The sequence below is a fragment of the Parasphingopyxis sp. genome (assembly GCF_052168295.1).
In the GTDB taxonomy this organism is placed as follows: Bacteria; Pseudomonadota; Alphaproteobacteria; order Sphingomonadales; family Sphingomonadaceae; genus Parasphingopyxis.
The window spans coordinates 1-114,570 of the sequence record NZ_JBQLZN010000089.1 but is presented as its reverse complement, the minus strand read 5'-3'; the positions used below and the strand labels follow the sequence as shown (position 1 = coordinate 114,570).

103 protein-coding genes, 2 tRNA genes, 1 other RNA gene and 3 pseudogenes (1 of these 109 only partly in view) are annotated in these 114,570 nt (G+C 59.7%); 59 read left to right on the top strand and 50 right to left on the bottom strand.

Translation table 11 applies throughout. From position 1 onward, the window contains the following. Both ubiB and ACTS1Z_RS14790 read right to left on the bottom strand, forming a co-directional pair. Positions 1-891, bottom strand: the 5' portion of a protein-coding gene (gene ubiB / locus ACTS1Z_RS14795; RefSeq protein ID WP_442625237.1) for a 2-polyprenylphenol 6-hydroxylase. The gene continues 648 nt to the left of window position 1, outside the view; the window shows 891 of its 1,539 coding nt (coding positions 1-891); its start codon is at positions 889-891; the stop codon falls past the left edge of the window. Then, entirely contained in the window at positions 888-1,622 is a 735-nt protein-coding gene (locus tag ACTS1Z_RS14790) for a class I SAM-dependent methyltransferase (protein WP_442625236.1), read from the bottom strand. Before ACTS1Z_RS14790 ends, ubiB begins: the two co-directional genes overlap by 4 nt. A gap of 78 nt (positions 1,623-1,700) precedes the next feature. Between ACTS1Z_RS14790 and mutM the strand changes: the two genes are divergently transcribed. The 3 genes from mutM (at position 1,701) to dnaA (ending at position 4,734) form a co-directional block, all read left to right on the top strand. Next, complete coding sequence (mutM, locus tag ACTS1Z_RS14785) at positions 1,701-2,513, top strand: bifunctional DNA-formamidopyrimidine glycosylase/DNA-(apurinic or apyrimidinic site) lyase (protein ID WP_442625235.1); 813 nt, start codon at positions 1,701-1,703, stop codon at positions 2,511-2,513. Between the two features lie 106 nt (positions 2,514-2,619). After that, positions 2,620-2,883 carry a 30S ribosomal protein S20 gene (rpsT, locus tag ACTS1Z_RS14780; RefSeq protein ID WP_299327282.1) on the top strand — a complete coding sequence of 88 codons (264 nt, stop codon included), beginning with the start codon at positions 2,620-2,622 and terminating at the stop codon, positions 2,881-2,883. 474 nt (positions 2,884-3,357) lie between these two features. Beyond that, entirely contained in the window at positions 3,358-4,734 is a 1,377-nt protein-coding gene (dnaA, locus tag ACTS1Z_RS14775) for a chromosomal replication initiator protein DnaA (protein ID WP_442625442.1), read from the top strand. Between the two features lie 10 nt (positions 4,735-4,744). Here dnaA and ACTS1Z_RS14770 read toward each other — a convergent pair whose 3' ends face one another. The 5 genes from ACTS1Z_RS14770 to secB form a co-directional block, all read right to left on the bottom strand. Further along, a complete protein-coding gene (locus ACTS1Z_RS14770; protein WP_442625234.1) occupies positions 4,745-5,533 on the bottom strand; it encodes a hypothetical protein in 789 nt (262 codons plus the stop codon). Between the two features lie 56 nt (positions 5,534-5,589). Next, complete coding sequence (locus ACTS1Z_RS14765; RefSeq protein ID WP_442625233.1) at positions 5,590-6,234, bottom strand: DUF4136 domain-containing protein; 645 nt, start codon at positions 6,232-6,234, stop codon at positions 5,590-5,592. A gap of 100 nt (positions 6,235-6,334) precedes the next feature. Then, the gene (trpS, locus tag ACTS1Z_RS14760) at positions 6,335-7,333 is read right to left on the bottom strand and encodes a tryptophan--tRNA ligase (protein ID WP_442625232.1); all 999 of its coding nucleotides are present in this window, start codon (positions 7,331-7,333) and stop codon (positions 6,335-6,337) included. Beyond that, positions 7,333-8,931: a murein biosynthesis integral membrane protein MurJ gene (gene murJ, locus ACTS1Z_RS14755; RefSeq protein ID WP_442625231.1), complete on the bottom strand. Its 1,599-nt coding sequence runs from the start codon at positions 8,929-8,931 to the stop codon at positions 7,333-7,335. The genes trpS and murJ overlap by 1 nt, the downstream gene beginning before the upstream one ends. Positions 8,932-8,973: 42 nt before the next feature. After that, complete coding sequence (gene secB / locus ACTS1Z_RS14750; protein WP_442625230.1) at positions 8,974-9,495, bottom strand: protein-export chaperone SecB; 522 nt, start codon at positions 9,493-9,495, stop codon at positions 8,974-8,976. Positions 9,496-9,635: 140 nt separating this feature from the next. On the opposite strand from secB, the gene ACTS1Z_RS14745 reads away from it, so the two are divergent. The 4 genes from ACTS1Z_RS14745 (at position 9,636) to ACTS1Z_RS14730 (ending at position 13,492) form a co-directional block, all read left to right on the top strand. Then, positions 9,636-11,060, top strand: a complete 1,425-nt coding sequence (locus tag ACTS1Z_RS14745) for a serine hydrolase domain-containing protein (protein ID WP_442625229.1) — start codon at positions 9,636-9,638, stop codon at positions 11,058-11,060. A gap of 87 nt (positions 11,061-11,147) precedes the next feature. Further along, the gene (locus ACTS1Z_RS14740; protein ID WP_442625228.1) at positions 11,148-11,804 is read left to right on the top strand and encodes a Tim44/TimA family putative adaptor protein; all 657 of its coding nucleotides are present in this window, start codon (positions 11,148-11,150) and stop codon (positions 11,802-11,804) included. After that, on the top strand, positions 11,801-12,964 hold the full coding sequence (mltA, locus tag ACTS1Z_RS14735; protein WP_442625227.1) for a murein transglycosylase A: 1,164 nt from the start codon (positions 11,801-11,803) through the stop codon (positions 12,962-12,964). The genes ACTS1Z_RS14740 and mltA overlap by 4 nt, the downstream gene beginning before the upstream one ends. After that, positions 12,965-13,492, top strand: a complete 528-nt coding sequence (locus tag ACTS1Z_RS14730) for a Smr/MutS family protein (protein WP_442625226.1) — start codon at positions 12,965-12,967, stop codon at positions 13,490-13,492. It abuts the gene before it with no gap. Here ACTS1Z_RS14730 and ACTS1Z_RS14725 read toward each other — a convergent pair. Both ACTS1Z_RS14725 and dapE read right to left on the bottom strand, forming a co-directional pair. Then, positions 13,456-14,331 (bottom strand): ATP-grasp domain-containing protein, encoded by an 876-nt coding sequence (locus tag ACTS1Z_RS14725; protein WP_442625225.1) that lies wholly within the window; start codon positions 14,329-14,331, stop codon positions 13,456-13,458. The two genes, ACTS1Z_RS14730 and ACTS1Z_RS14725, sit on opposite strands and share 37 nt — an antisense overlap. An 11-nt stretch (positions 14,332-14,342) precedes the next feature. Beyond that, positions 14,343-15,473, bottom strand: a complete 1,131-nt coding sequence (gene dapE, locus ACTS1Z_RS14720; RefSeq protein ID WP_442625224.1) for a succinyl-diaminopimelate desuccinylase — start codon at positions 15,471-15,473, stop codon at positions 14,343-14,345. A 49-nt stretch (positions 15,474-15,522) separates the two neighbouring features. Here dapE and ACTS1Z_RS14715 point away from each other — a divergent pair, with 49 nt between their 5' ends. Continuing rightward, a complete protein-coding gene (locus tag ACTS1Z_RS14715; protein ID WP_442625223.1) occupies positions 15,523-15,978 on the top strand; it encodes a cupin domain-containing protein in 456 nt (151 codons plus the stop codon). Between the two features lie 12 nt (positions 15,979-15,990). On the opposite strand, the gene ACTS1Z_RS14710 is transcribed toward ACTS1Z_RS14715, so the two are convergent. From ACTS1Z_RS14710 to ACTS1Z_RS14680, 7 genes are all read right to left on the bottom strand, one after another. Continuing rightward, positions 15,991-16,653, bottom strand: a complete 663-nt coding sequence (locus ACTS1Z_RS14710) for a glutathione S-transferase family protein (RefSeq protein WP_442625222.1) — start codon at positions 16,651-16,653, stop codon at positions 15,991-15,993. Between the two features lie 28 nt (positions 16,654-16,681). Beyond that, the gene (gene yihA / locus ACTS1Z_RS14705; RefSeq protein WP_442625441.1) at positions 16,682-17,290 is read right to left on the bottom strand and encodes a ribosome biogenesis GTP-binding protein YihA/YsxC; all 609 of its coding nucleotides are present in this window, start codon (positions 17,288-17,290) and stop codon (positions 16,682-16,684) included. A gap of 31 nt (positions 17,291-17,321) precedes the next feature. After that, positions 17,322-19,058: a membrane protein insertase YidC gene (gene yidC / locus ACTS1Z_RS14700; RefSeq protein WP_442625221.1), complete on the bottom strand. Its 1,737-nt coding sequence runs from the start codon at positions 19,056-19,058 to the stop codon at positions 17,322-17,324. Between the two features lie 30 nt (positions 19,059-19,088). Further along, the gene (yidD, locus tag ACTS1Z_RS14695) at positions 19,089-19,301 is read right to left on the bottom strand and encodes a membrane protein insertion efficiency factor YidD (RefSeq protein WP_442625220.1); all 213 of its coding nucleotides are present in this window, start codon (positions 19,299-19,301) and stop codon (positions 19,089-19,091) included. Next, positions 19,298-19,639: a ribonuclease P protein component gene (gene rnpA / locus ACTS1Z_RS14690; RefSeq protein WP_442625219.1), complete on the bottom strand. Its 342-nt coding sequence runs from the start codon at positions 19,637-19,639 to the stop codon at positions 19,298-19,300. The genes yidD and rnpA overlap by 4 nt, the downstream gene beginning before the upstream one ends. A 17-nt stretch (positions 19,640-19,656) precedes the next feature. Continuing rightward, positions 19,657-19,791: a 50S ribosomal protein L34 gene (gene rpmH, locus ACTS1Z_RS14685; protein WP_176874774.1), complete on the bottom strand. Its 135-nt coding sequence runs from the start codon at positions 19,789-19,791 to the stop codon at positions 19,657-19,659. Between the two features lie 92 nt (positions 19,792-19,883). After that, positions 19,884-20,189: a hypothetical protein gene (locus tag ACTS1Z_RS14680; RefSeq protein WP_442625218.1), complete on the bottom strand. Its 306-nt coding sequence runs from the start codon at positions 20,187-20,189 to the stop codon at positions 19,884-19,886. A 122-nt stretch (positions 20,190-20,311) separates the two neighbouring features. Between ACTS1Z_RS14680 and ACTS1Z_RS14675 the strand changes: the two are divergent. Continuing rightward, positions 20,312-21,346 (top strand): annotated as a pseudogene (locus ACTS1Z_RS14675) (YifB family Mg chelatase-like AAA ATPase); the annotation flags it as partial. Positions 21,347-22,080: 734 nt separating this feature from the next. Here ACTS1Z_RS14675 and ACTS1Z_RS14670 read toward each other — a convergent pair. Then, positions 22,081-22,884 (bottom strand): annotated as a pseudogene (locus tag ACTS1Z_RS14670) (recombinase family protein); the annotation flags it as partial. 1,159 nt (positions 22,885-24,043) lie between these two features. Between ACTS1Z_RS14670 and ACTS1Z_RS14665 the strand changes: the two are divergent. Together ACTS1Z_RS14665 and ACTS1Z_RS14660 are read left to right on the top strand one after the other, a co-directional pair. Continuing rightward, entirely contained in the window at positions 24,044-24,472 is a 429-nt protein-coding gene (locus ACTS1Z_RS14665) for a hypothetical protein (RefSeq protein ID WP_442625217.1), read from the top strand. Continuing rightward, a complete protein-coding gene (locus ACTS1Z_RS14660) occupies positions 24,473-27,388 on the top strand; it encodes a hypothetical protein (RefSeq protein ID WP_442625216.1) in 2,916 nt (971 codons plus the stop codon). Positions 27,389-27,628: 240 nt separating this feature from the next. Here ACTS1Z_RS14660 and ACTS1Z_RS14655 read toward each other — a convergent pair whose 3' ends face one another. Continuing rightward, positions 27,629-29,140 (bottom strand): recombinase family protein, encoded by a 1,512-nt coding sequence (locus tag ACTS1Z_RS14655; RefSeq protein WP_442625215.1) that lies wholly within the window; start codon positions 29,138-29,140, stop codon positions 27,629-27,631. Positions 29,141-29,306: 166 nt separating this feature from the next. After that, positions 29,307-30,500: a type IV secretory system conjugative DNA transfer family protein gene (locus tag ACTS1Z_RS14650; protein WP_442625214.1), complete on the bottom strand. Its 1,194-nt coding sequence runs from the start codon at positions 30,498-30,500 to the stop codon at positions 29,307-29,309. A gap of 353 nt (positions 30,501-30,853) precedes the next feature. Here ACTS1Z_RS14650 and ACTS1Z_RS14645 point away from each other — a divergent pair, with 353 nt between their 5' ends. Both ACTS1Z_RS14645 and ACTS1Z_RS14640 read left to right on the top strand, forming a co-directional pair. Continuing rightward, the gene (locus ACTS1Z_RS14645; RefSeq protein ID WP_442625213.1) at positions 30,854-31,207 is read left to right on the top strand and encodes a helix-turn-helix transcriptional regulator; all 354 of its coding nucleotides are present in this window, start codon (positions 30,854-30,856) and stop codon (positions 31,205-31,207) included. Between the two features lie 31 nt (positions 31,208-31,238). Then, entirely contained in the window at positions 31,239-31,670 is a 432-nt protein-coding gene (locus tag ACTS1Z_RS14640) for a hypothetical protein (protein ID WP_442625212.1), read from the top strand. A 106-nt stretch (positions 31,671-31,776) separates the two neighbouring features. Here ACTS1Z_RS14640 and ACTS1Z_RS14635 read toward each other — a convergent pair whose 3' ends face one another. Further along, positions 31,777-33,507 (bottom strand): ParB/RepB/Spo0J family partition protein, encoded by a 1,731-nt coding sequence (locus ACTS1Z_RS14635; protein WP_442625211.1) that lies wholly within the window; start codon positions 33,505-33,507, stop codon positions 31,777-31,779. A gap of 289 nt (positions 33,508-33,796) precedes the next feature. On the opposite strand from ACTS1Z_RS14635, the gene ACTS1Z_RS14630 reads away from it, so the two are divergent. Then, positions 33,797-34,129 carry a DUF3768 domain-containing protein gene (locus ACTS1Z_RS14630; protein ID WP_442625210.1) on the top strand — a complete coding sequence of 111 codons (333 nt, stop codon included), beginning with the start codon at positions 33,797-33,799 and terminating at the stop codon, positions 34,127-34,129. Positions 34,130-34,213: 84 nt separating this feature from the next. On the opposite strand, the gene ACTS1Z_RS14625 is transcribed toward ACTS1Z_RS14630, so the two are convergent. Beyond that, positions 34,214-34,471 (bottom strand): helix-turn-helix domain-containing protein, encoded by a 258-nt coding sequence (locus ACTS1Z_RS14625; RefSeq protein WP_442625209.1) that lies wholly within the window; start codon positions 34,469-34,471, stop codon positions 34,214-34,216. A gap of 238 nt (positions 34,472-34,709) precedes the next feature. Between ACTS1Z_RS14625 and ACTS1Z_RS14620 the strand changes: the two genes are divergently transcribed. From ACTS1Z_RS14620 to ACTS1Z_RS14600, 5 genes are all read left to right on the top strand, one after another. Continuing rightward, positions 34,710-35,015 carry a hypothetical protein gene (locus tag ACTS1Z_RS14620; RefSeq protein WP_442625208.1) on the top strand — a complete coding sequence of 102 codons (306 nt, stop codon included), beginning with the start codon at positions 34,710-34,712 and terminating at the stop codon, positions 35,013-35,015. A gap of 63 nt (positions 35,016-35,078) precedes the next feature. Continuing rightward, positions 35,079-35,576 carry a DUF805 domain-containing protein gene (locus tag ACTS1Z_RS14615; protein WP_442625207.1) on the top strand — a complete coding sequence of 166 codons (498 nt, stop codon included), beginning with the start codon at positions 35,079-35,081 and terminating at the stop codon, positions 35,574-35,576. Then, positions 35,573-35,941 (top strand): hypothetical protein, encoded by a 369-nt coding sequence (locus ACTS1Z_RS14610; protein ID WP_442625206.1) that lies wholly within the window; start codon positions 35,573-35,575, stop codon positions 35,939-35,941. The genes ACTS1Z_RS14615 and ACTS1Z_RS14610 overlap by 4 nt, the downstream gene beginning before the upstream one ends. Before the next feature lie 319 nt (positions 35,942-36,260). After that, positions 36,261-36,656 carry a hypothetical protein gene (locus ACTS1Z_RS14605; RefSeq protein WP_442625205.1) on the top strand — a complete coding sequence of 132 codons (396 nt, stop codon included), beginning with the start codon at positions 36,261-36,263 and terminating at the stop codon, positions 36,654-36,656. Next, positions 36,657-39,314 carry a type IV secretory system conjugative DNA transfer family protein gene (locus ACTS1Z_RS14600; RefSeq protein WP_442625204.1) on the top strand — a complete coding sequence of 886 codons (2,658 nt, stop codon included), beginning with the start codon at positions 36,657-36,659 and terminating at the stop codon, positions 39,312-39,314. A gap of 95 nt (positions 39,315-39,409) precedes the next feature. Here the strand turns inward: ACTS1Z_RS14600 and ACTS1Z_RS14595 are convergent, their stop codons facing one another. The 5 genes from ACTS1Z_RS14595 to ACTS1Z_RS14575 form a co-directional block, all read right to left on the bottom strand. Further along, positions 39,410-39,961 (bottom strand): hypothetical protein, encoded by a 552-nt coding sequence (locus ACTS1Z_RS14595; protein ID WP_442625203.1) that lies wholly within the window; start codon positions 39,959-39,961, stop codon positions 39,410-39,412. Positions 39,962-39,973: 12 nt separating this feature from the next. Then, positions 39,974-40,303 carry a hypothetical protein gene (locus tag ACTS1Z_RS14590; RefSeq protein WP_442625202.1) on the bottom strand — a complete coding sequence of 110 codons (330 nt, stop codon included), beginning with the start codon at positions 40,301-40,303 and terminating at the stop codon, positions 39,974-39,976. A gap of 1 nt (position 40,304) precedes the next feature. After that, the gene (locus ACTS1Z_RS14585; protein ID WP_442625201.1) at positions 40,305-41,744 is read right to left on the bottom strand and encodes a hypothetical protein; all 1,440 of its coding nucleotides are present in this window, start codon (positions 41,742-41,744) and stop codon (positions 40,305-40,307) included. Between the two features lie 75 nt (positions 41,745-41,819). Then, positions 41,820-42,317: a DUF4410 domain-containing protein gene (locus ACTS1Z_RS14580; RefSeq protein ID WP_442625200.1), complete on the bottom strand. Its 498-nt coding sequence runs from the start codon at positions 42,315-42,317 to the stop codon at positions 41,820-41,822. A 241-nt stretch (positions 42,318-42,558) separates the two neighbouring features. After that, on the bottom strand, positions 42,559-43,155 hold the full coding sequence (locus ACTS1Z_RS14575; protein WP_442625199.1) for an SH3 domain-containing protein: 597 nt from the start codon (positions 43,153-43,155) through the stop codon (positions 42,559-42,561). Between the two features lie 181 nt (positions 43,156-43,336). Here ACTS1Z_RS14575 and ACTS1Z_RS14570 point away from each other — a divergent pair, with 181 nt between their 5' ends. Then, a complete protein-coding gene (locus ACTS1Z_RS14570; protein WP_442625198.1) occupies positions 43,337-43,582 on the top strand; it encodes a DUF2188 domain-containing protein in 246 nt (81 codons plus the stop codon). A gap of 91 nt (positions 43,583-43,673) precedes the next feature. Here ACTS1Z_RS14570 and ACTS1Z_RS14565 read toward each other — a convergent pair whose 3' ends face one another. Both ACTS1Z_RS14565 and ACTS1Z_RS14560 read right to left on the bottom strand, forming a co-directional pair. Further along, positions 43,674-44,090 (bottom strand): MucR family transcriptional regulator, encoded by a 417-nt coding sequence (locus tag ACTS1Z_RS14565; RefSeq protein ID WP_442625197.1) that lies wholly within the window; start codon positions 44,088-44,090, stop codon positions 43,674-43,676. Positions 44,091-44,246: 156 nt separating this feature from the next. After that, positions 44,247-45,218: a LysR family transcriptional regulator gene (locus tag ACTS1Z_RS14560; RefSeq protein WP_442625196.1), complete on the bottom strand. Its 972-nt coding sequence runs from the start codon at positions 45,216-45,218 to the stop codon at positions 44,247-44,249. 116 nt (positions 45,219-45,334) lie between these two features. On the opposite strand from ACTS1Z_RS14560, the gene ACTS1Z_RS14555 reads away from it, so the two are divergent. The 7 genes from ACTS1Z_RS14555 (at position 45,335) to ACTS1Z_RS14525 (ending at position 58,885) form a co-directional block, all read left to right on the top strand. Next, on the top strand, positions 45,335-46,576 hold the full coding sequence (locus ACTS1Z_RS14555) for a GNAT family N-acetyltransferase (RefSeq protein ID WP_442625195.1): 1,242 nt from the start codon (positions 45,335-45,337) through the stop codon (positions 46,574-46,576). Beyond that, on the top strand, positions 46,573-46,992 hold the full coding sequence (locus tag ACTS1Z_RS14550; RefSeq protein ID WP_442625194.1) for a MarR family winged helix-turn-helix transcriptional regulator: 420 nt from the start codon (positions 46,573-46,575) through the stop codon (positions 46,990-46,992). The genes ACTS1Z_RS14555 and ACTS1Z_RS14550 overlap by 4 nt, the downstream gene beginning before the upstream one ends. Positions 46,993-47,442: 450 nt before the next feature. Continuing rightward, positions 47,443-49,599: a type I secretion system permease/ATPase gene (locus tag ACTS1Z_RS14545; protein WP_442625193.1), complete on the top strand. Its 2,157-nt coding sequence runs from the start codon at positions 47,443-47,445 to the stop codon at positions 49,597-49,599. After that, entirely contained in the window at positions 49,596-51,053 is a 1,458-nt protein-coding gene (locus ACTS1Z_RS14540; protein WP_442625192.1) for an HlyD family type I secretion periplasmic adaptor subunit, read from the top strand. Before ACTS1Z_RS14545 ends, ACTS1Z_RS14540 begins: the two co-directional genes overlap by 4 nt. Further along, on the top strand, positions 51,050-51,607 hold the full coding sequence (locus ACTS1Z_RS14535; protein WP_442625191.1) for a hypothetical protein: 558 nt from the start codon (positions 51,050-51,052) through the stop codon (positions 51,605-51,607). Before ACTS1Z_RS14540 ends, ACTS1Z_RS14535 begins: the two co-directional genes overlap by 4 nt. 14 nt (positions 51,608-51,621) lie before the next feature. Continuing rightward, positions 51,622-58,386: a hypothetical protein gene (locus tag ACTS1Z_RS14530; protein ID WP_442625190.1), complete on the top strand. Its 6,765-nt coding sequence runs from the start codon at positions 51,622-51,624 to the stop codon at positions 58,384-58,386. A 13-nt stretch (positions 58,387-58,399) separates the two neighbouring features. Then, positions 58,400-58,885 (top strand): toxin-activating lysine-acyltransferase, encoded by a 486-nt coding sequence (locus tag ACTS1Z_RS14525; RefSeq protein WP_442625189.1) that lies wholly within the window; start codon positions 58,400-58,402, stop codon positions 58,883-58,885. 1,350 nt (positions 58,886-60,235) lie between these two features. Here ACTS1Z_RS14525 and ACTS1Z_RS14520 read toward each other — a convergent pair. Together ACTS1Z_RS14520 and ACTS1Z_RS14515 are read right to left on the bottom strand one after the other, a co-directional pair. Then, positions 60,236-61,561: a hypothetical protein gene (locus ACTS1Z_RS14520; RefSeq protein WP_442625188.1), complete on the bottom strand. Its 1,326-nt coding sequence runs from the start codon at positions 61,559-61,561 to the stop codon at positions 60,236-60,238. Next, positions 61,561-63,453, bottom strand: a complete 1,893-nt coding sequence (locus ACTS1Z_RS14515; protein ID WP_442625187.1) for a hypothetical protein — start codon at positions 63,451-63,453, stop codon at positions 61,561-61,563. The genes ACTS1Z_RS14520 and ACTS1Z_RS14515 overlap by 1 nt, the downstream gene beginning before the upstream one ends. Before the next feature lie 211 nt (positions 63,454-63,664). On the opposite strand from ACTS1Z_RS14515, the gene ACTS1Z_RS14510 reads away from it, so the two are divergent. Beyond that, entirely contained in the window at positions 63,665-64,771 is a 1,107-nt protein-coding gene (locus ACTS1Z_RS14510) for a patatin-like phospholipase family protein (RefSeq protein WP_442625186.1), read from the top strand. A gap of 483 nt (positions 64,772-65,254) precedes the next feature. Here ACTS1Z_RS14510 and ACTS1Z_RS14505 read toward each other — a convergent pair whose 3' ends face one another. Continuing rightward, on the bottom strand, positions 65,255-66,508 hold the full coding sequence (locus ACTS1Z_RS14505; protein WP_442625185.1) for a hypothetical protein: 1,254 nt from the start codon (positions 66,506-66,508) through the stop codon (positions 65,255-65,257). Between the two features lie 334 nt (positions 66,509-66,842). Here ACTS1Z_RS14505 and ACTS1Z_RS14500 point away from each other — a divergent pair, with 334 nt between their 5' ends. From ACTS1Z_RS14500 to ACTS1Z_RS14485, 4 genes are all read left to right on the top strand, one after another. Next, entirely contained in the window at positions 66,843-67,229 is a 387-nt protein-coding gene (locus tag ACTS1Z_RS14500) for a hypothetical protein (protein ID WP_442625184.1), read from the top strand. A 14-nt stretch (positions 67,230-67,243) separates the two neighbouring features. Continuing rightward, the gene (locus tag ACTS1Z_RS14495) at positions 67,244-68,728 is read left to right on the top strand and encodes a hypothetical protein (protein WP_442625183.1); all 1,485 of its coding nucleotides are present in this window, start codon (positions 67,244-67,246) and stop codon (positions 68,726-68,728) included. 355 nt (positions 68,729-69,083) lie between these two features. Then, entirely contained in the window at positions 69,084-71,147 is a 2,064-nt protein-coding gene (locus ACTS1Z_RS14490) for a S8 family serine peptidase (protein ID WP_442625182.1), read from the top strand. 10 nt (positions 71,148-71,157) lie between these two features. After that, positions 71,158-72,477 (top strand): MBL fold metallo-hydrolase, encoded by a 1,320-nt coding sequence (locus ACTS1Z_RS14485; protein ID WP_442625181.1) that lies wholly within the window; start codon positions 71,158-71,160, stop codon positions 72,475-72,477. A gap of 274 nt (positions 72,478-72,751) precedes the next feature. Here the strand turns inward: ACTS1Z_RS14485 and ACTS1Z_RS14480 are convergent, their stop codons facing one another. From ACTS1Z_RS14480 to ACTS1Z_RS14460, 5 genes are all read right to left on the bottom strand, one after another. Then, positions 72,752-75,016, bottom strand: a complete 2,265-nt coding sequence (locus ACTS1Z_RS14480; protein WP_442625180.1) for an efflux RND transporter permease subunit — start codon at positions 75,014-75,016, stop codon at positions 72,752-72,754. Between the two features lie 5 nt (positions 75,017-75,021). Then, the gene (locus tag ACTS1Z_RS14475; RefSeq protein ID WP_442625179.1) at positions 75,022-75,570 is read right to left on the bottom strand and encodes an SRPBCC family protein; all 549 of its coding nucleotides are present in this window, start codon (positions 75,568-75,570) and stop codon (positions 75,022-75,024) included. Positions 75,571-75,772: 202 nt separating this feature from the next. Beyond that, positions 75,773-76,369 (bottom strand): hypothetical protein, encoded by a 597-nt coding sequence (locus ACTS1Z_RS14470; protein ID WP_442625178.1) that lies wholly within the window; start codon positions 76,367-76,369, stop codon positions 75,773-75,775. A 10-nt stretch (positions 76,370-76,379) separates the two neighbouring features. Next, positions 76,380-76,826: a DUF4214 domain-containing protein gene (locus ACTS1Z_RS14465; protein ID WP_442625177.1), complete on the bottom strand. Its 447-nt coding sequence runs from the start codon at positions 76,824-76,826 to the stop codon at positions 76,380-76,382. A gap of 25 nt (positions 76,827-76,851) precedes the next feature. Continuing rightward, positions 76,852-77,085 (bottom strand): hypothetical protein, encoded by a 234-nt coding sequence (locus ACTS1Z_RS14460; protein ID WP_442625176.1) that lies wholly within the window; start codon positions 77,083-77,085, stop codon positions 76,852-76,854. Between the two features lie 279 nt (positions 77,086-77,364). On the opposite strand from ACTS1Z_RS14460, the gene ACTS1Z_RS14455 reads away from it, so the two are divergent. Then, entirely contained in the window at positions 77,365-79,239 is a 1,875-nt protein-coding gene (locus ACTS1Z_RS14455) for a sensor histidine kinase (RefSeq protein ID WP_442625175.1), read from the top strand. Then, positions 79,236-79,877 carry a response regulator transcription factor gene (locus ACTS1Z_RS14450; RefSeq protein WP_442625174.1) on the top strand — a complete coding sequence of 214 codons (642 nt, stop codon included), beginning with the start codon at positions 79,236-79,238 and terminating at the stop codon, positions 79,875-79,877. The genes ACTS1Z_RS14455 and ACTS1Z_RS14450 overlap by 4 nt, the downstream gene beginning before the upstream one ends. Positions 79,878-80,115: 238 nt before the next feature. Here the strand turns inward: ACTS1Z_RS14450 and ACTS1Z_RS14445 are convergent, their stop codons facing one another. From ACTS1Z_RS14445 to ACTS1Z_RS14435, 3 genes are all read right to left on the bottom strand, one after another. Then, positions 80,116-81,417: a hypothetical protein gene (locus ACTS1Z_RS14445; protein WP_442625173.1), complete on the bottom strand. Its 1,302-nt coding sequence runs from the start codon at positions 81,415-81,417 to the stop codon at positions 80,116-80,118. Positions 81,418-81,488: 71 nt separating this feature from the next. Beyond that, positions 81,489-83,174: an alpha/beta fold hydrolase gene (locus tag ACTS1Z_RS14440; RefSeq protein WP_442625172.1), complete on the bottom strand. Its 1,686-nt coding sequence runs from the start codon at positions 83,172-83,174 to the stop codon at positions 81,489-81,491. A gap of 247 nt (positions 83,175-83,421) precedes the next feature. Then, positions 83,422-83,667 carry a hypothetical protein gene (locus tag ACTS1Z_RS14435; protein ID WP_442625171.1) on the bottom strand — a complete coding sequence of 82 codons (246 nt, stop codon included), beginning with the start codon at positions 83,665-83,667 and terminating at the stop codon, positions 83,422-83,424. Between the two features lie 145 nt (positions 83,668-83,812). Here ACTS1Z_RS14435 and ACTS1Z_RS14430 point away from each other — a divergent pair. From ACTS1Z_RS14430 to ACTS1Z_RS14420, 3 genes and pseudogenes are all read left to right on the top strand, one after another. After that, positions 83,813-84,298 (top strand): annotated as a pseudogene (locus ACTS1Z_RS14430) (ATP-binding protein); the annotation flags it as partial. 98 nt (positions 84,299-84,396) lie between these two features. After that, on the top strand, positions 84,397-84,900 hold the full coding sequence (locus tag ACTS1Z_RS14425; RefSeq protein WP_442625170.1) for a DUF805 domain-containing protein: 504 nt from the start codon (positions 84,397-84,399) through the stop codon (positions 84,898-84,900). A 59-nt stretch (positions 84,901-84,959) separates the two neighbouring features. After that, positions 84,960-85,044 (top strand) — tRNA-Leu (locus ACTS1Z_RS14420). A 223-nt stretch (positions 85,045-85,267) separates the two neighbouring features. Here the strand turns inward: ACTS1Z_RS14420 and ACTS1Z_RS14415 are convergent. The 4 genes from ACTS1Z_RS14415 to ACTS1Z_RS14400 form a co-directional block, all read right to left on the bottom strand. Next, positions 85,268-90,358 (bottom strand): hypothetical protein, encoded by a 5,091-nt coding sequence (locus ACTS1Z_RS14415; protein WP_442625169.1) that lies wholly within the window; start codon positions 90,356-90,358, stop codon positions 85,268-85,270. Between the two features lie 78 nt (positions 90,359-90,436). Further along, positions 90,437-91,531 (bottom strand): hypothetical protein, encoded by a 1,095-nt coding sequence (locus tag ACTS1Z_RS14410; RefSeq protein ID WP_442625168.1) that lies wholly within the window; start codon positions 91,529-91,531, stop codon positions 90,437-90,439. 88 nt (positions 91,532-91,619) lie between these two features. Further along, positions 91,620-92,081 carry a hypothetical protein gene (locus tag ACTS1Z_RS14405; protein WP_442625167.1) on the bottom strand — a complete coding sequence of 154 codons (462 nt, stop codon included), beginning with the start codon at positions 92,079-92,081 and terminating at the stop codon, positions 91,620-91,622. Between the two features lie 12 nt (positions 92,082-92,093). After that, entirely contained in the window at positions 92,094-93,026 is a 933-nt protein-coding gene (locus ACTS1Z_RS14400; RefSeq protein ID WP_442625166.1) for a hypothetical protein, read from the bottom strand. Positions 93,027-93,376: 350 nt separating this feature from the next. Here ACTS1Z_RS14400 and ACTS1Z_RS14395 point away from each other — a divergent pair. Further along, positions 93,377-93,453 (top strand) — tRNA-Asp (locus ACTS1Z_RS14395). Here the strand turns inward: ACTS1Z_RS14395 and ACTS1Z_RS14390 are convergent. The 5 genes from ACTS1Z_RS14390 to ACTS1Z_RS14370 form a co-directional block, all read right to left on the bottom strand. After that, on the bottom strand, positions 93,442-93,651 hold the full coding sequence (locus tag ACTS1Z_RS14390) for a DUF2842 domain-containing protein (protein WP_442625165.1): 210 nt from the start codon (positions 93,649-93,651) through the stop codon (positions 93,442-93,444). The two genes, ACTS1Z_RS14395 and ACTS1Z_RS14390, sit on opposite strands and share 12 nt — an antisense overlap. Then, on the bottom strand, positions 93,648-94,214 hold the full coding sequence (locus ACTS1Z_RS14385; protein ID WP_442625164.1) for a 5-formyltetrahydrofolate cyclo-ligase: 567 nt from the start codon (positions 94,212-94,214) through the stop codon (positions 93,648-93,650). Before ACTS1Z_RS14385 ends, ACTS1Z_RS14390 begins: the two co-directional genes overlap by 4 nt. Before the next feature lie 18 nt (positions 94,215-94,232). Next, a non-coding RNA gene (gene ssrS, locus ACTS1Z_RS14380) (6S RNA) lies at positions 94,233-94,409 on the bottom strand. 12 nt (positions 94,410-94,421) lie between these two features. Beyond that, entirely contained in the window at positions 94,422-94,730 is a 309-nt protein-coding gene (locus ACTS1Z_RS14375; RefSeq protein WP_442625163.1) for a cell division protein ZapA, read from the bottom strand. After that, entirely contained in the window at positions 94,723-95,112 is a 390-nt protein-coding gene (locus ACTS1Z_RS14370; protein WP_442625162.1) for a hypothetical protein, read from the bottom strand. Before ACTS1Z_RS14370 ends, ACTS1Z_RS14375 begins: the two co-directional genes overlap by 8 nt. Positions 95,113-95,270: 158 nt before the next feature. Here ACTS1Z_RS14370 and tkt point away from each other — a divergent pair, with 158 nt between their 5' ends. From tkt to ACTS1Z_RS14345, 5 genes are read left to right on the top strand one after another with little or no spacing between them, the layout of a single operon-like run. Beyond that, entirely contained in the window at positions 95,271-97,244 is a 1,974-nt protein-coding gene (gene tkt, locus ACTS1Z_RS14365; protein ID WP_442625161.1) for a transketolase, read from the top strand. 14 nt (positions 97,245-97,258) lie between these two features. Continuing rightward, positions 97,259-98,266 (top strand): type I glyceraldehyde-3-phosphate dehydrogenase, encoded by a 1,008-nt coding sequence (gene gap / locus ACTS1Z_RS14360; protein ID WP_442625160.1) that lies wholly within the window; start codon positions 97,259-97,261, stop codon positions 98,264-98,266. Positions 98,267-98,301: 35 nt separating this feature from the next. Then, positions 98,302-99,492, top strand: coding sequence for a phosphoglycerate kinase (locus ACTS1Z_RS14355; RefSeq protein ID WP_442625159.1), 1,191 nt, complete (start codon positions 98,302-98,304; stop codon positions 99,490-99,492). After that, the gene (locus tag ACTS1Z_RS14350) at positions 99,489-99,896 is read left to right on the top strand and encodes a VOC family protein (protein ID WP_442625158.1); all 408 of its coding nucleotides are present in this window, start codon (positions 99,489-99,491) and stop codon (positions 99,894-99,896) included. Before ACTS1Z_RS14355 ends, ACTS1Z_RS14350 begins: the two co-directional genes overlap by 4 nt. Continuing rightward, complete coding sequence (locus ACTS1Z_RS14345) at positions 99,889-100,341, top strand: PaaI family thioesterase (protein ID WP_442625157.1); 453 nt, start codon at positions 99,889-99,891, stop codon at positions 100,339-100,341. Before ACTS1Z_RS14350 ends, ACTS1Z_RS14345 begins: the two co-directional genes overlap by 8 nt. 6 nt (positions 100,342-100,347) lie before the next feature. Here ACTS1Z_RS14345 and ACTS1Z_RS14340 read toward each other — a convergent pair whose 3' ends face one another. Continuing rightward, on the bottom strand, positions 100,348-101,103 hold the full coding sequence (locus ACTS1Z_RS14340; RefSeq protein WP_442625156.1) for a flavodoxin family protein: 756 nt from the start codon (positions 101,101-101,103) through the stop codon (positions 100,348-100,350). A 130-nt stretch (positions 101,104-101,233) separates the two neighbouring features. Between ACTS1Z_RS14340 and ACTS1Z_RS14335 the strand changes: the two genes are divergently transcribed. Further along, positions 101,234-102,127: a fructose bisphosphate aldolase gene (locus tag ACTS1Z_RS14335; protein ID WP_442625155.1), complete on the top strand. Its 894-nt coding sequence runs from the start codon at positions 101,234-101,236 to the stop codon at positions 102,125-102,127. A 1-nt stretch (position 102,128) separates the two neighbouring features. After that, positions 102,129-102,761 carry a thiamine phosphate synthase gene (thiE, locus tag ACTS1Z_RS14330; RefSeq protein ID WP_442625154.1) on the top strand — a complete coding sequence of 211 codons (633 nt, stop codon included), beginning with the start codon at positions 102,129-102,131 and terminating at the stop codon, positions 102,759-102,761. Here the strand turns inward: thiE and ACTS1Z_RS14325 are convergent. Next, the gene (locus ACTS1Z_RS14325; RefSeq protein ID WP_442625153.1) at positions 102,758-102,943 is read right to left on the bottom strand and encodes a hypothetical protein; all 186 of its coding nucleotides are present in this window, start codon (positions 102,941-102,943) and stop codon (positions 102,758-102,760) included. The two genes, thiE and ACTS1Z_RS14325, sit on opposite strands and share 4 nt — an antisense overlap. A gap of 129 nt (positions 102,944-103,072) precedes the next feature. Between ACTS1Z_RS14325 and efp the strand changes: the two genes are divergently transcribed. The 14 genes from efp to nuoI all read left to right on the top strand — a co-directional run. Beyond that, positions 103,073-103,636, top strand: a complete 564-nt coding sequence (gene efp, locus ACTS1Z_RS14320; protein ID WP_442625152.1) for an elongation factor P — start codon at positions 103,073-103,075, stop codon at positions 103,634-103,636. Continuing rightward, positions 103,615-103,992, top strand: coding sequence for an SPOR domain-containing protein (locus ACTS1Z_RS14315; RefSeq protein WP_442625440.1), 378 nt, complete (start codon positions 103,615-103,617; stop codon positions 103,990-103,992). The genes efp and ACTS1Z_RS14315 overlap by 22 nt, the downstream gene beginning before the upstream one ends. A gap of 28 nt (positions 103,993-104,020) precedes the next feature. Further along, complete coding sequence (locus tag ACTS1Z_RS14310) at positions 104,021-104,839, top strand: inositol monophosphatase family protein (protein WP_442625151.1); 819 nt, start codon at positions 104,021-104,023, stop codon at positions 104,837-104,839. Between the two features lie 94 nt (positions 104,840-104,933). Continuing rightward, positions 104,934-105,323 carry an NADH-quinone oxidoreductase subunit A gene (gene ndhC / locus ACTS1Z_RS14305; protein ID WP_442625150.1) on the top strand — a complete coding sequence of 130 codons (390 nt, stop codon included), beginning with the start codon at positions 104,934-104,936 and terminating at the stop codon, positions 105,321-105,323. After that, on the top strand, positions 105,314-105,859 hold the full coding sequence (locus ACTS1Z_RS14300) for a NuoB/complex I 20 kDa subunit family protein (protein WP_442625149.1): 546 nt from the start codon (positions 105,314-105,316) through the stop codon (positions 105,857-105,859). Before ndhC ends, ACTS1Z_RS14300 begins: the two co-directional genes overlap by 10 nt. Positions 105,860-105,862: 3 nt before the next feature. Continuing rightward, positions 105,863-106,609 (top strand): NADH-quinone oxidoreductase subunit C, encoded by a 747-nt coding sequence (locus ACTS1Z_RS14295; RefSeq protein WP_442625148.1) that lies wholly within the window; start codon positions 105,863-105,865, stop codon positions 106,607-106,609. Further along, the gene (locus ACTS1Z_RS14290; RefSeq protein WP_442625147.1) at positions 106,602-107,834 is read left to right on the top strand and encodes an NADH-quinone oxidoreductase subunit D; all 1,233 of its coding nucleotides are present in this window, start codon (positions 106,602-106,604) and stop codon (positions 107,832-107,834) included. Before ACTS1Z_RS14295 ends, ACTS1Z_RS14290 begins: the two co-directional genes overlap by 8 nt. Before the next feature lie 196 nt (positions 107,835-108,030). Then, positions 108,031-108,399: a cupin domain-containing protein gene (locus tag ACTS1Z_RS14285; RefSeq protein ID WP_442625146.1), complete on the top strand. Its 369-nt coding sequence runs from the start codon at positions 108,031-108,033 to the stop codon at positions 108,397-108,399. 535 nt (positions 108,400-108,934) lie between these two features. Beyond that, positions 108,935-109,612, top strand: coding sequence for a complex I 24 kDa subunit family protein (locus tag ACTS1Z_RS14280; protein ID WP_442625145.1), 678 nt, complete (start codon positions 108,935-108,937; stop codon positions 109,610-109,612). Next, positions 109,612-109,821, top strand: coding sequence for a hypothetical protein (locus tag ACTS1Z_RS14275; protein ID WP_442625144.1), 210 nt, complete (start codon positions 109,612-109,614; stop codon positions 109,819-109,821). Before ACTS1Z_RS14280 ends, ACTS1Z_RS14275 begins: the two co-directional genes overlap by 1 nt. 113 nt (positions 109,822-109,934) lie before the next feature. Continuing rightward, positions 109,935-111,242, top strand: a complete 1,308-nt coding sequence (nuoF, locus tag ACTS1Z_RS14270) for an NADH-quinone oxidoreductase subunit NuoF (RefSeq protein ID WP_442625143.1) — start codon at positions 109,935-109,937, stop codon at positions 111,240-111,242. Continuing rightward, a complete protein-coding gene (gene nuoG / locus ACTS1Z_RS14265) occupies positions 111,242-113,257 on the top strand; it encodes an NADH-quinone oxidoreductase subunit NuoG (RefSeq protein WP_442625142.1) in 2,016 nt (671 codons plus the stop codon). Before nuoF ends, nuoG begins: the two co-directional genes overlap by 1 nt. Next, positions 113,254-114,324 (top strand): NADH-quinone oxidoreductase subunit NuoH, encoded by a 1,071-nt coding sequence (gene nuoH / locus ACTS1Z_RS14260; protein WP_442625141.1) that lies wholly within the window; start codon positions 113,254-113,256, stop codon positions 114,322-114,324. The genes nuoG and nuoH overlap by 4 nt, the downstream gene beginning before the upstream one ends. Then, the coding region (gene nuoI / locus ACTS1Z_RS14255) for an NADH-quinone oxidoreductase subunit NuoI (RefSeq protein WP_442625140.1) at positions 114,321-114,570 on the top strand (250 nt) is incomplete at its 3' end. The genes nuoH and nuoI, both read left to right, overlap by 4 nt.

Here is a 114,570-nt window from a genome sequence, read left to right as displayed (position 1 = left end):
CCCGTCGGGCAGTACGAAGAGATTGCCCTGGTGCAGGTCGGCATGAAAGAAACCCTCGGAAATCGCCTGGCGCAGGAACGCGCGGACAAGCGTTATCGCCAGCTTCTGGCGATCATGTCCGGCAGCGTCGAGCGCCGCGCGATCGGAAATCTTGATGCCGTCGAACCATTGGAGCGTCATCACGCGGCCGCCCGTGCGCTGCCAGTCGATCTCCGGCACAACGAAATCCGCTTCTGCGGTCATGCCCTCTGCGAGCTCCGATGCCGATGCGGCCTCGCGCCGCAGGTCCAGCTCGCGCGCCGTCCAGCGCCTGAAGGTTTCGATGGTGAGCCGTGGACGGAGCCGGGCGAGTTCGCCGCCCATCGCCTCGACCTGCGCGGCCGCCCATTCATAGGTTTCGATATCGCGGGCGAAGACTTTCTCGATGCCGGGACGCAATATCTTAACGGCGACGGTCCGCCCGTCGGTCGTCACCGCTTTATGCACCTGTGCGATGGAGGCCGCGCCGACGGGGTCGGGTTCGATGCTGGAGAACAGCGCGTCGATCGGCCGGTCGAACGATTGGGTAATCGCCTCTTCGATCCGCGCGAAGGGAACCGGCGGCAGCCGGTCCTGCAATCGCAGCAGATCGTGCGTCGCCTCTTCGCCGACCAGGTCCGGGCGGGTCGCGAGCGTCTGGCCGAGCTTGATGGCGGCCGGACCGATCGCTTCCAGGGCATCCGCATAGGCCGGTTTCTTCGGCACGCGCGCGCCGAAGCGGGCGATGCGGATCATCCGTTTCACGGGCACCGGCGTCATCGGGTCGCGCTCGATACCGCTCAACGCGCCGTGCCGCGCCAGCGTCCGGCCCCATTTCAAAAGCCGCCAGATATGGGTGCGGGGTCGGGTCAAATCCGGTAGCCGCTATGGATGGCGACGAGACCGCCCAGCATGGGTTCGACGCCGCATTGCACAAAGCCGGCGTCTTCGATCATCGCCTTGAAGGTGTCCATGTCCGGAAAGCGGCGGATCGATTCGATCAGGTATCGATAGCTGTCTTCGTCTTCGGCGAGGGCCTGACCGATCTTCGGCACGAGCTTGTGCGAGTAGAGATCGTAGACTTCGGCGAAACCGGGCCAGAGCGTCGTCGAGAATTCGAGGCAGAAGAAACGGCCGCCGCGCTTCAGCATGCGATGCGCCTCGGAAAGCGCCGCTTCGATATCCGTAACGTTCCGGATGCCGAAGGCGATCGTATAGGCATCGAAGCTCTTGTCGGCGAAGCTCAGTTCTTCGGCATTTTCCTGCGCCCATATCAGGCCGTCGATGCCGCGCTTCTCGGCACGGTCCATGCCGACCTTGAGCATCTCGGCATTGATATCGGCGACCGTGATCGCCGCGCCCGATCGCGCGAGCCGGAAGGCGATATCGCCCGTGCCGCCCGCCATATCGAGTATCTGTTCGCCGGCCCGCGGTTTCACGCGTCGGACGAAGCGGTCCTTCCAGAGCCGGTGCATGCCACCGGACATCGCATCGTTCATCAGATCGTAGCGCGAGGCGACATTGGAGAAGACGCCGCCGACGCGCTTCGTCTTCTCGTCGGGCGCTACATCTTCATAGCCAAAAGAGACGTGGTCTTCGTTCATATCCGCCTGCCAGATGGGAAGAATTGATCCTCTAGCCAAGCCTTGCCGTGCCCGCAAACGCATCTTAGCTGCAATGCCATGCCGGAACTTCCCGAAGTCGAAACCACCGTGCGCGGGCTGGAGCCGGTATTGCGCGGTCAGCGTCTGGTCCGCGTCGAACCGCGCCGGCCCGATCTGCGCCGCCCGATTCCGGTAAACCTTCGCCAACGGATGACGGGCGCGACCGTTACCGGGCTTGCGCGGCGCGCGAAATACGGCCTGATAGAGACCGACCGCGGCGACACGCTGATCTTCCACCTGGGCATGTCCGGACGCTGGCGGCTCGATCCCGACGAGATCGGCACGCACGACCATCTGGTGCTCGAAACGGATGCGGGCAGGGTCGTCTCCTTGAACGATCCGCGCCGGTTCGGATCACTGGACCTTATGCGCACCGATGACCTGTCGGCCTTTGCGCCTTTCGCCGCGCTCGGCCCGGAGCCGCTCGGTGACGATTTCACCCCAGACTATCTCAAGGCGGCGCTGTCCGGCCGCACCGGTCCGATCAAGGCGCTGCTTCTCGACCAGCGTGTCGTGGCAGGTCTCGGCAATATCTATGTGTGCGAGGCGTTGAACCAGGCGCGCATCGCTCCGGGGACGCAGGGACGGCGCATACGCCAGGCGCGGCTGGAGCGATTGGTCGGCGCGATTCGCGAGATCATCGCCGCGGCGATCGACGCCGGCGGGTCGAGCCTGCGTGACTATGCGCAGCCCGACGGGGAGCTCGGCTACTTCTTCAAGAGCTGGCGCGCCTATGGGCGGGAAGGGGAGCCGTGCCAGTGCGGAGGGCTGATCCGGCGGCGTGTGGATAGCGGCCGATCGACCTTTTACTGCCCGCGATGTCAGCGGTGAAAACGCACCCGCACCCTTGACCTTCGCCGTCGCGATAGCTAGGTGCCGTGCGCTTTCGGTGCGGCGATTGCTGCGCCTTTTTATTTTGACATGATCGAGGTTTATTATGGCCAATACGCCCCAGGCCAAGAAACGCATTCGCCGTAACAATCGCCGCGCCGTCGTGAACACGAATCGCGTGAGCCGTATCCGCACTTTCATCAAGCGGGTCGAGACCGCTGTTGAAGCCGGCGACAAGAAGGAAGCGACCGAAGCGCTGCAGGCCATGCAGCCGGAACTTGCGCGCGGTGTTGCCAAGGGAATCTTCCACAAGAATACAGCTTCGCGGAAGCTCTCGCGTCTCTCCAAGCGGGTCGCCGCGCTCAAATAGGCGGGCCGGTCGCGGCCATCGGCGACGGGCAGCGTCGATCGCGAATGCGAAAATTTTTTTGCAGATTGGTTACACTTGGAATCTCAACGAGTCGCACCGATTGCGAATCATATCGCATAGGGGCGAAGCGCTAATTATCGCAGATATTTCAACGGTTTGTGCCTTCATCCGTCAGGATTGGCGGCTATGCGTGTCAACCCCAATTATTTCAAAAATTTGACGGTCCGACCCCTTGCTTTGGACGCGTTAACAATTCATCAAACAGCACTCGGTCGGTAGCGATTCTTCCCGACCGGCACAGTCGCCAAGAACAAGTGTCATGCGAAAACGCGGGTTTTTCGCTGGGGGTTTTCTTTGTCGCGCGATTGTGAAGCTCAGGCGGTCAGAGGGCGCCGGGCTGTGGTCTGAGAGGCGGTATATAAGGGGAGGCGTTGCGTGGTGCGGGATACGGGTGTCGATAAATCGGATGCAGAAATAGCGAACGCACACGAACCTTTCGAAGCTGCCTGGGATGCCATTCGCAACGGCCTGCGACGTGATCTCGGCGCGCGCACTTTCGATCATTGGCTGAAACCGATGAAGCTCATCGGCTACGAAGAAGAGGCCGGACAGATTCGTCTCGAACTGCCGTCGCATTTCATGGCCGATTGGGTCCGCGAACATTATTCCGACCGACTCCGCTATGCGTGGCGCGCCACCGTGCCGAGTGTGCGCGAGATCGACATCGTCGCGGCCGAAGGCGCATCGCGCCCCGCGCTGTTCATCGTCGGTGAAGAGGACGTCCTGCCGCCGACCGAGCAGCTGACGGGAACGAGCGGAGACAGCATCGGCACCCCACTCGAAAATCGTTATGTGTTCTCGAATTTCGTGACCGGCACAGCGAACGAGGTCGCTTTCAACGCGGCGCGGATGATGGCCGATGTCGGCGTGCCGATGTTCAGCTCACTTTACATTCACGCCGGTACGGGCCTGGGCAAGACTCATCTTTTACACGCGATCGGCCACGAGTTCCTCCGTCAGAAACCGCGCTCGAACGTGCTGTACATGTCGGCCGAAAAATTCATGTACGAGTTCGTTTCGGCGATGCGGGACAAGGATACCATCGGCTTCAAGCAGAAGCTGCGCTCGGCCGATCTCCTGCTCGTCGACGATGTCCAGTTCATTGCCGGCAAGGAAGCGACACAGGAAGAATTCTTCCATACGATCAATGAGATAATCGCGACCGGCCATCGCCTCGTGATCAGCGCCGACCGGCCGCCGCACGAGCTCGGCGCCGTCGACAAGCGGATCGCCTCGCGCCTTGCGGGCGGACTGGTGACGGACCTGCGTCAGCCCGATCTCGATCATCGCCGCCGTATCGTCGCGCATAAATTGGGCCAGATGCCGCAGGCCGAAATGCCGAAGGACGTCGCCGATTTCCTCGCCCAGCGTTTTTCCGCGAGCATTCGCGAACTCGAGGGCGCGCTCACGCGGGTTGTCGCCTATTCGCTGCTTTCGAAGCGTCCGATCGATCTGCCCTTCGCGCAGGAAACGCTGGCGGACCTGCTGCGCCATTCGCAGCGCCGCATCACGATCGACGAGATCCAGCGCAGCGTCTGCGAGCATTATGGCATTCGCCATGCGGAAATGACGTCCGCGCGCCGCGCGCGCGAGGTGGCCCGTCCGCGTCAGGTCGCCATGTACCTGGCCAAGCGGCTGACCCCGCGTTCGCTGCCCGAGATCGGACGGCGTTTCGGCGGGCGCGATCACACGACGGTGATCCACGCGATCAAGCGGATAAAGGAGTTGCGCGCGGCGGACAGCGAACTCGATTCGGATGTCCGCTCGCTGCTGCGCAAGCTCGAGAACTAAGTACCCCGGATCAGACCTCCGCCTCGGTCTCGACTCTCCAATGCATGAGATTGTGGTCTTGCAGAAAGCTTTCTACGGACGCCGCGTTCGAGAAGCGCTTCAGTATTTCATCGGGGTTGCGCTTCACTGTCTGTGTCTGACCGAGAGCTTGCGCGTCGAGGCCCAGAAACGTAGCGGCGCGTGCCTTGCCTTCATTCTTCCGCGCTTCGGTATAGTCGATGATCATGCAGGGAGCGCCGGTCTTTTGTATTTCAGCGATCCAGTGCTCGTACACCGCCTCCCACCATCCGACATATAATTGGAAGGCTTCTGCGTCGAATTCGATCTTTGCCTCTTTTCGCTTTTGTCCAATCGATAATGAACCCTGGCCAGTCACTTTCGCGATCTGACCCGATGAAAACGCGGCCAGAATGTTGCGACGACGCAGAATGATCGTCGGTAGCTTCAGCGCAATTATCTGCGCAGTCGACTTACGATCTACCGGTCCCATATGATGCTTGAAGCCGATCCGCTTGTCATCGGGGAATTGCGCCGCGACGCTATCCAAAAATTCCGGCATGTCAGCGATGCGTTGATCGAGCTCGTTCCATTTTTTGGGCAGTTTTGCCATCCGCGATGAGACGGTGTCATCGGGCTGGCGCCGAGCACGGGCTCGCCAATTTCGCCAGCCACCGGCAGTAAAAATTGCCGGAAGGCACGTCGCGTCTTTATGGCTGTCGAACGTGCTGACCAGCATGTTCGAGCCCGTCCGCGGCATCGACATGAGTACAAATAAGCGGTCATCCATGCCGGCCATCATGGCATGGCCTCCGGATATCACAAGCTATCGAAAGCGGCCGACCGCCGCGGCGTTTCTCAGCCCTCGTCGCGCGGCATGACCGTGATGCGGACTTCCTCGCCCGAATTGCCGGGGAAGCCGGTGAACATCGCTTCGACCAGGTTGGGGACAAGTTCGGTCAGCGCATCGCTGCGTGACCGCGCGCGGGCCCGGCCTTCGAAGACCGATTCGCCATTGGCCGCACGGTCGATCCGCAGTTCGAGCTCGCTCGTGTAGAGCGTGTAGCTCCGCACATGCGGATAGCCGAAGCCGCTGTCGAAAAACGGATCGTACCAGCCGAAATGATAGGGCGAACGCCATCCCCAGCGGCCATAAAAGGCCGAGCGATAGCCCCAGAAACCACGATGGAAACCGGGGCTCGTCACGATCCGCTCGCGCCCGTCGTCGACGCTGTACTGCATGGTGACGACCAGCGTCGCGTCCTGCGGCGAGCGCGCGGCGCTGTAGCCATATTCGCCGAGTTCGAGGGCGACGAGATTTGCGTAGGTGGCGAATTCGAGACCGCCGGCCAGCGATTCGTCCGCCGGCTGGATGTAGAAGCTCTCGCCCTGCGGTGCGGGCATCTGCTGGAAGCGCGCAACGTCGGCGCGGAACGGTGTCGTGCAAGCAGCGATCGCAAGCATCGCGATGGGTGCGGCAAGGGCGAATAATTTGCGGGACATGGCGGGTCTCCGTAATCAGCTACAGCCAACTATATAATATCGGGCGGCTTTATACCAAGCTGCCTGAACCCCGATTGAACGTTCCGTGAACGGATCGGAGCTAGCGCCCGCTCAGCAGACCCAGCGCGCGATAGGCATTGGCGAGGATCGGCGCACCGGTCGCGGCCGCCTTTTCCGCGCCTGCCTGCAGGATCGAATCGAGCGTCGTCGCATCGTCTTTCAGTGCATTGAACCGCGCTGAAATCGGTTCGAGGATGGAAACCGTGAGGTCGGCCAGCGCGGGCTTGAAATCGCCAAAGCCCTTGCCGGCGAACTCGGCCAAGACCGCATCGGGCGCGGTATCCGCCAAGGCCGCGTAGATCGTCACGAGATTTCGCGCCTCGGGCCGCTCAGCCAGCCCGTCCATCGTTTCGGGCAGGGGATCGGGATCGGTTCGCGCCTTGCGAATCTTCTTTGCGATCGCATCGGCATCGTCGGACAGATTTACACGGCTCATGTCCGATACGTCCGACTTGGACATCTTCGCCGAGCCATCGCGCAGAGACATGATTCGCGCCGCCGTCGCGCCGATATAGGGTTCGGGCAAAACGAACGTCTCCGTGCCGGTATCGGTGTTGAATTTTTCCGCGATGTCCCGCGCCAGCTCGAGATGCTGTTTCTGGTCTTCGCCGACCGGCACGTGCGTCGCATTGTAGAGCAGAACGTCGGCCGCCTGGAGAACGGGATAGGCGAAGAGCGCGATGCTCGCGCCTTCCTTGTTCTTGCCGGACTTGTCCTTGAACTGCGTCATGCGGTTGAGCCAGCCCATGCGCGCGGTGCCGGAGAGCAGCCATTGCAGCTCGGCATGGGCGGGCACCCGTGCCTGGTTGAACAGGGTCGAGCGGTCCGGGTCGATGCCCGAAGCGATCAGCGCGGCGGCCATCTCGCGGGTGCCGGCGCTCAGTTCGGCTGCATCGATGGGCATGGAAATGGCGTGGAGGTCGGCGAGGAAGAACAGGCATTCGCCTTCGTCCTGCATCTTCACCCAGTTGACGATGGCGCCGAGATAATTGCCGAGATGGAGATTGCCGGTGGGCTGGATGCCGGAAACGACACGCATCAGTTGGGGGCCTTTCGCTTGACGAGGAGGGCGATCTTGGAGCGATCGATGGCGCCGGTCAGCGCCGCCGCGCCGAAATAGACGAGCATGCCTGCGCTGACCAGTGCCGCGATGGACGCGACCCGCTCGAACACGCTCCCGCCGAACCAGTCGCTGAGATAAGGCAGGAGATAGAAAAGCATCGCCGCCATCGCGCCGGTCGCCAGAAGCTGGCTGAACAGCCGCCCGACGAGCGGGGCGTTGAGCGCATAATGGCCGCGCTTCTGCAGGATCGCATAGAGCATGAAGACGTTGAGCCACGCGCCTATCGCCGTCGCCGATGCGATGCCGACAATGCCGAGGCGATCTATCAGTAGCGCGTTGAAGGTGATGAAGAAGATCAGCACGATCGCCGCGGCATAGACGGGCGTGCGCGTGTCCTTGCGCGAGAAGAAGGCGGGCGTGAGCACTTTGATCAGCACATAGGCTGGCAGGCCAGCGACGAGTGCCGTCAGCACATTGCTCGTGATTCGGGCATCCTCCGCGTCGAACTGCCCGCCGAGGAAAAAGGCGTTCACGAAGGCGGGCGCGCAGATCATCAGCGCGGCCGCCGCCGGAAAGGTCAGCAGCATCGCGAGTTCGATGGCGTTGGACTGGACCCGGTCGGCCTGTTCCTTGTCGTCCGCGCCGATATGGCGGGAGAGGGCAGGGAGGATTGCTGTACCCAGTGCGATGCCGATCACGCCCAGCGGCAGCTGGTTCAGCCGGTCCGCGAAATTGAGATGGCTGACCGAGCCGCCCGGCAATTGCGTTGCGAAGAAGAGCTGCACGAGCTGGCTGATCTGATAAACGCCCGCGCCGAACGCGGCGGGCAGGATGATGATACCGAGTTCCTTTACGTCCTTGGTGAGGCGCGGCCGCTGGAACCGCAGCCTGAACCCGCTGCGTTTCATCCAGAACCAGAGCCATGCCAGCTGCACGACGCCGCCGAGCGCGACGCCGCCGGCGAGAAAATAGGCGACGATAATGTCCTCCCCGCCCGGTCCCCTGACATACTCGCCGATCAGGATCGACGCGTCGTCGCCGATCAGCAGCGCCGCGATCAGCACAAGGTTGAGCAGGATCGGAAAACTCGCCCCGGCCGCGAATCGCGACATTGAGTTGAGGATCGCTGCGAGCAGCGCGACCATGCTGATCAGGAAGAGATAGGGAAAGGTGATCCGCGCCAGCGCGACGGTCAGCTCGAACTTCCCGGGCACTTCCTGGAAGCTGCTCGCCATCAGCCAGATGATCGCCGGCATGGCAATCTCGAACAGCGCTACGAAGAAGATAAGTACCGGCACGAAGACCGACACGACTTCGCTCGAAAACTGCTCGGCGTCCTCCAGCTCTCCATCCTTGCCGAGCTTGCGGCTGAACAGCGGCACGAAGGCGGACGCAAAAGCGCCCTCGGCGAACAACCGGCGAAAGATGTTCGGTAGCTGGAAGGCGACGAAGAAACTGTCCGCCGCCAGGCCGGGGCCGAGGATGCGGGCCAAAAGCATGTCCCGCACGAACCCGGCAATGCGGCTGACCATCGTCAGGCCGCCGATCGTTCCGGTGGCCCGTATGAGGTTCATGGCGTGCGGCCGGCCCCTGCCATCGGCCCCGTCATGCTGCGCTCAGGCCTGGCCAATCGGCGAGTCGATATTGACATTGTCGGACCCGCCCTGCGCGAGCTGCGCCTTTTGCTGCATGTAAAGCGCGGCGAAATCGATCGGCTCGAGCATCAGCGGCGGGAAATTGCCGTCGCGCACCGTGTCCGCGAGAATGCGCCGGGCGAAGGGGAACAGGATGCGCGGCGCTTCGACGAGCAGGAACGGCTCGCGCTGCTGCTCGGGCACATTGGTCAGGCCGAACAGGCCGGCATAGGAAAGCTCGACCTGGAAGGCCGTGCCCTGTTCGAGCTTGGCGCTGACATCGATCTTCAACAGGACTTCCCAGACATTCTCGCCCGCGCTGTCGCTGCCGATATTGAACTGCACGTCGATCTTCGGCGTTTCGTTCGCCTGATAGACGCCCGGCGAATTCGGATTCTCGAACGACAGGTCCTTCACATATTGTGCGAGGATGTTGACGCGCGGCGCATCGTCCGGCGCGCCGGCTGCGGGTTGATCGGGGGCTGCGCCCTGTTCGTCGGCCATGATGTTGTACCTCAATTCCCTGATTGGATGGCTCCGCGCGAAATTGCGCGATTTCGCGATGCCCGCTAGCAGCAGGGCGCAAACAGGGCAATGGCGCCGCCCGGCTTGTCAGGGGACAGGCGCAAAGACAGGATGATGCGATGATCATACGGAATCTCACGATCGGAATATGCGTTGCGGCTGCGGCGATGACGCCGCTCCACGCGCAGAATGAAGAGCCTTCGCCGCGCGATCTGGCGATCGCGGCCGGATACAAGGCCGCGTTTCTGTGCAGCGGCATATTCAATGCGGGACAGAGCGAAGCGGAAGTTGCGGCCGACGATCTGACGCGCATCTATTCGGCCTATCGCCCGCTGATTGGCGACCTTCCGGCCGAGATCGATCGGGAGCGCCAGCGGGTCAGCGTACGTTTCGCCGACAATATGCCGCCACGGGTGGCGCAATGGCGGCCCCAGCTCGGTTGCGCGCAACTGCCGACCGGCGCCGATCCCGATGGCGCAATCCAGCCGGTGGCATTGGGCGCCGATGTCGATGTGCCGGAGCTGGTAGCGAGCGACGCGCGCGCCTGGCCACAGGGCGATGCGGATGCGGTGCGCGCGCTACCGGAGGGGCGGCAGGCCGAACTGGATGGCGTACTTGCGTCAGCGCTGGACCGCGCGACCTATGGCGCCGGCACCGAGACCACCGCCGTGCTCGTCGTGCAGGATGGCCATATCGTCGGGGAACAGTATCGCACGGGCTACAATATGCATCGGCCGCAACGCACCTGGTCGGTCGCGAAAAGCATTGCCGCCACGGTTATCGGCCGCGCCGTCTATCAGGATATCGTCGATCTCGACGAACCGGCACCGGTGCCCGCCTGGCAGACACCCGGCGATCCGCGCGCGGCGATCAACTGGCACCACCTGCTCCACATGAGCAGCGGCTTATGGAGCCCGTTTGCCGGCAATCGCACCGACAATGTCTATTTTGGTGGTCAGCTCGTCACCGATTCGATTCCGGCGCTGCCGCTCGAGGCGGTGCCGGGCACGCGCTGGCGCTATGCCAATAACGATACGCTGCTCGCCGTGCGCGCGCTGCGCTTCGCGCTTGGCGACGGCGAACAGGCGCTGGCCTATCCCTTTACCGAATTGCTGTGGCGCATCGGGATGACGCGAACCACGCCCGAAACCGACTGGCAGGGCAATTTCATCCTTTCGAGCCAGGTCTGGACGACGGCGCGCGATCTCGCACGGATGGGCCTGCTCTATCTGAACGATGGTATGTGGCAGGGCGATCGGCTGCTTCCCGAAGGCTGGTCCGCCTATGTCGCGACGCCCGCGCCGGACCAGCCGCAGCGTATCGGCGGCGTCGGCTACGGCGCGCAATTCTGGCTCTTCGGCCCGGAACAGGGGCTGCCCGAAGGTACATATGCCGCCATGGGCAATCGCGGCCAATATGTGGTCATCGTTCCGGCGCGGAAAGTCGTGATCGTCCGCCGCGGGTTCGATGCGGTGGGCGATGGCGAGCGGTTCGATATCGCGCAGTTCAGCCGCGATATACTGGCTGTGCTGGACGCGCGATGAGGGAAAATCGGGGCTAGGCACCATTCCCTATTTGAAACGCGCCGCCGCGAAGCCTATGTATGGGCAGAATTTTCGAGTGGAGGCCTTGTGGTCGAGATAATTCTTCTTGCGATGGTGGCCGTATTTGTCGGTCTTAGGCTGTTCAGCGTGCTGGGGCAGCGAACCGGTCACGAACAGGAGCCGCGCATGCCGCGCCCGGTAGAGGCGCCACCGACCGTGCAGCAGCGGCCGCAGCCCGTGCCCGATCTCGCGCCGGCTGCCGAAGAAGAGCCGGACGGCCTCGTGCTGCCCGCTGCATCCGCCGGTATCCGCAAGATCGCGTCCGCCGATTCCTCGTTTGACGTCAACGAGTTCCTGATCGGTGCGCAGGCCGCCTACCGCATGATCCTCGAAGCCTTCTGGAAGGGCGATCGCGACGATCTCGAGCATCTTGTTAGCGACGAGGTGATGGAGAGCTTCAACGCGGCGATCGATGCGCGCGAAGCCGAAGGCCATGAACTCGACAACAAGCTGATCATGATCGACCGGACGCAGATCGAGATGGCCGAATATGATTCGGGTACGGCGCGGATCACGCTGCGCTTCGATGCCGATATCGCCGGCGTGACGCGCGACCGCGAGGGCACCGTGATCGCCGGATCGCTTTCCGACGCGGTCGAGACGCACGATATCTGGACCTTCGCGCGCAACGTCCGCGATGCCGACCCCAACTGGAAGCTGATCGAAACCGACGAGGCGTCGTGATCAAGCCGCGGAGCGCTGGCGCGCTCCTGTTGCTTTCCGCGCTGACCGCCTGTGCCGGCATCATCCCGCCCGCAGCCGAGCGCGCATCCCGTCCGCCAGCGCCCGCTCCGGCAACGCCGCCTCCTGCGACTCCGGCGCCTCCCGCCGCAGCCAATGCGCTGGCGCAGGGCGTGCGTTCGGGGCCTTCCGTTGAATCGCTGAATATCAGCCGCGAACAGGCGGAGCGCGCGCTCAGCACCTTTCGGATATCCTGCCCGTCGCTTGTGAGCCGGGAAGACGGCACGGGTTTGACGGTTTCTACCGATTGGACACGCGCTTGCGAGGCCGCACCGTCCTGGCGCAGCGATCCGGAGGATTTCTTCGCCGAGTATTTCCAAACAGTGGAAGTCGGTTCGGGACAGGCATTCGCAACCGGCTATTACGAGCCCGAAATCGCCGCAGCACGCGACCGGCGCGATGGCTATGAATGGCCGGTCTACGCGCTCCCCAACGAGGTTCCGCCATCCTGCGCGCCGGAATGTGGCGAGAACGCATCGCTGACGCGGGCCGCGATCGAGAATGGTGCGCTCGAGGGGCAAGGACTTGCGATCGCCTGGGCCCGGGATCTCGTCGATCTCTATTTTCTGCAGGTACAGGGTTCGGGCATTTTGCGGCTGCCGGACGGCGATGCGATGCGGATCGGCTATGCCGGTAATAACGGCTATCCTTATACGAGCATCGGTCGCCTGATGCGGGATCGCGGGCTGCTCGGCGACGGACAGACGACGGCCGAGGGCATCGCGACATGGCTGCGCGACAATCCCGACCGCGGCCGTCAGATCATGCAGGAAAACCGCCGCTACATCTTCTTCACGGAAGTGAACGGCCCTGGCCCGCTCGGTTCGCTCGGACGGCCGGTCACGCCGCGCGGTACAGTGGCCGCCGACCCCGATTTCGTGCCGCTCGGCGCACCGGTCTTTCTCGACCTCGAACATGATGTCGCCGACGGGCTGTGGATCGCACAGGATACCGGCAGCGCGATCCGCGGCGCCAACCGGTTCGACACATTCTGGGGTGCAGGCGACGAGGCCTATGCCATCGCCAGCGGCATGGCGAGCCGGGGCCAGGCCTATATCCTGATTCCCAGGGCGTCGGCCACGCGCCTTCTGCGCGCCGACTAGATGGCGAAACGCGATCTCAGCGTCGACGAACAGGCGCTCTGGAACAAGGTGATCGAAACGGTCGAGCCGCTCGACCGCAGCCCGCAGAAGGATGCGCCACGGCCAAAGCTTTCTCCTGGTCCCGATCTCGCCGCATACGCCGTCCCGAAACTGCCGCAGCGCAAGTCGGCGCCCGGGCCGGGCACGACGCTTGATGCGAGCTGGGACCGAAAGTTGACGCGGGGCCGGGTCGATCCCGATGTTACGATCGACCTGCACGGCCACAGTCTGAACTCGGCCTATGACCGGCTGGATCGCGGGTTGGGGCAGGCGATAGGTTCGCATGCACGCATCGTCCTCCTGATCACGGGCCATGCGCCGAAAGGGGAGGGGCCGGTTACCCGCGGCAAGATTCGCGCCGCGGTCGGCGACTGGCTGGCGGCGTCGCGCCACGCTCCGCATATCGCGGCCGTGCGCGGCGCCCATCCGCGTCATGGCGGTCGCGGCGCGCTCTATATCGTGCTGAGGCGGCGCGCTGCGGCGTCGTAGATCCTCTCGCCAAGCCCGTCGGCCTGGAGCGGATAGAGAAACGGCTCGACCAGCTCTAATTCCATCAACAGCATGTCCCCGTCCGTCCCGCGCACCATATCGATGCGTGCGTAGAGCGGCGTCTCGGCGAGCGTTTCGAGGATAGATGTTGCGGCAGCGATATCCGCGGCGTCCGGTGTGCAGGGTTTTTCGCGCCCGCCATAAGAGGACTGGATTCGATAGTCGCCATCGGCCGCCGACTTGACCAGCCCGTGCGAAAAGGCGCCGTCTATGAAAACCAAACTCATCTCGCCCTCGCTCTGGATCGCCGGCAGGAAGGGCTGGGCCATCATCGGTTCGGGCATGGGCGGAACCGGATCGCCGCGCTTCAAGCGAAACTGACCCTCTGCGTTCGCGCCGACCTGACGCTTGAATACGAGATCATCGCTGCCCAACGCATCGAAAGCCTGCTCGACATTTGCACCGGCCGGCCGGTCCAGCCACACCGTCGGCACTGTGCGCGCGCCTCGCTCGGAAAGATCCTTCAGATAGGTCTTGCGGCAATTCCAGCGGACCGTTGCGCTGTCGTTGAAGAGCATTGTCTGCGATTCAATCTTGGCCAAACGATCGAGGAACCTTTGCAGATGATCCTGATAGTCCCAGGTCGAGCCGATCAGTACGGCATCGAACCGGCGCCAATCCGCATCTTCGTCATCCCAGGCAATCGCTTCAACCGTCGCGTAATGCGCGGCGAACGCAGCGCTGAGACACTCCATCATCTGGTCATGTTCGAATGCATCGGGGCGGCGTTCGGGCGAGTCCGGCAGGGTCAGGCGGCAGGCGAGATAGGCGATCCGCATGGCGGTTTCCGTCAGACCAGCGCGCGGCGCAACACGCCTTCGTAGATGTCCGTGAGCTTGTGGACATCGGCGACCGCGACCGCTTCGTCGAGCTTGTGCATCGTCGCGTTCAGCAGCCCGAATTCGACGATCGGGCACAGGACATGGAGGAAGCGGGCATCCGATGTGCCACCGCCCGTCGACAGTTCCGGCGTCACGCCAGTCGCCTCTTCGATAGCCGCGCTCACAAGATCGGACAGCGGCCCGGGTTCCGTCAGAAACGCTTCGCCCGATACCATCGCCTCGAATCGGGCGCCCGGCGCTTCTTCGTGCACGATCTCGCGCACCTGCGTGACCAGATCGTCGCCCTTGTGATGCACGTTGAACCGGATGTTGAGCCGGAGATGTGCTTCGCCCGGAATTACGTTGGAGGCCGGGTTTCCGACATCGACGGTCACGACCTCGAGGTTGGACGGCTGGAACCATTCGTCGCCATCGTCGAGATCGAGTTCGTGGAGCCGCGTGCCGACGCGAAAGAGCCGCGTGATCGGATTGTCGCCTTCGTGCGGATAGGCGACATGGGCCTGTTTGCCGACGATATCGATCCACATATTCACCGAACCGCGCCGCCCGATCTTGATCGTGTCGCCGAGCCGGTTTTGCGATGTCGGTTCGCCGACCAGGATCATGTCCGGCCGGATGCCGCGCGCCTCCATCCGCTCCATCAGCGCCCGCGTACCGTGCACGGCCGGGCCTTCCTCGTCGCCGGTGATGATGAAGCTCAGCGTGCCCGGCAGCTCTCCCGCGCGATCCACCGCCGCGACGAAGGCCGCGATCGAACCCTTCATGTCGACCGCGCCGCGCCCGTAAAGCAGATCGCCCTTGGTTTCGGCGGTGAACGGATCGGTCGTCCAGCCCTTGCCCGGTGGCACGACATCGGTGTGCCCGGCAAAGGCGAAATGCGGTCCGCCGGACCCGCGCGTTGCAAGGAGGTTCGGCACGGGCCCGTGCGGCGGCTCGCCCGAAACCATATGCTCGATATCGAAGCCGAGATTTTCGAGTGTGTCGCCCAGAAGCCTCTGCGCGCCGCCTTCTTCCGGCGTCACGCTTGGACAGGCGATCAGCTTTTCCAGCAGTGCGATGGGATCGATTGCGTCACTCATGAAATCGCGTGTAACCGGGCTGCACCCCCTTGCCTAGCAGGAGTGCGCCATGCCCAAGCTCGATCTCGATGCGATCCCGCAAACCAATGCGACCGGCTATCCGCCCGAACATCGGGGCGAAGTCGCCGAGCGCTGGTATCGAAGGCTCGCGCCTGCGGGCGGCCTAAGCGATTTCGGTGTCAGCCATGTCGAGCTCAAACCCGGTGCCTGGTCGGCCCAGCGTCATTGGCACGAGGATGAGGACGAGTTCGTCGTGATGCTTGCTGGCGAAGCGGTGCTTGTCGACGATAACGGGCGCACACTGATGCGCGCCGGCAATTGCGCGGCCTTTCCGAAGAATGACGGCAACGGCCATGCGCTGATCAACGAGAGCGATACGAGCTGTTTCTACATCGCCGTCGGCCGACCTGCGGCCAGCGACTGCCACTATCCCGATATCGACATGCACCTCGAAAACGGCCGCGGCTTTCGGCGCAAGGATGGCAGCGATTTCGACTGGAGTTAGCGGCGGCGCGTCCTAATCCGGCGCTTCCTCATAGCGCTCGATGATCCAGGGCTCGTCCTGCGCGGCCTCGATCCATTCGCGCACCCAGCTATGGGCGATTACGGCTTGGACATAGCCCTGGGCGAAAGGCGGCAGTTTCACCGAATAGGTCACGAAACGCGTGCAGACCGGCGCATACATGATGTCCGCCGCGCAGAAATCGCCGAACAGGAACGGGTTTTCGCCGCCATGGCGCGCCCGGGCCTGCGCCCAGATTTCGAGCACGCGGCCGATCTCGCTGGCGACTTCGGCGCTGAGCTGCCGCGCGGGAAACACCTTACGCACGTTCATCGGCAGATCGCGGCGCAGATTGGGAAAGCTCGAATGCATCTCGGCCGCCATGGAGCGGGCCATGCCGCGCGCAGCCTCGTCCTTCGGCCAGAAGCGATCCCGCCCGACCTTGTCGGCGAGCCACTCGATAATCGCGAGGCTGTCCCACACAACGGTATCGCCGTCCCAAAGCACCGGCACCTTGCCCGAGGAGGCGGCGAACTCATTGCCCTCGCGGCGCTGCTCCCACTCCTCGTCGAACAGCGGGACCGTGACTTCCTCGAAGGAGAGACCGGATTGTTTCAGCGCAAGCCAGCCGCGCATCGACCAGGACGAATAGGCCTTGTTGCCGATGATCAGTTTCATGCTTCGCCCTTCTTCGCGTCCGTTCGTCTCAGCCGATGGCTTGGATAACCTCTTTGCGCAGTTCGTCCACACCCAATCCGGTTTCGCTCGACGTCGTCAGGATTTCGGGATGGGCGGCGGCATGGCCCTTGGCCTGTTCGGCCAGCTTTGCGGCTGTGTCCGCGAGCGCCTTGTCCTTCAGCTTGTCGGACTTGGTGAGCACGATTCGATAGCTGACCGCGGCCTCGTCGAGCATATCCATCAGCTCGCGGTCGATATCCTTGAGGCCGCGGCGCGCATCGATCAGAAGGAGCGTACGCTTCAGCGTGGGGCGGCCGCGCAGGAAGTCGTTGATCAGATGCCGCCAGCGCTTCGCCACCTGCGGCGGAGCCTTGGCGAAGCCATAGCCCGGCATGTCGACGAGCCGGAATTGCGGCGGATCGCCGACTTCGAAGAAATTGAGCTCCTGCGTTCGGCCCGGCGTATTGGAGGCGCGGGCGAGGCCCTTGCGGTTGGTCAGCGCGTTGAGCAGCGTCGACTTGCCGACGTTCGATCGGCCTGCGAACGCAACTTCGGGCAGGTCCGCTTCGGGTATATACTCCAAGCTCGGCGCCGATTTCAGAAAGTCGATGGGCCCGGAAAACGTCTTCCGAGCCATCTCTTCCAGAGCGGCCTGATCGGTCACCACACTAATCCTTCGCCATCTTCGCCTGTTCCTTCAGGCGCGGATCGCGGCTGTAGAGCCATCTCTGCTGCGCGATGGTGAGGATGTTGGACGTCACCCAGTAAAGCTGCAGCCCGGCGGCAAAGGGCGCCATGATCACCATGAAGACCCAGGGCATGATGCCGAAAATCTTCTGCTGGGTCGGGTCCATCGGTGCGGGGTTCAGCTTGAACTGCAGCCACATGGTGATGCCGAGCAGGATCGGGAGAATGCCGATCGCGAGCCAGGTCGGCGGCGTGAAGGCGAGGAGGCCGAACAGGTTGACCGGCGTGAGCGGGTCGGGCGCGGACAGATCCTGCAGCCAGAGCGCGAACGGCTCGTGCCGCATTTCCACCGACAGCAGCAGCACCTTGTAGAGTGCATAGAAGATCGGGATCTGCAGGAAGATCGGCAGACAGCCTGCAAGCGGATTCACCTTCTCGCGCTGGTAGAGGGCGAGCACCTCCTGCTGCATCTTCGGCTTGTCGTCTTTGTAGCGTTCCTGGATTTCCTTCATCTTCGGCTGCACGGCGCGCATCCCGGCCATCGACGAAAACTGTTTCTGCGCGATCGGGAACATCAGGCCGCGGATGATGAAGGTCATCAGGATGATCGCGACGCCGAAATTGCCGACGGTCGTGAACAGCCAGCTCAAAAGATAGAAGAGCGGTAGCTCGAACCAGTAGAACCAGCCCCAGTCGATCGCGCGATCGAGCTGGTTGATACCCGCATCGACCTCATAGCGTTCGAGCAGGTGCGTTTCCTTCGCTCCGGCGAAGAAATAGGTTTCGGTCGAGAGTGCCCGGCCGCCTTCGATCACCGTCGGCTGGCCGGTGAACACGGCCTGATAGCGGTCATTGGGCAGCGCCATGAAGGCGGCGTCCACGGCCCGGTCGTTGGCCGGGGCCAGCGCGCCGAGCCAGTATTTTCCGTTGAAGCCGAGCCAGCCATTTTGCAGCGAGAAGCGTTCGCCTGACGATCCTGCCTCGTCGAGATCGTCGAAATCGAGGTCGCGGTGGAGAACATCGTCCCAGAAGCCATAAGGACCCGTGTGGATCAGCCAGGTATCGGGGTCGGGGTTCGTGCCGCTGCGCATCTCGCCCTGATGCATGAGCAGCGCATAGGGCCGCGCGCTGATCGGCGCGTCGCGCGTGTTAGATACGCGCTGGCCGATCGTGAACAGGAAGTCTTCGTCCACCTGCAGTTCGATCTGGAAAAGCTGGCCGGTGCCGTTGCGCCAGCTCAGGGTGACGGGGCTGTCCGGTGCGAGGCGCTCGCCATCGGCCTGCCAGACCGTATCGCCCGTCGGCATCTCGACACCTTCACCGGCCCAGCCGAAATGCGCAAAATAGGCTTGCCCGGTATCGTCGGGCGAGAGCAGGCGGATCGGCGGCGAATCCTGCTCGATCTCTTCGCGATAATCGAGGAGAACCAGATCGTCGATCCGCGCGCCGCGCAGGTTGATCGAGCCTTCGAGACGCGGCGTCTCTATCGGGATGCGCGCCGCTTCGGCCTCGCCGATTACGTCCTCGACGTTGCGCGTTACTTCGGCCTCGGTGACGGCGGCCGCTTCGGTTTCCGGAAGGACCACATCCGCTTCGGCTGCCGTTTCCGGCGCGGATTCGGGCGGCGGCGGTGCAACCTGCTCGGCGACAAAGCTCCAGCCGATCAGCACAATCGCAGAAAGCACGATCGCAAGGATCATGTTGCGCGAATTATCCACCGCAATTCCCCATTCTTCTCTTGTCTCTACTTATGGAACCGGATCGTGACCCGATCCGCCCCAGGGATGGCAGCGCAGGATGCGCCGCAGCGCCAGCCAGCTACCCTTGAATGCCCCATAGCGCGTCCAGGCAGTGATCGCATAGGCCGAACATGAAGGTTGATAGCGACAACTCGGCGGCAGGATGGCCGAGGGCCCAATTTGCCACAGGCGCGCGAGGCCGATGAGCAGTCTGGCGATCATCGGCTGACTCTCTCGAGCGCCTCGGAGAAGTCGCTGCGTAGTGCGCCGAAGTCCCGCTCGATACCGCCCTTGCGGCCGATCAGCACATGATCGGCGCCCGCAACGCCTTGCTCGGGCAATATCTCACGGCCCAGTGCCCGGAACCGCCGCTTCATGCGGTTGCGGACGACAGCGCCGCCGATTTTCTTGGTGACCGTAATGCCGAGCCGGATCGTGTCGTCGCCATCCGCCCGGTCGCGGACGAGCAAAACGAAGCCGGGCATGGCCGCGCGTTTGCCGCGATTGGCGGCCAGAAAGTCGCGTCTTTTCGTTAGCGTCGCCACACGGGGCGCAGACATCGCGCTCGGGGCGGCGCTTAGGCGGACAGCTTCTTGCGGCCCTTGGCGCGGCGTGCGCGCAGCACGTTGCGGCCGCCGACAGTTGCCTTGCGGGCCCGAAAACCATGCCGCCGTTTGCGCACGAGATTGCTCGGCTGGAAGGTGCGCTTCATCGCTCAATTCCTCAAAAACTGGAACAAAAAGGGCCGCGCCTTCCGGGCGGCCTCAAATCTGGCTGTTCTGCTAATCGAACCCCCGGCGAAAGTCAATCGGCGCCTTGCTCTTCGCGCCGCCGGCGTATGCGCCTGAGCGTGCTCTTCCGCCGCATCGCCCAATCGACCCATTCGCCCTTTTTGGGATGTTTTGCTTTCAGCCGAGCATAGAAGCGCCGGACGATCGCCGAGTTCTTCAGCATGAGCGGAAAGCCGATGGCGAACATGAAGATGCCGCCGGGGCCGGGCAACAGCCCGACGATCGGCGCGGTGATGACGAGCAATCCGCCGATTACGGTCAGAACGAAACGGATTCCGGCGCGCTTGTCGGGCTGGTTAGAGATGGCTTGCTCTTTCACACATGCGAATTGGGTATCTCACTCTATCTGAACAAGAGATGTGACCGAATAGAGGCTTTTGCTCGACTCTTGCGGCGGGGCGTGTCAAAAACAGAACAAACAGTGAAAATAGGGGGGTGGCGATGGTCGCTCATGTCGCGACTACGGCCTATCTGGGATTGGAAGCGCGGGCGGTGGAGGTACAGGTCCAGATTGCGCCCGGCGTGCCGGCCTTCAATCTCGTCGGGCTGCCCGACAAGGCCGTCGCGGAGAGCCGGGAGCGGGTGCGCGCTGCGATTTCGGCCATCGGGCTCTCGCTGCCGCCCAAGCGGATCACGATCAATCTCTCGCCGGCCGATCTTCCCAAGGAAGGCTCGCATTACGACCTGCCGATCGCGCTCGGGCTGCTGGGCGCTATGGGCGTGATCGATGCCGAGACGCTCGCCGCCTATGTCGTGGTCGGCGAACTGGGTCTTGACGGCCGGGTGGCACCGTCGCCCGGCGTATTGCTCGCGGCGCTCAACGCTTCGGAACGCGAACTCGGGCTGATCTGCCCGGCCGCCCAAGGGGCCGAAGCGGCCTGGGCGGGCGATGTCGAGGTGATCGGCGCGCCCGATCTCCTGTCGCTGCTCAATCATTTCAAGGGGACGAGCCAGCTTCCGCCGCCCGTTCCGGGAAACGTCGAAGAGCCCGTCGCCGGGCCGGATCTCAAGCAGGTGAAGGGGCAGGAGACGGCCAAGCGCGCGCTCGAGATCGCCGCGGCCGGCGGGCACAACCTGCTCATGTCCGGGCCGCCGGGATCGGGTAAGTCGCTGATGGCGGCGTGCCTGCCCGGCATCCTGCCCGAGCTGACGGCGGCCGAAGCGCTGGAAGTGTCGATGGTCGCGAGCGTCGCGGGCACGCTGGAAGGCGGTAAGCTGGCGCGCAACCGGCCCTATCGCGCGCCGCATCACTCGGCCTCCATGGCCGCACTGGTTGGCGGCGGGCTCAAGGTGCGGCCCGGCGAGGTGAGCCTTGCCCATCTCGGCGTGCTGTTTCTCGACGAGCTGCCCGAATTCCAGCGCCCGGTGCTCGATTCGCTGCGCCAGCCGCTTGAGACGGGCACCGTTTCGATCGCACGAGCCAATGCGCATGTCAGCTTTCCGGCGCGCGTCCAGCTGGTGGCCGCGATGAATCCGTGAGGTTGTGTTGCTTTCACGCCGCCTCTTTGGGGAGGGGAAGGATTGGATGGGTTAGAGGATGATTTGTTTGAGGAGTTTGATGAAGCTGGGGGCGTAGTTGGTTCATAGAGGAAGGTGAATTCAATCTCGTCCTCTGATATGTCCACTCGCTGTAACACTGACTCGATGAGCAGTCGTTTATTCTCTCGACTAAGATCGCCCCACTTATCGAGAATGTCAGTGGTCTCTTTGATCGCCTTCTCGGCGTTTGAGACACTCACTTCAATTGCGTCACGGCGAGCCAACAAACGTGGCAGTTGCTCGGTCAGTTCTAACTTACGTTCTTTCTGCCGTTCGTAGCGCTGTTTGAATTCGTGCTCATCGAGCGCTTCCTTCTGATACAGTTCAAGGAGCGTGCCGATGTCTCGATCAACTTTGCGGATCGTTTCGCTGTGCGTTTCGATCAAGTCAGATAGCTCGGCGATTTTTCGGTCAGCTTCCTTACGACGAAGATCAAGATCGGCACTCGTTAATCCCGCAGACGAAATTTCGGCCAAGAAACACTCTTCGAGCACGTCCATCGGGATGCGGTTCTTGCAGGATCGACAAACGTATTTGTTGGACTGGCTCGGCACGATCATTTTGGTGCCGCAATAGCAATAGGCATAGCCTATAAACAGATTGACGGACTTGCGGACGGTGCGCTTGCCGCGTTTGCGTAAGCTATCCATATGACCGACGCAGTCGTCATATAGGTCTTGTGAGATGATGGGCTCCACCTCATGATAGACCCATTCACTTTCCGGCTTGTATTCCCATGCTCCGGTGGCCGCATTTGACTGACGGGAGTAGTTGGCGCGCTTCTTCCCGATGGCGGTGGTGTCCCGCAGGAGACGTTCGACAGAGGTATCGCTCCACTTGGCCCCTTTGCGGGTACGGTGGCCCATGTCGTTCAGCAGTCGCGCTACGGTCCGCCGCCGTCGATGCTTCTGATACAATTCATACATGAGCTTGCGGATTGGTGCTTCGGTTGGATCAACCACCAACCGCTTATCCACCCAGCGGTAGCCAAAGGGAGCTGGGCCGCCGAGCGGCTTTCCCATCTTCGCTCGAATCGGGACGGAGGCGGCTACCCGAGCGGCAATCTCTTCGCGCTCCCAGTTCGCCATCGCGGCCAGCATGTTGTAGAACATGCGGCCGGCAGGCGATGAAGTATCTATGCTCTCTTCGAGCGATACCAGATCGGCATCATGCCGCTGGAAGATTTCAGAGAATTCGAGCAGTTCGCGATTATTGCGCGACAGTCTGGCGAGTTTGGAAAAGATGAGACCGGAAATCCTACCGGACTGAATATCTGCCAGCATCTTCGTGGCTTCGGGGTGATCAATGACGCGCTTGCCGGAGACGGCTTCTAGCCGATAGGTCTCAACGACATCCCAGCCTTTGCTCTCAGCGTAAAGCAGCGCACGATGTTCGTGAACGTCGAGGGAGTCTCCTTCGACCTGATCATCAGTCGATACACGGAGCCAAATGCCGACCTGCTTACTATTTACCATCTGCAGAATTTAGCAGGCTGTATGGGTAGTTCAAACGGTATGAGTCGAACCGATTCTGGCATGACAAAGCTGAGACGGCTCGGAAGTCGCTTGGACATATTGGGGAAACCCTGAAGTACGCCGCCGCCCTTGGTCTCAATGTCGATCTGCAGGCAACAACGAGGGCAAGAGCACTTTTGGGAAAACAACGGCATAAAACAGAGCATATCCCTGCCATGCCTTATGCAGATGCGCCAAGCTTTTACCGCTGGCCATACGACCAGGATCTCACGGCGGCGTAGGCTTTGCGGTTTCTGATTCTGACGGTTGCCAGGACTAGTGAGGTGTGTCTAGCCACTTTTGGTGAGATTGAAGATGACGTATCGACACTCTCTTCGGAACGCACCAAAACCGGGCGCGAGCATCGCATACCTCTGACAACTGGAGCGCCGTCAGCAGCTAATGGTTGCATGGACAGCATATGGCCGCAAAATTTGAGAAAAGCGGCAATCACATGGATGAGCAGGGCGAGACGACGATAAGCATGGATTTGCAAATAGCTGCTCCACGAACTCGATAACCTAGCATGATGCCATCGAGACTCTGAAACGTCTCGCAAGCGCTTGAAGCGACCGTAGCACATACCCGGCGAGCGGCGGTATAGTGGCGAGAATGGCCCAAATGTGGTAGTCTAAATGTATGAAGCGAGCCTTTTTCTCTTCAATTCCCTGCAGATTTGCCTGTCGGGAGTTGAAAGGGAGAAGCAATGCTTAAAATCGAAGATCTCGAAACAAAACACCTGAGGGACGTCCTGCTGCTTTGGCAGTTCAATATGGGCAGTAGGATAGATGGAGTACACGCCGATAAGCTCGTTCAATCTTGGTTCAATGAGTTAAAGTGTGGCGGTCCGTTCAGGCCAAGGGCTCTGAAATCGAAATGGGTCGATAGTTGTGACGTTTGCTTGGCGATCAACGGTTGTGGAGAACTTTACGCCGTTTGCTGCGAAGCCGCTCTCTCGATCCCAGGGTTTGACGATGAACTATATTCTGCTGCTCGGGAATTCGAGAAAGCCGTTTCCACGCTTCAATAGTTCTTATCGGATAGTTCTTATCGGGATGGTCATTGACCATCCCGTTTTTGGCTTCTAGCTCAGAAACCTATCTTTCGAGGCTCAAATAGCATGTGCGATCACATCTCGCTACTCTTACCAAACCGCCCAGGCGAGTTCCGCCGTGTTACTCGCGTGCTTCAAGAGAACCAAATCAACATACTTGGTTATGGCCTTACCTCAGAAGGCAACACTGGCATTTTACATGTCTTATGTAGCGATCATGATTTTGCCTACCGGGCTCTATTTCAAGAGTACCGGTACTACTGCAATCAGGCACCGGTACTAATCTGCCCAGTCTCCCACGACCCGGGGCAACTACACAATGTACTTCAAGCACTTTACGACAATGATCTGAATGTTGAGATGGCCTATCAAGCAGTAGATATGACGGGCCAGTTCCTGCAGATCTTCCAGTTAGCTGACAGAGCACGCACGGAGTCAGCTCAAGAACTGCTTCGAGCTTCGGGTGTGGATGTACTTCAGGAACAGCCAACCTAAATGACCGAGCTTGCGAAAGCGGTTGAAGCCTTTGTCAGTCCCGAATTTAATGGATGGGCGATCGACAAAGGGGATGGAGAGATCGAACCGTTCGATCCTCTGATGCTATTCCAGTCTTTTATTGAGTCAGAAATCCCATTGCCGCCGGCGATGAAGATATTCGACGGAGTGGCCGAGCGGCTTAAGAACCCGAAGTATCAATTGGGTTCGAAGCAAGAGCAGCCATCATCACAACCGCTCTTCAGTTTTGAGCTCATTAGATCAGCTGTCATCGATGAGCTCGTGAACGCACCCGACGAGCAAGCGGCATATTGGCTCTCAAATTATGACGGCATGTTCGGAATGCTGCCCGATGAGGAAGAGGATGATGATCAGCTTATTGATCCGCGCAATGCGGCGAACTTGCGAGACGTGATCTTGGAAGTCATCGCAGAAAGTGGACAGCTGAAGGTGGTGCACCGACAAAGCAAAGATTTGTTCATTGCAAATGTAACGAAGTATCTGCGTTATTGTGGATTCCATAGGATAGATCCAGCGTTCCTGAAGGACTTTGTCAGAGCTCTATGTCTTCATTCCTCGAAATCTGTTCTCTTCTTGGGCCACATTGATAACGAACAGATGATCACCATTCTGGATCATCAAGAAGAACTGCTACAAAGCCTGAAGCTGGTTGACGAGCCATCACGGGCGAACCTGCTCAAGGTGATTGTCGAGAACTTCTCAAGAGCACTATTGAACTGGTCAGGCCACATTGCTGTCCCATCGGCGCAGTCCAGCCAGGTACAGTTGTCCCGTCTGCTGAAAGACGCACAGAAGATACTGGACTGCGATGATAACGAAGTTGAGTTCGAAAGAGCCGATAGGGCTTTGGTCTGCAGGAGGCTCTGTCAATTGTTTGAAGGCAGTCGTTTGCAGCCTAGAAACCTCTTCATCCCTTTGGATAGTGCGATTGAAGCAGAGGCCAATGGCAATTTCCGCGAGATGGCATCACTCTTAGGAGCGCTGATCAAGACGATCAGATCGGCGCTGTCGGGAGAATACGATACTTCGAGCTTGGAGTTGATCGAACGATCATCGGACGAAGGCTATGCTGCTGAATTTTGCAAGATACTGGATAGACGCTCGATCGATTTTGAGCGTGAAAGTGGCAGCGTTCGCATTCAATGCGACTACTCATTTCATACAATTCTCAGTCTAGGCCGCTACGCAAGCTTTTCATTCTTCGACGGCTTCTCGACGGATGAATTTGATTTAGCGCTTAAGCGATACTCCGCGTCGACAATCCTCGTATGCATAGCAGAATCAGAATTGAGCAGAGAAGCAGCTGCAGAGATCGAAACGAAGATCATTGAGTCCAAAGCCCCTCTAGTTGTGATACCTAGGTCCAAGCTCGAAAAGCATCTGTCAAAGGGCCATGACGTAAGAGATCTGATCGTAAGTCAAATAGCGCTCCAATTCCCCTTCATCCTAAGTTGGGAAGCTGACCCGTTTGAGACAAATTTACCTGAGATTCCTGCATCAATCTCCAACCGCGACAAGTCTCGGTTGAAAGCACAGCAGAAACTCATTGAGGATGGTCGGTCTAGCTCTGCGTGCCAGGGGATCGGCGCGTTCTTTGAAAGTCGACTTAGGTCGTATGCGCTTTTCGTCCGCGACACGATTGCATCAGGTCGAGCGGGCAAAGGCGAGACTGTGCCAATCCCGAGGGCATGGGATATCGGTGGCTGTACTTGGTTTCTGAAACAGGTCTCAGCGAACCCAGGTAGGTGGAGAGGAATTGAACAGTTTCTGATAGATCCTGAGACGTTTGAGCTACTCAATCGAGTAAGAAAACGCAGGAACCTCTACCAACACCACGATCTAGAAGTTGAGCAGATTACTGCAGAGCGATTCTTGGTGGACGTCTGGCTCGCTTGCGGGGCATTTCGCGATGCTATGGGCGGTGTTAGGAAGGTAGTCTCCTTCCCAGATGACGGCAAAGTGTTCATTCTTGACACTGATGAGAATGCGGGCGAGACATTCGACCTCGTCCGCTGGGATCAGCTCGCGAGCAAGCTTCGGGTGGAATTCAAGTTCCGCGATCCGCAAGTAAGGGTCCTCGGATACGCCTATAGCGACGATCCTCAGGATGTTTCGATGGCATCAGCGACCTGCCCCCGCTGCCAATCAATAGAATTCCAGCTGGTTTCAGGGAAGAAATCGTTCTGCTCAACCAGGTGCGATCGCTTCACCGAGCTCCCAAGCGACTGGCTCGACGTCATCACGATAGCCAATTCCAGTATCGAAGGCCGAAAAAATGGGGGCATGACGTTGGAAAAATCAATAGAAGGCGACGGGCAACGTAGCGGCCCTTCCTCTTGGCTAAAACCAATCGGGGAAGGCCTAGCGCAAGCCCTTGGACCGTTTGGTGCGCCGCTGAAGGTGTTTCTAAGCAAATCAGACAGCAAGAGTTTGCAACGCCTAGAGGACAAGGTCGATAAGATTTTGGCTCACTCAGAGATTGGCGATATTGATCAGCTTCTCCAGCATGAGTTCGGCGATACTGAGATCAGTGCACCAGTTACTTCAAACTTGGCATTTTGGATTCACTCCGCGAGCAGAGGCAATCACTCGCCAATATCAACAATCCCGTTCAGTGCATCGCTCGTCTCAGAGAATGAGATGAGTACCGAGTTGAGCATGCTGTACGAGGGAAAGGCCGAGCTTTTTCGAACCGACATCGCTGAAGCTGGAGTGCCACTTGGCCGCATCAGGTGGACTGGCACACTGGATGCGGACATTCGGGATGTTATCACAAGTCTCCGCGGCGCCAAGCCTGAAACAGTTTTGACATTTTGCACGACGCTAGCAGCGAAAAACCCCGGATCAAATGTGCTTTCTCAGGCAACAGAAAACATCGAAGAATTCTTACGGTAGAGCAACTCCGCCACGTCTTATGCCAGCATATTGCGTTGCCTTGAAAACTAAGGGCAACAATCAGATTCTGTTCCTGTAGAGCCAATTTTAGCAGAGATGTGAGTTCAGCTTCGCTTGCAGAATATCTATAGGACCTTCTCAGGTTCGAGGATTTTTGGACTCGCGAGAGTGTTCGAAAATGTTCGGCCTGCACCTGTAGACGGTGCGCTAGAGAGTAGAGGTCAAATTTCACCCTCCAGATTACGGCTCAACAGAGTCACGGATTGCCCGAATTTCAGGTTCGAGCTCGCAAAATTCATTGACCAAGGTTCGAGGAGTGTTCGGGGTATCTGCACTAGAGAGGAGGGCAACCGCGTTCTCCGCCCACAACATGCGATTAGACGGCTCTATTGCTACCTTTTTTCCGTGCACTAAGCGGTTCGAGGTAGCGAATTTCACCAATCGGCGTTTTTCTGCCGCGTCAGCCAAACGGTAAGTGCTAGCAACGCTTTTTGCCAGTTCGAGGAATCTCCAGACTTCCCTGGCTTTTTGAGCAAGTTTGCGGTTTTGAGCGATCTGCTCGTTGGTTTCCGCGATTTCCAACTCCAACACGGCCCTGCGTTTCTCGAAGGCTTTGCGGTCAATCAATCGGTCAATGAGCGCATCAGTCAGTCGCTCCATCTTCTGTTGCTGCTCAGCCAAGCGAAGCGGTGCTGTCGCATCGGCAGGCTCTTCCCCGTAGCGCTTTTCTATCGCCTCAATCATCTTCCTGGCTCTGACCATGTCTTCATCCGAAAAGACGATATGCCGTAGCTGCTTAAACAGTTTAGCCTCCAGCACTTCCTCTCGCACCGTCTTGGTATCGCAGTCGTTCAGGTGGCAACGATAATAGATGTGTCCCTTTTGCTGCTCGGCAATCATGGTGCGCCCGCACAATCCGCAATGAAATAGGCCACGAAAAAGATATTTGTGCCGGGTCACTTTCTTCTGGCGGCGATTGGCTTTGATTTGCTGCACCAACCTAAATGTGTGCACGGAAATGAGCGGTTTGTGTGCGCCTTTGAACGTCTCGTTCCAGCGATCCATGCGGATCAATCCGCAGTAGAACGAATTGCCAAGTATGGTGGCGAGGCCCGTCATGGTTAGTGGATTGCCGCGCCGGTTTCTAAGGCCACGGCGATTTATCTCTTTGAGCAAACTGGCGTAGCTATGCTCGCCCGAGGCATAGAGCTCAAAAGCCTTTTCTATCAGCGGCGCCGTGTTCGGATCAGGTGTTTTGGGTCTGTTTTTGCCATTGTTGAGATACCCAAGGGGCGCGCCCCAAGGATACAGGCCGCGCTTCACCTGGCCCAACTGGCCTTTGTGTATCTCATCGCGCAGGTTGCGTACATAGTTGGCCGATACGACGGCCATGAAGTCGGCGGCCATGCGTCCACCATAGGTGTTGAAGTCGAAGCTCTCGGTCGCGATGAAGATCCCGATGCCACTATCTGCGAGATCACTGATCGTGGCCCAGTCATGAAAATTGCGGGCCGAACGATCGATCTTGTGGATGATAAGACCGTCAGCCTCACCGCGTCGTAACTCTCGCACCATCTCATTAAACGCAGGGCGGCCTTGCTTGGCGGCTGTCTGCGTTTCTTCCCACCATTTAACAATCCGCAGTTGTTTGCGGGCGGCATATTCCGTGATGACAGCTTTTTGCTCTGCGAGCGAAACACCGTCACCTTGCTTGACGGTAGAGACGCGGACGTAACCAAAACAGGGCTTCATGAAGATGAGTGATTAGACTCCGAATCTATCACATTTTCAGGATTCGTCGAATCAACGGGCCACGGCCAAGTGCCGTCAGCCACGCGGCGTTCGTAGATGCTTTGGCAGATCGCGAGGAACTCTTCGAGGTGATCATATTCGTCCATGGTCTCAATGTATCGTGCAGCTAGGAAGCGTGCCTAGTCCGCGTGAGACGTCCAATCCCCATATTGGTGGCTGGCAGCAGCGTGGAGAACGAAAATACCGGTCGCTTGTGCCCCTCGATCATCAGTTGGGCGAAGCCGCGATAATTGGGAAGCTGAGTAAAATAGCGCGCTTCTATATCGCCAAATTGACGGGCGATCAGCGGCGCATCTTGGGCGCCGATCCTGAGCGAGAGAAGCGTACCGGCATTGCCGATGACGGCGTCGATAACGCCGCGTTCGGCTTGCGAGAGATGCTGGTGGCTGGCGATCAGCCCCAGACCGTATTTGCGTGCTTCGGACAAAAGATCGGCGACGCTGGCCGTAGTGAAGGCATGGAACTCGTCGGCATACAAAAAGAAGGGGCGACGCTCCTCTGGCGGCATATCCTGACGCGTCATCGCCGCGTTGAGGATGTTCGTCATGACCAGGCCGCCCACCACATTGGCGATGTCGCCGCCAACCCGGCCTTTGGCAAGGCTGATCAGCACAAGCTGTCCCTCGTCCATGGCGCGGCGGAATCGTATCGGCCGATCGGGCTCGCACAGCGATTTTCGCACGGCGGGATTGGCGAGGAAGGCGCCGATCTTGTTGGCGATCGGCGCCACGCCGTCGATGGCGGTCAGATAATTCATCTTGGGAAACTCGACCGTCCAGAATGAGCGCAGCTGCGGATCGACAAGCCGGGCGATGGCTTGTCGCCTGAACTCCTTGTCGACATAAAGCCGCACAATGTCGCCCATATGGGCTGATGGCTGGTCGAGCAGCGCGAGCGCGGCCTGGCGCAACAGATGCTCCATGCGCGGCCCCCAACTGTCTGCCCATTGCTTTTTAAGCGTTTCGACAAAGCCCGAAGCGACCAGTGGGCGCCTCGACGATGGCACGCGCGACAGCGGATTGTAGCCATAGGGACAGTCGGGATCGCCAACACGCCAGTGCATGGCTTGATCGCCGAGCCGATCGGCAAGCTCGCCCGCCAGATCACCATGGGGATCGATCAGGCAAAAGCCGGTGCCGGCAAGCGCATCCTGCAATGCCATCGTGCCAAGCAAGGTCGACTTACCAGTGCCGGTCTGGCCGATGATGTATTGATGATTGAGGCGATCGCGTTCGGATATGCCAAAGGGGCGCAGTCCGCGGCGCGTATTCGCGAGCCCGATGGTGACGATTCTGCTCATGCGCTTCAATGATGCGCCGCGAACGGGCGTTCGGGCTAGTGCGGTCGCATCAGGCCATATGGTCTAATGACGAACCGACTAGACGCGTTTTACGATCGCGCGATAGCCTGTCCCTTGGGAGAACTAACGCTCAAATACCACGAATGCGCTATGCGGCATCGAACCGGAAAGGTGTCAGCCTTTCCGTGTCTTGTTTCGGAGCCGCATAGCGCATTCCTGGTGAAATAAAGCAAGGGAACACTTCCTGCTGGTGTTTCCACCAATATGGGGATTGGGCGTCTCAAGCGGACTAGAATGGGGATAGCGCGTGCGATAGGCTAAAAGTGGATTTATCAGTTTAATCCAAACCATTCATGTTCACACAATTTGCGCATGACCTGCGCGCGATCCGTGCCAAAGCAGGTCTGACCGAGCGCGATGTCTCGATCCTGCTCGAAATCGGGAAGCAAGAGGTGGCAGCTCTGGAGACCGGCGCCGTGCCGCCCAGCGTCGAGCAACTATGCAAGCTCTCGATCATCTATGGCCGTTCTTTCACAGATCTTTATCAGGCGCTTATGCACAAGGCGCGCGAAGCGCTCTTCCGAAATCTGCCGGATCTGCCGGAATATGTTGCCGACGAGAAAGCTAGCTTTAATCGGGACAATACGCTCAAGCGCTTGGAGAGCGAGCTGATCGCCGCCATAATGAAAGACCATGACGGGTCTTAGCTATCTCGCCTTTGCGGCGGGCTACAGACGAGTGAGTTTTGTTTTCATTGAGCATGGCCATCTTGCCACTTGGCAAACCTCGTGCGAGGCGGCCAACGCCCCGGCAGATGCGGCCTGTTTCGCCCGCGAATTCATCACGCTGCTGATTCCTAACGTCGTCGTTATCGAAGATGTTCCAGCGAAGACGCAAAAGAGCGCGAACACGCGTGCGTTGCTGGAAGCCATCCGCGTGGAAGCCGAGCGCGGAGACGTCCGGTTGCTAAGCATCGAACGCGAACGCCCGTTTCGCAATCGCGAGGCGGAGGCGACATATCTCGCCAAACAGTATCCCGAGCTCGCCGACAAAGTGCCGAAAAGGCGGTTTTTCGAAAACGAACCGCATCACAGCGTCCTGTTCGAGGCGCTCGCGCTTGCCGATCAAGCCGTTCGCGGTTCGTCCCTGTTGTTGGCGTCAAAAATGTAGGACTTCAAAGCTCCTATCGTTCTTCCAGTTCCTTATTCTAAGCAGCGCAACGAGGCGCTGCTTTTTCGCGCCTCCGGTAGTTGCCGGAGGCGCGAAGCAGCAATCGCTAAGCGGCGACACTCGATTGCAGCATGGGCGGGAGCCAGTTCAGTTCGCCGAGACGGCGTGCGGTTTCCTCGGCCAAAGCGGCCTTGCGCAGCTTGCGGCAGTTGGCAGCGGCTGCCGTGCCGCACTCGTCGCTAAGCAAGTCGAGCATCGCCGTCTTAGTCATCCGCTCGAAGAAGGCTGTGCTCGGCTGCCATATGCCGCCGATGTCCAGTCCAAGCCGTTCATCGATATCGCCGGGAAGGCAGCTGTCCGCATCGATCAATGTCGCCACTAGCGTCGCGAGTAGCTGCATCTTGGTCTCGCTTTCCATCTCCGCAATGGCTTCGCATAGACGCTTGCGATCGATCTCGGCGCACACGCTGTCGGCGCGTTCCTCGATATCGGTAATCTTCGCGTCACCGAGCAACGCGTCATCGACCTGCACCGCACCGGCTCTGGTGCGCAGTGCCAGAGGCGAATTGACGCCATAAGCGAGCCTGTCCTCGATCAGCGCCGTGATCAGCATGTCGAGCGCGGCACCCGGATTGTCTGCCATGGCTTCCCGGATAGCGAGCACACGAATGCGGTGCATCGCATCGCACAGCTTCCGGCTGTATCGCTCAGGTTTCGCACCGCTGTCTTTCTTCTTCCGCTTCGCTTTGCGGAGCGAGATAGGCTGAACATTGAGCGCGCCGCCATATCCGACGAAGATCAGAACCCGGCTCTCCGCTTTCTGTTCATCGGTGAACAAGCGGCGGGCGTTCTCGATCTCGCGAACTTCCTCATCGATGGTGCGCAACTCGTCATTATTCCAAACGCCGGCTTCGGGGTCGGCCTCCTCGATGGCAGCTACCTTCTCCTCCAAAGCGGCAAGCCGTTCCCGCTCTTTGTCGGTCAGGTCACGCAATCCCTTGGGCCGCATATGATTAAGCGAATAGAAGTTCTCGGGCTGGCGCTCTGCAATCTCGACTTCGGGCCAGCCATCGGCAACATAATCATCCCTGATCGTTTCCATCCGCTGTTGCGCCAAACGCCAGACCAGCTCGGGATTGTCAGCAAAACCGCCCTCGTCGCCGCTAAACAAGTCGCGGGTGAGCATGCCGCCAGCCTCGATATACTCCGCCAAGGGCACGAGGTCGAAGATCGCGCTATCGGTGGCGATCTTGTCGTCGGTCAGTGCGCGGCGGACCATATGCGCATTATCGCCGAATTCGCCGAACAGGCGCAGCTGATGCTCTTGATCGTCGGTCAATGTATAGGCCTTGGCCGCTTCGAGACCGATCTCGTCCTTAGCCAGCGCGGCGCGAATATCGGGATGCAGACCGGCGAGCGAGAGGATGCGATTGACGTGATCCGGCACTACGCCAAAGCGCGCGGCAATATCGTCACTCGTCATGCCGTCTGCCGCCAGCTTGCCATAGGCTTCGATGGCGTCGGCGGGATGCATATCGTCGCGCGACTGGTTCTCGGCCAGCGATAGCTCGATGGCTTCGTCCTTGGTGCAGATCGATAGCGGCACCTTGAAGCCCTTAGGCAGCCGCTCCTGCTTTTTCAGCAAGCGGATGGCTTCGAGCCGCCTGCTACCCGCAACGACGGCATAACCCTTGCCGTTCTTGTAGCCGACTAGGTTCTGGATAAGGCCGTGCGCGGCAATATCCTCTGCCAGCGCCTTGATATGCCTGCGCTTCGATTTGCGCACATTGAGTGGCGACAGGCGCAACTGTTCGATATCGATGGTCTTGATGGTCATGGTGAAGTTCCTTTCCTTCTCATTGGGGTGATGGCCAACAGCGGCCATCGGCCCTTGCCCTTCGGCGAGAACGGGATGGGGAAAGGAAAGCGCAAACTGCGCGAGTGGTGCGGACGCAGGCGAAGCCGAGTCACGGTCGCGCTGTTTGTGCTTTGGAAAACGAAAGGGCGGCGCCCTTGGTGTTTTCCACTCAGCGATAAATCCGCAGCCATGCTATCATGGCCGCACTGCTCATCTGCATCGCTCCGGCCGCAATTGTGTGTTGCCGGACAATGCAGGAGAGCAATACATGGACAATGAGAAGACGGCGCGTATCCGCCGCCTCAACGACCGGTTTCGCAAGACTGGCCTGGGCGGACAGATGTTCATCACACCCGGCATCGGAGAATTGGGCGACGAAGCTATGCTAGCGATCGCAAACCAGGTCCAAAACTATGACAACTTCGATGAGGCCAACGATCCGCATGGCGAACACGACTTCGGATCGTTCGATCATGACGGCCGGCGGATCTTCTGGAAGATCGACTATTACGGGCTCGATCTCCAATCGGGCAGCGAAGATCCTTCTGATCCCGAAGTCACCAAGCGCGTCCTTACCATCATGCTGGCGTCGGAATATTAAACCGCGTCACCTCGACACCGCCTCGGCGGTGTCTTTTTTCGATCGAGTCAAAAGGCTCAATCTTCATAGCGAGAGTGTGGCTATCTAGATTTCAAGCTTGCTCGGCAAACGTCGATTGAGTTCAGCAAACAGTTCCACGGGATCCAGATTCATGGCCTTGGCGAGCGCGCAAAATTCGATGACATCGATCCTGCGAATTCCACGCTCCACGTTGGAGATTTTTGTCTGATCCCAGCCAACGCGGTCGGCCAACTCCGTCTGGTGAAGGTTTGCTCTGTCACGGCTTTCTACAAGTAGCTCAAGAAGAGTCCGATAGGCGTCGGAAAAGACGGATTTGGTCATCTGCTGGAGCCTTCTGAGTTCATCCAGCAGTCTCGCTAAATGCGATATTGTCATATGCGATGTTCTCATATACGAACTTCCCATACGGCCTGATCCAGCAAGGCCGAGATTGCGGCTTTTTGCTTTGGGAGGGTCATCTATGCGGGCAATTTTAATATGCGTAGCACTGGTATCGCTAACCGCCTGCGCAACCTTTAGCGGGACTAGCGGACAGTTCTCGACGACTGAACAGATGGTCTTGGCAAACGAGCCGGCGAACTTCGTCGATACCGTAATCGCAGTCGGTGAAGAGCTGGGGTATCAATATACGGGCGGCAATCGCGCCGAGAACCTGGTGCAGCTGAGCGATCAGCCAAACTTCGGTGAGAGCGTCATCATGGGTCGCTCCTACACCGTCCAACTATATGTCTCCCTGCAACCCGACGGACGGACGGTCGAGATCCAATTTTATTCCGCCGGCGGCCGGGCGACCGCCGGAGCCGAACGATCGCAGGAGCGCATCCGTGAATTTCGCAGCGCCTTGCAAGCCAGATTTGGCGCGTAGGTACCAATCCACATTCGATCGGAAAAGACGCGTGAATTTGGATTCGCAGGGCAGGGGCAGTCGATGGATTTTCAGCAAATATTGCAGCATGGGTTTAGGAACGTCACCAACTTTGAGGGGAGGGATAGCAAGCGGCAATTCCTCACCTATTATCTCGCCGTCTTTCTTTCGCTGTTGATCATTAGCGCCTTCCTGTTCCTGGAAGATTTCATCAATGTCTATGAGGCGCTTAACGAGCGTACGGGACCGCACTTGGCCGGCGATTACCTCTATTGGGAGCAACGCGAAGCGCTAAACCGGCAGGCCGCCATCACCGGTTTCAAATTTGCGTTTCTCGGGATCATTCTGCCGTTTCTCCTCACACTGTCGTCCATGGTCAGGCGACTGCATGATGCAGGCTTTTCCGGCAAATGGTTGCTCATGGTTTTGGGCCTTGGCGGATTGTTGTTCTTCCCGGCCTTGCCCGTTCTAATCGCCGGTCTCGCTGTCTTGGGGGCTGACGCTGATACCAACCGCTTTGGCGATCCGGTCGGTTCCTCTGATCGTGGCGACGTCTCGTGAACAGCATACGGAAGATTGGTTTTGTTGGAATCGCCGTGGTGCTCTCGGGGTGTAGCGATGCGGGATCGCCGTTCGGCCGGAGCTGGGAGGAGATGACCTGGAGCGAGAAAGCGGAAACCAATCTCAGCCGGGCCCGCTGGGAAGCGGCGGAGGCGTGCGAGGCGGAAATCGGGAGAAACGAAGAAGAGGCCGAGGCCGTCCGCCGTGAGCGGCAAGCGCGCGAAGATGCGCGAGGATCGGGAGTTATAGTCTATCGTCGTGACGTCTTGCAGCTATGCGGCGGCGTTATGGGCGAGATCAGGGCCGCTGGCATTAGTCATCTGATCGATCCGAATGCCGACGGCGGTATTCCCCGCGGCCTGTAAACCTCTTCGGGCAGATAATCGTATCTGAAACAATCGACACATTCGTAGCAGCTCGCGATGGTGCAGAGCGGTTCGTGCGCGTGTCGATAGTGATAGGAACTTGGATTCAGCCGCTGATCCTATACGGCGGATTAGATGCATTTTGGATGCGTTTGCTCATTCCTCCCAGCTGGCAGTCATGCCATGCACTTAGCGTGAAAAAGCCCAGTGCGATCGAGATCGAATTCACGCTGCTGCTGGTCGTTATGTGCGGTTTGCTGCTCTACGGACTGATCGCTTGGCTCAGAGCGTAGGCCGTTTTCCGGCTTAGGGGGAAATTATGGAATTGCTATTGTCTCGCTCGCAAAAGTCCGGCTTGGGCGGCGTCAAGTTCATACTGGACGTGCGCAGCAAGCTGACCAGCCAAGAAGAGGAATATGTCCAGAAATACAAGCTCGGCAAGACTGTCATCTATGAAAAGCAATCGGTTGCCGATGCGATGGCCAGCTCAGGTGCGTTCAAACAGCTCGCGGTAGCAGTTGCGGCGCGTTCCACCGGGCGCATGTTCACGGTCAATGATCTAGTGAGCGGCCGGCGCGTAGAGTGCAAAGACATTATAGAAATGCTGGAGGCAGAGGAGCAGATCAAGGCGGCGGCCGGAGTTTTCCATACGGTTCTCATGACTTGCCAGACCTTCGGTGGCGAAGAGGTGGTTACCTTCCCCCGAGACGAATGAATGGGCTGGTTTTCGTCTCGATCGAGAGATGAACAAGAAACCGTTCGCCTGATCGGCGAAGTCACACGGCTGCGTGAACGCACCAAGCTGCGCTCGCTCCGGGCAAGCCAGGACTTCATAATCGATATATTGGTTGAGGTCTGCGACGAGTCGGATCTGTGCCTGTCTTCGGGCATGGTGTCGAAGCTGGCGGACATCGGTCTCAACCTGCTTCTGCATGAGCCGTTCTGCATCGACGTTGAGCGGCTTCATGAACCACAGGAGACGCTCGAAGACGAGGTCGAGGTGCGGGCGCTTTTGCGTCACGCCGTACATATCTACCAAAACGAAGACCATTATCTGGGACTGTGGCGAAACAAGCTGAAGCAGGTTCTGCACAGCATCATCGATCGGTTGCCGGTTAACCTGCTGATCGATCCGGCCCCGGACGGCTCGGTGCCGCATGAAACCGTGCTTAGCCCGGAAGCGCCACTGGCCACCTTTATCGACGATTTTCCGGCCTTCCTCTCGCAACTGATAGTGGCCTTCTACGATAACGATGTTGCTGATGCCGGCTTGTTTGCGAAAGCCCGCGAGCATTTTGAAAAACGCTACTGCATTGCATCGGGCATCGACTGGGAGGATCGCCACACCACGAAACGCCAGCTCGTACATCCGTACGAGCAAAAGAACCTTTCGTCTGAAGAGCTGTCCGATCTCTATACCAATTGGACTTATTTCCAGGGCCTGTTTCGGACGCCGGTGCCGATCCCCATCCCGCAAGATGTGCGGTTCGAGCATATGCATATCATCGGCGGTACGGGGCACGGCAAGACGCAGCTACTGCAATATCTGATCCAAGATGATCTGCGCCGCGCTTTGAAGCGGAAACAATCGGTTGTGGTGATGGATCCGGACGGAACACTTCTCAATAACCTGTCTCGGCTCGAACCGTTCGGAGATGGGCGCTTGGGCCAGCGCGCCATCTTCATCGATCCGACCGACAGCGAATGTCCGGTGGGCCTCAACCTGTTCGATATTTCCCAGGTCGAGGGTGCTGACCGCCGCGCTCAGGAAACGATAGAGAACAATACGATCGAGCTGTTTGAGTATTTCTTCGATGCTTTGCTTGGCAGCGAATTGACCAGTCGTCAGGCGACCTTGTTTCGCTATCTGGGGCTGCTTCTAATGCAGATACCCGGCGGCAACATCCATACGCTGCGCGAGTTGATGGAAGATGGCGAGAGATACCGTCCGTATATGGTGCAAATGACGGGCACGGCCCGGACATTTTTTGAAACCCGTTTCTTCGATAAGTCGCTTAACACCACCAAGCAGCAAATACTGGCAAGGCTGTGGGGCGTGCTTTCCAATCGAGCGCTCGACCGGGTGTTCTCTGCAACCATGAATACGGTGAAGCTCGACGAAGCGATGCTCTCCGGCAAGATCATCTTCATCAACACTTCGAAGGAGTATCTGGGCGAAGAGGGCTCGCACATCTTTGCTCGCATGATGGTGGCGCTATTGGGGCAGGGGCTCATGCGGCGCGCCGCCATTGCACCGATCGCGCGCACTGACACCTTCATCTATTTGGACGAAGCGGAAGGGGTGATCGACCAGACCCTGATCCGACTGCTCGCCCAGGTGCGCAAATATCGTGGGGCGATCACGATTGCCCACCAGCACCTCGATCAGCTGTCTGCGAGCGGCAAGTCTGGCGTGCTCGCCAATACTTCGATCAAACTGGCGGGCGGTGTGAGCGCACAGGATGCGAGTAAGCTGGCATCGGAATTCCGGGTGGATAGCCAGTTTATCCTCGCCCAAAGAAAGGATGAAACGCAGACGAATTTCGCGCTCTTTGCAAAGAACATCACGCCGCAGGCGATGCCGTTCGCGGTACCGCTTGGTTTCGTGGAAGGGCTCGGACGGCTATCCGAAACTGAGCATACCAGGCTGATCGAGCGTTCGCGGAAAAAATATGGCCTGCCGCCCGATCAACATCCGCCATCGCCGGAACCGCCGTCATCACCTGACGCGCCGCCTGACAAGCCGGCACCAGCGCCCGCTTCAACACCCGCGGACATATCGCCGGAGCGTCAGCCGTCCAGCGAACCGGAAAAACCGCAAACGGTAGAGGCGGTGTCCACTGGCGTGACCGAACTGCCAGTCGAGCCGGCGTCAGCACCAGTTTACGCCAAGGAAGGTGGTGGCGGCGCCCGACATCGCGAGCTTGAAGCGCTGGTCAAGGAATTGGGCGAAGCGGCTGGCTATCGGGCTAGTATCGAGGAAGTGATCCTCGATGGCGAGGGCAGGGCCGATGTGATCTTGCGCAAGGACAGTGAGATCATCTGCGTCGAGGTATCGGTCACGACGACGCGTGAGCATGAGCTTCTGAATGTGCAAAAATGCCTGCGGTTCGGGGCAGATAAAATATGGCTGGTCGCCGGATCCGCACGGCATCGAAAGTCGCTCGAGAAGCACATTGTCGCGGCGCTTTCCGATTCCGAACGGGCCAAAATCCTGTTCTTGACCGAGGATGACCTGCCCGATCAGTTCAAAGGCCAGACGGACGCGCCGGAGGAAACGGAAACGATTGTGAGGGGTTACAAAGTGAGATCTTCGGCCAAATCAAAGCGGTTTCTTCGGGATAGAATTGAGAGAGCCTTCGACGATCGCTAAGCTGTTCTTGGATCGATTTGATGGGTTCAGAGAGCGCTCGGTCGGGGCGAGCGCCTCCGGCCAGAACCTGGCTCGACGTATCAGTAAGAAGCGATTTAAATCTTGTCCGGATCGTGGTGGCAGTCTTCTATCGTGAGCATGTCGTCCAGTTCGCGGATCATCCCCTGAAACGCGTTGACGGTTTGTTCAACGATCAGCTCTAGCCCTTGCCGATTATCGATTTGTTGAAGAACGGCGTTTTGTAGTTCCCCGGTTCTATCGAGCAGCGTTTCGTTCTGAACGACGGGCGCGTAGGTGACACCGCGCCATTTTTCTTGTTCGTTCACATATGGCGACCTAGCAGCTCGATCCGTAGACTGCTGTAGAAGCGCATGGGCTCGTAGAAGGCTGCGATAGGCAGCGCGCAGTTGATTATGAGCATCGACATTGCCGAGCGCGTGGAGCGAATTGTCCTGATAGTCGGCAATTGCATTTTCGAGGTTAATTCGCCGGGCTTCGATGTCGCGACGAATCTCGCTCCATCGCTCGTGCCGAAATACGTCGTTTCGAAGCGATTTTGCTTCTCGGTCGGTGTGAAACCAAGTGAAAGCTGAGAACGCCGCCGTGGCTAGCGAGATAAAGATCGGCACCCACGGCGAAACCGACATTGCACATGATCCCTAATGGATGTCTCGCAAATCTCGGCTCGTCAGAATTGCGGTCACTCCACGTTCGACTTGGTCGGCAATGGATGGCGACGCTCGAAACTGAAACTTCCCGTAGAACGCATCGCGGCTGTGCCCGAGAATCTCGAACGTTTTGCCGAACATGCCCTGGATGAACGAAGGTGTAATGCTGTCAATGGTATCAGGTACAATCACTTCCATTGGTCGGACGCTTTCAGCATTCGTCCAATCCAGGCCAAACTTTGTCATCGCAGCCAATCCCCGATGCCGGCCAGAAAGGTTCGCAATCCTTCCTCCATCGGTCAACTCAGCAAGATCGATCACGTCATTCTCCATTGTTCTCGTCCCGCAAACTTTGTCGAAGGTAGGCTAAATCAAGTGTGAATGCCATCGTCACTAAGGTGCCTCTGAATTCGTTCTCTAGATCAAAAACAAACTCCGGGTCGGGCCGCTCATCATATGAGTTCGACTCGTTGCACCAAAGCAAGCGAGGTTGGACCTTACCATTCTCCGCCGGTCTGCGCTCCCCCTTTATATGGGGACGACGCAGCATAATGCACGATCTACCGGAAACAATTGTGAGCCGAGGATCGATCAAGATGTCTTCAGTCCCGCCCAACTCGCTAAAAAAGTCTAGCACGAACATCATGCCGGTTCCGCCGCTGCCGAACGCCTCAGGATCAGTCGTCACCATATCCTGAAGGGCAAAGAGCGTCATGAGCGTTTCAGCGGACTGCGAGCGCCGTCGGCTACGATGTTTCTTAGCATAGTTTTCCGCGGCCTCTCGAATTCTCGGATGCGCCCCATCAAAGCTGTTGGCTATAGACTGGCCGATGCTCATTACTGCGACCCGGCAGATGTATTGATATTCCTGTTTTTCGTCATTCCAGCGTCGCGCCATGAATGCCGCCATTGTCCAGTCACCATCTCGAGATTCGGCAACGCTATGTCTCTCCGCGTTGTCGAGCAGTTCCCCGAAAATCCGTTTCAGCTTTGATCTGCCTTCTTCTGTCAATTCCATGTCAAACTGATCAATGCCAAGCCACTCATCGACGAGAGCCGCAAAATGATCGATGGCCACTTCCAGTTTCTGCGGTCTTAGAAAGGCTTCATCCGATCGAGCTTGCCGGAGGGCATGTCGTCTTTGGACTGGCATTGTCCAAATGTCGCGGAGATCCGCCTCGGAACCTTTCACTGCATTGAAATTCACTTTCAAGTCCTGGCCGACGTTCATTTTAGCCAAAACCCGCTGTACAGGAGCGTTCATAGAACCTCCGCGAGCCATGTGGCGGAGGACTGGCCAGACTTCGCTAAGCACTAGATAGCTTCCGATATCTTCGACATACTCATCGTGAAAATTGATGCGCGCATTGAGTGCCCTCGTTTCCAGTTCCGCCAGGCTACGGAACTGCGCGAGAGTATCGTTTGGATTCTTCAGCAAAGAGAATTTCTCGAAGTCGAAATCTTCGATTTCTCCAAAACGAGATCGAGCGAGAATCGGCAGCCAGCGTTCCCGTCTCTCCGGGAGCAATCCATCGAGAATCGGAGATCGGCGAAATGTTGCCAGCATTTGAGAGATTTTGAGTGGTACGCGCGGCTCGGTTCTAGCCGCAGCAAGAAGCTCTCGAGCTTTTCGCTTTGCGAAACGGCCTTTGGCGATGCGATCTCTTTGTCCAATAGCCGCAGATGGACCGCGTCTTAGACGTGCTCGCAACATTCGCATGTTCTCTCGAACGATGCGTTCTTCCTGATCATCGCCGCTCAATTTCTCGTCCGCGGTCGCCTAGCGTTTATTCTGAACCATGGAAAGGCGGCACGGATCACTGGCGGTTCACAATAGTTATTGCGCGAAATTTGCCGCCGCATATTCGGCGGTTTCAATCGCGATGTTCCGCAACGCCGAACCTGCATCGCCTCCGAAGAAGCCGCCGCTAACGCGACCCGTCGGTTGAATCTCGGCGAGGAGATTTCCTTCGGCGTCGTAGAAGCGAGCGCGAACGGTCATCTCTGCTTCACCTCCACCGACGATTCCCAGAAAATAGCGAGCCGCTTGCGAACCTTCGTCAAATGTAACGAAGCCATATTGAACCCGCAGACCTTCGCCCTCGCTAAAGATGGCGCCGCGTTCGGGATCGAAAAACTCTTCGCGCATATATCGCTGCAGTTCGACAACAGATTCCTGCTCAACCTCAACGGTTCCGCCACCATACTCTAGCGTCACGTTGCTCGTGCGATATTCCGATGTGTTGGGTGTCAAAATCATGTTGCTGCTGCTCGCACAGGCGGACAGCGTTATTCCCATAACCGCTACGACAGCAAGAATTCGTGTTTTGAACATTAGAATGCGCCCCTTCTTTTAGGTATTGGTCGATTTATAGCGATCGAAAAGCCGTATATTGATGCAGGTCAAACTTTCAAGCGTCTCTTATTTGATTTGTGTTTCTTGTCAAAGCAATTCGGACAGAATTCGGTGCTCACGCGATAGCCGCGGCGTCTGTGCTAGCTCAGATAACTGCTCGTTACCTGTTTACCATGACCTGGATGAGGCTCGCGTCGTAGTTTGTGTAGGCATCTTCACCTTAGAAGCCTTCGCGCCGCCGGTAAGCGTCGATGGCCGACTGCGAAACATCGCCGGGGTAACAGATCGGTGAGCGCCCGCCCGGCCGGGACCAGGCGCTGTTGCCTCCGCACCGGCGTCCATTGCGCATTCGATCGTCGGGGCAATCGCATCGTCCCGAAGACATCGATCGCGATCGCTGAAGGATTTCGCGGCGAATTTGTGAATCTGACATTTGAGGGGAGGGTGGGGGCGTCTCCGCTACAAGCCGTGCTGGCTCTGAATCGGCCGGGCTATCATCATCGACTGGCTGGGATCGCGAGAGATAGTCCATCGAGGACCAGCAGTCCTGCACACGATCAATCAGCGCCCATCCTGATTGTATCTCGATGACCGACACGCGTTGTCCGCGCGTGAGCGTCGAGAGAATGTTCGATGATGTAGTGGGCGCTTCGCGGCAGCGCAGTCCGTCGACTGTTGCGTAGTACCAATCTCTTGCTTGGTGATCGCGTGCAGATGTGTCGCTTGGGCTCGTGCCGCATTGGCTCAGCAGATAGATGCCGAGTATGACTGCACCGATCGCCAGGCAGCCTGCTCCCCCATCGTTCTTCTGCGCCACGGTTTCATCTTCCTCGCGCCTAAGACGGTAGGAGCCGAGCAAGCTTGCGCGAAATCAAGCAGTTTTTCCTCCGAAACGGTTCAAAAGTTTCGGTCTGCTCAATCTTGAGTGTTCGATATCTGTTCCCAAGTTGCGATAGGCGCTAGATTATCGCGCTGTATGAAATGGGAGTGTGTCAGAAATGCCGACTTCGAAAGATCGCTACGTGGTAAAGCATGATGACGGCTGGGCGGTGAAGAGGGGCGGCGGTGATCGTGCCAGCAGCGTCCATCGCACCCAAGCTGAGGCTGAGGCCGCGGCGAAAAGGACTGTGAAAAACCTGGGTGGTGGCGAAGTGCGGATCCAAGGCCGTGACGGTAAATTCCGGGACTCAGATACGGTTCCGCCAGGCAATGATCCGCATCCGCCAAAGGATCGTAAGCACTGAGGGCCGCAGCCTTTGGTTTTCAATGTAGCAGCTCTACCGTCAGCCGCTTCGTTCATCTTTATCGCGAGGACAGGAGTTGCCGGCGCGAGACCTATTTTTTGCGGCTCTGTCGAGGCTTCCGCCCTAAGCCAATTTTCTTGGCGAGCTTGCGACGCTGCTCGGCATAATTCGGTGCGACCATCGGATAATCAGATTTCAACCCCCATTTCTGGCGGTATTCATCCGGTGTCATGTCGTAATTCGTCCGCAGATAGCGCTTGAGCATTTTCAACTTCTTGCCGTCTTCCAGGCAGACAATGTAATCGGGCTTGACCGACGAGCGGACCGGTACGGCGGGCTCAGGCGTTTCTTCCGGCGCACCATCGGCTGTCAGGTCGCTCAAGGCGTTATGGACATTATGCAAGAGGAGCGGCAGGTCTGACACAGCAACGCTATTATTGCTGACATGTGCAGCGACAATGTCGGCAGTCAGAGTGATCAGCGTTTCGTTTATATTGTTCTCGGACATCTATTGCCTCTTTCCGACTTGGCCGTTCTAGACACGCTATTTAGGATACATCCATAATGGACTTTTCCCTAGCTTGTGCTCTTTGGAGTAAAAGGCCGCGATAATCCAGAGCATCTGTAAAGGCGGTCGAACGAGGGCCGGGCGAGCACCCCCTATTCAGGATGGAAAAAGGGGCACGACATTACTTTGCCGCCCAGCGGTCCGGCAGTCGTCAGGATGAACGAATTCCTGCGCAAAATACGGATAGATATTAGGATCGAAGGCGGCTTTGAGCCAATCGATCGCTTTGCGCACCGGCGCGCAGTTCTTCGCTTCATGGTGATAGAAATACTGCATGTCGAACTGGATGGGGATACCGAGATCAACCATCTGTAGATGGTCAGTCAGATGTGAGATGTAGGTCGGCATGAAGCCGATGCCACGACCCGCGCTGACAGCGTAATAATGGGCGAGGCTGGAATTGGTGCGAAAGTGGATGAAGGATTCGCCGGCGGCTTTGCTGATAAAGAAGTTTCGTAGCTCGGAGTGGAAACCGGGCGCGACCTGCTCGATGAAGCGGTGATGCCGCAGGTCTTCGGGCTTTTTCGGAACACCAAAGCGCTCGAAATATTCTCGCGTGCCATAGCAGCGCATGTGGAGCGTGCCGAGCCGGGCCACGATCAGGTCGGGGTCAGGCGGCTCGATATAGGTCACGCCAACATCGGCCTTGTCGCTGTGCGAGCGGGCCAGGTCGTAATTGCAGTGCAGCGAGACGACCAGATCGCGAAGCTGCGATTGCAGCGTATCGATAAGCGGTGAGAGCCAGACGGCGCCGACACCTTCACCCGCCGAGATTGAAAGCTGCCCTGGCTGCACCAGAATGTCATCGGCCGCACCGGTACCGTCTTTGGCTGCATTGACGATCTTTTGCATGAGCTTGCGCATCCGGGCTCCGGCAGGCGTCAATTCAACGCCGCCCTGACGCCGCCAGAATAGCGCATCGCCCGCCATAGCCTCCAGGCGATCTAGTCTATATCGGAGCGTACTGACGGGCAGGTTGAGATAATCGGCGGCGCCGCGGATGCTTTTCTGATCCGCCAACGTCAAGAACCAGTGCGCATCTTCAAGCTTGAGCTTCAAATCCCCCATGGCCACGCGTGCGTGAACCAATTTCGTCCAGACTGGTCGAATCTTCCCCTCATCTCACGCCTCCCTGACCGTGCTTAACAAAAAAATAACAACAGGATAATCCCCAGGGGGTCGCCATGAACAAACGCGTTACGCGACGCGAAGAGCGGGCCTTTGACCCGCGCGCGCAGTTCTCCGAGAAAGTCAGTCGCTGCGATCGTGCGCGCTCGGCCAATGCCTGCACGTTGGTCACCGCGGAGTGGAAGGAGATCGCCGCGTGGATCGAAAAGGCGCGCGAGACGCTTCAACTGGCCGAGACCGCACGCATCAAGGCGCTGTTCGATCGGAATGATGAGATCATCCGTTTGGCACGCGATCCCGTCACGGATCAGACGGTCGGATTTTTTGCCTATCTGCCGCTGAACGAACGCGGCGCAATTGCGCTGACGAATGGCACTTTCGAAGGGCGACGGCCCGACCCGGTCTTTCTGGCCCGTTCGGACGAACGGCCGGCGGCGATTTACTTCTGGGCGGTCTATCTGCCCGGGGTGCTGGGTCGTTGCGTGCGGACGATACTCGATTGTCTGGCCGAGGCTGCGCCGGAGGGTTGTCCGATTTTCTCGCGATCAGTGACGAAACATTCAGAGCGGCTATCGCGCGCGATCGGCTTTACCCAAGCGCGCGCGATCTATCCAGGCGCGCCGGACTGGCTGCAGGTTTGTTTGCCGCAGAGAGAACTGAACGTGCAGACGCTGAAACAAGCGCCCCGCAGAGCGCCAGAACGGGATGGCCTTGAGGTACGGCGGGTGCGAACCGTGGAAGAGTTGATGCAGGTCTTTTCGGTGCGCTCGGCCGTTTACATCGCAGAGCAGTTCTGCCGGTTTGAGGAAGAGTTTGACGGCAATGACCTTTGCGCCACGCAGTTTCTGGGGCTGGTCGATGGTGATGCGGCGGGGTGTATCCGGCTGCGCTATTTCGGGGATTTCGCCAAGCTGGAGCGGCTCGCCGTTCGCAGCGAATACCGAAAATCAAGGCTCGCCTATCGGCTGGTGCGCGTCGCCCTGGAGCATGCGCGCCAGAAGAATTTCCTGCGGGTATACGGTCATTCGCGTGATGATCTCGTGAGATTCTGGCGTGTCTTTGGTTTTCGGGAGATTGAGGGCAAGCCGACCTTCCGCTTTGCCAATGTCGAATACCGCGAGATGGTCGCCCATCTTGATGCGGACCCGGATGCGATCCGCTACGGGATCGATCCGATGGTTGCCATTCGCCAGGAAGGTTTCTGGGACGAGATGGGGCCGCTGGAGCGCTCCAACCTGAAGACTTCGGCTGAGACACAGGCGGCGATCGAACAGAAGATGCGGCGCGTGAAGGCATGAGCAAGCGCGAGTCATTCTTTGGCGAGGTAAACTGGAACGGTTCGGAGTCGGACCTTCTCGAAACCCGCGACGATTTACTCTCGGGCGTGATCGCTGAAATCGAAGCGCGCGCGCTAAGGCGCCATCTCTTCCGAAGCGGGATCCTCGCTGATCCCGGCTGGGATATTTTGCTCGATCTGATGCGCGCCAAACTAACCGGTAAACGGATTTCAGTTTCCAGCGCCTGTATCGCCTCGCACGGCCCAGCTACGACAGGACTGCGCTACATCGGCCGTCTGGTCAAAGCGGGTTATGTCGCGCGCCAGGGCGATCCCGAAGACAAAAGGCGTGTCTATGTGGAGCTAACGGAAGCCGGCCTGTCGTTGATGATCGCGTATTTTTCCGGTCATCAAAACGGCATCATGGTCAAAACATAGTTTCATGAATTCCAGAGATTGATCGGCCGGCAAGGTACGGCTGATATCAGTGATGTTCAGTAATATGGATGATATTGGATTTGAAGCTTAGTGAGACGCCATCTAACCCGGTGCGCTGGCGCGGATTGGAATCTGGCGATGGACATTGAAAGAAGAATCTTGCTGATGCATCGGGTGATCGACTTGGCAGAAGAACTGGATAAGATTGAGCGAAAGCTTAATCCTGAAGGTCCGCCTCCGCGCCATGCAGCTCTCGCGTATCAGAGCCTTAGGCAGCTAAAGCGTATTGGGGCAGAAACTCCCGATAGATAGAAGGCAACAAGAGAGTCGCGAACATGTCATCAAGATGTTTGATTGTGATCAAATACCATTCGGTCACCAGCATCCAACAAAACGCATAGACGCTGGATAGCAGCTTGAAACCCTGGATAAAGGTCGCGTGGGTCCAAATTGAATAACAATATATCGAGCGGCGCGGGGTCCGACTCAGGCCTTGCATGCCTCATACTCATGGCGAGCCTATTAAACGTTCCGGCAGACCCGTCGCAGTTGGTCCATGAGCGCGGACGCGGCGATGATCGATTCACTGTGCAGGATATTCTGCGCAGCGCCAAACGGCTCAAGATCAACGCTAATGTCAAACGCGTGGCTTTGGACGAACTGATCCGGCAACCATTGCCCGCGATCTCGCAAGCCGTTGATGGTCGCTTCTTCATACTGGGTCGCGTCGAAGAGACCGATGCCGGCCTATCGGCACTTGTCCAGTTTCCCGGTGACGGATCGCCACCCGAGAAGATCGACGAAAACCAACTTGCTGAAATCTATTTCGGCGAACTGATATTCATGACCACGCGCGAGAGCGTTGCGGGGGCGATACGCAAATTCGATATCGCCTGGTTCATACCAGCGCTCGTCAAATATCGCCGATCGCTCCGGGATGTGCTGATCGCATCCTTCATGATCCAGATCGTCGCATTGGCGACACCGATTTTCTTCCAGCTCGTGATCGACAAGGTGCTGGTCCACCAGTCGCTGACGACGCTCAACATATTGGCGATTGGCTTCGTGGTGGTGTCGATTTGGGACGTGGTGCTCTCGGGCCTGCGAACCTGGATGTTCGGGCATACGGCCAACCGCGTCGATACTGAGCTCGGCTCCCAGCTGTTCCGACATCTCATGAACCTGCCGCTCAGCTATTTCGAAAGTAGGCGGGTCGGGGACAGCGTGGCGCGGGTGCGCGAACTCGATACGATCCGCGATTTTCTGACCAACTCGTCGGTCACTTTGGTGATCGACTTCTTCTTCACGTTCGTCTTCCTGTTCGTGCTCTACATCTATTCGCCATTCCTGACGCTTATCGTCGTCATCTCGCTCCCGATCTATATTGCGATCTCGGTGATCATCACGCCCCCGCTCCGCCGCCGGCTGGAGGAAAAGTTCCAGCGCGTCGCCGAGAATCAGGCCTTTCTCGTCGAGAGCGTGACCGGCGTGCAGACTCTGAAATCGATGGCTGTCGAGCCGCAGATGCGCCAGCGTTGGGAACGGCAACTCGCGGGGTACAACAAGGTCGGTTTCGATGTAGTGCGCCTGTCCAACTGGGGTTCGCAATCCGTCCAGCTCGTTTCGAAGCTAACGACGGTCGCTATCCTCTATTTCGGCGCACAGGCGGTGATCGCGGGCGAGCTCTCGGTCGGTGCGCTCGTCGCGTTCAACATGCTCGCTGGCCGCGTCGCCGAACCCGTACTGCGCGTTGCGCAGATGTGGCAGGACTTCCAGCAGGTACGGGTTTCGGTGGACCGGCTGGGCGACGTCCTCAATGCGCCGCCTGAACCCGAGCATGACCCGTCCAAGGCAAGCCTGCCGGCCATTCGCGGTGAGATCGTGTGGGACAAGGTGCGCTTCCGCTATCGCCCGGATGGGCCGGAGGCGCTGCGTGGTATCGATCTCAAGGTCGAGCCGGGCGAGATGCTCGGTATTGTCGGCCCGTCCGGATCGGGCAAGTCGACGCTCACCAAACTCGTCCAGCGGCTTTACGTGCCCGAACAGGGCCGGGTGCTTGTGGACGGTTTCGATCTGGCGCTGGTTGATCCGGCCTGGCTAAGGCGGCAGGTGGGCGTCGTCTTGCAGGAGAATCTGCTCTTCAACCGCAGCCTGCGCGACAATATCGCGCTCTCCGCCCCCACCATTCCGTTGGAAAAGGTAATTGAGGCGGCGACGCTGGCCGGTGCGCATGATTTCATCGCCGAATTGCAGGAGGGGTATGATACGGAAATCGACGAGCGCGGCGGCAACCTCTCGGGCGGGCAGCGCCAGCGCATCGCCATCGCTCGCGCGCTGATCACCGATCCCAAGATCCTGATCCTCGACGAGGCGACATCGGCGCTGGATGCGGAGTCCGAGGAGGTCATCCAGGCCAACCTCAAGAAGATTGCCGCCGATCGCACGGTCATCATCATTGCCCATCGCCTCTCCGCCGTGCGCCAGTGCAACCGGATCGTGACGGTCGAGCAGGGCGCGATCACCGAGATGGGCAGCCATGACGAACTGCTCGCCGCGAACGGCCGCTATGCCGATCTCTATCGCCGTCAGATGGGAGCGATGCGATGACCGCGCCGTCCCAGCAGGAACCTGAGAAGCGCTCGACCGGTGGTTGGCTCGCTAGCCGCTTCCCGTCGCTTGCGCGGCACTGGACGATTTTAAAGACGAGCTGGGCACTGGAAAATGAACGGCAGACCCAGCGTAAGCAGATTGAGAACACCGAATTCCTGCCGGCCGCGCTTGAGGTGATCGAGACACCGCCTAGCCCGGTCGGCCGCAAACTCATCTGGTTCCTCGCCTCGATGGTTGTCGTCGCCCTGCTCTGGGCCTTTATCGGGCGGATGGATATCGTCGCGGTGGCACCGGGTCAGACCATCCCCGTCGGCCGTGTCCAGACGATCCAGGCCAGCGAGCTCGGCGTCGTGCGCGCCATCCATGTCGTCGAGGGCCAGCATGTTGAGGCCGGCGAGTTGCTCGTCGAGCTCGATCCGACCGCCTCCGAGGCCACGGTCGAGCAGACCGAGAGCGCGCTGGCGACCGCCCGGCTTGATGCCGCCCGCGCCCGCGCGATTATCGCCGGGCTGCGCGGCGAGGATGCGGCATTCGTACCGCCCGACGGCGCCGACCCCGCCGTCGTGACGGTTCAGCGGTCGCTCACCATCGCCGCGCTCGCCGAATATCGCGCCCAGCGCCGCGCGCTCGAAAACCGCATCGCCAATGCTGAGGCCGAACGCGCCGCTGCGCGCGAGGCGGAATTGCGCAACGAAGAAACCCTACCGATGATCGAGCGGCGCGCGACCGCCCTGCGCGAGCTGGCGGACAGGGGATTCGCTTCGGAGCTACGCACGATCGAACTGGAGGAACAGGTCGTCGAGCGCCGCCGGAATCGCAACGCGGCGCGGAATAGCGTGCTTGCGGCAAATGCGACCATTTCAGTCTTAAATCAGGAGCTTATGCAGTTGCGTCAGGGATTCTTGCGGGCTACGCTCGCCGAACTTGCAGATGCTGAGTCGCGCATCGCGCAAGCTGAGGGAGAGCTTGTGAAGAGCCGCCAGAGAACGAGCCTGCAGCGCATCCTGGCCCCGGAGTCGGGAACGATCCAGCAATTACAGGTCAACACATTGGGCGGGGTGGTCGAGCCGGCCGCGCCGCTGATGACGCTGGTGCCCGATGCCGGCGGGCTGATCGTCGAGGCGAGCGTGCTCAATCGCGATATCGGCTTCGTCCATGAGGGGCAGGAGGTGGCCGTGAAGTTCGATGCCTTCCCCTTCACCGATTACGGCACCGTGCCCGGCGAGGTGATCTCGATCAGCCGCGACGCGGTGAACCACGATATTCTCGGCCTCGTCTATATGGCGCGCATCCGGTTGGCGCAGGCGAGCATCGAAGCGGGCGGCCGCACCGTCCCGATCACCCCCGGCATGTCCGCCCAAGCCGAGATCAAGACAGGCGAGCGCCGGATCATCGATTACCTGCTGAGCCCGATCGCACGGGCAGTGGATGAAGCCGGGAGAGAGCGGTGAATTTGAATTTCTGGTCACTCTTTTACTTTAAGTCGTACATTCGAATTTGGTTTATTGTAGCAGCCTTGGCCGCGCCAAGTGCTAGTTGTGCTCAATCATCGACAAATCTAGCCCCTAGTGCGCCGCCTAACTCGGGACGCATGATACTGCATTTTGTCGATACCCCAGCCTGTCGGTTGATTGAATCAATTATCGGCCTGCGGAATGCGATTTTTCTTGCTGAGCTTCCGGAAGGTCCGATATCAAGCGATTTCTTTGATCAAATAGTGCTTTCGGATGAAAGAATAACACCTGCCGGATTGATCATTTATACGAATACTCGAGAAGATTTAGGGGATTTTTCAAGCATTCAATTGCAGCCAGCTGAGCCGATGGATCAAATTGAATTCGGAAGCGATCCTCAATCTATATCTGGCTATATTTCTGCCATCAGTATTGCGGAAAATATCATAGAAAGATCAATATACTTTAAAATAAATCATAATGAAAGTTCTGATTTAGTTAGCGAAATATCTCGGCAAAATCGAGCAATAGGATCGGCTTGCGTACGCTGAAAGGTATATAAAGCATGTCTGCATTTGACCAAACGGTAAACGGCGTTACGGCATCCTATATTGGAGCCAATCAATGGAGAATTTTGGCCGATTCTGCTGGATACAGGCCAGAGATCATCATCACAAGTACTGGCACAACACTACTCCATCAATTGGAAGTTGAAGCAATTCTCAGGTCGTTTGTAGATGGAGTTCCATCATGGGCTGGCATCTCGTTGGAGCATTTTGCTGCGACAAATAATGTACTCGAGGTCAAACTATATGACAGCGAGGCTGCAGTCGATGCTTCTAACCAGTATTCTAATGATGAAACTAAGATAACTGCAGGATATGTGGACTGGCATAATAGAACTTCTGCCCCCGGGGACCCGGAAGTAACAGCTCCCCCACCTGGATATGTTCCTCCGCAAGGTTACACCGGCTCAATCTGGATCAACTTACCTAGAAATTTCTTCTACATTGCAAAAAGCGATCCAGCAGCTGGTCTGCTGGTGCAGCGCCAAGTAGATTATTACATCTATCACGAAAGCCTTCATCCAAAATTCGGGCCGCATAATTATGGCACGCTAGGATTACCAACTGAAAGTGTTCTCGACGAGATTAACTATCTAACTTATTTGGACTTATCGGAAAAATATCCCCAATTTTACGGACCCGGAACGGCGTGGCCTGATTTTGAGACATGGGCACGTACTGTCGTTGGCGGTGGATCAACTGGCAATGAGTCACCATTGGTAAAGGAATTTTTTGTCGGTGAGGATGCGGACTACAGCGGACCTCCAGCGATAGCATTCAGGCGATTTGATTTTGAAAAGTTTGCAGTTTCTGGAGCAAGTGTATTTGGGTCGACCCTTGGTCGCCGCCTATTTGGTGATGATCGACTTGCAGGAAGTTTAGCCGGTTCTATCTTATCTCAAATCGCCTCGTCTGCGGTCTCAGAAGTTCTAGGAAACTCGATTAGGCTCGTGGATGAGACGACTCTCTATGTGGATGCTGGAGGGAAAACTCACGAAATCCCGGTTTCAGAGTTTGATGCAATTGAGTCCCTAGGCATCAATATAGCCGGCGCGGGCGCCGGTGCGATCACATCCTACCTCTTCGGCGAGGTGTTCGCCGAACTGGGCATCGACGGTTTCGCAGGCGAGGCTTTGCAGACCGTTACCTCGAGCACGCTTTCGACAATTGCGTCCAACATCGTCAAGGACGCGTTGGGCACGCCAACCGCTTGGGATGCAGGGCTGAGCGGGGCTAACTTCGCCAACATCGCCGGCTCCTTCCTCGGCTCGAAGCTCGCCTCCTTCGTCACCAACTTCGATACGATCGGCGGCCAGATCGGTTTCTCAGTCGGCGGGTCGCTGGGGGCGATTGCTACCTCTTTGCTGATCGGCAAAGCGCCTGCCCTCGTCGCCAACTTCCTCGCTCCGGGCATCGGCACCTTTGTCGGTTCGCTGCTCGGCGGGCTGATCGGCTCGGCGTTCGCGGGGACGCCGGAGTCTGGGGCGCATCTGGCGTGGAACGCCTCGACCCAGCAGTTCGAGATCGGGACGACCTGGGCGGACGACTGGGGCGGGTCGAGCGCGAACCAGGCGGCCGAGGACCGGGCGGTCAATGCCGCAATGACGGCAGGCGACGTGCTCAACCGGATCGTCGACGGGCTCGGTACGACGCTGGCCGATTATCAGAACCCCGACAGCCCGACAATTGCGCAGGGCGCCTATGGGCAGCGTGGCAGCGACTGGCTCTATTGGGGCAATGGCGAGAATAGCCGCACCCATCCGCTCTCGGGTGAGTATGAGACACCGCTGGAGGCGATCAATCACGGTCTGAAAGTCGCGCTAGATACGGTGACTATCCGCGGCGGTGACCGCTATCTCAAGCGCGCGCTCTACAAGAGCATCGAGAATCAACAGGGCGCAGCCGAGCCGGATTTCGCGCAGATCATCGGGGACCTCTCGATAGCGGCGGACCTCTCCTTCTACGAGGACAACCGGCCGCTGATCGACGCGGCGATCGCGCTGGCGCCGCAAAGTGCGCTGGCCCAGGGGTGGGTGCTGACCCTGCTGCGCGGCGCGGAGATGGATCTCGATCAATATTATAAATCCGATTTCTATGGCGGGCTGGGCGGGTTCCTGGACGACTACCCGCTCTCCCCCGATCCCTACCTCACGCCCGGTGATATCGAAGTGGAGTGGGGGCGGTATGGCGACCTCCTCATCAAGCATGAGGACGCCGTGCTGCCGAGCGGCCAACCGGTTATGCCGGGAGCGAATGCGGCATTCTTCAGTCAGGCGCGATGGTCTGTCGTTGAGGGTCCCGGTGGCAACACGGTGACCGCGATGGAAACCGGGCAGTTCGACGGCAATCCGCATGGCGGCGGTTTGCAGCATTCGGAGCTCATCACGATCGACGAAACGAAGACGTATGAATATACGATCTACGTCCGAAAACATGACTTGACCGACGATCGGATCTACTTTGCTGCTTGGAAAGATGCGACCGTAAACGCAGTTACGGGCGCTGTAACCAAATGGCCGAGTTTCGCTAATCTGACGCCGGCGTGGCAGCAGGCTAACCTTAGGGATGACCGATGGTACAAAATAGTGGGCTACATCCTGCCGGAAGGTCAAACAGCCTCCTCGCATGCTGACCTTGGCGGGATTTACGATACGGTAACCGGTGAGAAGGTCGGCGATACGACCACTTATGCGTGGGATCCTAACAGGACGATAGGAAGCACGGGCCTGCGGTTCCTTTCTTGGCATGGGGAGGAGACGCAGGGCTATTCGACGTACTGGCATGCGCCAAGCGTGCGTACTTTGGATGCCAACGGTCGTCCCGGACCCAACATCATGTCCGCAGAAGGGTGGCCGGCCGATCCATTCGAAGTTGCAGCTATCCACGACTTCCGAACCACGATGGGCTATCGCAATATCTACGGTTATGTGACGAGCAATTTTACCGGCACTCACGATAGCGAAATCAAGATCGCCGATACAACCAATGGGGTTGTGATACAGGATACAAGTGCCGCGCCGACTGGCGAAGGGCCAGGCAGTGGTGTCTCTCAACTCAGTGACGATATCTTCATCGGCAATGCCGGGAACGACACACTGCGCGGCTATTATGGCTGGGACTGGCTGGACGGCCAGGGCGGAAACGACACGATCCAGGGCGGCGACGGTAACGACGTACTGTTGGGGCGGGCCGGAGCCGACACGCTCAATGGAGGAAATGACCACGACCGTCTCGACGGCGGCAGCGGCGATGACCAGATCTACGGCGAGAATGGCGACGATATCATCTACTACGATACTGGCGCAGATATTTACGATGGCGGCGCCGGGACGGATACGTTGTCATTCGAGACGCTGGACACGCCCTTTGCGCTGAGCGCTGGCTATCAGCTCAATGTCTACCTTTATAATTCGCCGAGCCAGCGCAGTTATCTTGCCGATGACAATCTGGTCAGTCTGGAGAACCTGACCGGCAGCAAGTTCCACGACCGCCTGCTCGGCAACAACGGTGTCAACATTATCAAAGGTCTTGATGGCGATGACTATCTCCATGGTTTCGATGGTGACGACATTCTGGTCGGCGGGCCGGGCGCTGACATCCTGAATGGTGAGGACGATAGCGACACGGCCTCCTATCGCGACTCCCGGTCGGGCGTCGAGGTAAGCCTGCTCACCGGGGAGGCCAAATATGGTGATGCCGAAGGCGATACATTCACCTCGATCGAGAATCTCGAGGGATCGGAATTCGCCGACATATTGCAGGCCGGAACGGCGTCCGCCACTTTGACGGGCTTGGGCGGCAACGATCTGCTCATGGCCTCGTCAGGGGCGGTAAGCTTCAAAGGCGGCGAAGGCATCGACAGCGTCGAATACACGGATTCCAACGCAGCCGTGACTGTCAATCTGACAACCGGTGCCGGAACGGGCGGTTGGGCGCAGGGCGATACGTTCGACAGCATCGAATGGTTGATCGGCTCAGATTTTGCCGACACTTTTACCGGCACATCCGGTGCCGAACGTTTTCAAGGTGGTCTGGGTAGCGATAACTTTCATGGCGGCGATGGCGACGACAGCTATGTGCTGCACCAAGATTCCGGATACGACTATGTGACCGATACCGGCGGGTACAAAGACTATGTGGTTATCGCCACCGACGTTCCTGTTGGGCATTTGAATGTCAGAAAATCGGGTTCTTCGCTCTATGTGGGCGATGCCGGAGATGGCAATGACGATCGGATCTATATTAACAGCCACTTCAATACATCCGACCCATTTGGCGTACTGAACTATCTGACGTTCGAGAACGGGGCCTCAATCAATCTCTTGGGACTCACCGTCTTCAAATATGGTTGGAGTGCGGCCAATGTCTCGGGCGGACCGGACTCGATCGATGGCGGTAATTTGACCGGTGATTTCCTAAACGGCGGCAACGGCAACGATACGATCTATGCCTACGGCTACAACGACGTTCTGATCGGGGGAGCCGGCAGCGATATCCTTTATGGCGGATCCGGAAGCGACCAGTATGTATTCGGTCTTGGCAGCTATCGGGATTATATTTTTGAGGAAGGCGGCACGGACACGCTGGTAATTGGGGGAGACATTTCTGCCGACGAGCTGTTATTCGAATATGTCGGCGATGATCTGTACGTTGCGTTATATGATCCTAATAACCCGAACGCGGTTGCTACAACCGCGCAGGATCGTGTCAAAATCGTCGGCCAGAAAACCGCTGCCGGCGCGGTCGAATTTCTCCGTGTCGGCCTCCAGAATATCCATCTGCCGTCATACCTTGGTGACATAACGCCGAATTCGGCTCCGCAAGCCCCGTCGGCGCAACAACGGACATTCAATCGGCCGGCTCCGTTTTATGGGGGCACATTGGGTTTCCTGAATGGCGCCTTTGATGCCGAGGGGGATCCGCTAACTTACACGATTACGGGAGTTGCATCGAGCAGCCCTGAGGTTGTTCTGGGCAGTACGTATTTCATCAATAACGGTACCGAACTTTACACGACGACGTATTGGAACATGCAAGCCAACGCGACGACTGTGTTCAATGTTGCGATCTCGGATGGCCAGGCAACAACAAATACGACCGTGACCGTAAACTGGCAGCCGGATCCTGGCGGCGGGCCCTTGTTCCCGATCATTCTCGATCTGGATGGAGACGGCATCGAGCTGACCGATGCCTCTCACGGAACGCTGCAATGGGACGTCGATGAAGACGGTGTGCTCGATCAGCTCGGCTGGGTAGGGGGCGATGATGCTTTCCTGGCCTTCGACCGAGATGGTTCGGGAACCGTCAACTCACTGAGCGAGATTTCCTTCGTCGGCGATATGGAAGGCGCGCAAACGGACCTTGAAGGTTTGCGTGCATTCGACAGCGACCACGATGGCAATGCTGACGGTGTGCTCGATGCCAACGATGTGTGGTTCCATGAATTCTATGTCTGGCAGGACAGGAACCAGAACGCGATCTCGGAAGCCGACGAGATGGTACGCCTGTCCGACAGTGGCATCACATCGATCGATCTGACAGGCAAACCCACTGGGGAAACTGTCGAAAACAACAGCGATAATGTGATCATCAATGTTGGAACGTTTGACCGGGCGGACGGCTCGACTGACCTGTTCGGCGATGTTGCGCTGGGCGTTATCTATGGAGAAACGCCGGGCCGGAGCAGGGCCGCTGATGAGAAGAAGAAAGCCACTCGCCGCGGTGTCGGGAATCTTATCAGCGACCGTAACGGCGGAAAGGATCGGGGTGTCTCCAAGGGCGTAGCAAGCGGCAGCGCAGGTGGGACAACCAAGCCGATCGTTCTTGATCTGGACCGCAACGGTTTTGCGATTATTCCGGTTGGCGAATCCCCGATATTGTTCGATGTAGATAATGACGGCCGCAAGGAATGGACCGGATGGTTCGGACCGGGCGATGCCGTGCTGGCCATCGATGTCGATGGTGATGGAAAAATCGGCGGGGGTGCCGAGATCAGCTTTACACAATATCTGGAGGGTGCGACGACTGATCTGGAAGGCTTGGCGGGTCTCGACACCAACAGTGATGGCATGATCAGCAGCGCGGACGACAGATTTGGCGAACTTCTTGTCTGGCAGGATCGCAATATGGATGGCGTATCGCAGGATAGCGAACTGTTTACGCTAGGAGAGGCCGGTGTCGCCAGCATCGATCTGAACGGCCTTGGCTCTCCGAGCACCGTGGGCGGCAACACCGTGTACCAGAGCGCGTCGTTCACGCGCGAAGATGGAGACAAGGGCGCCCTTGGCGATGTGAGCTTCGGCTTCCTTGAGGTGGATGATGCAACTTTGGCAGCCGGTGATCCTGAGTATGATGCCAGCACACCGCCCCTGGCGGATGACGGTGTGACAATGCCCGTTGATCCGAGATATCCGGGATGGCCGGACGTTGGCGGTTTGCGGAATGGGCTCGGCTATGTCGGACCCGATGCGCTGGAACGTTTTGTCAGCATGACGAGTCAGCAATACCAGCCGGTGGAGCCTGAAAGCAGCTCGGGTCTCGCACCACAGCCGCTAAGCAAAGATGAAACAAGTGCGGGAATATCACTGACTGTCCAGCAAAATCCAGGTTTCGATGCGGGCGCCGCCGATTTACAGAGAATGCAGCATCAGCTGATCGCAGCGCTCAGCCAATATGAGGATCAGGGCATGGGTACGCTTGGCAGCGGCCAATGGTATGCGATGCAGCGTGATCGCTCGCTCGCCATGGCGATAGCCCATCGCTAGACCGGAGATTGAGTTGGACAATCAGGGAATAACCGTCAGCCACTTACTGGGCGAGGTGACGTGGTTGTTCACGCAATCGCCCATTCACAAGGCCTTGCCGATCGCGGCGTTGGATTCGCTTGCCATGCCGGCGATCCTGAACGAACAGCTGTTCGTGTTCCGTGACGGAGATCGCCCCGTGGGCGTTGCGCTTTGGGCTTATTGTAGTGAAGCGGCGGAGAAAAAATTGCATGCAGGCGTTCTGACGAAGGGCAATATGTTGACGCTCGACGATTGGAAATCGGGCGATAAATTGTGGCTGGTCGACCTGGTTGCGCCGTTCTCAAACGAGCGGAACCGGCAGGCCGATATTATGATGGCCGACCTCGTATCGGGACCGCTGAAGGGCAAGGCATTCAGCTATCACCGGATCGACAAGACCGGAAAACGCGAAGTGGTGGAAGTTGCCGCCGATGCCGGGGAGCAGCTGGCCGCGGCCATCAAGGCTGCGAGTCACTGAGATGTTAGGACGGTCATCTTGGCTGATCTTGATCACTGCTATCGCTCTGCAGGGTTGTACAACGGTTCAAACGAGTTGCGCGGGCGGACCGCTTCGACTCTCAGATGGCCGGGCCGCGCAGTCCGTCGAACCATTGGAAGCGGCCGAGAATGTCTTGAGTTTTAGGCCCACAAGCGAACTGTCCTGCCTGGCGATGGAGGGCGGCCAATATGCGCAGTTCATAATGGGTCATGCCTACGAAAACGGGATCGCGGTTCAACGCAGTTTAGGTTTGGCCGCCGACTTTTATCGGATGGCAGCACGCGATCGGATAGGCTCGCGGGCGGTGTATTCAGCACCCATCGGATCGGAAAGTGCTGGTACTACGATAATGATCCCGGGTCAGGTCATTTTGCATGGTTTGCCGGAGGCGGAAATCGCGTTGGCTCGGCTTGAAACCGGAAGATGACCTTCGGAGCTTCTGCAGCGATCGATTTTGGCAATCTCCCCGCTGAATGACAAGAGGGGGTTTGGTTGGTGAGAGTAGCATGGGTCTGCTTCTCAAAAAAAGAAAGTCACTTGATGACGAAAATCAAATCACCGAAAGGCAACCGACCTCAGACCGTGATCGCTAGGCCGTTTGCTGGTTGATCCAGAAAGAGAGATCTTGGTGCGCTATCCGCAGTTCTCGAGAAGCGGACGCTACATCTTTAACAGTCCTTATCCTTTAGCATGTGTCAGCCGTCATGACGTATCAATCAACAAACACCGTGCATTTGCCGATTCGGTGGCTAGCAACTCGCCATCCGATCAAGCGCAATCTCGATCAGTGGCCGGGCCTCAGCTGTGCTCAATGAGGCCAATTGCACGAGGTTCCGAGTCTGCCCCAATTCAGTAGCTAAGAGGTAACCCACATAATAGGCATATCGGGGAGGCAGCCTTGGATCACGGGCATCGCCAGCACAAAAAAGCGCGGAGACGGTTTGCACGTCCGTGGCATCCAAATTCCCGCGGACAGAGCAAGTCGCGAAATCCCTGTTGGCGTCCACGCGGGCTCGGATAGGTTCCGGCATTGCAAGAAGCAATTCGGAGTCACTCGCGCCGGGATTTAGGTTATCGGCGACATATGTAGCCAAACCTTCTGACCACATTAGACACCATACGCTTTCGCAGTAGGCAAATCGACGCTCATGATAGATGTGAAAGAGCTCGTGGTGGAAAAACGGTTGGATGTTGTGGTTCATATGGATCTGAGCGATAACATCGGCTCCGAAGGAGAGGAATCTCCCCATGGAAGAGCTTGCCGTTCTGGTTGCCCGCGACAGAAACGGCAAATGCCGATTCGAGTTTTCGAAACATCGTTTAGACAACCTAGCGCTGAATGTGGATCTCCGCGTAGAGATCAGTGATTTCGAAATCGCCAACCGGTGAAGATGTTTCATCCGAAATCAGTACGCGACCTTCGGTTTGGGCTTTCAGGCGTTCGTAAAGCGCCGGGTGCGGCATCCTCCACTTTTGTTTTTTCGCCATCTTTCGATCGAGCGGGATGAACGCTGTTAGATTGGGATGCGTCATCTTCTCAAGCCCTTGCTCGCGAAGAGTGGCATTGTGGCTAGCGTGATGTCCGACTTTGTAAAAGACCGTTCTTTCGAGAAGATCGTCCGATGTAATTGGTCCTCGGTTATCTGCCCAAGACACATCTGACCAAGACAGCCAATTGCCGACCTGCGCGTCGGCCGGGAACAACAACACCGAGCCATTCTCAGACAGTTCGAACGCAAGAACCAGGCTTGTGTTATTCGTATGCGCATCGAGTCTTAGCGCTAGCTCGCCGACTTCTGTATCAGAGGCGGAGTCAACAGCCCGCCAATCATCCTGAACATAAATACCGGTCTCATCATGAGATAGGTTGTATCGAGGATTGAAGGGAGCTTTGGTGTCGGCAGCACCCGCAAAACCGGTATCATCACCTGCCCTGGCTGGCAGAAGATACTGATTTTCGGAACCTACTATAGGCGCGAACAAATAGGTTTCATGACCGGCCGATGAAGGCCTACTCTTCTTGATCATTTGTTGATCGCGAGGTGGGCCAAGTACGAAAACCGACAGATCAGGCAAACCCTCGATTTTTATCGGCGCACCGCCAGGGCTCAAAAAAACACTCTCTTCGCGCCACTGTTGTTTGATAGAATTCATGATGTCTTCGGTACCAGCACGGCCGCTTGCACCGATATTGCCGAAAAAGCGTAATGCGGAGACAGCTGTGGAGTTTTCGTCGAGACCGCGCTCTACCATTTTTTGGTTTACGGCATGTAGATCGGCAATTGCCCGCCGTTTTCTGTCCCTCAGGATTTTAGCAAGACCGTCATTGGGGTCTTCGGTCCAGGCGAGCCAAAGCTCGTCGATCTTCAAATCTTCGAGCTCGTCCTTGGCCTGATGGAAACCTGAAATATGATCCCAATGTTCATGTGTGATGACTAGCCGATGCACATGGTTCCCAGTGGCAGACTTAATGTCTCGCGCCACTTTCCCCATCGTCTGATTCGCGTTTCCGGTTCCAAGAAGAACGCCAAAATCGACGAGCACGTAGTGCTGTTTGCTGGCCCCGTTCGCAAAGGCAAGGAGGAAGCAGTCACCCAATCCATGACGGTACATACGAATTGCGCATCCGCCGCGTTGCGCCCGTAAGCGTGTCATCACGACTCCCTTTCAGACAGGTGGACCATCGCCAATATCTCGTCTTCACGTTCACCATCCGAACCGTATACGCCGCGAAGGGATGGGTTCGCGTCTTCGCCTCGAAGAAAACTGCGCTGCCGTTCGTAGCGGTCTTCGCTTTCGCCATCCTTGAATATGCAGTAACGCAAGAGCCCAGAGCCCAGATCTACGATCAAGGTGCACCCATTTCTAAACCAGAAATCGCCCTTCTTCGGTGATCCCTTCGTCCAGCATTGACTTGCTTTTTCGAAGGGTCGGTCGAGCCAGCCTGGACGACGCTGAGTGATTTCAATGACGGCATCCAAAGTGATTTGACCGTCGGATCCGATACGCCGCGAAGGTTTGACCGAATGAACTTCAAAAGTTCTGCTCAGATCTACGCCGCTTATGAGTTTGGATTTGTACCTTCTGCTGTTGTCGATGACTTTATGGACCTGTGCTCGCGCCCGGCGCAACAAGGTGAAAGTTTCTTGCCGGTCGTTGCGGAGATCCCATTTCGCGAGCTGATCGTTTAAATTGTCTCCTAGAAAAACCTGTGGCCATTCTGATGCCGTCAGATCGGCATTGTCCCATCGCAAGCCGTCCTCGGAAAAGCTCTGAATATGCTTGGGAAAGATGCCCCATTTGCGAAACGATTCCATGAAGGCCGTTCGATACCGCAAAGGATCATGCGGCATCACTTCGGTGTCCGCGGTGACTAGGGCGCGGAGAAAGTTGCCGAACGTAATGTCGACGGGTGGAAGATAATCGAGTGCCCGGATACACATTTTGAGCACGTGCTCAGCGGATTTCGCCGCTTCATTGGCCAATCTTCGAACGAGGTCAGGATGCAGATGCCCAGCCGATTGTCCGTCTGACCGCGCTTCTCCGAGGCGTTTGAGATCGGCGGATCGCGCTTCATAGATCGAGCAAAATGCATCGAAGACCGCTGCGACAAGAATGGAGCCCCGTGCGTGAGGCTCAAAGGTATTTTGAATTTTATGGGGATCGGCTTGATGTCCGGCTGCGCTGCGCAGTGCTTTTCCGCGTCCGATCGCTTCGCCGAACTGCCGTGCAATGTCGCCGAGCATCGAGCCGCTGCGATCCAAAAAGCCGTTGGACTGAGCGATCTGGTACTCGAGAACATGCGGTATCGAAAAATGCTGGAACAGCGCGACAATGTCGGCAAACGCTTCATGGAATGCCAGCATGTCCGAATTGCTTGCATCGAGGAGGCGCCGATGCATCCCATCTAAAAGCGCGTGTGCAGTCTCATGCGCGATGATGTCATGCGAAAGGCATGTAAATACTACGCCGCCTGGCGTGATCCGATCGTCGCGAATGTCGTCCGGACGGAAATACCCGAACAGCAACGCGACCTTGGACGGGCTATAATAGGCATTAGCTTCGCGGAGCGCATGCGGATAAATGCGCAGCCGTTGCACATAGCCTTCGCTGTCATCGTCAGCAGCTGCTTCATAAGCCTTTCGATGCGCCCAGAATACTTTTCGTCCGAGGGCCGACTCAAAAAGACCGATCGTGCGCATAGCGACGGCGTAGACCATCTGCTGGTGGAACTGTGGGTTCCCTTCAGATGGGTCTAGCCCGTTCTGAGCAAGAATATAGGGCTCATTCAGATCAACAGGTTTATAGAAACATCCCGTTCCGCCGTCATAGTCGACAATCTCGAGATACTCACCGATAGGCCCCGGAGCAGGACCGTCGCGATCTCTATTGTCGGGGTAAGCTTCCCAGGGAATTGTGACGATCGTCTCATGGATTTCGGCGGTCGCGAGGCTTTGAGCCATGCTCGGATCGGTCGAATAGATTCTGAGTTCGCGCATTGCGGGACGCGAGAGGTCGTAGGGAGAAATGCGACGTGACCGTTCCAAGCCTGACCCTCCTCGTTTTGCCGATAAGAATCCGGGACCTATGCTTTAACTATCACTCTTCGAATCCAAGTCTCGATGAATTTCTGTTTTACAGAATTGATGTCAGATGGCAATATTAAGTGATCGAAGTAAGAATCGATAAAAGGGCAATAATTTACGTCCAAAACAGATGTAAATATACGAGCGACCTGACGCTATTCAGAGATTAATAGTGCGCGAAACCGATCGAAACAAACCGGCTTTGGCCCTTTCAGGTGGCGGGTTCCGTGCAACGCTTTTTCACATCGGCGCGCTCCTACGTTTGAACGAAATTGGGCTGCTCGGGGAGATCGAACGCATCGCCAGTGTTTCGGGCGGATCGATCGCGGCCGGTCGGCTCGCGGTAAAATGGCGAGATTTGATTTTTGATGCTCAGGGCAGGGTAACGAACTTCGATGAAATGGTCGCCGGGCCTCTGCGTGCATTTTGCCGGATGAATGTCGATCGATCGGTCATCATTAGAGGATCGATCGACCCTTTCCGCTCAATCGGTGAGAAGCTTGCGAAATTTTACGATAAATATCTGATGGAAGACCAGCAGCTGGAGGATTTGCCCGATTTTCCACAGTTCGTTTTCAAGGCGACCAATCTGCAAACGGGCCGTATGGTGCGGCTCTCGAAGAAACGCATAGCCGATTATCGCTTAGGCGAGATTCCGTTTCCCAAAGATGTGCGCGTTTCGATGGCCGTAGCCGCCTCCAGCGCTTTTCCGCCGGTCCTGTCGCCGGTTCGGATCAAGACCAAGGCGGACCAATGGTCGGAGTTCGAGGGCGCCGATCTTTTCGGAAATCCTCTCTACAATGGTGAACTCGTTCTGACCGACGGAGGGGCCTATGACAATATCGGTCTTGAAACCGTCGACTCCTTCAAGACGATTATGGCGAGCGATGCTGGCGCGCCTTTCGCGTACGATCAGAAACGATCGGCACCTTGGACGAAGCAGCTCAAACGCGTGTTGGACATTGCAACCGATCAATCGCGCGGACTTAGAAAGCGGCTGCTGTTTTCGGATGCCCGGGTGAATCGTCGGCGATTCGGATATTGGGGAATTGATCAAGACTGGTCGGCGGGTGACTTGCGCGGCGCCCTTCCAGCCGATTTTGAAATAACGTCGCAGCTCGCCCGTATTAGGACGCGGCTCGACCGGTTTGATGAACGCGAACAGGCTGAATTGATCAATTGGGGTTATGCCGCGTGCGATCAAGTGATCCGGCGCTTTATTTTGCCCGATGCTGCGCCGCCTAGCGGGTGGCCCGAACCGAGATATCCGTTAGGCTAGGAATAATTGACATTCGGGCTTCGGACATTGGGAAGAGGAGGGGAGAAGAACGGTGAATATATTCCTCGTCAATGAACCGTTTGAAGTCGGCGAGTTCCCCAACGCCTCTACGCACGGTAAGTAGGGCTTTCTATATTTCTGCATTAATCTGACCCAGGCAAGAATCTAGTCGATGTGCCGTAGGTAGAAATCGGTTTGTCGACTAGCGCGTATATACAATCCAAATCCGGATCGTCCGGTCCCGGCCCCAACCGCGGCCATCGATTACTGACCGAGAGGCGGGTAGTTATCGGAGGTTCCCGGTCTTGGGCGCCGAAAGGAACGACGCAATTCTCTCCAGTGATATCCGAAGCTGGGTCTTGCAACAGCGTCGGCCCGGGCCGCCTCGGTCCAAAGCCGAACTTTTCACAGGGTGCCTCGCTGCAACCCGGCTTGTTTACAGAGCTAAGGGTCTATCGCGTCATTTGCAATGAAAGGCCACTTTCAGGTCATTCGGAACTTTGCCGGGGCATCCGGTAATGTGGCTAGGTCTAGTTCTAGCAGATCACCATTGTCGAGCCGCTGCACCCCGACGGTGAAGGCGCCGTAGGCAATGAGCGGGATCGACAACAGGTCTCTTCCGGGCGCCATTGTGTATTCGCGGATCGAGTTGGGGAATGTTGGGTGGAGATAGACCCGCGCTAGGCTGCCTGCGGGGCTGGATCCGGGACGGAGGGTCTCTGTAATCGCCAATTTTACTTCGATCGAAAACAGTTCGTCATCACCTTTTTTGGGATAGACATTGGCGGACAGAGTCACACCGTTTACGCTTGCACTGCCTCCGAATACGTTCTTCCAGGGATCGTCGGGAACGGAGCCGGGCGACAAAATTTCGAAACTCTGCTGGCTCATCTCGATTTGCGAACTGACTATCGCCAACTGGCGATCGGATGTCCGCATCTTTTCCGCTTCCTTCTCCGCTTCCTCCCTGGCGTCGCTACCTGACGTTTTCTTTTGCTGGTTGCCGAGTTCGGCTGCCCGCTTGGCGAGTTCGCCTGCTTCGACGGAATCTTCGCGGATTCGTCTGCGCTGGGCACGACGGGCATCTGCAAGGACGCTTGGTAGGTAGCGCCGAGTCCATAGGTATCCGGCGAAGAATCCCAGCAGTGCATACGCCGCCATTATCAGTCCGCCGAGCGCTTTGTGCCTTTGTGGTTCCGGATCGGCACGCGCGCCGTTAGCACCTGGCTGGTTCTCCGTTGCACTAGTTGCTTGCCCCGTACTCGTCGTAGTGTCCTCGATGGGCGCTGCAACCACCATTTCGCTTGTGATCAGTTCAGCGGTGCTTTCGAAGCGCTCCACCCAATTGTTAAAGTTGACGAGTGAAAGCCCGATGATCGCACCGGTCAGCCAGATCGATACGCGTTCAAGCGCGCTGTTGTCAGAGTACCAGTCCGATGTTTCGCGCGTAGCGCCATTGCCGGCAGCGGCATCGGCAGGTTCGATCGATACGCGCCCGGTTGTTTCCGGAACCCCAAAGATGAGTCCCAACAGGACTCCGACGCAAAACGCCGCGATTGCGGCCAGGAGGCCGATAAACAGGAATCGTACGACGGCATCAAAGCTACCCTGGCCAAGCGCCATGACAAACAGGATCGCGAGGCCAGTCAGAGCGGTGTAAACGACGAATCGGAAAACGGTATCGCTAGGTCCGCTTCCTGGACCAAACAGAGTTATTCTGGAAAGGACATAGTTCATAGTCGCCCCCCTCATCTAACTTTAGTATAGATGAAATCGAATCGCTTAGAAACCGTGCGATGAATACGATCTAGGTTTGAGCCGCATCCGTTGGGACTCGAACAGGCCAGCAAAGCGTTGCCCCTTAATTGTCGACGGAAACAATGTTCGCAATTGGCTCGGAGAGCTGATTGTCCGTTTTTCACGTTCGAGCCACCAATAGTGGACGGACCGCTTTCGGCCTAACTTCGAGCCATCAATCAATAACCGAGACGGTTCAAGAACGGCGACAAAACTGCAAAATAATGCTTCAACTCAAGGTTCTTGCAATGATGATAAATTACTGTGATAATTCTTGAGAATCAAAAAAAAGCGAGGGGCACAATTGGCGAACTTTAGGAAGATCAAGTTCACACCGACGAAGCCCACAGGTGCGTTAGTCGTTTTCAGTATTCAGGGGCGTTTGACGGACTTTCCGGACGGTAAAGCAATCACGGCCAACATCGAGCAAGACGCCTGTTACGATGTGCTCCTCACCTGCAATGGCAACGCGGGCGACAAGGCCGCGGTCGAATTCGCCGCAGTGAGCAAGGAATTTGCGATCTACATCTGCACGCCCACGGGCGATCTCACCCGCGAGGAATATAAGAAGCTTTCGGTGGAGGTCCCCGCTGGAGAGAGCGCGTGGGTCAACACAAGCAAGATCGCGGTGCGTCGCAAGGCCGACAAGCCTGCAAAATAGTGGTGAGGGACGGTATGATGGCTGGCACCTTTGAGAAGATCGCCTTGGCTGGCCTGCTCGTTTCGGTCTCGCAACCGGCGATCGCGCAGTCGACATCGGAGAACACTGCACGCATCGAGCAGCTTGAGGCGCGGCTTGACGCCATCCTCGCGCAAAGCGAGGCCCAGCAGGCTGAAATCGCCGAGCTGCGAGCGCAAAACCTCCTCTACCGAGCCGAGCTTGACCGCATTGGTGGATCGGGGGGCAATGCGGCAGAGCAATCATCGCCAGTAGATCCGTATGCTCCGGTTGTAGCGGAGCAATCGGCTGCCCGGATCCCGTCCGCGGCGGATCGCTCGCGGACGGATGGCGAGGCCATGTCTGCATATTTCGACCTACGTCGCGAGACCGTGAACAGGCGCGTGAACGCCGCGTTCGATACTGCCGAGCCACTTCCGTTTCTTGCCGATGGCAGCCAGGGCGCTCCTGCGCGCGGCGGAGGGACCGCCGTCGGCATAACCGCGAGCAAGGATGGCGGGCGCGTTGCGATATCGCTCAGCAGCTCTCGGTTCCGGTCGGGCTATGCCGGTGGCATCGAAAATTGTCTCCTCTCCTCCGGTATGGACATCGGGGTCAATGATCCCTGCAACGCTCCGAATACTTATCAGCAGGACGTGACCAATGTCAGCCTGTCGGCGCCTGCTAGCAATAGCGGCGACACCAGTTTTGCCACTCTCGACGGCCTTGTCTCGGGACTCAAGACCGAGTTTCGGCACACAATCTATTTCGGGCGTATTCCGGACGCCGGGACCATCGATGGATTGCCAAGTGTCGACCAGGCACGCGCGAGATGCGTCGAGGCCAATCGTGCAGAGCCGCAACGGTGTACTGAGCTGAGTTCGGTCCTTGCCGACCGCTACATGGACGCAAATCAGCAGGAGGTTGCCGCAGACGCCATCTTCGACCAGATCATCGCCGGGAGCTATGGCATCACGTTCAATGGCGCGATTGGGTACAACGAGTATTCGTTCTTCCCTGACACCACGTTCTCTGCGGACACTGCCGAGCGTGTTTCGCTGTCTGCCGGCGCCGGCCTGATCTACTTCCCTTCGCGCGGCAGCTCGCTGCTCTTCGAAAGCAACTTCCAGCGAACCTACGAGGCCGCGACATCGACTACGCGGTGCCGTCCGGAAGCAGACGCCGGCAATGATTTCCTGACCTGCGCGACCGGTGCCTTTGCCGGTCCTTCGCGCGTCGAGCGCCTTATTCTCGGAACGCAATATCGCCGGCAGTTCGATCTCGCAGAGGGAGGATTGCTGCCACGCTTGGCTATTGCACCGCGCTTCGAGTTCGACGCCCTGTCCAACGACTATTCCATCGATGTGCCGGTTTTCCTAGTGAGCAACACGAATAGTGGAATGGTCGCCGGTATCCGCTTTGGATTCGAGGACGAGAGCAATGACAGCGAATTCAAGATTGGCGTATTTTACGGGACATCATTCGACCTTACCCCATTTTGAGCAACCGGTTTGGGGGGCGCCACAGATAGTCTTTATTGACGGCGTTGCGAAACTACGCATCTGAGAAGAATGAAGCGCTTTGCTGCGCGGTAGATGTTGGGCCGGGGACCGATTGTCCGCTTCTATGTCTGCTAGGGTCCAAACCGGACGGTCTCCTTCCGGCCCACCACGAGTAGAAAGAGAGAGTAATCACGAGCGCGGAAAATATGCTAGGTTGCTTTGAAATGATGTTCTTGACTCTTCAATGAGAGGGGGAAGTTCGATGAGTGATCTTGAAAAGGAAATATTTCGGCTTCACCCCCGATTGCGCGTGATTGCGAATGGTAGCGGCGCTGTGAATGCGTGCCGCTCAAAAATGTCCACGCAGGTCGCGACCGGACCTCGATTGGAGTTCTCCAACAACGAACTAGTCGACGGTATCGACGTCGCTGCCCTGCAGGCGTCGTTGCAGGACGTCTCGAGTATCGCGCAAGTAGATGGCGCAGTCCTGCGCGACCGCGAACTATCTGAACGTGCGAAGATAGAAAACGAGCCCAAGGCCGAAACGGCGTTCGTAAACGTCATGATCGACGTCGTTGCGAGCGGCAGCGGCGATGACGAAGGCGATAAGCGCGCGGCGATCGAGCGAATCCGCCAGCTTTGCGAGGCCGCGCTCGATGAACGCAGCGCGCCGAGTGCGGCGGCGCGCGTCGTGACCCGCGGCGACCAGGTCGCGGCGACGGTGCCGATTGCGTTTCTCGGTGAGCTTCAGGCGGATGGTGATATCGCCTTCATCGACAAGTCCGAAGCCCTCAAACTCGACGTGCCCGACGCCTCTCCCGCTGCGCGCCCTACGCCGCGCCAGATCGGGGAACGCGGTCTCCACAAGAATGGAAGCGACGTGATTATCGGCATAGTCGATGTGGGCGGCTTCGACTTCGCCCATCCTGATTTCCTCGATCGCGACGGCAACACTCGGTTCGAACGGATATGGGACCAGGGCGGCGATTTCCGTCCGGCGCCCGCAAGGTTTGGCTACGGCAGCGAGTTGACTAGGGAGCGGCTCAATGCGGCGATTGCGGCCGAGGCATCAGGCAATCTCCCCGCCGTCCTGCTCGAGGCGCAGTCGCAGCGCGCTCCCTCTTCTCATGCGACCCATGTCGCGAGTATCGCGGCGGGCAACAAGGGCGTATGCCCCAAGGCCGAGATCGTCGGTGTCCTCGTCGATGTTCCGATGCCGGACGGCGAGTTCGAGCGCCGCCGACAGACATTCTCGGACTCGAGCCGGCTCGTCCATGCGATCGAATATCTGCTTGATGTCGCGAAGGACAAGGGCAAGCCAATCTCGATCAACGTGAGCCTGGGAACTAATGGCGGTGCCCATGACGGGCTTGCCGGGACCAACCGCTGGTTTGACAATGCGCTTTCGCTGCCAGGCCGCGCGATCACGCTCGCGGCGGGCAATGCCGGGCAGGAGCAGGCAGAGCATGACGAGGATGTCGGCTGGATCATGGGCCGGATTCACACAAACGGGCGGATTGAGGCGCGCGGCCTCGAATCCGAACTCGAATGGGTTGTTGTCGGCAACGGGATTGCCGATATATCAGAGAACGAGCTTGAGATCTGGTACAGCCCGCAGGACCGCTTCGATGTCGAGCTCCTGCCGCCGGGAGAGACCGAGTGGCTCAAGGTGCGGGCGCAGGAGTTCATCGAGAACAAGCGTTTAAGCGACGGCACGACAGTGTCGATCTACAACGAGCTGTTCCACCCCGGGAACGGCGGCAACTACATTTCGATCTATCTCTCTCCCAACCTGCAGCCGGGAGAGATCCGTGGCATTCGTGCGGGTATCTGGAGGGTGCGGCTGACCGGTGAAGAGGTACGCAACGGGCGCTACCATTGCTGGATCGAGCGCGACGATCCGCGTGAGATCGGCATTCATGAAGGCCAGCGGTTCTTCCGGTTCCCTTCGTTCTTTTCTCCCCGCAGCAATGTCGACAGCCATTCGGTTTCCTCGCTCGCCTGTGGTCGCGCGACGATCGCGGTGTCGAACTATGACATCGCGACAAACCGGATGAACATCACCAGCAGCCAGGGCCCGACCCGGGACGGGCGATTCAAACCCGACATCGCTGCGCCGGGAACCGATATCGTTGCTGCCAATGGCTTTGCAGTCGATGGCAAGCGCTGGACATCTATGTCGGGGACTAGCATGGCCAGTCCCTATGTCGCCGGCGTGATCGGACTGATGATGAATGCCGCCGCCGGTCCAATCAATTCGCTGCAGTGCCTCGGTATCCTGCAACGCACCGCGCGCCCGCTACCTGGCGGCACGTTCGAATGGGTCGACGATGCAGGTTTCGGCAGAATCGATCCGGAAGCGGCCATCCTCGAAGCGGCGGGTTTTTCGAGCCGTACAGACCGAACCGACTTGGATTGAGGGCGAGCAGATGAAACTGAGAATCTTCAAATCGAGCCACGGCGATTGCCTCCTCCTTCAGGCCGACGGTCACAATGTTTTGTGCGATGGAGGGCTCTACGAGAGCATGAAAAGGCATGTCCGCCGCCCCCTCACAAGCCTGGTCGCCGACAACGGCGGCAAGCTCGACGCGATCTACGTGTCGCACATCGACCAAGATCATATTTCAGGCGTGCTCCAGCTGCTGCGCGATGCGCTCGAATGGCGCGTGCACGACTTTCACGAGGGTAATGGCGACACGAGGATACGCGAGCCGCGTTTCCCGCGTCCGCCGGATATCGACGTTCTGTGGCACAATTCCTTTCGCGACCAGGTTGGCGAGAATGCCGACGCGATAGGTGATCTACTCGCTGCGGCGGTACCCGCGCTCTATGCTACAGGTGTCGAGGAATTCATTCATGAGGCGCACGAAGTGGCCAATATTGCATCCTCGATCCGCGAGGCCCTGGAAGTCTCACGTTATGCCAAGCCCGATCTCCTCGACATCCCTGTCAATGTCCTGCCCGGCCATGACGGCCCGGCAAAATTGCTCTTCCGGCGCGCCAAGCCGGTTATGTTCTCAATCGGCTCACTTGATTTCACACTAGTCGGGCCATCGCAGAAGGCGCTCAAAGACCTGCGCGATGGGTGGAACAAATGGCTAAAGAGCAGCGCGGGCAGGAATGGCGTCAAAGCGGTGCGCAAGAAGGTCAAGGACCAGCTGGACAGGTTTGCCGCAGGGGACCACGACGGCTCGCCATTCGACCTGCGCGACTGGAACGGGATTGCCACCTTCAAGGGCGTGACCGCCCCAAACGTGGCCTCGCTCGTGTTCATGGTCGAAGAGGACGGCAAGCGCTGCTTGTTGACCGGCGATACCCAGCAGGACGTCCTGCTTGCAGGTCTCAAGGAAACGGGTTTCCTCGATCAGGGGCACCTGCACCTCGATGTTCTCAAGGTTGCTCATCACGGCTCCGAGCACAACACGGACAAGGATTTTGCGCAGGTCGTCTCGGCGGATCATTACGTGTTCTGCGGCGATGGCAGCCATGGCAATCCGGAACCAGAGGTCATCCAGATACTATACGATTCCAGGCTTGGCCCGCAATCGAAACGGGCCCTCGCGCCGGAAGCCGACGGGCGGCCTTTCACATTCTGGTTCTCGACCAATTCGGACGATCTTGCGCCAGGCGGAAAGAACCACCAGAACTTCTCGGAGACAGAGGAATTGGTCCGTAAGCTGGTCGATCGAAGCGATGGCCAGATGAAAGCCGAGTTCGTCAAAAGGGACTACCGAACCTTGACCGTCTGACGTAGCGCTAAAACTGACTTCACTTGGCTTCCTAACGGCCGGGTAGGTTAGCATTTTCTTGCCTTGATGAAATCCAGTGCGGGACGGTAGTTTGTTTTCGATAATCGTCCGCCTCCCCGTTCCCAATCCGCAAAACCGGACCGTCCGGTTCCGGCCCAAAAGCGGATATTCGCCGGGTATCTTCAGATACGGAAGCGACGGGTCGCAGTCAGGAGTTTTCTCGTTTGAGCAAAGTGGATTGGTCGATGCCCAGTTGATCGGCCATCTCTTAGCGCTATCGCTCTTGCGATCGCTGACGTTCCAAAATGCTGAGCATTGCAGGCAGCACTATGAGATCAGCGACCAGCGCCAGCAGGAATACGGTCATGCAGATCTCGCCGAAGAAGCGCGCGGTTGGCATGGTGCTGAACAAGGACGCTATCAGGCCAGCGATAAGGATCACAGTGGTCGTCACGAGTGCCGGCGTAACGCGGTTCATGGCACCCACGATAACGGTTTGCCGCGTTTTGCCCGCGCCGGCGGCCTCTTGGATACGGTGGCGATTGAGCACATGAACGGTGTCGTCAACGGCGATGCCGAAGGCGATCACAAGGCCGAGCGCGCTCGTGAACTGAAGGTTCCAGCCGATCCAGTGCAACCAGGCGCCAACGATCACGATCGGCAACAGGTTGGGTAGGATTGCTGCAACTCCATATTGCCAGCGCCGATGCCAAAGTCCGACAATCAGCGGACACAGCAAGGCCGCAATCAGGAAGCTGATGGCGAGTTGCCTTATCATCGCATCGGAGAGGTTGGCGGCCAGGACGGTCAGGCCGGTCGCCGGCTCTACTCTCGCGGATTGGATCGAGACCGACGCTGCAGCCGCATCCGCTGCTTCGATGAGCGCGCGAGTCTCTTCGGCATGGTTGTCTGCAGTCATCAGCCGGATGATTAGGGTGTCTCCGCTGCGGCTGACGAGGGAGTCCGACACGACGGCAGGCAAGGACGCAAGGGCCAGCTGCACATTGTTCCAGCTTGGCCATTCTTCCCGCGCCTCCAGAACTTCTGCAACATCGGCGGCCGAACGGACCGGATGATCGGGAAAGCGCGTCGCCAATTCGGCGTGGACCCTGCGCAGATCGTCAAGCGCCGACGTCGTGATGCCCGACTCGCCGCCCGCGACCCGGAGCGGAATGTCGATCGACTGCATCGGACCGGCAATCGCTTCTACCCGCTCTAGCGCGCCGATGATTTCCGCATCCTCCTCGACATATTCGTAAAAGCGGAAATCCGTTTTGAGAGGGAGGAATATCGCCAAGACTGTAATGGCCGTCGCGGTCCCCAAAGCGGCGATCCGATAGGGTCGGGCCACGATCCAGGTGAAGAGGGATTGGGTCGGCAGGCCGCCGATTATGCCGCGGCGCGACCGAAGGAAGGCATCCCGGGCCGGCCCGAATTTCAAAGCCAGAACGAAGATGAGCGGATGGACAAAGAGCACGACAAGCAATGCAATCGCGACGGCCAGAACGCCACTTAGCGATAACGACTGGATCAGGGGAGAATCCGAATAATAAAGGCTTGCGAAGGCGATCATCGTGGTTAGCGATGTGAGGATGCACGGCGGCGCTATGTTGCGCACCATTGCTGCGATGGCCTGTTTCCCGTCTTCAGTCTCAGAATAGGTCTCGCAAAACTCGAAAGTCATGTGAATGCAATCGGCCATCGCCAGGACCAAGATGAGCACCGGCAGCGCATTGCGAACGACATTGATCTCGAACCCGAGCAGACCGAAGGCGCCAAGTGACAAGAACAAGGCAAGCGCCGGAGCGATCCCGTTCAAAGCAGCAATCCAGAAGCTTCGAAACAGAATCAACGATATTACAAAGCCCAAGACTATCCCGACCAGGTTGATGACGATCTGATCGCGCGTCACTCCGTCGATGATCCACTCTCTGATCGGCACCATGCCGGTGAGCTGGACATCGAGATCATGCGCAGAGCCACCGGCCATGACCGTGCGCAGCCTGTCGAGCACCGGTCTTGCCGTTGCCAGATCCTGCAGCTCATCGCTGAGCGAGACGACCATCACGCTCGATCGTCTATCTTCGGAGACAAGCGGCTGGTCGATGGCGGCATAGTTGCTACCGGCTCTTCCGTCCCGCGGGGGATCGAGGAGGCCCGCCAGCTCTTCGGCCGGCATCGTGCTGACATCGCCCGCTTCGGGGTGGAAGGTGTTGACACCGAATCCCGAAAAAACGGCCTCCACACCGCTGATGGCCTGGATCGCAGCTATGGAGTCGCGCTGCCATGCCCATTGCGCTGCGGTGAAAGGCTCGTCGGATTCGGCGAGAATGATCGCGGTGGTATCCGATTGCGCAAACTCGTCCACATGCGCCACATATGCCGCATATTCCGGGTTCGCGGAGCGGAAGATCGATCGGGTGCCGTCGTCGAAACTCAGTTGCGCCATGCCGGCCAAAGCGATTGCGATGAGTGAAATGACGATCGCGAGCATCGCCCAAGGCGCGGTGAGGGGCGCGCTCGCAATACGATCGAGCAACCTCGTCAGACTCTCCACCGTTGCGGCGTTCTGAACCGTTTCAGATTATGCGGAAATGTGGGTGCATCCGGCTGGAACTTTCGAGGGCTCTCCCGGCGCTCCTGCATAAGTCGCGCAAGGCCTTTCTGGCCCTGCCGCATCGCCCAGCGATGATTCCAGACGAAAACGGGTTTGAGGATCTTCAGGAAGGGCTGCAAATAGGGTTGTCTGACGGTGACGGACCAGGTGACTTCGGCTTGGGTTCCGGGACCGGTGGAAGAGAGGGCGATCGTCCCGACCCCATCAAAATCCCCTTGAGTTTCGATGACCAGGCGATCCTCGTCCACATTTGCAATCCGCGCGACGAATTGAAACGAATGCGGCAGAAACCCCTTGGTGAAGCAACGCATTGAGTAACCGTTCCGTTCGGCATCTCCTTCAGCGACGGTTTCCGCATGCAGAAAAACCGGTGCCCACCATCGCGTAATCGCGAGTGGATCGGCCAGCACAAGTCTGAGCTCGTCCACCGGATGATCGAGCCTCCAGGTGGTGTGGACCAGGAATGGCTCAGCCATTGACGAAACTATACCAGCCGGCACAATTTGCTCCCCCCTTTTTGGCTGCGCTCAGAAGCTAATTCTGCGCACGCCGCGTTGCATGCGGTCTAGTGAGGCGCGGTTGCCAGTACCGAGATCAGAGTCACTGTGTGCGTCCAAAGGCAATCGCTGAAGAGTCACGATCTGGGGCGTCGCGCTTTGAGAAAAGACGATGCGACGTTCAATTTCCCGGCGTCCCGCACACGCCACCATTGGCGCCCGGCCGTCTTACGCAGCCGCTGGTGCCGAGCAACCCGCTGTCATAGCAGCTATTGGGCGGGCAAAGCGGCGCACGGCTATTGCCGCGCGGCTGGCGCGGGCAATTATAGGCGTTGAGCGACATGGTCACTGTGCAACCGGTGCAGCCGCGCGTCGTCTTGACCAGCTGCACGAGAAACTGTCCGTCATACGGCCCAGCCCTGAACCGGTGCGTATAGGCGCCGACATTGCGTGCGCCGCCCAGATAGCGCCGGGTTTCGGCGTCATAGACGAAGGCGTTAAAGCGGAAACGGCCGTTGGGCCGGATATTCAGCGTGTAATTGCCCTCGCCGAGCCCGATTTCCTGATGGAAGAAGGTCTGGTCGTTGGGCGCGTGGCGCGTCACCCAGCGGTCGTTGCGCTGATTTTCGCAAAAGCGGAGCTGACTGCTGTTAATGCCGCCGCTCTGCGCATAGGTCCGCGCTTCTGACGGAGCCGGCTGCATCGCTAGCCCTGCCAGCCCGCCGATCACCAGCAACAAGGCCAGGGCGGCGATTCCGGACGCCGTTTTCCTGTGCATCACGGCCTGTTCAGCGCCGGCTTTGATAGGTGTTGTAATAGCCGACCAGCGCCCGGGCATAGCCTTGAGAAATGCCGGTGCGCCGTGCGTGCCAGCCGCCAGAACTGGCCGAGGCTCTCCAGCGGACCGTGTTGCCGCTGGCTTGCCAGTAAATTCCCCAAGTGCCGCCGGGTCGGCCGTATCGACGGATATATTCGTCCGATGTCATGAAACGGGATAGGACATCGAGACGCGAACGCGGATCGGATGTCACCTGCGCCGCCCAGGCCGCGACCACCGCGGGGCTTTCCGGCGCCCGGCCCAGAACGCCGTTGTAAAGCGATGTGACGAAGTCGGCTGGCGCCGCGCCCCAGGCGATCGCCCCGGGACGGGATACGGCATCGGCGGGCGCGCTCGCCAGCGTGGCGGAAACAGAAGCAGCGGCAAGCATCAGGCTGTGTTTGAGCAGTTTTCTCATGGCGGGTCTCCTTGGCCAATACCGGTCAGAAATTGGAGGTGAGGCAGGCGGCGCGCATGTGCGTACGCGATCCCGTGCCGGTCCAGACGAGGTTGTAATAAGTCGGTAGCGGGATCGTCTGGCCGACAAAGAGCGGCCCGTCGAACAAGACGCCGCCTGCGCGGTTGGCGATCGTGGCCGAAATGCCAGGCACGCGCAGCTCGGTGACCGTGACGCCGGTAAAGCTGCCACTCCCGAAAGAACTGCCCTGGAAGCTCACCCCGGTGTCCAATCCCGCCGGCGAGACTGGCAGGCACATGGGGGTTTGGGCGGCGGTTGGGCCAGGCAGACCGATTGCCGCGCATCCGATAAGGGCAGCGCATGTCTTGACGGCCATGGATTTCAGCCTGTGCAGTGTCATCACGATGGCCTCCTCGGGCGCCGAATTCGCAAACCAGAATAGGGATCGGGCGGCGCGCGCCTATCGCGTCCCTTGCCTAGCGGGCTAGGCACATGTGCCTATTGGCGCGGGCAGGCGCGGGGATGCTATTGTCACCCGATGCTGCGCCCTGCGCTTCTGGGCCGCCTGTTCGGGTTGATGCTGATGCTTTGCGTGGCGGGTGTCGCTTTCGCGGCAGCCAGCGCGCCCGAGCCGCGCCCCGCGCCGCGGCCCGCCGAAGGATGGCCGGTCGCTTTCGATTTGTATCACGATCCCACTGGCAGGATGGATGTCACGACGGTCGCCGCGCGCGAGGATCTCGATTGGCGGCGCACCGAAGTCGCCTTTGCGCGCTACGGTACCGGTACGCTCTGGCTGCGGATACCGGCGCTTTCCGATTCCGAGATACTGAGCCTCAGCAACATGCCCGATCGCGCCGTGCTCTACGAACCCGCGCCGGGCGCGTTCGATTGGCGCGAGCAGCAAACCGGCGACACGCTGCGCGCGGATGACCGGGCATATCCGGCGGCCCAACCCGCCTTCCGGCTGACTCCCGATTTGCCGGGACCGGGCGATCGGTTCCTGAAGATCGAGCAGCCCAACTGGCTGAATTTCCGCTTGCAGGCCTGGCATGAAGAAGACTTCCGCGCCTATATCGATCGCGCGCAGATCATCCGCATTTTGGCGCTCGGCTTTTGCGGCGCGATCATCTTCTACAATCTCGTCGTATCGGTGCTCGCCCGCGACCGGATTTTCGCCTTTAACGCGATGACGATCCTGTCGCTTGTGCTGCTCGATGCGTATCTGACTGGCACTGGCGGCTACTGGCTATGGCCGGATGCCCCTTGGCTGTCGAACATCGTGCTCGCCCTGTCGATCGGGATGACGATCTTTTTCGGGTCGCAATTTATCGGACTGATGCTGCGTCATGGCCAGGCCGGGCCGCACACACTCGCCCAGATCCGCTGGAGCGGCTATGCCGCGCTCGGCTTGGGCCTTTCCGCGATCATCTTGCCATATTGGTGGCCGTTGATCCCGCTTGTGCTGCTCGCTGTCGCCTTCGTGCTGGTGGTGCTTTTCCATGTCATGCGGCTGGCGCTCAAAGGCGATGCGCATGCTGGGTTGCTGGTCGCCCCGTTCGCACTGGCCGTGGTGCCGGGGCTCGCGCTCGTCATGGCGAGCGCCTGGGCGGGTGCGCAATTTGGCTGGCTGCGGGATCATCTTCTGGAATTCACGCTAGTCTTCGAAGCGCTGGCCTTTTCGCTCGTGCTCGCGGCGCGGATGCGCTTGCACATGGCCGACGCCGCCGACGCCAAGAGCGCGCTCGCCGAACTCAAACAGCAGGCCGCCGAACGCTTCACTCGGTTGCAAGATCAGGAGCGTGCGCGCATCGCCGCCGATCTGCATGACAGCCTTGGCCATACGCTCGCGATGGCCGGCGCACAGTTCGAGGCGCTGCGAAGCCATAAGGGGCTTGATGACGAGACCCGTGAACGGGCGGATTACGGACTGGTGACGCTGCGCGAGGCGATCGGTGAGACGCGGCGGATCAGCCATGCGCTGCACCCGACTACACTTACCCATCTGGGCTGGCAGCAGGCGCTGCGTACCATGGTCGAGGACTTTGCGAAAAACAGCGGGTTGGAGGCGGAGATTACGATTCACTGCCCGCAACAGCAGCTCGACGAGGCGCAGCAAACCCATCTGATCCGGCTGGTACAGGAGGCGCTATCCAATATCGGCAAACATTCCCAGGCAAGCCAGTGCAGGATATCGGTGCGCGATACGCGCGAGGGGACGGCGGTCGACATCGCCGATAACGGCGTCGGGATCGGCGATGCCGACCGGCTCGCCGCGCTACGCGAGGATGACAGCGCGCTCGGGCTCTTCTCGATGCGTCAGCGCGCGGCGCAGCTTGGCGGTGCGCTGGCCATCGCCAATCGTGAAGAGGGTGGGCTGCGCTTGTCCTTTACCATTTCGAAGGACGCCCGATGACGGGAGGGCCGCTGACGATGCTGTTGGCCGACGATCATCCGGCGTTCCGCGCCGGCGTGCGGCAGTATCTCGAAGCCGCCGGGCGTTACACGATTATCGGCGAGTGCAGCGATGGCGAGACCTGTCTGGCGCGGCTACGTGCGCTCGATCCCGACTGGGCGATCATCGACCTCGCCATGCCGGGCAAGACGGGCTTCGATGTGCTCGCTGCGGTCGGCGATGAAACAATCGGCACGCGCGTGCTGATCTTCTCGATGCATGCCGATACTGCATATGCGGAACGTGCGCGCGATCTCGGTGCGAGCGGCTTTATCGCCAAGGAAGACGCGCTGACCGAGATCGATTCGGCGCTGGCCATGCCGCCCGGCCAGTTTTTTCAGAGTAGTGCGGTAGGTGCCACCCCGAAAATCACGCTGGAGACCGGTGACAGCGCGCTGCTCGACCGGCTGACCGGAGCCGAGCGGCGGATCGTCGCGCTGCTCGCCAATGGCAAGACGAGCAAGGAAATCGCCCGTGCCTGCGAGATCAGCCCCCGCACGGTCCAGGCGCACCGTCGCAACATCGCCGACAAGCTCGACCTGCACGGTCCGAATAGATTGCTCGAATTTGCGGTGCGGAATCGAAAGCGATTGATGTGAGGGCTGAGCGGGCGCATCCAGCATACCGCTTTCGGCCCAATGGCAACGGCTGTCTTGCGCCCCAAAGCTGAAATATTCCGGCAATCTCAGTACGAACGGCGAATCACAAAATATAAACCTGCCGAAAAATCCGGAATTGCTTGGGATAGCGCCAAGCGTTATCCGCCCGGCCCCAATCGCACTCGCAGCCGCACCCCACCGCCATAGGACCAGACATCCTCGGTCCGCAATTCGGTGCTCAGCCCGTCGAAAAGACCTGATCGCCGGAATTGGGATTGAAGATCGCGCCGACATCGGAGCGGTATTCGACGTCTCCGAATATCCCGATCGAGAATCCCGAACCCAGATGTAGATCGAGCCCTGCTTCGGCCCGGCCATGAAAGCCGATCCCGCTCTGCGAATCCTCGATATTGAGACTGAAGTTCCCGTCCGGTGGCCCGGTGAAATTGTTGCTGTTGGTTTCGGTCGATTCCAGCGAGCTGTCACGGACGTAGATGCCCAGCTCAGTCATGATTGTGGCGAACAACGGATCGGCCAATCTCGCCCGAACCTCGCTGCCAACGCCCAGCTCGAAAAAATCCTCATCGACAAACTGTTCGCGGGTCTGGCCGAACTCGAAGGTGAAGCCATTTTGCGTGCCCGACCCGTTCGCCTGGCCGAAATAGTTGCGATCCGAATGCGTATAGCTGCCGCGGCCCCAAACCTGCCCGGCCACGCTTCCCGAATTCCACTGATAGACCCGCACGGCCCCGCCGACCGACCATTCGGTGACCTCGACCCGGGTTTGCGCATCGAGCCCGAAGGGCGTCGCGATGCCCGAGCTGCCGCCCGGCGATAGATCGCCATAGACCGTGCCGCTGTCGATCCCCCCACCGCCCGGTATCAGAGCGCTCGTCTCGCCGTCGCCGTCGCTGTAGCCGAAAAACACTTCCAAGCCGTCGCTGCGCACACGCCCTTGAGCCCGGAAGCGCAAGACGGAGTCGATGGCCGCGCCGAATCCTTCGGGCGCCTGGCCAGGCGCGCCTTCACGCCGAAAACCGATGCCGGTCTGCGGCACGCCTGACTCTCCAACCCAGCCGTGAAATTCGAGGAACTCTTCCATGGAAACCGGGTCGGGGATTGCCTCTTCCGGTGCTCCGCCAAACGCTTGGGTCAATACCGCCCTGCCGCCATCGCACGGATGGTCGGACGGGTGGCGGAATGCTGAGAGAAACTGGTCATACTGACGATACTGTTCGAGATACTCGTCCCGTGCCGCCGCATTGTCCGCATTCTCGGCATTTTCTCTGAGCGCATCGCGCGTGGCGCGAACTTCACGATAGAAGCGGCCATAACGTTCGAGCGCGTCCTCGCGATCGAAACCCCCATGCCCCTCGGCCGAACAGATGCCGTCCATGGTCAGCAATTCGCGAGCCGACGGATCGTTCAGTACGATATTGCGGCCGTCGTCGGCTTGCGCCGGAGCCGGCGTGACCAGAGCGGCCAGTCCGATGGCTAAAGATGCGCTCGCAGCGCGGAGTGCGAATGTGCGGTGTGCCATGATCTTTCCCCAGTTTTGACCCGGAGAAAGAAATATCAGGCAGCGGCGCGAGCGCGCATCACCCGCGCGGGTTAGGCCTGTTCGAGGCGCGTTGAGAATTCGCCCAGAAGCCGGACGATCTCGCGGTAATGCGTATGCTGGGCCAGCTGTCCGGCCCCCGCAATCTCTTCGACGCGGATATTCGCGTGGCGCTGCGCTGCTGCGCGCGCCCAGTCGATCGGGCAGAAATCGTCTTCCGTGCCGGTCGCGTAGACCATCGGGCATTTGAGCGCGTCCAGCCATTCCGACCAGTCGTCGAAAATCCGCATCGCATCGCCGATAAAGCCGTGATAGCCCCCGTCGCGGACGAGCTTCATCCCCTCGCGGGTCAACTCCATGATCGTCTCGTTCTCCAGCGCTGCGGCATCGACAGGCCGCCCGGCATAGGTTTGCCGGATCAGCTTGTCCTCGCCGCCCGCCCGGGTGATGTAATTGGCGATCACGCGCAGGAAGAAGCGCAAGGCGAGCGGGCTGGCCTTGGCAGTGCGCGCCACGCGCAACAGCGGTGCGGGATAGGAGTTGATCATCCGCTCTTCTGTGATAGGCACCCCACCGGCTATCGCAAATACGCCGTCAACGAGTTCGGGATGGCGCGCGGCCGCTGCGCAGCCATACAGAACGCCGCTCGTATGGGTCATTAGGACAGTGCGCGATATGCCGAGCCCGGCAAGCAAAGACGGGAAATTGGCCGTCCATTCCTCAACGATCCTGCGCCGGTCGCGCGGCGGATCGGAACGGCCATAGCCCGGACGTTCGATGCGTATCAGCTGCCAGCCGGCCGATGCGAGTGCGTCGATCATCTCGTAACGAAGGCCATGACCCAGCGTCATACCATGCAGATAGATCAAGGGGCGTCCGCGATCTGGCCCATCTGAAATCACCGCCAGTCTTGTCCCGTTGGCCAGTGTCAGGAAATCCGATTTGGCGGCGTTAATCGGCCTGGTCAGTCGGGCCCGCCCCGCGTCCGCCAGCAGGTGCAGCCGAATGGCCAGCATGATTGCAGTTTCGCGATTTTCGACGCCGAGCTTGCGATAGATGGACTTGGATTGGGTCTTTAGCGTTTCGGGAGACCGCCCACGCCGCGCGGCGATAGCGGCGAAACTCTCGCCGCCATACATGGTGTTCAGCAAGTCTATCTCGGCCGCAGTCAGCCCGAATTCGCGCTCCCACACGCTGCGCAGCCCGTCATCCCAGTCGCCGCGCGAGGAGCGGACGCAGATCAGTTCGGCAGCACCTTCATGCGCGGCCGGCAAGCGGCGAAAGGAGAGGTGAATCTGCCCGCCTGTGTCCAGATCATCGAGCGCCAGCAGGTGCACCGGCAGCTTTGCGGAACTAGCAACCTCCTGTATCGCGGCGCGGATTTGGTGCTGCGCGCTGTTTCCCGTCGCGATTGGCCAAATATGGCTGGCGGCGTTCGGGTGTTCGTGCTGCCAGGCGGTGTTCGCGGCGACGACATCGCCGCCGCGATCGATCAGCGCGGCCGGACCCGGCTGCGCGTCTGCATAGGCCGTCGGCGATATCTCGCTTTCGCCGGCATGTTCGAGCCGTTCGACAATAGCCAGCGCCTGATCGATGTGATGCACGACCGGATCTTCATCGGCGTTCAGAGCCTCGTTCAGATAGGCGTCCCATTGGGTAACGAACTCTTGGTAGGCGCGCGGGCTGAGCGCCACTTTGTACACTTGGCGAATGGTTCGGAGAATCAGTTGCTCGTTCACCATCCTCCCCCTTGCTCGTCTTCCTAGAGGATAAAGCTAACCGAATATGTGGAGCAAGCCCGGGAGATCGTATGGCGTCCAGTTCGAACGCAGGTCGATCCATGCGCATAGAGCAATGGCGATTCCAGACATCGTTCGTACATGCAGAAGGCCGCCAAAAGAGGGAATCGTTGCTTTGTTGGATGTCCGCCTTCGGCCAGAAGCGGACGTTCGTGGAATCCCAGCTTAGGATTAGAATGCGCCGCAGCTACGGCTTCTCACGTTTGAGCAAAGTCGATTGGTCGATACCCAGCTGGTCGGCCATCTCTTGGCTCGTCAGCCCAAGTCTCCAACGCTCCTGGCGTCGTGCTTCGCCGTCAGATTGAGGGGCGGGAAGGGGATCATAGCCCAACCATGCAATGATGCGCGGATAATATCGAGGATGGCCGATGCTTTTCTTGCCATTTTCCCAGTCACAGATTGTATGAGGGTTGAGTTTGAGCGTTTCAGCCACATCGATTTGTCGCAAGCCTCTTTTCTGACGCTCGCGCTTGATATGCTCTCCTACGGTCTTTGGGTTTTCGAGTATTTCGCTCGGACGTTCAATTTTTCGTTTGATTTCAACATGTGGGAGCAATCCGAAGCCAAACTGCGCGAAAGCAACACAAGGGTGCCGCTGCGGCCATCTCGGCGATGCCGCGCTTGCCTGTTCGCGCGCGCCGAAATGCGCGGCCGATTATCAGGCCAAGATTTCCGGCCCGCTGCTCGACCGGATCGACCTACATGTCGATGTGCAGGCCGTGTCCGCCGCCGATCTGACGCTGCCACCGGCGGCCGAAGGATCGGCAGACGTCGCTGCGCGCGTTGCCACGGCGCGCGCGCTGCAGACCGAGCGCTTTGCCGACCAAGGCGTGCGGACCAATAGCGAGGCCGATGGCGAGTTGTTGGACAGCGTGGCGACGCCCGACGATGCGGGCCGTACGCTTTTGGGTCAGGCGGCCGAGGCGATGCGGCTGACGGCGCGCGGCTATTCGCGCGTTTTGCGCGTGGCGCGCACCATCGCCGATCTCGCCGGCGAAGCGACGGTCGGGCGAGTCCATGTCGCCGAAGCGCTCAGCTATCGCCGCCAGCCGCCACGAAACTAGCGACCATGACTTGCATCACAGCCGCTATTCCCGGAATTAGTGTCTAATCGGCACAAGACCGACGGGGCGCATGATCTTTTTTTGGGAAGGGAAGAGTCATGGAATGGATGTTTATGCCGATCCGGCGTTATGCGGAGTTCAGCGGCCGATCGCGGCGGATGGAATATTGGATGTGGGTGGTGTTCCAGTTCCTGCTCAGCATCGTTTTCTTCATTCTGATGTTCGCGGTCGGCGGTGCAGCCGTCTTGGCGGCCGGCAACGATCCGACGGCCGCGGTCGCTGCGGGCGGGGCGATCGTCGTGGTGTATCTGTTGATGCTGCTCGTTTCGCTGGCGCTGTTCATTCCGGGTCTCGCGGTGACCGTGCGGCGTCTTCACGATACGAACCGGACGGGATGGTGGATACTGGCGCCGGCTGGCGGATACATTCTCGCGTTTCTGGGCGCTGGCCTTGAGTCGACCGCCATCTCTTTGGTCGGTCTGCTCGCCGCGTTCGCCGGCGCGATTACGCTGCTGGTCTTCATGTTCCTCGACGGCACGCCCGGCCCGAACCAATATGGCGACGATCCGAAGGGCAGGGGTACGGCCGAGACATTCGCCTGACCGGTGCGAGCCGCTTGCGGACTGCCCGGCGCTCGGCTAATCGGCTCCTCCTACTACGGGCCTCTGTGGCGGAATTGGTAGACGCGCTCGACTCAAAATCGAGTTCCTTCGGGAGTGCCGGTTCGACTCCGGCCAGAGGTACCAGATTTCTTCGTCAGAATTTTCCTGGCGGGTGCCGCGCTCGACCGAAAGGTCGAGTCTGACAGATAACGCCCCATTTTCCTGTCCTACACGCAGTAACGCATGATAGATTGCGCTGCCGATATGGAGACTAGAGGTGCAAGCTGGAGATAGCGCGCCATTTTAAAGCCGATGGACCGGGGGGCTTGCCCCGGGGCGTGTCAACCAGTGTCAACCGGCGCCGGTTCTAGAAGCCGAGATCGCGGAAGGTCTGCTGGTCGAAGCGCAGGCGGAAGGTGACATAGGGGCCGTCGCGCGTATAGCGGGCCGCCTCGAAGTCGCGGTCTTCGAAGCCGGTAATGTTATAACCAACTGAAATCCATGTGTTTTCCATGGGGCTGATCCCGACATTCGGGCCGACCGACCAGGTCCAGGCGCGCCCGCCATTGCCTTCGCGCACGCTGGCCGAGGCGCCGATGTCTATCGTTTCGGACAGGTCGAACCGGGCATCGGCGCCGAAGAGGTTGCTCCAGCCTTCGACATCGGCAGTGCCGAAGCGGTCGGAGACATACCGTGTGCCCCAGAAGAAGGTGAACTCGCTCCGGTCGAGCCAGTCGCTGCCGCCGAACATGCTAAGCACCGACGTGGTCGGCGAATAGTTGAGCGAGAAGCTGTTGACGATGCGCCGCGAGCGCTGGTCGCCATTGACGAGCAGCGGCGCGCTCCCGACCGGGCCCGGCTGGCCCGCGACGGCATTTGTGATCTCGTCGCTCCTGAGCTCGAGCTTGTTGAGGAACGACCAGTCGCTATAGGCCGGGCGGTGCGCGATCGAAATCTCCAGCGACGTCACTTCGCTCGTCGCGCCGCCATCCTGTTCGGCGCGCAGCCAGGAGAAGGCGCCGCCGACCGCGCTGCCCTCGCCGATCTGGCGCAGCAGCGACGTGGTCAGGCCGTAACGGTTCTCGCGTTCGCCATCGCGATATTCGGCGCGGCCAGCCCAGCTCCAGCGCTCGCCGCGATAGGTGGCGCCGGCGGTCACGGCGGTGAAGTCTTCGGTGAGGATCGGGTTGGTGCCATTGCCGATGAAGCCGCCGCTCGCGACCGGCTGGGCCGGATTGAGTATTGTATCGGGATCGATGCCGCCATTGAGCGTCTTGTTGCCGTCGAGCGAGAAATCGAGCGACCAGTGTTCGTCGAGCACGAGCGACTGGGCGAAGCCATACGCGGCGAAGGTGCGCGGGCCATATTCGGCGATATCCTGCTGATTGCCGGCGAGCGAGATGCGCGCGCCCGACCATGGCGCAAGATCGAAACCGACCCGCGCCGTTCGCGCATCGACCGTGTCGCCCTCGGCGATCTCGTAGCCGCCGACCAGCGTCAGCCAGTCGGTCGCCGCGAAGCGGGCCGTGAACTGGTGGCGCGCGGGGAAATCGACGCTCTCGGCATCGTCGAGCGCAAATTCCGTCTGCGCGTCGAGCGTCAGCCGGTTGTCGAACAGTCGCTGGGTTACCCCGAGCCGGAGCAAAGTCGATTCCAGCGTCGATCCGTCGCTCAATTCGTCATTGGCATAGACGATGCCGAGTCGGCTGTCGGTCGAGCCGCCATGATATTCGAGCAGGGCCTGGCCGGCGATCCGGCGTGCGCCCGTCGTCAGGAAATCCTCATGCCAGCCGCTTGCGGCCAGCGAGAGATTGCCGCCGATCCGGACACGCCCGTCGAAACCGAATTTGCGCGTGCCGGTTTCCGCGCCGCTCAGCTGGCCGACGCCGAAATCCGCTTCCTGCTCGCGCGCATAGGCGAGGATATCGATGTCCGAGCTGTGATGCTCGGCTTCGACCAGCCAGGCGGTCGCGGTGCCCGGGTCCTCGGCGTTTGGCGCTGCGCCGTTGCCCGGGTCGCTGTTGCTGGCGGCGAGTTCGGCGCGGATCTCGGTGGAGTCGGTCGGCCGCCAGCGCACGTCGATGCCGCCCATATTCGTCTCGCGCTGATTATCGTCGTCGCGCAGGGCGGTGATGCCGATGCGGAGGCGCTGGTCCGCCGTGTTCCACGTCACCCGGCCGCCGGCATTGATGCGCCGCGCGGCGACGCCATCGACTTCATATTCGACGACGATGATCTGCGGGTTGAGAGCGGAATCGCGGCTGAGGATCGGTTCGCGAAAGCGGATCGTGCCGTTGAAGTAATCGATATCGTAATCGATGTGCCGGACCAGCGGCTGGGTCGACAGGACGATATTCGAGCGGAGCCGGTCGCGCACTTCGATGGTGATCCGCTCGCTGTTGGCGAGGATCTGCGTGCTACCGATGGCATAGGGGCCGGTCAGCCCGTTGCCCTGTATCTCGACACGGCGGAACCGGTAGGGCGTGTCCGCGACGAAGGCCGTCGCCGACACCCGCTCGTTGCGGAATTCCGCCCGCGCGCCGTTGAAGCTGCGATTGTAGCGGGCGAGCTGGGTCTCATCGAAACCCGTCTCGTAATCGCCGAACATCGCATAGAATTGCGGGCGTTCGAGCCGGAGATAGAGCCTGCGGACGCTGGCGGCATCGAACCGGCGCTCCGAACGGTCCGCATAGATCGTGTAATTCTGGTTCGGGTCGATAATGCCCTGGAAGCGCGTTTCGTCGCGCTCCGCATCGCTGTCATAGGCGAGCGTCATCAGCCACTGGCCGGTCACGCGGCCGCGCGCATAGAGCGCGAGCCGCGCATCGGTATACCAGGTTTCCGCGTCCGCCCCGATCTCCTCGAGATTGCGATCGAGATGGTTGAAGCCGACCGTACCGGCGGCGAAACCGACGATCGTCCAGGGCCGGTCGCCCGGCTCGAGCCAGGTCTCGATACGCTGCTCGCGCGTCACTTCGCCGTCGCGGAACGGGAAGGTGACGGATAATGTGCCGCTGACCGTGGTCGGTTCGAGCTCGATATAGGCGATGCCCTCGTCGCCCTCGACACGCCAGACGGGCGCGGCGCGCTCGAGCCCCGCCAATTGGCGCGCCTGCTGCGCATCGGCCTCGACCGCCGGGAAATAGGGGGCGGGGACTGCAAAGTCGCCCGTGAGATCGTGATGGACGGGGCGGCCGTCGCGATCGGTCAGGCGCACAGCAATGAGCGGGCGCGAGACGCCATCGGCAATCAGCCGCGACCGTTCCGGTACCAGCTCTGCACGGATCGGCGCGTTGCCGAAATGGACCGTCCGTTCCAGCGTCTCGACCGTCGCGCCGCTGGCGTTGAGAACTTCTGCGACAAGGCGATTTTCGCGCGGTTCTATTCCGATGCCGCGCCACTGGCTGACCGCCACCGTGCCCGCCGCATTGGTCCGCAACCCTTCGAACGCGACCGATGCCACCTGTTCGCCGTTGAGCGACAGCCGCACCGACTGACCGGGCAGATGCTTGATTGCGACGCGGATTACGCGGGTGCGGGGGTTGTGGTCAGAAGCCGGGAAGAGCCAGGCGATGCCAGGCTCCTGGCCTTCGAGCCAGTCGCGTTCGCCGCCGGCCGCCTGGACGTCGGACAGCGGTTCGGGACGCTCGACGGCCGGCGTAGCGCCTTCCGGTGCCGCGCGCGGTTCGACGGCGCGTACGCGGAAATCGGCGCGGTACAATCCGCCGCCACGGCCTTCGACGAAGCGGGAGAAGGCCCGGCCGGCCGAACGGGTGTTGCGCGCGCAGTCCACCGCCGCGCGGTCCAGCGGCAGCGTCGATTCATCGATCTGGACGACGTGCAGGCCCGGCGTCACGGCTTCGAAGTGATAGCGGCCATCCGCGTCGGTTACCGAGTAGCTGCCATCTTCCATCATGACGCGCACGCCGGGAACGCCTGTGGCCGTACGGGGATCGACGCCGCATCCGCCCTCGGTGATCCGGCCGATAATCGTCATGCGGCTGGCGATCGTCTCGCGCTCGATCCGGACCGCTGCATCGACGGTATCGCTGACCTGACCGCGATCGTCTTCGGCGTACGCGCTGTTGATCGCATCGCCTGCGCGCGCCTGCGGCAGCACCTCCGTGATATAGGTCAGGGTCGCGGTCGCGCCCGCCGCCAAGGCCGGGACGCGGACGGAAAACTCGCGTCCGTCCGGCGAGATTTCGACGCCCGTTGCGATCTCGGTGCCGTCCAGGCGCAGCGAATCGGGGCGCAGTCGCAATTGCGGCGGCAGAGTGTCGCGAATGGTCAGCGGACGGGTCGGCCGCGTGGCGTCCGTACTGCCGACGCGGATGCTGAAGAGTATCGGGTCGCCGGGTTGCGCCAGTTGACGCGACGCGGCTTTCTCGATGCGCAACGGCGCTGTCGGTTGATCCACCGGTACGTCGATCTCGATCGAAGAGGGGCCACCGATATCGAATGGCTCGCCATAGGAACCCAGGACGATGTCGTAGGGATCGCCCCGAGAATCGACAAAAGCCGCAAGTTCCTGCGGCGACGCTTGCGATATGTCTGTATATGGATCGGGCGGTTCGACGATCAGCCGGTATCGGCCCGGTGGAACGACGGGGAAGAAGAAGTCACCCGGACCCGGACTGTATGTCACGCCGCGACTGTCGGTAACGGACTGGCCTGTCATCACGGTCGACGGATAATCGGAGAAGCCGTCGTTCCCGAACAGTGGCGCCGGTTGCCCGCTGTCTGCATCGACCAGCGTAATCCGCGCGCCGTTAACCGGATCGCCGGTCTCGCTGTCGAATACCGTCGAGCCGAAGCTTTCGAGAATATCGACGACGAGTTCGCGAAACTCCCGTACGCCGTTTTCGCCGGTTGCCGCGATCCGAAGTTCCGAACCGGGGACGACGGAGAGCTCGCAATTTTCCGGTACCGGCTGGGGTGGCACCGCGACCGTATATATGAAGCCGACAAAGATACCGGTGTCGGCGGCAGTTTCTCGGAGCTCTATACGCTCTCGGTCGCCCTCTTCCGTTTCTATAACAATTTCATAGGTTTCCGCAGCATCGGGATCGCGGTTGGCGGCATCGAACTCGACCATGAAGACAAGCGGTTCGCCGGGGCGAATGGCCGACGCGCCGCTTACGGTGGCGGGCGCGATCGGCTGGCCGACGAAATTCTCGCCGAGCGGCGGAGAGACGTGCGGCGGCGCTGCGACGCAGTGCGTGCTGTCCAGTGCGATCTGCATACCGCCGCCGCCACCGCCGGGGCCGAATTGGAACAATCCAATTTCCGGGGGCGCCCCGTCTAACGGCTCGACTTCGAGATCGATCTGGTTCGAGGGACGACGAACGCGTTCGCCGCCTTCATCCCATTCCGCATAGGCGATGTTGCTGATCGTCTGGGCGTGCGCAACCGAGCCCGCTGCGAACCATAGCGCAGCGAACAGTGCAAATATCATTGCACATGCCAGGAGGACCGGTTGGCGCATCTCGTGGAGCCGCGGCTGCGGGATTTCCCCGCAGCCCTGCTCGTCCCTCTAATCGATTACCGCACGGAAGGTGACGATTTCCGTCGTACCGGCCGAAACCGTGCCGATCGTCGCCGAAACGGTACCGGCCGCGAACGAACCGCCCGCTGAGCCCGTGCTGTTGTCGCAGCTCGTCAGCGTATCGTCGGCAGCATTGCTCGGCGTCCCATTGTCATCGATCGTCGCGGAGCCGCCGATCACAATCGACGATGCGACGAAGGTCGTGTTCGCCGGCAATGTGTCGGAGATCGCGACATTGGTCGCATCCGCGCCGCCGGCGGCATTGGTCACCGCAATACAATATTCGACCGTTGCGCCCGGAATATTGTAGAATTCCGTCGCGCCGGTGATCGGATAATTGACACCGAGGATCGTGCTGCCCTTCAGCGCGCTCAATGCCGCGGCCTGGACGGTATAATCGTCGTCATCGAAGGCTATGCCGTCGAAAACGCCATCGGCGTCGGCGAACACCGTGTCTTCGCTCGCGGTATCGCCGCCCGTCGTTTCGGTGATCGCGGCGCCCTCGGCACCGGTCACGCCGTCATTGCCCTCGCGAGCCGTACCCGTGAGAGTGACGTCGGCCACATCCCCGGTTGCGCGGCCCAGTGGCACATCGGCGACGACGAAAACCCGGCGGGTTTCGTCGCGCGCCATCTCATCGAGATAGGTGACGACCGGTGAATCCGCCGCGCTGTCAAACACGCCGTCATTGTTCACATCGACGTAAATTTCGACATTGTTCACGTCGAAATTGTCCGTGCCTCCATGCGCCGCAGTGCCGCCCACGATCTGCGAAGCCGCAAGCCGGATATCGATGATATCGTTCGACGAGTTGGTGACGAGGAACGTCGTGACGGCATTTTGCTGTCCCGGCGAAACCGAAGTCGTCGCATTGCCTTCCTCGGCAACGACGATGTTGATCTTGCGGTCCACCGTGAACGTGTCCGATGCCGTTACCGCATCCTGCCCGACACCGCCCACTTCATAATTGACGGTAACAGTGTTGGTAATGCTCGACCCGGCGGCGGTGCCCTCCGCATATGCAGGGCTCACGGCCAGGGCCGCGAGCGTAACACCGCTGACAGAGACGAGATATTTCGTCATGCATTTCATTATCTTAGTCCTGCTTCTGTCTTCGTCAGCACCTTTCACCCCCCGGCCCGCTGGCGCTGTTTGGCGGTTTCATCTGCGGCTATCTCACGACGCCGCGAAATCTGAGTTGTCCGGATCCGCCGGCCGCAATCGGCGCGGTCAGCGTCCAGCGAATATGCGTGACGTCCACAGGCTGCGCGGCACGATCGACGCCGTCTTCACCGGTCACGCGAAGCTCGGTCAGCGCCGCGAAATTCTCGCCGCCGTCGACCGAATAAACGGCACCGGAATCGATCGCTTCGACGAACGCCACGGCGTCGGGTATCGGATTGGTGACGACGAAATTCTCGGCGGGCTCGGCCCCAGTATTTTCGTAGCTGAGAACGAAGACCAGGCTGTCGCCGGGCACCACGCGCGTCGGCTCTTCCATGGTCACGGCAACATTGCCGTCGGCCTGCTCGACGCTGCGCTCGACGAACACCTCGCTGTCCAGCGCGACCTGATTGGCCATGGCGACACCGATGGGTGCGACAAGGGCGAGCAAAGCGAAAAGATACTTCATAACCATTCTCCGTCAGTCGATAACGACTTGAAATTCAATGATTTTGCTTGAGCCGCCGGCAATCGTGCCCAGCGCGACTGAAATCGCGCTGCCGTCATAGGCGCCGGCATCGGCGTCGGTGGCGTCGGTCAGGGAAGTGCCGTCCAGCGTGATGCTGTCATCGACATATGTTGTGTCGGCGGGAATCGAGTCGGTGATCGTGACATTGGCGAGCGAGCCGCTGCCCGTGGCCTCGGCGACCAGGCGATAGGTGACGACGGCGCCGGGCACCTGCGTCGCGCCGCCGAAGGGATCGACCACGGTTGCCGATTTGGTGAGGTCGAGATCGGCGTCGACGATTGCATAGAAGCCGCTATCGTCGTCCGACGCGCCGGTCGAGCCGACTACAGCATCGCCGCCGCCTTCGCCCTGTCCGGCGAATACCGTGCCCGGCGCTCCGCTTCCCGTCGCGGCCGTGCCGGTGAGCAGGACTTCGCTGCGCTCGCCATCGGCGGCGGACGGCATATCGCCCAGGATGAAGGCGGTGATGCTTTCATCTGCCGCCAAAACCGGCGGAGAACCGGCATTATAGAGTGTGTCCGTGCCGGCATCATATACGCCGTTGCCATCCGTATCGACGAAGAGCGTCACGGCATCGGGATCGAAATCGTCACCCGCGCGATTGTGATCGATAGTCAGAACGACCGGTTCGGGCCCGTTACCGCCATTGGTGACGGTAAAGGCAAGCACGACATCATCCTCGTCGGGTGCCGCCGTGACGTCGCCCGGGTCCGCCCAGGTTACGGCAATATCGAGCAGCTCGTCGACGATAAGCGATACGGTGTTCGAGTCGACGGTGACGGTGGATCCGCCATCGTCATAGGATGCGGTTGCCGTGTTCTCGATCGGCGTGCCCGCGGGCGTGCCCGCGGCGCTGGCGGCGGACGCGAGAAATAGCGGGCTCAACGCAACCAGCCGGACAGGCAAGCGCCATGCAGTAGACTTCGAATATTGGCGTCGACAGATCGACATCCCGTAAACCCCCCGGAATGAACAGTGACATTCGAGGGCGTAGATGCCGCATTAACGCTAATAAGCCGTAAACCAAGACAGGTTTTCGGGAACTTTTTCTCAAATTCTACGTTTCAAGCCGGTTTTTCTCAGATCCGTGCTCGAACTATTAATAACTTCTATTTGATCAGGGTAAATAAAGAGTAAATGCGAGATCGCCCGTTGGCTTGATCGCGGCAGGCTGGAGTCAGTTTGCTTGACAGGGGCAGGCGCCTACCCTAACTGGCGCGTCTTCAACGCCTCACGCGGGTGTAGCTCAGTTGGTTAGAGCGCCGGCCTGTCACGCCGGAGGCCGCGGGTTCAAGTCCCGTCACTCGCGCCATTTCCCGGTTTCCATCCACATCAGCAGCGGTTTGAGCGGCAGGATCCAGACGATTCCGGCCGCCAGGTAGATCGGCGCCTGGATGAGCGCGTGCAGCTCTCCGATCGGCCCCGCAGCGCTGGCGACGATGACCGCCCAGACGGTGATAATCGCAATAATCAGCAGGGCTCCAACGGGTTTGCGCCAACTTGGCGTCATGACGTCATCTCCATAATTCTGTCGGGCGTAGCGACATAGTCGAGCGGCTCGTCCCACGGGTCGGCCGGGATCTCGTCGGCGATCTGGCATTCCCAGGCGAGGCCGATCGCCGTGATTGGACGGTTGGCGCGCAGTTTTGCCAGTGCACGGTCGAAATGGCCTTGGCCCTGTCCGATGCGATTGCCTTTGGCGTCGGCGGCAACGAGGGGGACGAACAGCGTATCGGGCGTAATCGCCGGGCTATCCGACCCGGGCTGCATAACGCCAAACGGACCGCGCTCGAGCGTTTCCGATCTGGCCCTGAATTCCATCTCCGATTCCCGCGTTTCGAAATAGGGCAGGGCGACCGCATGCCCTCGGGCCTCGAGCTGCGAAAGAAGCGTGGCTGGATCGAATTCTGACGCCATCGCGGCATAACCTCCGACGCTGCCGGTCACGATCTGAGCACGCTCCAGGCGGCGGGCGAGATTCTCCTGCTGCCGGGCGATGTCGGAATTTTTCGTTTTTGAAACAAATCCTTGCCTCTTATTCTTGAAGTATTGTCTCAATTCATTCTTCGTCATCGTGCAGCCTGTTCGGGTGGCGGGGCCGCCATGGCCGTTTGCCCGAAAATCCTCTGACGCCATTAACGTCAGGTGGGCGCCATATGCACCGGATCCGGGCTCTATTTCAAACCCCGCAATCCGGGCAGGGACAGCTCCCTCGGATGTTGTATCGCCTCAGGGATAATCGCAAAGGCGCGTACCGGGCAGCGCCCGCCGCCCTTCGATCTAGGTGCGCCCGGCGTCCGAAGCAAGATCGTCGCCAAGTGCCGTCAGCCGGTCGGCGAGTTTCTCGAGATCGTCCAACGTGCCGGCGGGAAGGCCCGTGCTCGTCCGCAGCTCGTCCGCCTCGTCAGCCAACAGCAGCGCGGCGAAAAGCAACACGCGCACTTCGCTGAGATTTCCGCCCACGGATTCCTGCGCGAGGCTGGTCTTTGCGTCGACCATCTCGCCGAGCTTCGTCAATCGCGCTTCTTCGCCGTCGCGGCAGGCGACCGTATAATTGTGACCGGCGATACTCAGATGCACTTCAGCCATGATTTGCCCGCTCCGCCTTGCCGATCACCTGGTCCAGGCCCGCCAGCGTCGCCTCCGCACTGGCCTTCAATTGTGCATATTTCTGCTGAAGTTCCTGGTATTCCGCCACCGAAACGCCGTTTTCGGCGGTATTGCCGGCTTCGAGGCGATCGCGGAGCCGCGCTATCTCCTCATCCTTGAGACGGCCGATATCGTCCGCATCGGCGCGCAGCTTGGCGATGGTCCGATCCCGGTCCTCCAGTGCCGATCGGGCCGATTCGAGGTCGGCCTCCAGCTGCGCATTCGATGTTGTATCCGGCTGTACCGAATTGCGGGCCTTGCCGATCGCGTCGGCGGCTTGCTCGATCTTGGCGATGGCGCGGGCGAGCCGTTCCTTATCCATCGGCTTTGCATAGCAGGAAAGCGCTGCCCGGCAAGCCTGTGAGAGCGACGGTTGACGATGACCGCAGGACAGACCAACTGATCGCGCGCGCTCGCGAATCGCGAGGCGGTCTGCCGGCTTTCCGCAGCAGCCGGACCGGCGGCAACAGGGGAAACCAGATGACCGTCACTCATATCCAGCTCGCCAATGCCATCCGAGCCCTTTCGATGGACGCCGTGCAGGAGGCCAATTCGGGCCATCCGGGCATGCCGATGGGCATGGCGGATGTCGCGACGGTACTCTTCACAAAGTATCTGAAATTCGATCCGCAAGACCCTGAATGGTTTGACAGAGATCGCTTCGTGCTTTCGGCCGGCCACGGCTCGATGCTGATCTATTCGCTGCTGCATCTGACTGGCTATGCGCGCCCGACGATGGACGAGATCAAGCATTTCCGGCAGCTCGGCAGCCCCTGTGCCGGCCATCCGGAAAATTTCCTCATGCCGGGCGTCGAGGCGACGACGGGACCGCTTGGCCAGGGGCTCGCAATGGCCGTCGGCATGGCGATCGCGGAGCGCCACCTGAACGCGCATTTCGGAGACGATCTCGTCGATCACCGGACTTGGGTCATCGCCGGGGATGGCTGCCTGATGGAGGGTATCAACCATGAAGCCGTGGGCCTTGCCGGGCATCTCCAGCTTGGCCGGCTGATCACCTTCTGGGACGACAACAACATCACGATCGACGGCGAGACCGATCTTTCGACCAGCGAGGACGTCCCGGCGCGCTACGCAGCGGCGGGCTGGCATGTAACGTCGTGCGACGGGCACGACCCGGATGCGATCCGCTTCGCGATTGAGGAAGCGCTTGCCGATCCGCGGCCTTCGCTCATCGCCTGCAAGACGATTATCGGTTATGGCGCGCCTAACAAGCAGGGGACGGCCGCCACGCATGGCGCAGCGCTCGGCGAGGACGAAGTCGCCGCAACGCGTGTGGAACTGGGTTGGGATGCGCCGGCGTTTCACATCCCGCCGGAAATCGGCGAGGCCTGGGCCGAAGCCGGTACGCGGTCCACCGATCTGCACGCGCAGTGGAAGGACCGGCTTTCGGGCCACCCGGAGAAGGCGGAATTCGAGCGGCGCATCGCGGGCGACCTGCCCGAGGGCGATGCGATGCGCGAATATATGGAAACATTGGCGTCAGAGCCGCCTAAAGTTGCGACGCGCAAGGCGTCCGAAATGGCACTGACCGCTATCAACAAGGTCTTGCCGGATACGATCGGTGGCTCGGCCGACTTGACCGGCTCCAACAACACGAAAACCGGCGCAACCGACCCGCTGACCAAGGACCATTATGGCGGCCGCTACATCTATTACGGCATTCGCGAGTTCGGCATGGCGGCTGCGATGAACGGCATGGCGCTGCATGGCGGCGTCATTCCCTATGGCGGGACGTTCCTGATCTTCTCCGACTATTGCCGCCCGGCGATCCGGCTGTCCGCGCTCCAGAAGGTGCGCGCCATCTATGTCATGACCCACGATTCGATCGGGCTCGGCGAAGACGGCCCTACGCACCAGCCGATCGAGCAGCTGGCAGGCCTGCGCGCGATGCCGAATCTTCATGTCTATCGGCCCTGCGATGCCATCGAAACGGCCGAATGCTGGGCGCTTTCGCTCAAACGTAAGGAAGGGCCTTCGCTGCACGCGCTGACCCGGCAAGGCCTCCCGCCGATGCGGACCGATGTTGGCGAGAATATGTGCGCCAAGGGCGCGTATCGCCTCCGCGCGGCCGAGAATGACCGGCAGGTAGTGCTCCTGGCATCCGGTTCCGAGGTGCATCTGGCGGCGGAAATCGCCGAAAAGCTCGAATCGAAGGGGATCGGTGCGGACGTCGTTTCGATGCCGTGCTGGGAGTTGTTCGAGGCGCAGGACGATGCTTACAAAGCCGATATTCTCGGCGGGGAAGAAAATGTGCTGCGCGTTTCCATCGAAGCGGGGGCGACATTCGGCTGGGAACGTTATACGGGCCCGGATGGATTGAATTTCGGCATTGACCGTTTCGGCGGTTCGGCGCCGGCCAACATGCTTTTTGAATATTTCGGACTGACCGAGGCGGCGATCACGCCGCAGATCCTGTCCGCTCTGAAGAATTAAGGGAGACATTTGCAATGGCTGTCAAAGTAGCGATCAACGGTTTCGGGCGGATCGGGCGCCTCGTGGCCCGCGCCATGCTCGAGCGCGACGATCACGATTTCGAACTCGTCGCGATCAACGATCTCGCCGATGCGAAAGCCAATGCGCTGCTGTTCCAATATGATTCGACGCATGGGCGCTTCCCGGGCGAGGTTTCCGCGGGCGACGACAGCATCACAGTGAACGGCAAGACCATCGCCGCGACGTCCGAACGCGATCCGGGCAATCTTCCGCATGCGGACATGGGCGTGGACATGGTGCTCGAATGCACGGGCTTCTTCCAGTCGGTCGAAGCCTCGGCGCCCCATCTCGATGCCGGCGCCAAGCGCGTTCTGATCTCCGCGCCGGCCAAAGGCGACCTCAAGACGATCGTCTATGGCGTCAATCACGACACGCTGACCGGCGACGACACAATCGTTTCCAACGCCAGCTGCACGACCAACTGCCTCGCGCCGGTTGCCAAGGTGCTCAACGATACCGTCGGCATCGAACGCGGTTTCATGACGACGATCCACAGCTACACCAACGACCAGCGCATGCTTGATCAGATGCATTCCGACATGCGCCGGGCGCGCGGCGGGGCGCAGAACATGATTCCGACGACGACGGGTGCGGCCCGCGCGGTCGGCCTTGTGCTCCCCGAGCTGAACGGCAAGCTCGATGGCAGCTCGGTCCGTGTGCCGACGCCCAACGTGTCGCTCGTCGATCTCGTCTTCACGCCCGGCCGCGATACCTCGGCCGAAGAACTGAACGCGGCGCTGAAGGCGGCCGCCGACGGCCCGATGAAGGGTGTACTCGACTATACCGAGCAGCCGCTCGTCTCGTCCGATTTCAATCACCATCCGGCCAGCTCGACAGTGGACAGCCTGGAAACGGCCGTGCTCGAGGGCAAGCTCGCCCGTGTCGTCAGCTGGTACGACAATGAATGGGGCTTTTCGAACCGGATGATCGATACGGCCGGCGTGATGGCGGGGATGCTCTAGGTCCAGGATATCCGGCGAAAACGGGAGTTGACGTCATGACGGCGTTTCGGACGCTCGACGATATCGGGGATGTTGCGGGGAAACGCGCGCTGGTGCGCGTCGACCTCAACGTGCCGATGGCCGATGGGGCGGTGACGGACGACACGCGGCTGCGGGCGCACGTCCCGACGATCACCGAACTATCCGACGCCGGCGCGAAGGTCCTGCTGCTCGCGCATTTCGGCCGACCGAAGGGCGAGTATAAGCCAGAATTTTCGCTGCGGCCGGTCGTGCCCGCGCTTGCCGATGTGCTCGGCCGCGATGTGAAGTTTATGGAGCGTCCGAGCGGCGAGGCGATTGCCGATCTCGCAGACGGGTCTGTCGTCGTTATCGAAAACACCCGCTATGCGCCGGGCGAAGAGAAAAACGATCCCGGCATGGCGAAGGTGATCGCCGGTTTTGGCGATCTGTACGTCAATGACGCATTTTCGGTGTCGCATCGTGCGCATATGTCGACCGAGGGCCTGACGCACCACCTGCCGTCTTTTGCGGGGCGTGCGATGGAAGCAGAGCTTAAGGCGCTGGAAGCCGCGCTCGGCAACCCCGAGCATCCGGTCGCCGCGGTAGTCGGCGGCGCGAAAGTGTCGACCAAGCTCGCCGTGCTCGAACATCTGGTCACCAAGGTCGATCACCTGATCATCGGCGGGGGCATGGCCAACACCTTCCTCGCCGCGCGGGGCGTCGATGTCGGCAAATCTTTGTGCGAGCACGATCTGACGGACACGGCGGTCGCAATCCTCGAAGCGGCGGACCGGGCGGAATGCACGGTCCACCTGCCCTACGATGTCGTGGTCGCGAAAGAGTTTGCAGCTAATCCGCCGACCCGGACCGTGAACGTCCATGACGTCGCTGCGGACGAGATGATTCTCGATATCGGCCCGGCCGCGGTCGAGGCGCTCGCCGATGTGCTGAAGACCTGTCGGACCGTCGTCTGGAACGGGCCGCTGGGCGCATTCGAAACGCCGCCCTTCGATGCGGCGACCGTCGCGCTTGCGCAGACTGCGGCGGCATTGACCCGCGAAGGCTCGCTCGTTTCCGTGGCAGGCGGCGGCGATACGGTCGCCGCGCTCAACCATGCCGGGGCGAGCGAGGATTTCACCTTTATTTCCACCGCGGGCGGCGCCTTTCTCGAATGGATGGAAGGCAAGGAGCTGCCGGGCGTGAAAGCGCTGCATCAGTCCGCATGATCACCGTTCGCGCCATCGACCATGTCGTGTTCCGAACGAGCGATCTCGACGCGATGCTGCGTTTCTACATGGACGTGATCGGCGCCGAGAAGGAAGTCTACAAGGAAGATATCGGCCTTTATCAGCTCCGTATCGGCGATGCGCTGATCGATCTCGTTACCGTTGACGGCGAACTTGGCGCGAAGGGCGGTCCTGCGCCCGGGCGCGGGGGCCATAATGTCGATCATGTCTGCCTGCGCGTGCTGCCCTGGGACGAGGACGCGATTCGCGCGCATCTCGCCGCGCATGGCATCGAGGATGTGGAGGTCGTCTCGCGTTATGGCGCGCAAGGCGCGGGCCCGAGCATCTATATCGACGATCCCGAAGGCAATATGATCGAACTCAAGGGGCCGCCCCATGAGTGAAGATGAAGGCGTCGGTTACGGCGGCGGACTCGTCACGATCACCGAGGGCGAATGGGCCGGCTGGTCGACCTGGCGCGGCGACTCCTTCGAGCAAAGCAGCGGACCCTTTTACGAGCGTATCGACGAAGACGGCCGCCCGGTTTCCGCTTTCCGCGCCGAGCCGCGTCATATGAACGGCGCGGGCTTCATGCATGGCGGGTGCTTGCTGACATTTGCCGATGGCGCGATCTTCACGATCGCGCACGAGGCGATGGCGGACGAACATGGCGTGACGCTGAGCGTGACCGGCGATTTTCTCGATCCGGTCAGCGTCGGCCAGCTTGTCGAAGCGCGCGGCGAGGTCGTTCGTGCGGGCGGCAAGACGATTTTCGTTCAAGGGATGGTGACCGCCGATGGAAAACCGGCGCTCCGCTTCAACGGAATCATCCGCAAGATCAGGCGCTGACGGCGCTCACCGATGTTCGGGATTGGGCGCGTCGAACCGGCAGCCCGCGTCCCATAAAGTCCGCTGATTGCCATGCGCGGGCAGGCCGCCCGCATCCTTCAGCATGCGGGCCATGTGCATGAGATTCCAGGTTGCAAAGGTCGTATTGCGGCGCGTGAAATCGTTATCGAAACCGGCGCGGCTGCCATCGTCGCGTTCGTCGCCATAGGACGGACCCGGGCCGGCTTCGCCGATCCATCCGGCATCGGCCTGGGGCGGCACGGTATAGCCGATATGCTGGAGCGCGTAGAGGGTACCCATCGAGCAATGTTTGATGCCGTCCTCATTGCCGGTGATGATGCAGCCGCCCGTTTTGCCGTAGTAGATATACTGACCTTTCTCGTTGGTCTCGCCGGAATGCGCATAGAGTCGTTCGATGACCTGGGTGGCAACCGAAGATTTTTCGCCCAGCCAGATCGGCGAGCCGATGACCAGGATGTCGGCTTCGGCGACTTTCGGCCAGATCTGCGGCCATTCGTCCGTTTCCCAGCCCTGTTCGGTCATGTCGGGATAGACGCCGAACGCGATGTCGTAATCGACCGGACGGATGGTTTCGCACGCGACGCCGTTCTTCGCGAAAATCGTTTCGACCATTTCGAGCAAGGTCGCTGTATGCGAATGGCCGGGCGACTTGGTCAGCGTGCAGTTCAGGATTAGCGCTTTCAGGTCGCTAAAGTCGGTTTCATTGTCGCTGCACAACTGTTCCTGGATGTCATCGAGCATTTTTTCGTCCTCCCTGATTGCCGGTTCGGCCGACTATGCACGGCGGTTACCATGCGGCCCGTTGCGGCGGCCACCGGCCTTTACTATCAGGCGCGCGAGAAACGCGCGAACGACAAGGACACCGTACTCCATGGCCAATTCCGAAATGATGCAGCAGATCAAGACTGGTGAGGGCTTTATCGCCGCGCTCGATCAGAGCGGCGGATCGACGCCCAAGGCACTCAAGGGTTTCGGTATCGACGAGGATGCCTACTCGAACGAAGAAGAGATGTTCGCGCTCATCCATCAGATGCGCCAGCGGATCATCACCTCGCCCTCCTTCGGCAACGGCAAGATCATCGGCGCCATCCTCTTCGAAAAGACGATGGACGGCGAGGCGGATGGCAAGCCAGTCCCGACACTGCTGTGGGACCGCGGCGTCGTGCCGTTTCTCAAGGTTGACAAGGGGCTGGAAGACGAAGCCGACGGCGTGCAGATGATGAAGCCGATGCCGGGTCTCGACGAACTGCTCGAGCGCGCCAAGGCGAAGGGCGTGTTCGGCACCAAGATGCGGTCCGTTATCGCCATGGCATCGCCGAGCGGCATCGCGGCCAATGTGACGCAGCAGTTCAAGGTCGCGAACCAGATCATCGATCACGGCCTGATGCCGATCGTCGAGCCTGAAGTTTCGCTGAAGAGCCCCGAGCGCGCCGAAGCGGATGCGATCCTGAAAGAGGAGCTGACCAAGGCGCTCGACGCGCTGCCCGAGGATCGTCAGGTTATGCTGAAATTGTCCATTCCCGTCGAACCGGGGCTTTACGACAGTATTGTGGCGCACCCGCGCATCGCGCGCGTCGTCGCCCTGTCCGGCGGCTTCTCGCAAGAGGAAGCCTGTGCGGAACTCGCCAAGAACAAGGGCATGATCGCCAGCTTCTCGCGCGCGCTACTGCAGGACCTGCGCCATGATATGGACGATGCGGAATTCGATCGCACGCTCGGTGCGGCCATCGACAAGATCCATCGGGCGTCGACCGAAAAAGTCTGAGATGCCGGACGCGCCACCGGGCTGTCAGCTATACCTGATTTCGCCGCCCGATCCGGCGGACGATTTTCCCGAACGGCTCGCGCGGGCGCTCGATGCCGGGCCGGTGGCGGCGTTCCAGCTGCGCATGAAGGGTGCGGACGACGCGGCCATTGTCGCGATGGCGGAACGGCTGATGCCGATTTGCGCCGATCGTGGTTGCGCTTTCATCCTCAACGATCGCGCTGACCTCGCCGCCCAGCTCGGCACCGACGGCGTGCATCTGGGGCAGGGGGACGGTGACATTGCGAGGGCCCGCGCGCTGCTCGGCCGGGACGCGCAGATCGGCGCGTCCTGCCATGACAGCCGGCATCTGGCGATGGAAGCGGGCGAAGCGGGCGCGGACTATGTCGCGTTCGGCGCCTTCTACCCGAGCGATACGAAGGAAACGACGCACCGGCCCGACCCGGAGATCCTGACCTGGTGGACGACGATGTTCGTGCTGCCCTGCGTCGCGATTGGTGGAATCACGGCGGAAGACGCCAAGCCGCTGGTCGATGCAGGCGCGGATTTCCTGGCGGTAAGCAGTGCCGTCTGGAATCATCCGGAGGGCGAAGCTGCGGGCGTGGAGGCGCTTACGGCGGTTTTGAAGCCTTAGTCCTGTCGGCAGCCGGTCGTGAAGGCGACAGCGCTGCGCAGCAGTGCCTTGCGATAGCGTTCCGGGTCGGGAACATTGCGGATGTCGTACGCTGTCCGGTGCGGTTTCGCCATGGACGCAAGCTGGCCAAAAAGCCCGGCAGCACGGGGCGATTTGTCTTTGCTCGGCACCATTTCGATCACCTCTGTTTCCTGCGTCGCTTTTTACCGATTCGCCGATTCGCGGTATTGGACGAAAGCGACAGTCGCTTGTCGCATCGTATCGCGGCTGTTAGAGGCCGCGCCTGCTCTTTCGAAACTAGCGAGATACCCATGAAGATCAGCGGCGTGGACATTCGTCCCGGCAACATCATCGAATATGAAGGCGGGCTCTGGAAAGCCGTGAAGATCCAGCATACCCAGCCAGGCAAGGGTGGCGCCTATATGCAGGTGGAGCTCAAGAACCTGATCGACGGGCGCAAGAACAATGTCCGTTTCCGCTCGGCCGAAACGGTCGAGAAGGTTCGTCTGGATACGCGCGAATATCAGTTTCTCTTCGCCGATGGCGACATGCTGACCTTTATGGACAAGGAAAGCTTCGAACAGATCGAATTGCCGGCCGATATGCTTGGCGACGCTGCCGCCTTCCTGCAGGACGGGATGGACGTTATGCTCGAACTCCATGAAGAACAGCCGATCAGCGTGCAGCTCCCCGATCAGGTGGAGGCCGAGATCGTCGAAGCGGACGCGGTCGTGAAAGGGCAGACCGCCTCTTCTTCGTACAAGCCCGCGATCCTCGACAACGGGGTACGGGTGATGGTGCCGCCGCATATCAGCGCCGGAACGCGGATCGTTGTCGATGTGTACAACCAGGAATATGTCAGAAAGGCGGACTAATGCGTATCCTACCCATCTTCGCTCTCGTCGCGGGAATCATGGCGGGCGCGCCGCCCGTCGCCGCTCAGGAAACAACTCAGCCGTCGGCTCTTCCTCAGCCGACACAGGAAGAGATCCAAACTGCGATTCAGCATTATCTGATCATCGCTGGTGCTTTGCAGTCGGAACAATTGGCTGAATCCGTCAAGGCACAGCTTTTCATGTGTCTCTACATGCTGCCCATGCGTCAGATCAGCCAGAACGTGACCCAGGCCATCGAGGCGAATAGCGAGCTCAGCGCCGACAATCCCGAACATGTGCAGGCGGTCGTCGGTGCCGTGTGCGGGGTGGAGCAGTCGGCGACTACGGCCGAGTAGACCGGCACGACCCGAGCCTCGATCTTCAATGCCAGCCCGTTCCGCCGTCATCACCGTCATGGATCGCGCCGCCCGCAAGGCGGGGCGCAGCCTCGCGCGCGACTTTTCCGAGGTCGAGCATCTGCAGGTATCGAAGAAAGGCCCAGCCGATTTCGTCTCCAAAGCCGATCAGCGGGCCGAGCGCATTCTTTACGACGAATTGCTCGCGGTGCGCCCGGACTGGGGTTTCCTGCTGGAAGAGGCGGGCGAGATCGCGGGCGAAGAGGGGAAGCCCCGCTGGGTGATCGATCCGCTCGACGGCACCTCCAACTTCCTCCACGGCATTCCGCATTTTGCAATCTCGATTGCAGTGCAGGAACCCAAGCCCGGCGGTGGCTGGGGCGAGATCAGCGCGGGCATGGTGTATCAGCCGCTGACCGACGACCTGTTCTGGGCAGAAAAGGATCGCGGCGCGTTCCTTCACGACCGGCGATTGCAGGTCTCGGCGCGGCGCAATCTGAGCGAGACGCTGATCGCGACGGGCATTCCGTTCAAGGGGCATGGCAATCTCGATCGGTTCAACGCGATCTTCAACGCCGTCGCCCCGCAAGTCGCCGGAATTCGGCGTTTCGGCGCTGCCTCGCTCGACCTCGCCTGGCTTGCGGCCGGCCGCTACGACGGCTTCTGGGAAGCGGACTTGCAGCCCTGGGACGTTGCAGCCGGCATCCTGATCGTGCGCGAGGCGAAGGGCTTCGTCACGGATTTCCGCGGTGGCAGCCAGCCCGTCGAACGCAGCGAATTTCTTGCCGCGAATGATGCGATTCATTCCAAGCTGCACAAGATTGTTGCGGGGGCCCTGCGCGGGTAGAAAAAGCCGCGATAGGCGGGCGGCTTGACCTTGCCCCGCTGGCCGCATCCCCCTAAAAGCGCCCCAAAATCCACTCAGACCACGAGTCCAGACTTTGCCCGACACGATTGCCGTCGATCTCGTTGAATATTTGCCGATCCTGCTATTCCTCGGGGTCGCGCTCTTTCTCTCGCTCGCCTTCGTCGTTCTGCCGATAATCGCGGCGAAATTCACCGGCGCCTCCAATCCCTATCCGAACAAGCTGACGGAATATGAATGCGGCTTTCCGGCGTTCGAGGATTCGCGCAGCCAGTTCGACGTGCGCTTCTATCTGGTCGCGATCCTGTTCATCATTTTCGATCTCGAAGCGGCATTCCTGTTCCCTTGGGCGGTCACCGTATTCGATCTCGGCTGGGTCGCCTGGTTCGCCATGATGATCTTCCTCGCCGAACTCGCCATCGGCCTCGCTTATGCGTGGAAAGTGGGAGCGCTGGAATGGGAGTAGATCTCACCGCCAAGGGTCCGCCGCCTCCGGGTGCGCTGCCCGATCCCGATTTCCTGAAGGACATCAATTCGGAAGTCGCCGACAAGGGTTTCCTTGTCACCTCGACCGAAGAGCTGTTCCAATGGGCGCGCACCGGCTCGCTCTGGTGGATGACGTTCGGCCTCGCCTGCTGCGCGGTCGAGATGATCCAAGTCAACATGCCGCGCTACGACATGGAGCGTTTCGGCGCCGCGCCGCGCGCCAGCCCTCGGCAATCCGACGTGATGATCGTCGCCGGCACGCTGTGCAACAAGATGGCGCCGGCGTTGCGTCGCGTCTACGACCAGATGTCCGAGCCGCGCTATGTGATCAGCATGGGCAGCTGCGCCAATGGCGGCGGCTATTATCATTACAGCTATTCGGTGGTGCGCGGGTGCGACCGGATCGTGCCCGTCGACATCTATGTGCCGGGCTGTCCGCCGACCGCCGAGGCGCTGCTCTACGGCGTGATGCAGCTCCAGCGTAAAATCCGCCGCGTCGGTACGATAGAGCGCTAGGCCATGGGATCTCCGGCACCTGTCATCGCCTCTAACGAGGGCGTTATCGACGCGGTAAAGGCCGCGCTCGTTGACGATCTCGTTTACGCCGAAGAGGCTGTCCACGAAATCTCGATCACCGTACGGCGCGAGGCGCTGAACGACGTGATGATCACGTTGCGGGACACGGAAGGCCTGAAATATCAGCAGCTTATGGAGATTGCCGGGGTCGACTATCCCGAGCGGCCCGAGCGGTTCGAGGTCTGCTACCACCTGCTGTCGCTGACCCGCAATCACCGCATCCGGGTGAAAGTCACGACGGACGAGGATACGCCCGTGCCGACCGTCACCGATATCTGGCCCGTCGCCGGCTGGCTCGAGCGCGAAGTGTTCGACATGTATGGCGTGATTTTCGAGGGCAATCCGGACCTCCGCCGTATTCTCACCGATTACGGTTTCCGCGGCCATCCGTTCCGCAAGGATTTCCCGCTCACCGGCTATGTCGAGATGCGCTATTCCGAAGAGCATAAACGCGTGATCTACGAGCCGGTCGAACTGGCCCAGGATTTCCGCACCTTCGACTTTATGAGTCCCTGGGAAGGCGCCGAATATATTCTGCCCGGCGACGAAAAGGCCGAAGGCGCGCCCGACGTCGACAAACCGAAAGTGACCGAAAGCCCGAAGGACACTGGCGCCGGGCCCAGGGCCGACGAAAAGGCCGCCGAAACCTCCGACGAACCGGACAAGCCGGGAGGCGACAAGGATGGCTGATTATCTCGAAGAAATTCAGGGCAAGACCGACGCCGTCGATCCCACGACGGGCGATGTCGCGATCTCCAACTATACGATCAATTTCGGCCCCCAGCATCCGGCCGCGCACGGCGTGCTGCGTATGGTGATGGAACTGGACGGCGAGATCGTCGAGCGTGTCGATCCGCATGTCGGTCTGCTCCATCGCGGCACCGAAAAGCTGATAGAATACAAGACCTATCTGCAGGCGCTGCCCTATTTTGATCGCCTCGATTATGTCTCGCCGATGTGCATGGAGCACAGCTATGTGCTGGCGATCGAGAAGCTGCTCGATCTCGAAGTGCCGCTGCGCGCCCAATATATCCGCGTGCTGTTCGCCGAGCTGACGCGCATCCTTAACCACTGCCTGAACATCGGCAGCCATGTCATGGACGTCGGGGCGATGACGCCGAACGTCTGGCTGTTCGAGATTCGCGAACAGGCGATGGCCTTTTACGAGCGGGCCTCGGGCGCGCGCATGCATGCGGCCTATTTCCGGCCCGGCGGCGTGCATCAGGATCTGCCGCCCAAGCTGATCGCCGACATGGCGGACTGGCTCGACGAGTTTCCTGTGCTGTTCGAGGATGCAATGAGCCTCGTCGTCGACAACCGCATCTTCAAGCAGCGCAATGTCGATATCGCGGTCGTCTCCAAGGACGATGCGGTCAAGTGGGGCTTTTCCGGCCCGATGATCCGCGGCTCGGGCATTCCCTGGGATCTGCGCAAGTCGCAGCCGTACGACGTGTACGACCGGATGGAGTTCGATGTGCCCGTCGGCACCAATGGCGACTGCTATGACCGGATGATGGTCCGCGTCGAGGAGATTCGCCAGTCCGCGCGGATCATGCGGCAATGCATCAACGACATGCCCGACGGCCCGATCGCGAGCCTCGACCGCAAGGTTGTTCCGCCCAAGCGCGGCGAGATGAAGCAGTCGATGGAAGCGCTGATCCATCACTTTAAACTCTACACGGAGGGCTTCCACGTTCCCGCCGGCGAAGTCTATGTCGCGACCGAGAGCCCCAAGGGCGAATTCGGCGTCTATCTGGTCGCGGACGGCACCAATAAACCCTATCGCTGCAAGATCCGGCCGACGGCATTCAGCCACCTCCAGGCGATGGATTTCATGTGCAAGGGCCATATGCTCGCGGACTCGACCGCGATCCTCGGCGCCATCGATGTCGTATTCGGGGAGTGCGACCGATGACACGTCAGATAATCATCGAGACAGCGAAACCGCTTGTTCTGCTGGTCACTTTTTGCACCGCGTTCGCGCTTCTGTATCCGGTCGTGTCCGGAGCCTCGCTAGGCCATTTGTCCGCAGGACTTTACGTCGTCTTTCTTATCGGTGCTGGAATTGGTTTTTATTTTCGCGCTGTCCGCAAGGTGTGGGAGGCTAATCGATGATTACGCCAACCCCCATCAATCTCGCCGACAAGCTCGAGCAATTCTCGGATCACTGGAATCCGCGGATCGCGGCGACGTATAACAATAACGAAGTGCGCCTCGCCAAGCTCAAGGGCGATTTCGACTGGCACAGTCATGCCGAAACCGACGAGCTGTTCCTCGTTCTCGAAGGCGCGATCGGCATCGAGTTTCGCGACGGTGTGCAGCACCTCAAGCGCGGCGAGATGATCGTCGTCCCGGCCGGCGTCGAGCACCGGCCCTTTTGCGAGAATGAGGCGCATGTGATGATCATGGACCGCGCGGGCGAGCCGAACACCGGCATCAATCCGTCGGCGCGCACCCGCGAAAAGCTGGAGGCGATCTGATGGTGCGGCTGGCCTTTCTATCCTTCTGCCTTTTCGCCTCGTCGGCCGCGCTCGCCCAAAGTCCGTTGGAAGGCCAAGTGCTTCAGCATGGCCCTGCGCAAGGTATGTCGGTCGGTACAGTCGTATCGACGGAGGGTGCGATTAGCATGGTCAGTCTTGGAGCCTCGCCAGCAGACTCTTCCCCTTTGCCTGACGGCCTTCAGCAAGCTGTCACTACCCTTTTAGCGGCTCGGGACGGTCACTCCGTTGATGCGCAAGCTGTTGTTGCCGAAGGGGCAGTTGGGCGCTTTTGTCCCCTTCGTGATGGAGTTATGTGCGAGTCGGATACTGCTTTTGTAGGCTTTCCTGTGCCAAATGAGAGCGTCGCAAATACGCCATATCTTTTGTCTGATGGCCGCGTAAGAATTGAATGGTTGGTCAACGACGAAGTGGCGTTTCTAACATTTATCTCTTTTGCGAATGAACAATTGACCGTCGCTGAGACGGCTCGTGCGGTTATGCCTGTGCGGTCGGCATCCAGTGGAGGGGCCGTACAATGACCATCCTTCCCGACGACAAGCTCTCGCAATCCTCAACGGATACCGCGCTCGAGAACGATGCGGTGCGCGAGCGCTGGGGCGCGTTCGCCTGGACCGAGGAAAATGCGGCCGAGGTCGAGAAGATTCTCGCGCGCTATCCGGAAGGGCGGCAGGCCTCTGCGGTCATGCCGCTGCTCGATCTCGCCCAGCGTCAGGTCGGCGCGGAAACGAACACCCAGGGCTGGCTGCCCGTGCCGGTGATCGAGTTCGTCGCGGCTCAGCTCGATATGCCGTACATGCGTGCCTATGAGGTCGCGACCTTCTACACGATGTACAATCTGGTGCCGGTCGGCCGCTATCATGTGCAGCTGTGCGGCACGACGCCGTGCCTCTTGCGCGGCTCGGACGATGTGATGGCAGCCTGCAAGAATAAGGGGCTGGTCAAGGGCAAGACGACGCCGGACGGCCTCTTCACGCTCACCGAGGTCGAATGCCTGGGCGCCTGCGCCAATGCGCCGATGGTGCAGATCAACGACGATAATTTCGAAGATCTCGATTATGACATCATGACCGAGATCCTCGAAAAGTTGAGCAATGACGAAGCGGTGACGCCCGGTCCGCAGACCGGCCGGCAGACGAGCTGCCCCGAAGGCGGGCCGACGACGCTGAAAGAGATGGCGGAGGCGGCCGAGTGATGGCGTCGCGCGGACCCTTCTCCTCGATGACGCTCGTGCAGGCGACGATCACCTTCGTGGTCGCTTTCCTTGCGATCAACATCGTGATCGACGTGCTCGTCTTCGGCTTCGAGCCGACCCGCAATCTCGTGCGCCATATCGTCGCGTCGCTGATCGCCGCGCCGATCTGGTATTTCTTCATTCGCTGGATGAGGTCGAGAAATGCCTAGTCCATCACCTTTTTCCGTCATTCCAGCGAAAGCTGGAATCTCAGGATTCTGGCGGTATCGTTTGCCGCCCGAGATCCCAGCCTTCGCTGGGATGACGATCTGGGGGGATCGTCATGCTTGAAGACAAGGATCGCATCTTCACCAACGTCTATGGCTTCCAGCCATGGGACATCGACGCGGCGATGAAGCGCGGCGACTGGGACGGCACGAAGGCCCTCCTCGCGCGCGACCAGGACGGCATTATCGAGGAGATCAAGGAGAGCGGGCTGCGCGGACGCGGCGGTGCGGGTTTCCCGACCGGCCTCAAATGGTCGTTCATGCCGAAGGAATCGAAGGACGGCCGGCCGAGCTTCCTCGTCATCAACGCGGACGAATCCGAGCCCGGCAGCTGCAAGGACCGCGAAATCATCCGCCACGATCCGCAAAAGCTGATCGAAGGCGCGTTGATCTCGGGCTACGCGATGCGCGCGCGGGCCTGCTACATCTATATTCGCGGCGAATATATCCGCGAGGCCGAAGTGCTGCAGCAGGCGATCGACCAGGCCTATGAAAAAGGTTTTATCGGCAAGAATGCGTGCGGATCGGGCTATGATTACGACGTCTTCCTCCATCGCGGCGCGGGCGCCTATATCTGCGGCGAGGAAACCGCGCTGCTCGAAAGCCTGGAGGGCAAGAAGGGCCAGCCGCGGCTGAAACCGCCATTCCCGGCAGGCGCGGGCCTTTATGGCTGCCCGACGACGGTCAACAATGTCGAAAGCATCGCGGTCGTACCGACGATCCTGCGGCGCGGCGGCAGCTGGTTCGCGAGCTTCGGCCGCGAAAAGAACCACGGCACCAAGCTGTTCCAGATTTCCGGCCATGTCGAAAAGCCCTGCGTCGTCGAAGAGGCGATGAGCATCCCGTTCCGCGAACTGATTGAGAAACATGCGGGCGGCATCACGGGCGGCTGGGACAATCTGCTCGCGGTGATCCCGGGCGGTTCGTCCGTGCCGCTCGTCCCGGCGGAGGAGATCATCGACTGCCCGATGGATTTCGACGGGCTGGTCGAGCGCAAATCGGGGCTCGGCACGGCGGCGATCATTGTGATGGACAAATCGACCGATATCGTCCGCGCGATCAGCCGGATTTCCTATTTCTACAAGCATGAAAGCTGCGGCCAATGCACGCCGTGCCGCGAGGGCACGGGCTGGATGTGGCGGATGATGGAGCGGCTGCGCGAAGGCAAGGCGGACATCGCCGATATCGACATGCTGCACGAAGTGACGAAACAGGTCGAAGGCCACACCATCTGCGCGCTCGGCGACGCCGCGGCCTGGCCGATCCAGGGCCTGATCCGCCATTTCCGGCCGGAATTGGAGCGGCGGATTCGCGAATATGCAGGCGAGGGCGGTAGCGGCGAGATGATGGAGGCGGCGGAGTAATGCCTAAAGTCACCGTAGATGGCGTCGAACTGGAAGTGCCCGAGGGTGCGACCGTACTGCAGGCGTGCGAACTCGCCGGCAAGGAAATCCCGCGCTTTTGCTATCATGAGCGGCTGAGCATCGCCGGCAACTGCCGCATGTGCCTCGTCGAGGTGAAGCCCGGGCCGCCCAAGCCGCAGGCGTCCTGCGCGCTGCCCGCCGCCGAGGGGCAGGAAATCTTTACGACGACAGAGATGGTCAAGAAGGCGCGCGAAGGGGTGATGGAGTTCCTCCTCATCAACCATCCGCTCGATTGCCCGATCTGCGACCAGGGCGGCGAATGCGACCTGCAGGACCAGGCCATGGCCTATGGCAAAGGCAGCACGCGCTACGAGATGAACAAGCGCGCGGTCACCGAAAAATATATGGGCCCCGTGATCAAGACGATCATGACGCGCTGCATTCATTGCACGCGCTGCGTCCGCTTTGCCGAGGAAGTGGCGGGCGTCGAGGAAATCGGCGCGGTGGGGCGCGGCGAGAATATGGAGATCACCACCTATCTGGAGCACGCGGCGAAGAGCGAGCTGTCCGGCAATGTCGTCGATCTCTGCCCGGTCGGCGCCTTGACCGCGCGGCCCTATGCGTTCGAAGCGCGGCCCTGGGAACTGCGCAAGACGCCCTCGATCGACGTGATGGATGCCGTGGGCACCAATATCCGCTTGGACAGCCGGGGCCGCGAAGTGCTGCGCGCGCTCCCGCGGATCAACGACGACGTCAACGAGGAATGGGCGAGCGACAAGACGCGCCACGCGGTCGACGGCCTCTACCGCAACCGGCTCGATACGCCCTATGTCCGCCGCGACGGCACGCTCGAAAAGGCGAGCTGGAGCGAGGCTTTCGCGGCGATTGCCGATGCGGCCAAGAAGGCCGGTGGCAAGGTCGCAGCTATCGGCGGCGATCTCGTCGAGGTCGAAGCGCTCTATGCGGTGCAGAAGCTGCTCGACGGCATGGGCTCGAAGCTCATCGAAGGCCGGCAGAACGGCATGGATTATGACGCGACCAACCTCGCCGCGGTGAATTTCAACACGACGATTGCGAGCCTCGAAGATGCCGATGCGATCCTGCTCGTCGGCACCAATCCGCGTTGGGAAGCGCCGTTGGTGAACACCCGCATCCGCACGGCGGTCAAGGCGGGCGCGAAAGTCTTCGCCATTGGACCGGAAATCGACCTGACCTATCCGGTGACCTGGCTCGGCGACGATGCGGCGCTGGTTTCCGATCTCCCCGCAGACGCGGCGGACGCGCTCAAGGGCGCCGAACGCCCGGCGATGATCGTCGGTGGCGGCGCGCTCATGGCGCCGGGCCTGCAGGCGGCCTCTCTGGCGCTGGCCGACACGCTCGGCCTGATCAAGGACGGATGGAACGGCTACAACGTCCTCCACTTCTCCGCGGCGCGGATGGGCGGGCTAATGCTCGGTTGGGCGCAGCCGGGTGGAGTCGCCGATATCGTCGCGGCGAAGCCCGAACTGCTCTTCCTGCTCGGCGCGGACGGCGTCGATTTCGATGCGTTCGGCGAGGCGTTCAAGGTCTATGTCGGCCATCATGGCGAGCAGGGCGCGGCCAATGCGGACGTGATCCTGCCGGGCGCATCATACGCCGAAAAGAGCGGCACGTGGGTGAATTTGGAAGGCCGGGTTCAGCGCGGCAACCGCGCGGTCTTCCCGCCCGGCGATGCGCGCGAAGACTGGACGATCGTCCGCGCGCTTTCCGATGCGCTCGGCAGCCCGCTGCCCTTCGATACGCTCGACCAGCTGCGCGACGCGATCGCGGCCGAATTCCCGGCGCTCGCCGATGAGGGCCTCGCGGATTATGAATGGGCGCCGCCGAAATTGTCCGGCGATGCGCCCAGCGGGCCTATCGCCCTGCCGATCAGTGATTTCTACCTGACCAACGCCATCTGCCGCGCCAGCCCGACGATGCAGCGCTGTTCGGCCGAGCTGATCCATGGCGAGGAATTTGCGGAGGCGGCGGAATGACCGCATTTTTCCAGTCTCTCGGCATGAGCTATGAATGGGCGTGGTTCGTCGCGACCATATCGGCGATCCTGCTGATCGCGCTGCCGCTGATGCTCGCGGTCGCAATGATCATCTATGCCGACCGCAAGATCCTGGCTGCGATCATGCTGCGGCGCGGGCCCAATGTGGTCGGGCCGTTCGGCCTGCTCCAGAGCTTCGCGGACGGTCTCAAGGTCTTCCTCAAGGAAACCATCATCCCGACCTCCGCGAACCGGGGACTGTTCCTGATCGCCCCAATCGTGACCTTCACCGTCGCGCTGATCGCCTGGGCGGTGATCCCGTTCGGCCCGAACATGGCGCTCGCCGATATCAACGTCGCGCTGCTCTACATTCTCGCGATCAGCTCGCTCGGCGTATACGGCGTGATCATTTCGGGCTGGGCGTCCAACTCCAAATATCCCTTCTACTCGGCGCTTCGCGCGGCCGCGCAGATGGTGAGCTATGAGGTTTCCATCGGCTTCGTGCTGCTCTCCATCGTCATGTTCGCGGGCACGTTCAGCCTGTCCGGCATTATCGAGGCGCAGCAGGGCCATGTGTTCGGGATACTGAACGGCTTCGGCTTCAACCCGCTGCTCTTCCCGATGGCGGTCATCTTCCTGATCTCCGCCATGGCGGAAACCGCGCGCACGCCGTTCGACCTGACGGAAGCTGAGAGCGAGCTCGTTGCCGGTTACCAGACCGAATATTCGAGCATGTCCTTCGCGCTCTTCTGGCTCGGCGAATATGCGAACATCCTCTTGATGTGCGCGCTCAACGCGATCCTGTTCTGGGGCGGCTGGCTGCCGCCGATCGACTGGGCACCGCTCTACGATTTCCTGTTCACGCCGGAGATCACGGGCATGTTCTGGCTGTTCCTGAAAATCCTGCTCGGTTTCTTCATCTTCAGCTGGGCCTGGGCGACGCTGCCCCGTTATCGCTACGACCAGCTGATGCGGCTGGGCTGGAAGGTGTTCCTGCCGATCTCGCTCATCTGGGTTGTGCTCGTATCCGGTTATCTCATGCTGACCCGCTATGGAGGCCTGCTATGAGCAGTCTCGCCCATTTCATCAAAAGCTTCACGCTGTGGGAGATCGTCAAGGCGCATGCCCTGACGCTCAAATATTTCTTCAAGCCGAAATATACGGTCAACTACCCCTATGAGAAGAACCCGATCAGCCCGCGCTTCCGCGGCGAGCATGCGCTGCGCCGCTATCCGAACGGCGAGGAGCGCTGCATCGCGTGCAAGCTGTGCGAAGCGGTCTGCCCGGCCCAGGCGATCACGATCGAGGCCGAGC

What these genes read in the sequence shown, in the direction of transcription:
- ACTS1Z_RS14490 (WP_442625182.1), top strand. Translation starts at nt 69,084, where the DNA reads ATGTCCACGCAGGTCGCGACCGGACCTCGATTGGAGTTCTCCAACAAC.
- ACTS1Z_RS14335 (WP_442625155.1), top strand. Translation starts at nt 101,234, where the DNA reads ATGGCCAATTCCGAAATGATGCAGCAGATCAAGACTGGTGAGGGCTTT.
- trpS (WP_442625232.1), bottom strand. Translation starts at nt 7,333, where the DNA reads ATGCGTGTCGTTTCCGGCATCCAGCCCACCGGCAATCTCCATCTCGGC.
- ACTS1Z_RS14295 (WP_442625148.1), top strand. Translation starts at nt 105,863, where the DNA reads ATGGGATCTCCGGCACCTGTCATCGCCTCTAACGAGGGCGTTATCGAC.
- ACTS1Z_RS14615 (WP_442625207.1), top strand. Translation starts at nt 35,079, where the DNA reads ATGGATTTTCAGCAAATATTGCAGCATGGGTTTAGGAACGTCACCAAC.
- ACTS1Z_RS14290 (WP_442625147.1), top strand. Translation starts at nt 106,602, where the DNA reads ATGGCTGATTATCTCGAAGAAATTCAGGGCAAGACCGACGCCGTCGAT.
- ACTS1Z_RS14595 (WP_442625203.1), bottom strand. Translation starts at nt 39,961, where the DNA reads ATGTCGGTTTCGCCGTGGGTGCCGATCTTTATCTCGCTAGCCACGGCG.
- thiE (WP_442625154.1), top strand. Translation starts at nt 102,129, where the DNA reads ATGCCGGACGCGCCACCGGGCTGTCAGCTATACCTGATTTCGCCGCCC.
- ACTS1Z_RS14410 (WP_442625168.1), bottom strand. Translation starts at nt 91,531, where the DNA reads ATGACGAAATATCTCGTCTCTGTCAGCGGTGTTACGCTCGCGGCCCTG.
- ACTS1Z_RS14605 (WP_442625205.1), top strand. Translation starts at nt 36,261, where the DNA reads ATGGAATTGCTATTGTCTCGCTCGCAAAAGTCCGGCTTGGGCGGCGTC.
- ACTS1Z_RS14425 (WP_442625170.1), top strand. Translation starts at nt 84,397, where the DNA reads ATGGAATGGATGTTTATGCCGATCCGGCGTTATGCGGAGTTCAGCGGC.
- efp (WP_442625152.1), top strand. Translation starts at nt 103,073, where the DNA reads ATGAAGATCAGCGGCGTGGACATTCGTCCCGGCAACATCATCGAATAT.
- nuoG (WP_442625142.1), top strand. Translation starts at nt 111,242, where the DNA reads ATGCCTAAAGTCACCGTAGATGGCGTCGAACTGGAAGTGCCCGAGGGT.
- ACTS1Z_RS14275 (WP_442625144.1), top strand. Translation starts at nt 109,612, where the DNA reads ATGGCGTCGCGCGGACCCTTCTCCTCGATGACGCTCGTGCAGGCGACG.
- rnpA (WP_442625219.1), bottom strand. Translation starts at nt 19,639, where the DNA reads ATGTCTGCGCCCCGTGTGGCGACGCTAACGAAAAGACGCGACTTTCTG.
- rpsT (WP_299327282.1), top strand. Translation starts at nt 2,620, where the DNA reads ATGGCCAATACGCCCCAGGCCAAGAAACGCATTCGCCGTAACAATCGC.
- ACTS1Z_RS14745 (WP_442625229.1), top strand. Translation starts at nt 9,636, where the DNA reads ATGATCATACGGAATCTCACGATCGGAATATGCGTTGCGGCTGCGGCG.
- ACTS1Z_RS14600 (WP_442625204.1), top strand. Translation starts at nt 36,657, where the DNA reads ATGGGCTGGTTTTCGTCTCGATCGAGAGATGAACAAGAAACCGTTCGC.
- ACTS1Z_RS14390 (WP_442625165.1), bottom strand. Translation starts at nt 93,651, where the DNA reads ATGACGCCAAGTTGGCGCAAACCCGTTGGAGCCCTGCTGATTATTGCG.
- ACTS1Z_RS14540 (WP_442625192.1), top strand. Translation starts at nt 49,596, where the DNA reads ATGACCGCGCCGTCCCAGCAGGAACCTGAGAAGCGCTCGACCGGTGGT.
- ACTS1Z_RS14650 (WP_442625214.1), bottom strand. Translation starts at nt 30,500, where the DNA reads ATGAGCAGAATCGTCACCATCGGGCTCGCGAATACGCGCCGCGGACTG.
- ACTS1Z_RS14455 (WP_442625175.1), top strand. Translation starts at nt 77,365, where the DNA reads ATGCTGCGCCCTGCGCTTCTGGGCCGCCTGTTCGGGTTGATGCTGATG.
- ACTS1Z_RS14340 (WP_442625156.1), bottom strand. Translation starts at nt 101,103, where the DNA reads ATGCTCGATGACATCCAGGAACAGTTGTGCAGCGACAATGAAACCGAC.
- ACTS1Z_RS14375 (WP_442625163.1), bottom strand. Translation starts at nt 94,730, where the DNA reads ATGGCTGAAGTGCATCTGAGTATCGCCGGTCACAATTATACGGTCGCC.
- ACTS1Z_RS14635 (WP_442625211.1), bottom strand. Translation starts at nt 33,507, where the DNA reads ATGACCATCAAGACCATCGATATCGAACAGTTGCGCCTGTCGCCACTC.
- ACTS1Z_RS14280 (WP_442625145.1), top strand. Translation starts at nt 108,935, where the DNA reads ATGACCATCCTTCCCGACGACAAGCTCTCGCAATCCTCAACGGATACC.
- ACTS1Z_RS14625 (WP_442625209.1), bottom strand. Translation starts at nt 34,471, where the DNA reads ATGACCAAATCCGTCTTTTCCGACGCCTATCGGACTCTTCTTGAGCTA.
- ACTS1Z_RS14470 (WP_442625178.1), bottom strand. Translation starts at nt 76,369, where the DNA reads ATGCACAGGAAAACGGCGTCCGGAATCGCCGCCCTGGCCTTGTTGCTG.
- ACTS1Z_RS14725 (WP_442625225.1), bottom strand. Translation starts at nt 14,331, where the DNA reads ATGCGGATCGCCTATCTCGCCTGCCGCCTGACCCTGCCGGACTCGCCC.
- tkt (WP_442625161.1), top strand. Translation starts at nt 95,271, where the DNA reads ATGACCGTCACTCATATCCAGCTCGCCAATGCCATCCGAGCCCTTTCG.
- ACTS1Z_RS14645 (WP_442625213.1), top strand. Translation starts at nt 30,854, where the DNA reads ATGTTCACACAATTTGCGCATGACCTGCGCGCGATCCGTGCCAAAGCA.
- ACTS1Z_RS14310 (WP_442625151.1), top strand. Translation starts at nt 104,021, where the DNA reads ATGCCAGCCCGTTCCGCCGTCATCACCGTCATGGATCGCGCCGCCCGC.
- ACTS1Z_RS14505 (WP_442625185.1), bottom strand. Translation starts at nt 66,508, where the DNA reads ATGAACTATGTCCTTTCCAGAATAACTCTGTTTGGTCCAGGAAGCGGA.
- rpmH (WP_176874774.1), bottom strand. Translation starts at nt 19,791, where the DNA reads ATGAAGCGCACCTTCCAGCCGAGCAATCTCGTGCGCAAACGGCGGCAT.
- ACTS1Z_RS14450 (WP_442625174.1), top strand. Translation starts at nt 79,236, where the DNA reads ATGACGGGAGGGCCGCTGACGATGCTGTTGGCCGACGATCATCCGGCG.
- ACTS1Z_RS14350 (WP_442625158.1), top strand. Translation starts at nt 99,489, where the DNA reads ATGATCACCGTTCGCGCCATCGACCATGTCGTGTTCCGAACGAGCGAT.
- ACTS1Z_RS14300 (WP_442625149.1), top strand. Translation starts at nt 105,314, where the DNA reads ATGGGAGTAGATCTCACCGCCAAGGGTCCGCCGCCTCCGGGTGCGCTG.
- ACTS1Z_RS14355 (WP_442625159.1), top strand. Translation starts at nt 98,302, where the DNA reads ATGACGGCGTTTCGGACGCTCGACGATATCGGGGATGTTGCGGGGAAA.
- ACTS1Z_RS14495 (WP_442625183.1), top strand. Translation starts at nt 67,244, where the DNA reads ATGATGGCTGGCACCTTTGAGAAGATCGCCTTGGCTGGCCTGCTCGTT.
- ACTS1Z_RS14715 (WP_442625223.1), top strand. Translation starts at nt 15,523, where the DNA reads ATGCCCAAGCTCGATCTCGATGCGATCCCGCAAACCAATGCGACCGGC.
- ACTS1Z_RS14445 (WP_442625173.1), bottom strand. Translation starts at nt 81,417, where the DNA reads ATGGCACACCGCACATTCGCACTCCGCGCTGCGAGCGCATCTTTAGCC.
- ACTS1Z_RS14570 (WP_442625198.1), top strand. Translation starts at nt 43,337, where the DNA reads ATGCCGACTTCGAAAGATCGCTACGTGGTAAAGCATGATGACGGCTGG.
- ACTS1Z_RS14485 (WP_442625181.1), top strand. Translation starts at nt 71,158, where the DNA reads ATGAAACTGAGAATCTTCAAATCGAGCCACGGCGATTGCCTCCTCCTT.
- ACTS1Z_RS14730 (WP_442625226.1), top strand. Translation starts at nt 12,965, where the DNA reads ATGGCGAAACGCGATCTCAGCGTCGACGAACAGGCGCTCTGGAACAAG.
- yidD (WP_442625220.1), bottom strand. Translation starts at nt 19,301, where the DNA reads ATGATCGCCAGACTGCTCATCGGCCTCGCGCGCCTGTGGCAAATTGGG.
- ACTS1Z_RS14560 (WP_442625196.1), bottom strand. Translation starts at nt 45,218, where the DNA reads ATGGGGGATTTGAAGCTCAAGCTTGAAGATGCGCACTGGTTCTTGACG.
- ACTS1Z_RS14665 (WP_442625217.1), top strand. Translation starts at nt 24,044, where the DNA reads ATGTGCGATCACATCTCGCTACTCTTACCAAACCGCCCAGGCGAGTTC.
- ACTS1Z_RS14385 (WP_442625164.1), bottom strand. Translation starts at nt 94,214, where the DNA reads ATGACGAAGAATGAATTGAGACAATACTTCAAGAATAAGAGGCAAGGA.
- ACTS1Z_RS14530 (WP_442625190.1), top strand. Translation starts at nt 51,622, where the DNA reads ATGTCTGCATTTGACCAAACGGTAAACGGCGTTACGGCATCCTATATT.
- ACTS1Z_RS14520 (WP_442625188.1), bottom strand. Translation starts at nt 61,561, where the DNA reads ATGACACGCTTACGGGCGCAACGCGGCGGATGCGCAATTCGTATGTAC.
- ACTS1Z_RS14285 (WP_442625146.1), top strand. Translation starts at nt 108,031, where the DNA reads ATGATTACGCCAACCCCCATCAATCTCGCCGACAAGCTCGAGCAATTC.
- ACTS1Z_RS14475 (WP_442625179.1), bottom strand. Translation starts at nt 75,570, where the DNA reads ATGGCTGAGCCATTCCTGGTCCACACCACCTGGAGGCTCGATCATCCG.
- ACTS1Z_RS14710 (WP_442625222.1), bottom strand. Translation starts at nt 16,653, where the DNA reads ATGAAACTGATCATCGGCAACAAGGCCTATTCGTCCTGGTCGATGCGC.
- ACTS1Z_RS14770 (WP_442625234.1), bottom strand. Translation starts at nt 5,533, where the DNA reads ATGATGGCCGGCATGGATGACCGCTTATTTGTACTCATGTCGATGCCG.
- ACTS1Z_RS14550 (WP_442625194.1), top strand. Translation starts at nt 46,573, where the DNA reads ATGAGCAAGCGCGAGTCATTCTTTGGCGAGGTAAACTGGAACGGTTCG.
- ACTS1Z_RS14660 (WP_442625216.1), top strand. Translation starts at nt 24,473, where the DNA reads ATGACCGAGCTTGCGAAAGCGGTTGAAGCCTTTGTCAGTCCCGAATTT.
- ACTS1Z_RS14405 (WP_442625167.1), bottom strand. Translation starts at nt 92,081, where the DNA reads ATGAAGTATCTTTTCGCTTTGCTCGCCCTTGTCGCACCCATCGGTGTC.
- murJ (WP_442625231.1), bottom strand. Translation starts at nt 8,931, where the DNA reads ATGAACCTCATACGGGCCACCGGAACGATCGGCGGCCTGACGATGGTC.
- nuoF (WP_442625143.1), top strand. Translation starts at nt 109,935, where the DNA reads ATGCTTGAAGACAAGGATCGCATCTTCACCAACGTCTATGGCTTCCAG.
- ACTS1Z_RS14415 (WP_442625169.1), bottom strand. Translation starts at nt 90,358, where the DNA reads ATGATATTTGCACTGTTCGCTGCGCTATGGTTCGCAGCGGGCTCGGTT.
- ACTS1Z_RS14790 (WP_442625236.1), bottom strand. Translation starts at nt 1,622, where the DNA reads ATGAACGAAGACCACGTCTCTTTTGGCTATGAAGATGTAGCGCCCGAC.
- gap (WP_442625160.1), top strand. Translation starts at nt 97,259, where the DNA reads ATGGCTGTCAAAGTAGCGATCAACGGTTTCGGGCGGATCGGGCGCCTC.
- ACTS1Z_RS14655 (WP_442625215.1), bottom strand. Translation starts at nt 29,140, where the DNA reads ATGAAGCCCTGTTTTGGTTACGTCCGCGTCTCTACCGTCAAGCAAGGT.
- ACTS1Z_RS14345 (WP_442625157.1), top strand. Translation starts at nt 99,889, where the DNA reads ATGAGTGAAGATGAAGGCGTCGGTTACGGCGGCGGACTCGTCACGATC.
- ACTS1Z_RS14555 (WP_442625195.1), top strand. Translation starts at nt 45,335, where the DNA reads ATGAACAAACGCGTTACGCGACGCGAAGAGCGGGCCTTTGACCCGCGC.
- dapE (WP_442625224.1), bottom strand. Translation starts at nt 15,473, where the DNA reads ATGAGTGACGCAATCGATCCCATCGCACTGCTGGAAAAGCTGATCGCC.
- secB (WP_442625230.1), bottom strand. Translation starts at nt 9,495, where the DNA reads ATGGCCGACGAACAGGGCGCAGCCCCCGATCAACCCGCAGCCGGCGCG.
- ACTS1Z_RS14630 (WP_442625210.1), top strand. Translation starts at nt 33,797, where the DNA reads ATGGACAATGAGAAGACGGCGCGTATCCGCCGCCTCAACGACCGGTTT.
- ACTS1Z_RS14370 (WP_442625162.1), bottom strand. Translation starts at nt 95,112, where the DNA reads ATGGATAAGGAACGGCTCGCCCGCGCCATCGCCAAGATCGAGCAAGCC.
- ACTS1Z_RS14580 (WP_442625200.1), bottom strand. Translation starts at nt 42,317, where the DNA reads ATGTTCAAAACACGAATTCTTGCTGTCGTAGCGGTTATGGGAATAACG.
- nuoH (WP_442625141.1), top strand. Translation starts at nt 113,254, where the DNA reads ATGACCGCATTTTTCCAGTCTCTCGGCATGAGCTATGAATGGGCGTGG.
- mutM (WP_442625235.1), top strand. Translation starts at nt 1,701, where the DNA reads ATGCCGGAACTTCCCGAAGTCGAAACCACCGTGCGCGGGCTGGAGCCG.
- ACTS1Z_RS14465 (WP_442625177.1), bottom strand. Translation starts at nt 76,826, where the DNA reads ATGAGAAAACTGCTCAAACACAGCCTGATGCTTGCCGCTGCTTCTGTT.
- ACTS1Z_RS14565 (WP_442625197.1), bottom strand. Translation starts at nt 44,090, where the DNA reads ATGTCCGAGAACAATATAAACGAAACGCTGATCACTCTGACTGCCGAC.
- yihA (WP_442625441.1), bottom strand. Translation starts at nt 17,290, where the DNA reads ATGGCTCGGAAGACGTTTTCCGGGCCCATCGACTTTCTGAAATCGGCG.
- ACTS1Z_RS14765 (WP_442625233.1), bottom strand. Translation starts at nt 6,234, where the DNA reads ATGTCCCGCAAATTATTCGCCCTTGCCGCACCCATCGCGATGCTTGCG.